Source organism: Streptomyces sp. NPDC001536, from assembly GCF_042894505.1.
Classification (GTDB): Bacteria; Actinomycetota; Actinomycetes; order Streptomycetales; family Streptomycetaceae; genus Streptomyces.
In genome coordinates this window covers 1-109,790 of sequence record NZ_JBIAVQ010000023.1, presented here as the reverse complement: position 1 = coordinate 109,790, position 109,790 = coordinate 1, and the positions used below count along the sequence as shown (strand labels likewise).

The 109,790-nt window shown below is 69.6% G+C and carries 112 protein-coding genes and 2 pseudogenes (1 of these 114 running past the window's edge); 66 read left to right on the top strand and 48 right to left on the bottom strand.

From position 1 onward, the window contains the following. The 4 genes in view from ACFY0U_RS41965 to ACFY0U_RS41950 are tightly spaced (each overlapping or abutting the next) and all read left to right on the top strand, a layout consistent with a single transcriptional unit that may run on beyond the window. Window positions 1-186, top strand: the end of a protein-coding gene (locus ACFY0U_RS41965) for a redox-sensing transcriptional repressor Rex (RefSeq protein WP_388645288.1). It extends 582 nt beyond the left edge of the window; 186 of the gene's 768 nt are visible here — the last part of the coding sequence; the start codon falls outside the window, past its left edge; its stop codon occupies window positions 184-186. Then, window positions 183-1,895 carry a glutamyl-tRNA reductase gene (locus ACFY0U_RS41960; RefSeq protein ID WP_388645286.1) on the top strand — a complete coding sequence of 571 codons (1,713 nt, stop codon included), beginning with the start codon at window positions 183-185 and terminating at the stop codon, window positions 1,893-1,895. The genes ACFY0U_RS41965 and ACFY0U_RS41960 overlap by 4 nt, the downstream gene beginning before the upstream one ends. Continuing rightward, a complete protein-coding gene (hemC, locus tag ACFY0U_RS41955; protein ID WP_388645285.1) occupies window positions 1,892-2,851 on the top strand; it encodes a hydroxymethylbilane synthase in 960 nt (319 codons plus the stop codon). The genes ACFY0U_RS41960 and hemC overlap by 4 nt, the downstream gene beginning before the upstream one ends. After that, a complete protein-coding gene (locus ACFY0U_RS41950; protein WP_388645283.1) occupies window positions 2,848-4,560 on the top strand; it encodes a uroporphyrinogen-III synthase in 1,713 nt (570 codons plus the stop codon). The genes hemC and ACFY0U_RS41950 overlap by 4 nt, the downstream gene beginning before the upstream one ends. Before the next feature lie 52 nt (window positions 4,561-4,612). On the opposite strand, the gene ACFY0U_RS41945 is transcribed toward ACFY0U_RS41950, so the two are convergent. Continuing rightward, window positions 4,613-5,977, bottom strand: a complete 1,365-nt coding sequence (locus tag ACFY0U_RS41945) for an FAD-binding oxidoreductase (RefSeq protein ID WP_388645281.1) — start codon at window positions 5,975-5,977, stop codon at window positions 4,613-4,615. A gap of 361 nt (window positions 5,978-6,338) precedes the next feature. Between ACFY0U_RS41945 and hemB the strand changes: the two genes are divergently transcribed. From hemB to ACFY0U_RS41925, 4 genes are all read left to right on the top strand, one after another. Continuing rightward, window positions 6,339-7,337 carry a porphobilinogen synthase gene (gene hemB / locus ACFY0U_RS41940; protein WP_388645279.1) on the top strand — a complete coding sequence of 333 codons (999 nt, stop codon included), beginning with the start codon at window positions 6,339-6,341 and terminating at the stop codon, window positions 7,335-7,337. Between the two features lie 352 nt (window positions 7,338-7,689). After that, window positions 7,690-8,493, top strand: coding sequence for an SAM-dependent methyltransferase (locus ACFY0U_RS41935; RefSeq protein WP_388645278.1), 804 nt, complete (start codon window positions 7,690-7,692; stop codon window positions 8,491-8,493). A gap of 88 nt (window positions 8,494-8,581) precedes the next feature. Continuing rightward, the gene (locus ACFY0U_RS41930; RefSeq protein WP_388645276.1) at window positions 8,582-9,796 is read left to right on the top strand and encodes a PLP-dependent aminotransferase family protein; all 1,215 of its coding nucleotides are present in this window, start codon (window positions 8,582-8,584) and stop codon (window positions 9,794-9,796) included. Window positions 9,797-10,087: 291 nt separating this feature from the next. After that, a complete protein-coding gene (locus tag ACFY0U_RS41925) occupies window positions 10,088-10,945 on the top strand; it encodes an arylamine N-acetyltransferase (protein ID WP_388645274.1) in 858 nt (285 codons plus the stop codon). Here ACFY0U_RS41925 and ACFY0U_RS41920 read toward each other — a convergent pair. Beyond that, complete coding sequence (locus ACFY0U_RS41920; RefSeq protein ID WP_388645273.1) at window positions 10,915-11,688, bottom strand: DUF4253 domain-containing protein; 774 nt, start codon at window positions 11,686-11,688, stop codon at window positions 10,915-10,917. The genes ACFY0U_RS41925 and ACFY0U_RS41920 overlap by 31 nt on opposite strands. Window positions 11,689-12,009: 321 nt before the next feature. Here ACFY0U_RS41920 and ACFY0U_RS41915 point away from each other — a divergent pair, with 321 nt between their 5' ends. Further along, the gene (locus ACFY0U_RS41915) at window positions 12,010-12,603 is read left to right on the top strand and encodes an RNA polymerase sigma factor (protein ID WP_388645271.1); all 594 of its coding nucleotides are present in this window, start codon (window positions 12,010-12,012) and stop codon (window positions 12,601-12,603) included. Continuing rightward, on the top strand, window positions 12,603-13,592 hold the full coding sequence (locus ACFY0U_RS41910; protein WP_388645269.1) for a hypothetical protein: 990 nt from the start codon (window positions 12,603-12,605) through the stop codon (window positions 13,590-13,592). The genes ACFY0U_RS41915 and ACFY0U_RS41910 overlap by 1 nt, the downstream gene beginning before the upstream one ends. Here ACFY0U_RS41910 and ACFY0U_RS41905 read toward each other — a convergent pair. Together ACFY0U_RS41905 and ACFY0U_RS41900 are read right to left on the bottom strand one after the other, a co-directional pair. Then, window positions 13,589-13,828: a DUF397 domain-containing protein gene (locus tag ACFY0U_RS41905; RefSeq protein ID WP_388645267.1), complete on the bottom strand. Its 240-nt coding sequence runs from the start codon at window positions 13,826-13,828 to the stop codon at window positions 13,589-13,591. The two genes, ACFY0U_RS41910 and ACFY0U_RS41905, sit on opposite strands and share 4 nt — an antisense overlap. Continuing rightward, window positions 13,825-14,652: a Scr1 family TA system antitoxin-like transcriptional regulator gene (locus ACFY0U_RS41900; RefSeq protein WP_388645265.1), complete on the bottom strand. Its 828-nt coding sequence runs from the start codon at window positions 14,650-14,652 to the stop codon at window positions 13,825-13,827. The genes ACFY0U_RS41905 and ACFY0U_RS41900 overlap by 4 nt, the downstream gene beginning before the upstream one ends. A gap of 113 nt (window positions 14,653-14,765) precedes the next feature. Here ACFY0U_RS41900 and ACFY0U_RS41895 point away from each other — a divergent pair, with 113 nt between their 5' ends. Next, complete coding sequence (locus tag ACFY0U_RS41895; RefSeq protein ID WP_388645263.1) at window positions 14,766-15,188, top strand: ATP-binding protein; 423 nt, start codon at window positions 14,766-14,768, stop codon at window positions 15,186-15,188. Between the two features lie 7 nt (window positions 15,189-15,195). On the opposite strand, the gene ACFY0U_RS41890 is transcribed toward ACFY0U_RS41895, so the two are convergent. The 3 genes from ACFY0U_RS41890 to ACFY0U_RS41880 all read right to left on the bottom strand — a co-directional run bounded on the left by ACFY0U_RS41890 (window position 15,196) and on the right by ACFY0U_RS41880 (window position 19,652). After that, complete coding sequence (locus ACFY0U_RS41890; RefSeq protein ID WP_388645261.1) at window positions 15,196-16,614, bottom strand: choice-of-anchor P family protein; 1,419 nt, start codon at window positions 16,612-16,614, stop codon at window positions 15,196-15,198. A 17-nt stretch (window positions 16,615-16,631) separates the two neighbouring features. Further along, complete coding sequence (locus tag ACFY0U_RS41885; protein WP_388645260.1) at window positions 16,632-18,602, bottom strand: choice-of-anchor P family protein; 1,971 nt, start codon at window positions 18,600-18,602, stop codon at window positions 16,632-16,634. Between the two features lie 459 nt (window positions 18,603-19,061). Beyond that, window positions 19,062-19,652, bottom strand: a complete 591-nt coding sequence (locus tag ACFY0U_RS41880; RefSeq protein ID WP_388645259.1) for a TetR family transcriptional regulator — start codon at window positions 19,650-19,652, stop codon at window positions 19,062-19,064. A 113-nt stretch (window positions 19,653-19,765) separates the two neighbouring features. Here ACFY0U_RS41880 and ACFY0U_RS41875 point away from each other — a divergent pair, with 113 nt between their 5' ends. Next, window positions 19,766-20,749, top strand: a complete 984-nt coding sequence (locus tag ACFY0U_RS41875) for an aldo/keto reductase (RefSeq protein ID WP_388645258.1) — start codon at window positions 19,766-19,768, stop codon at window positions 20,747-20,749. A gap of 67 nt (window positions 20,750-20,816) precedes the next feature. Here the strand turns inward: ACFY0U_RS41875 and argS are convergent, their stop codons facing one another. Next, entirely contained in the window at window positions 20,817-22,580 is a 1,764-nt protein-coding gene (gene argS, locus ACFY0U_RS41870) for an arginine--tRNA ligase (RefSeq protein WP_388645256.1), read from the bottom strand. Between the two features lie 266 nt (window positions 22,581-22,846). Here argS and lysS point away from each other — a divergent pair, with 266 nt between their 5' ends. After that, entirely contained in the window at window positions 22,847-24,583 is a 1,737-nt protein-coding gene (lysS, locus tag ACFY0U_RS41865; RefSeq protein WP_388645254.1) for a lysine--tRNA ligase, read from the top strand. Window positions 24,584-24,652: 69 nt separating this feature from the next. Here lysS and ACFY0U_RS41860 read toward each other — a convergent pair whose 3' ends face one another. The 3 genes from ACFY0U_RS41860 to ACFY0U_RS41850 form a co-directional block, all read right to left on the bottom strand. After that, window positions 24,653-25,912, bottom strand: a complete 1,260-nt coding sequence (locus ACFY0U_RS41860) for a DUF2637 domain-containing protein (protein ID WP_388645253.1) — start codon at window positions 25,910-25,912, stop codon at window positions 24,653-24,655. Window positions 25,913-26,004: 92 nt separating this feature from the next. Beyond that, the gene (locus ACFY0U_RS41855; RefSeq protein WP_388645251.1) at window positions 26,005-26,874 is read right to left on the bottom strand and encodes a DUF3558 family protein; all 870 of its coding nucleotides are present in this window, start codon (window positions 26,872-26,874) and stop codon (window positions 26,005-26,007) included. Window positions 26,875-26,998: 124 nt separating this feature from the next. Further along, the gene (locus ACFY0U_RS41850) at window positions 26,999-27,799 is read right to left on the bottom strand and encodes a DUF3558 domain-containing protein (RefSeq protein WP_388645250.1); all 801 of its coding nucleotides are present in this window, start codon (window positions 27,797-27,799) and stop codon (window positions 26,999-27,001) included. A 184-nt stretch (window positions 27,800-27,983) separates the two neighbouring features. On the opposite strand from ACFY0U_RS41850, the gene ACFY0U_RS41845 reads away from it, so the two are divergent. Continuing rightward, window positions 27,984-29,177: an RtcB family protein gene (locus ACFY0U_RS41845; protein WP_388645248.1), complete on the top strand. Its 1,194-nt coding sequence runs from the start codon at window positions 27,984-27,986 to the stop codon at window positions 29,175-29,177. Between the two features lie 41 nt (window positions 29,178-29,218). Here ACFY0U_RS41845 and ACFY0U_RS41840 read toward each other — a convergent pair whose 3' ends face one another. From ACFY0U_RS41840 to ACFY0U_RS41830, 3 genes are read right to left on the bottom strand one after another with little or no spacing between them, the layout of a single operon-like run. Beyond that, window positions 29,219-30,484 (bottom strand): tyrosine-protein phosphatase, encoded by a 1,266-nt coding sequence (locus tag ACFY0U_RS41840; protein ID WP_388645246.1) that lies wholly within the window; start codon window positions 30,482-30,484, stop codon window positions 29,219-29,221. Between the two features lie 43 nt (window positions 30,485-30,527). Beyond that, complete coding sequence (locus ACFY0U_RS41835; protein ID WP_388645244.1) at window positions 30,528-30,683, bottom strand: hypothetical protein; 156 nt, start codon at window positions 30,681-30,683, stop codon at window positions 30,528-30,530. Window positions 30,684-30,685: 2 nt separating this feature from the next. Continuing rightward, window positions 30,686-31,462, bottom strand: coding sequence for an SDR family NAD(P)-dependent oxidoreductase (locus ACFY0U_RS41830; protein ID WP_388645242.1), 777 nt, complete (start codon window positions 31,460-31,462; stop codon window positions 30,686-30,688). A 390-nt stretch (window positions 31,463-31,852) separates the two neighbouring features. Between ACFY0U_RS41830 and ACFY0U_RS41825 the strand changes: the two genes are divergently transcribed. After that, entirely contained in the window at window positions 31,853-32,287 is a 435-nt protein-coding gene (locus ACFY0U_RS41825) for an ester cyclase (protein ID WP_388645240.1), read from the top strand. A gap of 30 nt (window positions 32,288-32,317) precedes the next feature. Here the strand turns inward: ACFY0U_RS41825 and ACFY0U_RS41820 are convergent, their stop codons facing one another. Further along, window positions 32,318-32,653, bottom strand: coding sequence for a YnfA family protein (locus tag ACFY0U_RS41820; RefSeq protein ID WP_388645238.1), 336 nt, complete (start codon window positions 32,651-32,653; stop codon window positions 32,318-32,320). Window positions 32,654-32,785: 132 nt separating this feature from the next. Between ACFY0U_RS41820 and ACFY0U_RS41815 the strand changes: the two genes are divergently transcribed. Then, window positions 32,786-33,289 carry a hypothetical protein gene (locus ACFY0U_RS41815; RefSeq protein ID WP_388645236.1) on the top strand — a complete coding sequence of 168 codons (504 nt, stop codon included), beginning with the start codon at window positions 32,786-32,788 and terminating at the stop codon, window positions 33,287-33,289. A gap of 131 nt (window positions 33,290-33,420) precedes the next feature. On the opposite strand, the gene ACFY0U_RS41810 is transcribed toward ACFY0U_RS41815, so the two are convergent. After that, a complete protein-coding gene (locus ACFY0U_RS41810) occupies window positions 33,421-33,819 on the bottom strand; it encodes a winged helix-turn-helix transcriptional regulator (RefSeq protein ID WP_388645234.1) in 399 nt (132 codons plus the stop codon). Between the two features lie 142 nt (window positions 33,820-33,961). Between ACFY0U_RS41810 and ACFY0U_RS41805 the strand changes: the two genes are divergently transcribed. The 9 genes from ACFY0U_RS41805 (at window position 33,962) to ACFY0U_RS41765 (ending at window position 41,660) form a co-directional block, all read left to right on the top strand. After that, entirely contained in the window at window positions 33,962-34,852 is an 891-nt protein-coding gene (locus tag ACFY0U_RS41805) for an NADP-dependent oxidoreductase (RefSeq protein WP_388645233.1), read from the top strand. A 209-nt stretch (window positions 34,853-35,061) separates the two neighbouring features. Next, a complete protein-coding gene (locus tag ACFY0U_RS41800) occupies window positions 35,062-36,162 on the top strand; it encodes an LLM class flavin-dependent oxidoreductase (protein WP_388645231.1) in 1,101 nt (366 codons plus the stop codon). Further along, window positions 36,159-36,779 carry a CE1759 family FMN reductase gene (locus ACFY0U_RS41795; RefSeq protein ID WP_388645229.1) on the top strand — a complete coding sequence of 207 codons (621 nt, stop codon included), beginning with the start codon at window positions 36,159-36,161 and terminating at the stop codon, window positions 36,777-36,779. The genes ACFY0U_RS41800 and ACFY0U_RS41795 overlap by 4 nt, the downstream gene beginning before the upstream one ends. Before the next feature lie 215 nt (window positions 36,780-36,994). Beyond that, the gene (locus tag ACFY0U_RS41790; protein ID WP_388645227.1) at window positions 36,995-37,720 is read left to right on the top strand and encodes a response regulator transcription factor; all 726 of its coding nucleotides are present in this window, start codon (window positions 36,995-36,997) and stop codon (window positions 37,718-37,720) included. Further along, window positions 37,721-39,133 (top strand): ATP-binding protein, encoded by a 1,413-nt coding sequence (locus ACFY0U_RS41785; RefSeq protein ID WP_388645225.1) that lies wholly within the window; start codon window positions 37,721-37,723, stop codon window positions 39,131-39,133. It begins immediately after the preceding gene. A gap of 153 nt (window positions 39,134-39,286) precedes the next feature. After that, on the top strand, window positions 39,287-40,549 hold the full coding sequence (locus tag ACFY0U_RS41780; protein ID WP_388645223.1) for an ArgE/DapE family deacylase: 1,263 nt from the start codon (window positions 39,287-39,289) through the stop codon (window positions 40,547-40,549). Between the two features lie 76 nt (window positions 40,550-40,625). Continuing rightward, on the top strand, window positions 40,626-40,778 hold the full coding sequence (locus tag ACFY0U_RS41775) for a hypothetical protein (RefSeq protein WP_388645221.1): 153 nt from the start codon (window positions 40,626-40,628) through the stop codon (window positions 40,776-40,778). Between the two features lie 109 nt (window positions 40,779-40,887). Next, entirely contained in the window at window positions 40,888-41,250 is a 363-nt protein-coding gene (locus ACFY0U_RS41770; protein WP_388645219.1) for an SCO4225 family membrane protein, read from the top strand. A gap of 44 nt (window positions 41,251-41,294) precedes the next feature. After that, window positions 41,295-41,660, top strand: coding sequence for an SCO4225 family membrane protein (locus ACFY0U_RS41765; RefSeq protein ID WP_388645217.1), 366 nt, complete (start codon window positions 41,295-41,297; stop codon window positions 41,658-41,660). A 28-nt stretch (window positions 41,661-41,688) separates the two neighbouring features. Here the strand turns inward: ACFY0U_RS41765 and ACFY0U_RS41760 are convergent, their stop codons facing one another. Continuing rightward, window positions 41,689-42,630 carry a DMT family transporter gene (locus ACFY0U_RS41760; protein ID WP_388645215.1) on the bottom strand — a complete coding sequence of 314 codons (942 nt, stop codon included), beginning with the start codon at window positions 42,628-42,630 and terminating at the stop codon, window positions 41,689-41,691. Window positions 42,631-42,891: 261 nt separating this feature from the next. Here ACFY0U_RS41760 and ACFY0U_RS41755 point away from each other — a divergent pair, with 261 nt between their 5' ends. After that, window positions 42,892-43,149, top strand: a complete 258-nt coding sequence (locus ACFY0U_RS41755) for a GAF domain-containing protein (protein WP_388645213.1) — start codon at window positions 42,892-42,894, stop codon at window positions 43,147-43,149. A gap of 13 nt (window positions 43,150-43,162) precedes the next feature. Here ACFY0U_RS41755 and ACFY0U_RS41750 read toward each other — a convergent pair whose 3' ends face one another. Beyond that, window positions 43,163-43,600, bottom strand: a complete 438-nt coding sequence (locus tag ACFY0U_RS41750; protein WP_003974483.1) for a hypothetical protein — start codon at window positions 43,598-43,600, stop codon at window positions 43,163-43,165. Between the two features lie 471 nt (window positions 43,601-44,071). Here ACFY0U_RS41750 and hemL point away from each other — a divergent pair, with 471 nt between their 5' ends. The 10 genes from hemL (at window position 44,072) to ACFY0U_RS41700 (ending at window position 53,789) form a co-directional block, all read left to right on the top strand. Next, window positions 44,072-45,388, top strand: coding sequence for a glutamate-1-semialdehyde 2,1-aminomutase (gene hemL, locus ACFY0U_RS41745; protein WP_388645212.1), 1,317 nt, complete (start codon window positions 44,072-44,074; stop codon window positions 45,386-45,388). A gap of 38 nt (window positions 45,389-45,426) precedes the next feature. Further along, complete coding sequence (locus ACFY0U_RS41740) at window positions 45,427-46,074, top strand: histidine phosphatase family protein (protein ID WP_388645306.1); 648 nt, start codon at window positions 45,427-45,429, stop codon at window positions 46,072-46,074. A 131-nt stretch (window positions 46,075-46,205) separates the two neighbouring features. Further along, a complete protein-coding gene (locus tag ACFY0U_RS41735) occupies window positions 46,206-47,489 on the top strand; it encodes a hypothetical protein (protein ID WP_388645210.1) in 1,284 nt (427 codons plus the stop codon). Window positions 47,490-47,555: 66 nt separating this feature from the next. Then, on the top strand, window positions 47,556-48,158 hold the full coding sequence (locus ACFY0U_RS41730; protein WP_388645208.1) for a TlpA disulfide reductase family protein: 603 nt from the start codon (window positions 47,556-47,558) through the stop codon (window positions 48,156-48,158). A gap of 1 nt (window position 48,159) precedes the next feature. Continuing rightward, complete coding sequence (locus tag ACFY0U_RS41725) at window positions 48,160-48,936, top strand: cytochrome c biogenesis CcdA family protein (protein WP_388645206.1); 777 nt, start codon at window positions 48,160-48,162, stop codon at window positions 48,934-48,936. Window positions 48,937-48,939: 3 nt separating this feature from the next. Further along, window positions 48,940-50,649 carry a cytochrome c biogenesis protein ResB gene (locus ACFY0U_RS41720; protein ID WP_388645204.1) on the top strand — a complete coding sequence of 570 codons (1,710 nt, stop codon included), beginning with the start codon at window positions 48,940-48,942 and terminating at the stop codon, window positions 50,647-50,649. Beyond that, window positions 50,646-51,746 (top strand): c-type cytochrome biogenesis protein CcsB, encoded by a 1,101-nt coding sequence (gene ccsB / locus ACFY0U_RS41715; RefSeq protein ID WP_388645202.1) that lies wholly within the window; start codon window positions 50,646-50,648, stop codon window positions 51,744-51,746. The genes ACFY0U_RS41720 and ccsB overlap by 4 nt, the downstream gene beginning before the upstream one ends. 91 nt (window positions 51,747-51,837) lie before the next feature. Beyond that, a complete protein-coding gene (locus ACFY0U_RS41710) occupies window positions 51,838-52,443 on the top strand; it encodes an RNA polymerase sigma factor (protein WP_388645201.1) in 606 nt (201 codons plus the stop codon). Next, window positions 52,440-53,354 carry a CU044_5270 family protein gene (locus ACFY0U_RS41705; RefSeq protein WP_388645199.1) on the top strand — a complete coding sequence of 305 codons (915 nt, stop codon included), beginning with the start codon at window positions 52,440-52,442 and terminating at the stop codon, window positions 53,352-53,354. Before ACFY0U_RS41710 ends, ACFY0U_RS41705 begins: the two co-directional genes overlap by 4 nt. Window positions 53,355-53,393: 39 nt before the next feature. Next, a complete protein-coding gene (locus ACFY0U_RS41700) occupies window positions 53,394-53,789 on the top strand; it encodes an SRPBCC domain-containing protein (protein ID WP_388645197.1) in 396 nt (131 codons plus the stop codon). On the opposite strand, the gene ACFY0U_RS41695 is transcribed toward ACFY0U_RS41700, so the two are convergent. The 4 genes from ACFY0U_RS41695 to ACFY0U_RS41680 form a co-directional block, all read right to left on the bottom strand. Next, the gene (locus ACFY0U_RS41695) at window positions 53,786-54,901 is read right to left on the bottom strand and encodes a helix-turn-helix domain-containing protein (protein ID WP_388645195.1); all 1,116 of its coding nucleotides are present in this window, start codon (window positions 54,899-54,901) and stop codon (window positions 53,786-53,788) included. The two genes, ACFY0U_RS41700 and ACFY0U_RS41695, sit on opposite strands and share 4 nt — an antisense overlap. Window positions 54,902-55,276: 375 nt before the next feature. Further along, window positions 55,277-55,459 (bottom strand): hypothetical protein, encoded by a 183-nt coding sequence (locus ACFY0U_RS41690; RefSeq protein WP_388645194.1) that lies wholly within the window; start codon window positions 55,457-55,459, stop codon window positions 55,277-55,279. A 383-nt stretch (window positions 55,460-55,842) separates the two neighbouring features. After that, a complete protein-coding gene (locus ACFY0U_RS41685) occupies window positions 55,843-56,820 on the bottom strand; it encodes an isopenicillin N synthase family dioxygenase (protein WP_388645193.1) in 978 nt (325 codons plus the stop codon). Beyond that, window positions 56,801-57,250: a nucleoside deaminase gene (locus ACFY0U_RS41680; protein ID WP_388645192.1), complete on the bottom strand. Its 450-nt coding sequence runs from the start codon at window positions 57,248-57,250 to the stop codon at window positions 56,801-56,803. Before ACFY0U_RS41680 ends, ACFY0U_RS41685 begins: the two co-directional genes overlap by 20 nt. Before the next feature lie 100 nt (window positions 57,251-57,350). On the opposite strand from ACFY0U_RS41680, the gene ACFY0U_RS41675 reads away from it, so the two are divergent. Continuing rightward, window positions 57,351-58,646 carry a PucR family transcriptional regulator gene (locus ACFY0U_RS41675; protein ID WP_388645191.1) on the top strand — a complete coding sequence of 432 codons (1,296 nt, stop codon included), beginning with the start codon at window positions 57,351-57,353 and terminating at the stop codon, window positions 58,644-58,646. Here ACFY0U_RS41675 and ACFY0U_RS41670 read toward each other — a convergent pair. The 3 genes from ACFY0U_RS41670 to ACFY0U_RS41660 form a co-directional block, all read right to left on the bottom strand. Then, window positions 58,643-59,557, bottom strand: a complete 915-nt coding sequence (locus ACFY0U_RS41670; RefSeq protein WP_388645190.1) for a transglutaminase-like domain-containing protein — start codon at window positions 59,555-59,557, stop codon at window positions 58,643-58,645. The two genes, ACFY0U_RS41675 and ACFY0U_RS41670, sit on opposite strands and share 4 nt — an antisense overlap. Window positions 59,558-59,648: 91 nt before the next feature. Beyond that, window positions 59,649-61,103 (bottom strand): argininosuccinate synthase, encoded by a 1,455-nt coding sequence (argG, locus tag ACFY0U_RS41665; protein WP_388645189.1) that lies wholly within the window; start codon window positions 61,101-61,103, stop codon window positions 59,649-59,651. 108 nt (window positions 61,104-61,211) lie between these two features. Further along, complete coding sequence (locus tag ACFY0U_RS41660; RefSeq protein WP_388645188.1) at window positions 61,212-62,189, bottom strand: zinc-binding alcohol dehydrogenase family protein; 978 nt, start codon at window positions 62,187-62,189, stop codon at window positions 61,212-61,214. A gap of 102 nt (window positions 62,190-62,291) precedes the next feature. Here ACFY0U_RS41660 and ACFY0U_RS41655 point away from each other — a divergent pair, with 102 nt between their 5' ends. Together ACFY0U_RS41655 and ACFY0U_RS41650 are read left to right on the top strand one after the other, a co-directional pair. Further along, window positions 62,292-62,633, top strand: a complete 342-nt coding sequence (locus tag ACFY0U_RS41655) for an ArsR/SmtB family transcription factor (protein ID WP_388645187.1) — start codon at window positions 62,292-62,294, stop codon at window positions 62,631-62,633. Between the two features lie 63 nt (window positions 62,634-62,696). Further along, window positions 62,697-63,323, top strand: a complete 627-nt coding sequence (locus ACFY0U_RS41650; protein WP_388645185.1) for a hypothetical protein — start codon at window positions 62,697-62,699, stop codon at window positions 63,321-63,323. Here the strand turns inward: ACFY0U_RS41650 and ACFY0U_RS41645 are convergent. Then, window positions 63,305-64,702, bottom strand: a complete 1,398-nt coding sequence (locus ACFY0U_RS41645) for a purine-cytosine permease family protein (RefSeq protein ID WP_388645183.1) — start codon at window positions 64,700-64,702, stop codon at window positions 63,305-63,307. The genes ACFY0U_RS41650 and ACFY0U_RS41645 overlap by 19 nt on opposite strands. A gap of 169 nt (window positions 64,703-64,871) precedes the next feature. On the opposite strand from ACFY0U_RS41645, the gene ACFY0U_RS41640 reads away from it, so the two are divergent. After that, window positions 64,872-65,813, top strand: coding sequence for a DMT family transporter (locus ACFY0U_RS41640; protein WP_388645182.1), 942 nt, complete (start codon window positions 64,872-64,874; stop codon window positions 65,811-65,813). Here the strand turns inward: ACFY0U_RS41640 and ACFY0U_RS41635 are convergent. Continuing rightward, window positions 65,758-66,666, bottom strand: coding sequence for a LysR family transcriptional regulator (locus tag ACFY0U_RS41635; RefSeq protein WP_388645181.1), 909 nt, complete (start codon window positions 66,664-66,666; stop codon window positions 65,758-65,760). The genes ACFY0U_RS41640 and ACFY0U_RS41635 overlap by 56 nt on opposite strands. Continuing rightward, window positions 66,666-66,986 (bottom strand): PLD nuclease N-terminal domain-containing protein, encoded by a 321-nt coding sequence (locus tag ACFY0U_RS41630; protein ID WP_388645179.1) that lies wholly within the window; start codon window positions 66,984-66,986, stop codon window positions 66,666-66,668. The genes ACFY0U_RS41635 and ACFY0U_RS41630 overlap by 1 nt, the downstream gene beginning before the upstream one ends. A gap of 87 nt (window positions 66,987-67,073) precedes the next feature. On the opposite strand from ACFY0U_RS41630, the gene ACFY0U_RS41625 reads away from it, so the two are divergent. Next, entirely contained in the window at window positions 67,074-68,531 is a 1,458-nt protein-coding gene (locus tag ACFY0U_RS41625) for a menaquinone biosynthesis decarboxylase (protein WP_388645177.1), read from the top strand. Continuing rightward, window positions 68,528-69,430 carry a menaquinone biosynthesis prenyltransferase MqnP gene (gene mqnP, locus ACFY0U_RS41620; protein ID WP_388645176.1) on the top strand — a complete coding sequence of 301 codons (903 nt, stop codon included), beginning with the start codon at window positions 68,528-68,530 and terminating at the stop codon, window positions 69,428-69,430. Before ACFY0U_RS41625 ends, mqnP begins: the two co-directional genes overlap by 4 nt. Here the strand turns inward: mqnP and ACFY0U_RS41615 are convergent. Beyond that, window positions 69,420-70,022 carry a rhomboid family intramembrane serine protease gene (locus tag ACFY0U_RS41615; RefSeq protein ID WP_388645175.1) on the bottom strand — a complete coding sequence of 201 codons (603 nt, stop codon included), beginning with the start codon at window positions 70,020-70,022 and terminating at the stop codon, window positions 69,420-69,422. The genes mqnP and ACFY0U_RS41615 overlap by 11 nt on opposite strands. Window positions 70,023-70,103: 81 nt before the next feature. Between ACFY0U_RS41615 and ACFY0U_RS41610 the strand changes: the two genes are divergently transcribed. The 6 genes from ACFY0U_RS41610 to ACFY0U_RS41585 all read left to right on the top strand — a co-directional run bounded on the left by ACFY0U_RS41610 (window position 70,104) and on the right by ACFY0U_RS41585 (window position 74,214). Then, a complete protein-coding gene (locus tag ACFY0U_RS41610) occupies window positions 70,104-70,793 on the top strand; it encodes a UbiX family flavin prenyltransferase (protein ID WP_388645173.1) in 690 nt (229 codons plus the stop codon). A gap of 79 nt (window positions 70,794-70,872) precedes the next feature. Further along, window positions 70,873-71,328, top strand: a complete 456-nt coding sequence (locus ACFY0U_RS41605) for an Lrp/AsnC family transcriptional regulator (RefSeq protein ID WP_388645172.1) — start codon at window positions 70,873-70,875, stop codon at window positions 71,326-71,328. A 38-nt stretch (window positions 71,329-71,366) separates the two neighbouring features. Then, a complete protein-coding gene (gene mqnE, locus ACFY0U_RS41600) occupies window positions 71,367-72,530 on the top strand; it encodes an aminofutalosine synthase MqnE (RefSeq protein ID WP_388645170.1) in 1,164 nt (387 codons plus the stop codon). Between the two features lie 115 nt (window positions 72,531-72,645). After that, window positions 72,646-73,167, top strand: coding sequence for a GNAT family N-acetyltransferase (locus ACFY0U_RS41595; protein ID WP_388645168.1), 522 nt, complete (start codon window positions 72,646-72,648; stop codon window positions 73,165-73,167). 86 nt (window positions 73,168-73,253) lie between these two features. Beyond that, on the top strand, window positions 73,254-73,553 hold the full coding sequence (locus ACFY0U_RS41590; RefSeq protein ID WP_388645166.1) for a DUF4229 domain-containing protein: 300 nt from the start codon (window positions 73,254-73,256) through the stop codon (window positions 73,551-73,553). A 10-nt stretch (window positions 73,554-73,563) separates the two neighbouring features. Continuing rightward, on the top strand, window positions 73,564-74,214 hold the full coding sequence (locus tag ACFY0U_RS41585; protein WP_388645165.1) for a TetR/AcrR family transcriptional regulator: 651 nt from the start codon (window positions 73,564-73,566) through the stop codon (window positions 74,212-74,214). Here the strand turns inward: ACFY0U_RS41585 and ACFY0U_RS41580 are convergent. Both ACFY0U_RS41580 and ACFY0U_RS41575 read right to left on the bottom strand, forming a co-directional pair. Continuing rightward, window positions 74,196-75,035, bottom strand: a complete 840-nt coding sequence (locus ACFY0U_RS41580) for a MaoC/PaaZ C-terminal domain-containing protein (RefSeq protein WP_388645163.1) — start codon at window positions 75,033-75,035, stop codon at window positions 74,196-74,198. The two genes, ACFY0U_RS41585 and ACFY0U_RS41580, sit on opposite strands and share 19 nt — an antisense overlap. Then, a complete protein-coding gene (locus tag ACFY0U_RS41575) occupies window positions 75,035-76,303 on the bottom strand; it encodes a 3-oxoacyl-ACP reductase (RefSeq protein ID WP_388645162.1) in 1,269 nt (422 codons plus the stop codon). Before ACFY0U_RS41575 ends, ACFY0U_RS41580 begins: the two co-directional genes overlap by 1 nt. A 98-nt stretch (window positions 76,304-76,401) precedes the next feature. Between ACFY0U_RS41575 and ACFY0U_RS41570 the strand changes: the two genes are divergently transcribed. From ACFY0U_RS41570 to ACFY0U_RS41550, 5 genes and pseudogenes are all read left to right on the top strand, one after another. Beyond that, window positions 76,402-77,673 (top strand): acetyl-CoA C-acetyltransferase, encoded by a 1,272-nt coding sequence (locus tag ACFY0U_RS41570; protein WP_388645160.1) that lies wholly within the window; start codon window positions 76,402-76,404, stop codon window positions 77,671-77,673. 249 nt (window positions 77,674-77,922) lie between these two features. Then, entirely contained in the window at window positions 77,923-79,842 is a 1,920-nt protein-coding gene (locus ACFY0U_RS41565; protein ID WP_388645159.1) for an AMP-dependent synthetase/ligase, read from the top strand. A gap of 157 nt (window positions 79,843-79,999) precedes the next feature. Beyond that, a complete protein-coding gene (locus tag ACFY0U_RS41560; RefSeq protein ID WP_388645158.1) occupies window positions 80,000-80,914 on the top strand; it encodes an NACHT domain-containing protein in 915 nt (304 codons plus the stop codon). Then, window positions 80,839-81,165: pseudogene (locus ACFY0U_RS41555) on the top strand (ATP-binding protein); the annotation flags it as partial. The gene ACFY0U_RS41560 and the pseudogene ACFY0U_RS41555, both read left to right, overlap by 76 nt. A 17-nt stretch (window positions 81,166-81,182) precedes the next feature. Continuing rightward, window positions 81,183-82,556 (top strand): FG-GAP and VCBS repeat-containing protein, encoded by a 1,374-nt coding sequence (locus ACFY0U_RS41550; RefSeq protein ID WP_388645157.1) that lies wholly within the window; start codon window positions 81,183-81,185, stop codon window positions 82,554-82,556. 10 nt (window positions 82,557-82,566) lie between these two features. On the opposite strand, the gene ACFY0U_RS41545 is transcribed toward ACFY0U_RS41550, so the two are convergent. Beyond that, entirely contained in the window at window positions 82,567-83,457 is an 891-nt protein-coding gene (locus ACFY0U_RS41545) for a LysR family transcriptional regulator (protein ID WP_388645155.1), read from the bottom strand. A gap of 159 nt (window positions 83,458-83,616) precedes the next feature. On the opposite strand from ACFY0U_RS41545, the gene ACFY0U_RS41540 reads away from it, so the two are divergent. Together ACFY0U_RS41540 and kstD are read left to right on the top strand one after the other, a co-directional pair. Continuing rightward, a complete protein-coding gene (locus tag ACFY0U_RS41540) occupies window positions 83,617-84,180 on the top strand; it encodes a DUF6817 domain-containing protein (RefSeq protein ID WP_388645153.1) in 564 nt (187 codons plus the stop codon). A 74-nt stretch (window positions 84,181-84,254) separates the two neighbouring features. Beyond that, window positions 84,255-86,009: a 3-oxosteroid 1-dehydrogenase gene (gene kstD, locus ACFY0U_RS41535; RefSeq protein ID WP_388645151.1), complete on the top strand. Its 1,755-nt coding sequence runs from the start codon at window positions 84,255-84,257 to the stop codon at window positions 86,007-86,009. Here kstD and ACFY0U_RS41530 read toward each other — a convergent pair. The 4 genes from ACFY0U_RS41530 to mprA are packed head-to-tail and all read right to left on the bottom strand — an operon-like array spanning window position 86,006 to window position 87,928. Next, window positions 86,006-86,650 carry a class I SAM-dependent methyltransferase gene (locus ACFY0U_RS41530; protein WP_388645150.1) on the bottom strand — a complete coding sequence of 215 codons (645 nt, stop codon included), beginning with the start codon at window positions 86,648-86,650 and terminating at the stop codon, window positions 86,006-86,008. The two genes, kstD and ACFY0U_RS41530, sit on opposite strands and share 4 nt — an antisense overlap. A 49-nt stretch (window positions 86,651-86,699) precedes the next feature. Further along, the gene (locus ACFY0U_RS41525) at window positions 86,700-86,918 is read right to left on the bottom strand and encodes a hypothetical protein (protein ID WP_388645148.1); all 219 of its coding nucleotides are present in this window, start codon (window positions 86,916-86,918) and stop codon (window positions 86,700-86,702) included. A 21-nt stretch (window positions 86,919-86,939) separates the two neighbouring features. Beyond that, complete coding sequence (locus ACFY0U_RS41520) at window positions 86,940-87,254, bottom strand: AzlD domain-containing protein (protein ID WP_388645147.1); 315 nt, start codon at window positions 87,252-87,254, stop codon at window positions 86,940-86,942. Continuing rightward, window positions 87,251-87,928, bottom strand: coding sequence for an MprA protease, GlyGly-CTERM protein-sorting domain-containing form (mprA, locus tag ACFY0U_RS41515; protein ID WP_388645146.1), 678 nt, complete (start codon window positions 87,926-87,928; stop codon window positions 87,251-87,253). Before mprA ends, ACFY0U_RS41520 begins: the two co-directional genes overlap by 4 nt. Before the next feature lie 68 nt (window positions 87,929-87,996). Between mprA and ACFY0U_RS41510 the strand changes: the two genes are divergently transcribed. Continuing rightward, window positions 87,997-88,560: a helix-turn-helix domain-containing protein gene (locus ACFY0U_RS41510; RefSeq protein ID WP_388645145.1), complete on the top strand. Its 564-nt coding sequence runs from the start codon at window positions 87,997-87,999 to the stop codon at window positions 88,558-88,560. 95 nt (window positions 88,561-88,655) lie between these two features. On the opposite strand, the gene ACFY0U_RS41505 is transcribed toward ACFY0U_RS41510, so the two are convergent. Continuing rightward, window positions 88,656-88,859: a cold-shock protein gene (locus ACFY0U_RS41505; protein ID WP_003992177.1), complete on the bottom strand. Its 204-nt coding sequence runs from the start codon at window positions 88,857-88,859 to the stop codon at window positions 88,656-88,658. A gap of 286 nt (window positions 88,860-89,145) precedes the next feature. On the opposite strand from ACFY0U_RS41505, the gene ACFY0U_RS41500 reads away from it, so the two are divergent. After that, a complete protein-coding gene (locus ACFY0U_RS41500) occupies window positions 89,146-89,994 on the top strand; it encodes a menaquinone biosynthetic enzyme MqnA/MqnD family protein (RefSeq protein WP_388645144.1) in 849 nt (282 codons plus the stop codon). A gap of 30 nt (window positions 89,995-90,024) precedes the next feature. Further along, window positions 90,025-91,758 carry a serine/threonine-protein kinase gene (locus ACFY0U_RS41495; RefSeq protein WP_388645143.1) on the top strand — a complete coding sequence of 578 codons (1,734 nt, stop codon included), beginning with the start codon at window positions 90,025-90,027 and terminating at the stop codon, window positions 91,756-91,758. Here the strand turns inward: ACFY0U_RS41495 and ACFY0U_RS41490 are convergent. Together ACFY0U_RS41490 and ACFY0U_RS41485 are read right to left on the bottom strand one after the other, a co-directional pair. Then, window positions 91,751-92,266, bottom strand: a complete 516-nt coding sequence (locus ACFY0U_RS41490) for a hypothetical protein (RefSeq protein WP_388645141.1) — start codon at window positions 92,264-92,266, stop codon at window positions 91,751-91,753. The two genes, ACFY0U_RS41495 and ACFY0U_RS41490, sit on opposite strands and share 8 nt — an antisense overlap. A 375-nt stretch (window positions 92,267-92,641) precedes the next feature. Beyond that, on the bottom strand, window positions 92,642-97,231 hold the full coding sequence (locus tag ACFY0U_RS41485) for an FtsK/SpoIIIE domain-containing protein (protein ID WP_388645139.1): 4,590 nt from the start codon (window positions 97,229-97,231) through the stop codon (window positions 92,642-92,644). 291 nt (window positions 97,232-97,522) lie between these two features. On the opposite strand from ACFY0U_RS41485, the gene ACFY0U_RS41480 reads away from it, so the two are divergent. Then, on the top strand, window positions 97,523-97,822 hold the full coding sequence (locus ACFY0U_RS41480; RefSeq protein WP_095046767.1) for a WXG100 family type VII secretion target: 300 nt from the start codon (window positions 97,523-97,525) through the stop codon (window positions 97,820-97,822). Between the two features lie 68 nt (window positions 97,823-97,890). Here ACFY0U_RS41480 and ACFY0U_RS41475 read toward each other — a convergent pair whose 3' ends face one another. Further along, window positions 97,891-98,583, bottom strand: coding sequence for a hypothetical protein (locus tag ACFY0U_RS41475; RefSeq protein WP_388645137.1), 693 nt, complete (start codon window positions 98,581-98,583; stop codon window positions 97,891-97,893). A gap of 74 nt (window positions 98,584-98,657) precedes the next feature. Between ACFY0U_RS41475 and ACFY0U_RS41470 the strand changes: the two genes are divergently transcribed. From ACFY0U_RS41470 to ACFY0U_RS41440, 7 genes are all read left to right on the top strand, one after another. Then, window positions 98,658-98,963, top strand: a complete 306-nt coding sequence (locus tag ACFY0U_RS41470; RefSeq protein WP_388645135.1) for a WXG100 family type VII secretion target — start codon at window positions 98,658-98,660, stop codon at window positions 98,961-98,963. After that, window positions 98,960-100,273, top strand: coding sequence for a putative T7SS-secreted protein (locus ACFY0U_RS41465; RefSeq protein ID WP_388645133.1), 1,314 nt, complete (start codon window positions 98,960-98,962; stop codon window positions 100,271-100,273). The genes ACFY0U_RS41470 and ACFY0U_RS41465 overlap by 4 nt, the downstream gene beginning before the upstream one ends. 51 nt (window positions 100,274-100,324) lie before the next feature. After that, window positions 100,325-100,903 carry a hypothetical protein gene (locus ACFY0U_RS41460; protein ID WP_388645131.1) on the top strand — a complete coding sequence of 193 codons (579 nt, stop codon included), beginning with the start codon at window positions 100,325-100,327 and terminating at the stop codon, window positions 100,901-100,903. Continuing rightward, window positions 100,900-101,568: a hypothetical protein gene (locus tag ACFY0U_RS41455; protein ID WP_388645129.1), complete on the top strand. Its 669-nt coding sequence runs from the start codon at window positions 100,900-100,902 to the stop codon at window positions 101,566-101,568. The genes ACFY0U_RS41460 and ACFY0U_RS41455 overlap by 4 nt, the downstream gene beginning before the upstream one ends. Then, window positions 101,565-102,128, top strand: coding sequence for a hypothetical protein (locus ACFY0U_RS41450; protein ID WP_388645127.1), 564 nt, complete (start codon window positions 101,565-101,567; stop codon window positions 102,126-102,128). The genes ACFY0U_RS41455 and ACFY0U_RS41450 overlap by 4 nt, the downstream gene beginning before the upstream one ends. A gap of 112 nt (window positions 102,129-102,240) precedes the next feature. Continuing rightward, on the top strand, window positions 102,241-102,816 hold the full coding sequence (locus tag ACFY0U_RS41445) for a hypothetical protein (RefSeq protein ID WP_388645126.1): 576 nt from the start codon (window positions 102,241-102,243) through the stop codon (window positions 102,814-102,816). A 6-nt stretch (window positions 102,817-102,822) separates the two neighbouring features. Further along, window positions 102,823-103,485 (top strand): hypothetical protein, encoded by a 663-nt coding sequence (locus ACFY0U_RS41440; protein ID WP_388645124.1) that lies wholly within the window; start codon window positions 102,823-102,825, stop codon window positions 103,483-103,485. A 2-nt stretch (window positions 103,486-103,487) separates the two neighbouring features. Here ACFY0U_RS41440 and ACFY0U_RS41435 read toward each other — a convergent pair whose 3' ends face one another. The 8 genes and pseudogenes from ACFY0U_RS41435 to ACFY0U_RS41400 all read right to left on the bottom strand — a co-directional run. After that, window positions 103,488-104,195, bottom strand: a complete 708-nt coding sequence (locus tag ACFY0U_RS41435; protein WP_388645122.1) for a hypothetical protein — start codon at window positions 104,193-104,195, stop codon at window positions 103,488-103,490. Beyond that, on the bottom strand, window positions 104,192-105,106 hold the full coding sequence (locus tag ACFY0U_RS41430; protein ID WP_388645120.1) for a hypothetical protein: 915 nt from the start codon (window positions 105,104-105,106) through the stop codon (window positions 104,192-104,194). Before ACFY0U_RS41430 ends, ACFY0U_RS41435 begins: the two co-directional genes overlap by 4 nt. A gap of 102 nt (window positions 105,107-105,208) precedes the next feature. Further along, complete coding sequence (locus ACFY0U_RS41425; protein WP_388645118.1) at window positions 105,209-106,414, bottom strand: putative T7SS-secreted protein; 1,206 nt, start codon at window positions 106,412-106,414, stop codon at window positions 105,209-105,211. A gap of 1 nt (window position 106,415) precedes the next feature. Next, complete coding sequence (locus tag ACFY0U_RS41420) at window positions 106,416-106,715, bottom strand: hypothetical protein (protein ID WP_388645117.1); 300 nt, start codon at window positions 106,713-106,715, stop codon at window positions 106,416-106,418. 60 nt (window positions 106,716-106,775) lie between these two features. Next, window positions 106,776-107,861, bottom strand: a complete 1,086-nt coding sequence (locus ACFY0U_RS41415; protein WP_388645115.1) for a hypothetical protein — start codon at window positions 107,859-107,861, stop codon at window positions 106,776-106,778. Next, window positions 107,852-108,517, bottom strand: coding sequence for a hypothetical protein (locus tag ACFY0U_RS41410; RefSeq protein ID WP_388645113.1), 666 nt, complete (start codon window positions 108,515-108,517; stop codon window positions 107,852-107,854). The genes ACFY0U_RS41415 and ACFY0U_RS41410 overlap by 10 nt, the downstream gene beginning before the upstream one ends. A gap of 282 nt (window positions 108,518-108,799) precedes the next feature. Continuing rightward, window positions 108,800-109,120, bottom strand: coding sequence for a hypothetical protein (locus ACFY0U_RS41405; protein ID WP_388645112.1), 321 nt, complete (start codon window positions 109,118-109,120; stop codon window positions 108,800-108,802). A 2-nt stretch (window positions 109,121-109,122) separates the two neighbouring features. Then, window positions 109,123-109,790, bottom strand: a pseudogene (locus ACFY0U_RS41400) (hypothetical protein); the annotation flags it as partial.

Below are 109,790 nucleotides of genomic sequence, written 5' to 3'. Positions count from 1 at the left end.
GACGGCGTCGACGTGCGCAAGGTGGATCTCTCCATCGAACTCCAGATCCTCGCCTTCCACGAGCAGCGCAAGGCCGGTGAGGAGGCCGCCGCCGGTGCCGACGGCGCCGGTGCCGGCGCCGCCGGTCGTGGGGACACCGCCGACAAAGGGCCCGACGGGGACGTACCCGCCGTGATGCCGGCATGAGTCTCCTCGTCGTGGGGTTGAGCCACCGCAGCGCTCCGGTCAGCGTCCTGGAGCGGGCGGCGCTGAGTGCTGACGCCCAGGTCAAGCTGTTGCAGGACACGGTCGCCGCGGAGCCGGCCGCCGAGGCCGCGGTGCTGGCCACGTGCAACCGGATCGAGCTGTACGCCGACGTCGACAAGTTCCACGCCGGTGTCGCCGAGCTGTCCACGCTGCTCGCCCAGCACAGCGGGGTGGGGCTCGACGAGCTCACGCCCTATCTGTACGTGCACTACGAGGACCGGGCCGTCCATCACCTGTTCTCCGTGGCCTGTGGGCTCGACTCCATGGTCGTCGGGGAGGGGCAGATCCTCGGGCAGATAAAGGACTCGCTCGCCAAGGCGCAGGATCTGCACACCGCCGGGCGGCTGCTGAACGATCTGTTCCAGCAGGCGCTGAGGGTCGGCAAGCGCGCGCACTCCGAGACCGGGATCGACCGGGCCGGGCAGTCGCTGGTGACCTTCGGGCTGGAGCAGCTGGCTTCCGGTACGGCGGTCGACGCGTGGGCCTCCGGCAAGAAGGCCCTCGTTATCGGTGCCGGGTCCATGTCCTCGCTCGCCGCGGCGACGCTCGCGCGGGTCGGGGTCGGCGAGATCGTGATCGCCAACCGGACGTCGGACCGGGCCGAGCGGCTCGCGGAGATCCTGAACGACGCCGATGACCTGGACGTGGTGGCCCGCGCGGTACCGATGGACGCGGTGCCGGGCGAGCTGACACGTGCCGATGTTGTCGTGTCGTGTACCGGGGCGACCGGGCTGGTGCTGACGGCATCCGAGGTCGCCGAGGCCGTTGCCGCGGGCCCGGTGGTGGGTCCGCCCGCCGGTGTCGGCGAGGTGCCGTCCCGCTTCGGGTCGGGAGCCGCCCCGGGCGGCACGACCGCCCGCAGCCTGAGCGGAGCGGTCGATGACGAGAACTGTCCGCTCGATCTGAACGCCGTCCAGGCCACCGCCGGGTTCTCCGTGCTCGGGGAAGCCGCCGTCGCCGGGATGGCCGCCACCGAGCTCGAGCAGCATGCCGCCTGGGTCGACAACGGCATGGTCCGTATCCCCGGCGCGGCCGACGAAGCCGACGCCATCGCCGCGCTCGCCGCCGCTGCCGCCGCTGCCGGGCGGATTCCTGAGCGGCGTAGGCCCGAGCCGGTCGCTCCGCAGCCGGCGCCCGGGCTGTTTCTGCTCGATCTCGCCATGCCGCGTGACATCGACGCCGCCGTGCACCGGATTCCCGGAGTGCGCCTCGTCGACATCGAGTCGCTCGCCGACGCTTCCGCCGACGCTCCGATGGCGGCCGACGTGGACCAGGTGCGGCGGATCGTCGCCGACGAGGTCGCGGCGTTCGGGGCCGCGCTTCGGGCCGCGCACATCACGCCGACCGTGGTCGCGCTGCGGACCATGGCCGCCGATGTCGTCGCCGGGGAGATCGCCCGCCTTGAGGGGCGGCTGCCGGGGCTCGACGACAAGCACCGCAGCGAGATCACCCAGACCGTGAAGCGTGTGGTCGACAAGCTGCTGCACGCGCCGACCGTACGGGTCAAGCAACTCGCGGCCGAGCCCGGCGGTGCCGGGTACGCGGACGCGCTGCGGACCCTGTTCGACCTCGACCAGGAGACGGTCGACGCCGTGTCCCGCGCCGAGGACAGCACCGAGAAGAACAGCAAGAACCGAGGGCCGGCATGACTGAGAAGGCACTGAGGCTCGGGACCAGGCGGAGCAGACTCGCCATGGCCCAGTCCGGGCAGGTGGCGGACGCCGTGAGCCAGGTGACCGGACGGCCCGTGGAGCTCGTCGAGATCACCACGTACGGCGATGTGTCGCGGGAGCAGCTCGCGCAGATCGGCGGCACGGGCGTGTTCGTGACCGCGCTGCGGGAGGCCCTGCTCAAGGGGGAGGTCGACTTCGCGGTGCACTCGCTGAAGGACCTGCCCACCGGGCAGCCCGACGAGCTCGCGCTCGTCGCGATCCCGCTGCGCGAGGACCCGCGTGACGTCATCGTCGCCCGGGACGCGCTGAAGTTCACCGACCTGCCCCGCGGGGCGCGCATCGGTACCGGCTCGCCGCGGCGGATGGCCCAGCTCAACGCGTACGCACGCGCCCATGGGCTGGACATCGAGACCGTCGCGATCCGCGGGAACGTCGACACCCGGATCCGGTATGTGCACGACGGTGAGCTGGATGCGGTGGTGCTGGCCGCGGCCGGGCTGAACCGCATCGGGCGCATCGACGAAGTGACTGACTTTCTTTCAGTCGACACGGTTTTGCCCGCTCCCGGCCAGGGAGCACTCGCGATCGAATGCGCCGCGGACAACGCGGACCTGATCGCCGCGCTCGGCGAGCTCGACGACCCGTTCACGCGGGCCGCCGTGACTGCCGAGCGGTCACTGCTCGCCGCCCTGGAGGCCGGTTGCAGCGCCCCTGTGGGCGCGCTGGCCGACCTGCTGGCCGACGGGCAGATTGTCAAGGAAATGCGCCTGCGCGGCGTCGTCGGTACCACCGACGGCTCGCGGATCGTGCAGATGTCCACCACCGGTCCCGTGCCCGAGACGTACGACCAAGCAATGGCGCTCGGCCGTGAACTCGCTGCCGAGATGCTTGCCCAGGGCGCGGCCGGTCTGATGGGGGAGCGAGCACAGTGAGCCCCACCACCCTTCCTGCCGCCGGACCTGAACACGGGCACGTCACCTTCCTGGGTGCCGGACCCGGGGATCCGGGACTACTTACTCTGCGCGCCGTGGAGGCGCTGGGGAACGCGGACGTTCTCGTCGCCGAGCATGAAGTGCTCGACGTCGTGCGCGTCCACGCTCGCTCAGGCGTCGCCGTCGTGGACACGGACTCGGATCCCTCGTCGGATCCGCATCCGGGCACAGGCGCGCCCCAACTAACGGTTGTTGACGGTTCGTCAACAACCGCTGCCACCCCCGCCGTGCGGGATGCCGCACATCTTGTCATGGAGGCCGCGCGGGGCGGCAGGCGGGTCGTACGTGCGGTGTCCGGGGACCCCGGGCTCGACGCGTACGCCGCCGAGGAGATGCTGGCGTGCGCCGCCGCCGGGGTGCCTTTCGAGGTCGTTCCCGGTGTCGCCGCCGCGGTCGGTGTGCCCGCGTACGCGGGTGTTCCGCTGCGGGACGCGCAGGGCGCCGATGTGCGGTTCGTGGATGCGCGGACCGCTTCCGACCGGTGCTGGACCGAGGTCGGGGCGTCCGACGGGACCGTGGTCGTCTCGACGACCCTGGACTCCGTGGCGGCCGCCGCCGGTGAGCTCGTCGCCGCCGGGCGCAAGCCGGACACCCCTCTGACGGTCACGGTCGCTGGTACGACCACTCGTCAGCGGACGTGGACGGCGACGCTGGGGACCATCGCCCAGCTGTTCAAGCAGACCAAGGTGCTGCCCTCGCCGGACGGCGGGCGGCCGGTGATAGCCGTGGTCGGTGAGCGCTCCGCCGCTGCTCAGCGTGAGCAGTTGTCGTGGTTCGAGTCGAAGCCGCTCTTCGGGTGGCGGGTGCTCGTGCCGCGTACGAAGGAGCAGGCGGCCTCGCTCTCCGACCAGCTGCGGTCCTACGGGGCCGTGCCGCACGAGGTGCCGACGATCGCCGTCGAGCCGCCGCGGACGCCTCAGCAGATGGAGCGGGCGGTCAAGGGGCTCGTGACGGGGCGGTACGAGTGGATCGCCTTCACCTCGGTCAACGCCGTCAAGGCGGTGCGGGAGAAGTTCGAGGAGTACGGGCTCGACGCGCGCGCCTTCGCGGGCATCAAGGTCGCCGCGGTGGGCGAGCAGACCGCCAAGGCGCTCGTCGCCTTCGGTGTGAAGCCGGATCTGGTGCCCAGTGGTGAGCAGTCCGCTGCCGGGCTGCTTGAGGACTGGCCGCCTTACGACCCCGTATTCGATCCGATCGACCGGGTCTTCCTGCCGCGCGCCGACATCGCCACCGAGACGCTGGTCGCGGGGCTCATCGAGCTCGGGTGGGAGGTCGACGACGTCACCGCCTATCGGACCGTGCGCGCTTCGCCGCCGCCGGCCGACACCCGTGAGGCGATCAAGGGGGGTGGCTTCGACGCCGTTCTCTTCACCTCGTCCTCCACCGTGCGGAACCTGGTGGGTATCGCCGGGAAGCCGCACAACGTGACCGTCATCGCGTGTATCGGTCCCGCCACCGCGAAGACCGCCGAGGAGCATGGGCTGCGGGTGGATGTGATGGCTCCCGAGCCGTCCGTGCACAAGCTCGCGGAGGCGCTGGCCGACTTCGGGCTGAAGCGGCGGGCGGCCGCGGTGGAGGCCGGGGATCCGGTGACTCGGCCGAGCGAGCGTCGGCCTGGGGCGCGGCGGAGGCGTAGCACCACGACCTGATCCTGCGGGTGCGGGTGCGGATGTTTGTGGGTGCGGCGGTCTGGCGTTCTTGTCAGGCCGCCGTCACCGTGTGGCCGTAGCGGAGCAGGTTCTGGGGGTCGTACGTCTCCTTCGTGCGGCGCAGACGGTCGTAGATCTCCGGGGTCCAGGCGCGGGCGCGGTCCTGCGCGTCGCCGGGGCGGCCGTGGAGATTGGGCATCGTGCAGCCGGTGGCGTACGGGGTCATCGCTTCGTACAGCGCGGTCGTGGCCGTTTGCACGGCCTCGGCTGCCTCCGGGCCGGCCAGGACGCCCACCGCCTCCAGGAGGTAGGCGGCGTTTCGCGCGCAGACCGCGTCCTCCGTTGCAGCGGGGCGGGAGAGGGCGCCGCCCATGTGGCGGAGTTCCACCAGGAGCAGGGCGTAGTCCTGTGCGCTCGGGCCCGCCTCGTCGAGGAGCGCTGTCACGGCGTCGGGGGTCAGTTCGCCCAGGCAGCCGCAGGACTCTCTTGCCGGGAGGGGGTCCACGGGGTCCTGGTAGATCATGTCGACCGCCGTGTAGTCCATCTCCGTCACCGTGTCGAAGACGACGGGGGCCGCGTCGCGGAGCGGGGTCAGGAGGTTCTGGCCCTCGTCCTCCGCGCCGGTCCAGGCCACCGCCACCCGGGACCAGAAGCGGCCGCGCAGGGGTTCTGGGATCTCCGGGAGCGGGGGCAGGCGCAGCAGTGTGAAGCCGGTGCACATCTCGTCGGGGACCGTGGGGGTCCACTGCGCCCAGGCGCGCAGGAGGGGTTCGGCGTCCTCGCCCGTGCAGTAGATGCCGCCGCCGAGGATGCGGGACAGGGCGGGGAGTTCGGTGACCATCTCCGTGACGATGCCGATGTTTCCCTTGCCGCCGCGCAGGGCCCAGAAGAGGTCGGGTTCCTTGGTCGCGGTCGTTTCGTGGAGGGTGCCGTCCGGGGTGACGACCTTGAAGGAGCGGACCAGGTCGGAGGCGTAGCCGAAGGCTCGGCCGAGGATGGGGAGGCCGCCGCCGAGGGTGTAGCCGACGGCGCCGACGTCTGTGGAGGAGCCGTTGAGGGCGGCGAGGCCGTGGGGGGCGGCGGCGTTGATGACGTCGCGCCATTTCGCGCCGGCGGAGATCGTGGCGGTGCGGGTTGCGGGATCTATGTGTACGTCCGTCATGCGGGACGTGTTGATCAGCAGGCCTGTGTCCATGGGGTAGTTCGCGCCGTGGCCGGTGGCCTGGACGGCGATGGGGGTGCTCGTGGCTGAGGCCCAGCGGAGTGCGGTGATGATGTCTTCGGTGCTGGTTGCGCCTACGACCACGTCGGGGGTGTGGGGAGCGGCCAGGTTGAAGCCGGTCACTTCGGGGGTGTAGGCCTCGTCCGTGGCGTGGAGGACCGGGCCTTGGATGGTGGAGAGGTCGGGGGTGGGCATGGGGGCCTCCTCCTGTTGGTGGAGGGGTTGTCTCTTCAGCTTGGACCCGTCGGTAGTGGTGCGCATGTGCGGGGTGCGGTGCTATGCCTGCGGCGGCCCGTGCGGGCTCGTGGGGGTTCGCGTTGCGCACTTCTCGTCGTTGGGGGTCGGGGCCGCACCGGGGGGTGTCCGTCCTCGGTCGGGCGGGGCTGTTCTTCCAGGTGGTGAACTTGGTCGGGCGCCCGACGCTGCGGGCGGACACCCCCCGGTACGTCCCCTGCTCGCCGTTGCGCGAGTGCGGGTGCGTTCCCACTGGGGTGCGGGGCTTCGGGCCGACGGCTCGTCGGCAAAGGGGGGTCTGAGGCGGGCGTAGCGTAGGGGTATGACGACGTACGGATCCTTTCCCGGCAGCCGGCCGCGGCGGCTGCGGACCTCTCCCGTCATGCGGCGGATGGTCGCCGAGACGCGGTTGCATCCCGCTGACTTCATCCTTCCCGCCTTTGTGCGGGAGGGTGTGAGTGAGCCCGTGCCGATCGCGGCCATGCCGGGGGTTGTGCAGCACACCCGGGACAGTCTGAAGAAGGCGGCCGTCGAGGCTGTGGAGGCCGGGGTCTCCGGGATCATGCTGTTCGGGGTGCCCGAGGAGTCCAAGAAGGACGCTCTGGGGACGCCGGGGACCGATCCGGACGGGATCCTCCAGGTCGCGCTGCGGGATGTGCGGGCCGAGGTCGGTGACGAGCTGCTCGTGATGTCTGATCTGTGCCTGGATGAGACCACGGATCACGGGCACTGCGGGGTGCTGGACGACCAGGGGCGGGTCGACAATGACGCCACCCTGGAGCGGTATGCCGAGATGGCTCAGGTGCAGGCCGATGCCGGGGCGCATGTCGTCGGGCCCAGCGGGATGATGGACGGGCAGATCGGGGTCGTACGCGATGCCCTTGATCAGATCGGGCGGGAGGATGTCGCGATTCTCGCGTACACCGCCAAGTACGCTTCTGCTTTTTATGGCCCCTTCCGGGAGGCCGTCGGGTCCTCGTTGAAGGGGGATCGGAAGACCTACCAGCAGGACCCCGCCAATGTGCGGGAGTCGTTGCGGGAGTTGGCCCTCGATCTGGAGGAGGGGGCCGACATGGTGATGGTGAAGCCTGCCGGGCCCTACCTCGATGTGCTGGCCCGGGTCGCCGATGCCGTGGACGTGCCCGTCGCCGCCTACCAGATCTCCGGTGAGTACTCGATGATCGAGGCCGCCGCCGAGAAGGGCTGGATCGATCGGGAGCGGGCGATTCTGGAGGCGCTGACCGGGATCAAGCGGGCCGGGGCGCAGAACATCCTCACCTACTGGGCTGTTGAGGCTGCGCGGATGCCGGCGGTTCGGTAGTCGTCGATGTCGACGGGCCTTCGTCTCGGAGGCCCTCGCCGTCCTCGCATGCCGTCAGGGTGAGGGTGGCCAGGACGACCGTCAGCGCTGCCAGGAGGCGGCGGGGTGCGCGGGTGTGCGTGTTCGCTGACGCGGGCATCGGCAGGGGCCTCTCTGTCGGTCGTCTGTGAGGAGTGGCCTCAGCCTGGTGCCTGGGTGGGTGTGGTCGCCATAAGGTGCCTGGCGGTTTGGGACGCGTGCGGGGCGGGGTCGGATCTGACCTGCGGGGATGTGGCGTCCCGGAGGTGTGTCGTGGGATGCGGGGAGGGGGAGTCCGCTGTCTCTACGGCCTTTGCGGGCTAGCTTGTTGGCCATGAGCATGGAGATCGACACCACCAAGGCGCATCCCGCGCGCGTCTACGACGTCTTCCTCGGCGGCACCGACAACTACCCCGCCGACCGTGAGGCCGCCGCCGCGGCGCTCGCCGCCAATCCGCGCGGGTATCTGGACGTACGGCACAACCGCGACTTCATGCGGCGGGCCGTCACCGAGCTCGCGGAACGGGACGGGATACGGCAGTTCCTCGATGTGGGGACCGGGTTACCGACCGCGGAGAACGTGCATCAGATCGCCCAGCGGATCCATCCCGAGTCGCGGGTGGTGTACGTCGACAACGATCCCGTCGTGCTCGCGCATGCGCGGGAGCTGCTGAGCGGTGGCCCTGAGGGGCGTACCGACTATCTCGACGCCGACTTCGAGGAGCCGGCGCGGATTCTCGAACGGGCCGCCGAGACGCTGGACTTCGGGCGGCCCGTCGCGTTGTTCCTGGTGGCCGTGTTGCATTTCGTCGAGGACGAGGTCGCCTATCGGGTGGTGCGCGAGCTCGTCGATGCCTTGCCCTCGGGGAGCCGGGTCGTGGTCAGTCATCTCACGCTGGATCTCAACGCGGCGAACATGCGGGCCGTGCAGGAGACGTACACCGCGCGGGGGTTCTCGTTCGTGCTGCGGTCCAAGGGGGAGGTCGAGCGGTTCTTCGCCGAGAGCGGGCTGGAGGTCGTCGAGCCCGGTGTCGTGCCGGTGCATCGGTGGCGGCCGGACGGGGCCTCGCCCGCCGAGATCGGTGATGTGACCGACGCGGACATCAATGTGTACGCGGGGGTCGGGCTCAAGGGTTGATCGGCTGATCGGCTGATCGGCTGATCGGCTGATCCCGGATCCTGGAAAGCTATTTGTAGGCGGCATCTATATCTCTAGGGTGCTCGGCATGAGCCTTACGAGCACCCTTGCCGCCTTGCCTTCGCTCGCCTCGCGCGTCCGGTCGACCGGTGGGTCGGCGGTACGGGAGATCCTTGCTGTCACCGCGCGGCCCGAGGTCGTCAACTTCGCCGGTGGGCTGCCGGCGCCCGAGCTGTTCGACCGGGAGGGGGTCGCGGCGGCGTTCCGGTATGTGCTGGAGGAGGTGCCGGGGCAGGCCCTTCAGTACTCGACGACCGAAGGGGAGCCGGGGCTGCGGGAGTCGCTGGCGCGGCGGATGGCGGTGCGGGGGCTGGCCACCGGGGGCGAGGAGCTTGTCGTCACCACCGGGTCCCAGCAGGGCCTGTCCTTGGTCGCCGCCGCGCTCGTGGAGCCCGGGGACACCGTGCTTGTCGAGGATCCCTGTTATCTGGCGGCACTTCAGGTCTTCGGGCTTGCGGGGGCGCGGGTCGTCGCGGTGCCGGGGGATGCGGAGGGGCCGGATGTGGGGGCGCTTGCCGAGCTTGTGGTGCGGGAGCGGCCGAAGTTGTTCTACACCGTGCCCACTTTTCAGAATCCCAGCGGGCGGACCATGTCGGCCGAGCGGCGGGCCGGGGTGGCGGAGGTGGCGGGGCGGTACGGGGTGTGGATCGTCGAGGACGATCCGTACGGGGAGCTGCGGTTCGAGGGGGAACGGCTGCCCTGGATCGCCTCGTATCCGGGGGCCGAGGAGCGGACCGTGCTGCTCGGGTCCTTCTCCAAGGTGATGGCTCCCGGGCTGCGGGTGGGGTGGTTGCGGGCGCCGGGTGAGTTGCGGCGGGCGTGTGTGGTCGTCAAGCAGGCCGCGGATCTGCATACGCCGACTGTCAACCAGCTTGCCGCGGCGCGGTATCTGGAGGAGCGGGATCTTGACGCGCATGTGGCGCGGGTCGCGGGGGTCTACGGGGAGCGGCGGGACGCGATGTTGGCGGGGCTTGGCGAGGTGCTGCCGGAGGGGGCGGTCTGGAATCGGCCTGAGGGTGGGATGTTTTTGTGGGTGCGGTTGCCTTCTGGGTACGACACGGCGGCTTTGCTTCCTGAGGTTGTGCGGCATGACGTGGCCTATGTGCCGGGGGCGCCCTTCTGTGCGGGGGAGGTTGATCGGGGGGCGTTGCGGTTGTGCTTCGTGACGGAGACGGTGGAGCGGATTGGGGAGGGGCTGGGGAGGTTGGGTGTGGGGTTGAGGGCTGCGGTGCGAGGGCGGTGAGGGAGGTGCGGGCCGGTGGGGGCTGGTCGCGCAGTTCCCCGCGCCCCTTGGGGGGCGTCCGGTTGTTGGTTGGGTGCGGGGCGGTGGGGGGTGGTTGCGCAGTTCCCCGCGCCCCTTGGGGGGCGTCCGGTTGTTGGTTGGGTGCGGCGTCGTTGTGGGTGGTCGCGCAGTTTCCCGCGCCCCTTGGGGGGCGTGGGGTGGGGTCGGGCTCAGGTCCTAGGTCTCATGGAGTGGGGGTGTTGGGGCTGGGGGCTGCGGACGGGGTGGGGTGGGGTGCCTAGGGTTGGTGGCATGTCCGACACTGTGGAGTTCGACCTCGATGCTTATCTCGGCCGGATCGGGTGGGGAGGGGAGCGGGTTGCCGATGTGGCGACGCTGCGGGGTGTGCATCTTGCGCATGCGCGGGGGATTCCGTTTGAGAACCTCGATGCCGTGAGCGGTACGGCTCCCTCGCTCGAAGTTGGTGATCTGCTGGACAAGCTGGTCCGGGGGCGGCGCGGGGGCTATTGCTATGAGCACAACACCCTGCTGCTGCATGCCCTGGAGGCGCTGGGCTTCGGGGTGACTCGGCTGGCGGCGCGGGTGCAGGTGGGTGCGGACGGGTTGGAGAGCCGGCCGCGTACCCATATGACGCTGTTGGTGGAGGTGCCGGGGGAGACGCGGCCGTACCTTGCCGATGTGGGGTTCGGGGCGGTGGGTGCGCTGCTGGAGCCGGTGCCGCTGGTGGCGGGTGAGGAGTTCGAGGGGGCGGGGCGACGGCACCGGCTGGTGAAGGTGGCGCACCGGGGGCCGCTGGACCTGTGGGTGCTGGAGGCCTTCGAGCAGGGGCCGGCGTGGGAGGGCGGGTGGCGGCGGCAGTACTCCTTCACCCTGGACCCCAGTGAGAGGCCCGACTTCGAGGTGTTCAACTGGTTCGTCGCGACGAACCCGCGCTCACCGTTCACCCAGCGGCTCTATGTGCAGCGTATGCGCGGTGACCAGCATGTGTTCCTCTCCGGCCGGGAGTTGACCGTGACGTCCCCCGACGGCACGGTCAGCAAACGAGAGGTTTCCGAGGAGGAGGTCGCGCGGCTGCTGGGCGAGGAGTTCGGGATCGACGTCCCTCAGTCCCCCGTCCCTCAGTCCCACCAGAAGGACCAGGCCCGCTGATTGAGCAACTCGCGTTCGGCGTAGGCCTCCAGGACGGTGTCGCCGCCCTGCCAGAGGTTGTCCGGGCAGAACGCGAAGTGTTCGGCGGCCAGGGCCCGCGCCTCGGCGAGTGTCGTGGGCGGGGCCGCCACGGAGACCCGCAGGTGGTCGAAGCCGAGCGCCACGACCCGTATGCCGAACCGGTCCTCCCAGGAGCGGAGCACCGCGCTGAGGCGGGCTGTGTCGTCGCCGTAGTTCGTCGCGCCCGTCCAGCCGATCGCCGTCGGGATGTCGGCGCTGCGGCGGGCCGGGACCAGGGCCAGGCGGGGTTCCTTTCGGGAGCCGCCGGCGGAGAGGAAGCCGTCGGCGATGTCGGTGGCCACCGCGTCCGGGTCTGCCTCGGTGGCGGTTGCCTCCGCCAGGCCCGGCCAGTCGCCGGCCTCCTCCGCGCAGCACTCCTCCCAGAAGTCCGCCAGGACCTCCTCCGCGTCATGATCACCGGGGTACGACATCTCGTCCGGTGCCAACTCCCAGTCCTGCGGGCTGCCATGGCCCCCGCCGATGTCCAGGACCACCGGGAGCAGCCCGAGCGTGCGGGGCGCATCCTGGAGGGCGGCCCAGGCGGCCGGGGTCGCCCGGTCGTCGGCCAGCCAGAGCAGCGGCTCGTGCCACGGGCCCTCGTCCGTCGTGTCGATCAGCTTGCCCGGCGGGAGGCCGAGCCCGAGGGAGGCCAGCCTCGGCAGCGGGTTGGGGAGCGTTGCCATGCCGACGACTGTAGGGGCAGCCACTGACAACGCCGGGGCCGCAGGCTGAGGCGGGCGCCGACTGAAGAACTTGCGGGGTGTGGTTCACGCGGGGTGGGTGGGGTGGCTCTTACATGCGAAGGGGCTCGCGGTCGGCGCGGGCCCCGGTGGACGGGAGCAGCGCATGGACCCTGGTACGGCGTCGGTCGTCACCGCACTGGCGGGGCTGGGAATGCACGTAGTCACCCTGATCCGGGAAGAGTTGAGGCTACGGTGGGCCGAGCGTCGGGAGCGGGGGCGGGTGGCGCGCTGCCAGTGCGCCCAGGACGGGAGGGAGACGGCGTGACGGAGCCGGGCCCGCGGGAGGGCGACTCCAGGGAGCCGCTGCCGGTCGGCGGCGCCGGGGAGGGCGCCCCCGCGGAAGGCGTCGCGCAACCGTCGTACGGCCTGTCTCCCGAGGACGAGGAGGCGTTCAGCCACTTCTACCGCGCCTATGTGCCCAGGCTGACCGCGTATCTCGTCTACCAGGGCGCCCCGGTGGACCGGGCCGGGGAGTTCGTGCAGGACACGATGGTCAAGGCCTATCGCTCATGGCGCGAGATCCGGTCGCACAAGAGCTGGGCCTACACGGTCGCCTACCGGGAGTTCGTCCGGCACGCCACGCGCGTGGAGGAGCCCGTCGAGGAAGTGCCCGAGTCCACGACCCTGCTGTGCCGCCCCGAGGCGACCGAGTCCTGGTTACAGGAGCAGGAGATCGTCCGGGTGTTACGGGGCCTGCCCGCACGGCAGCGGCAGGTGCTGGCGCTCATGCTGGACGGGTGGAAACCGGCCGAGATCGCCAAGCTGATCGGCATCGAGGGCGCGGCGGTACGGTCCAACCTGTTCAAGGCGCGCAAGGCGGTCGCCCAGCATCTCGCACGGCGGGAGGAGGACTGATGGCCGACGAGTGGCTCGCCCGTGAGCACGGGGAGTTCCACCTGGGACTCGCCCGGTTCCTCGATCCCGACGCCGGGCTGAGCGAGGTGCGGGAGCAGGCCGGCGGGCATGAGGACGTGGTCCGTGGACTGGGCCTCGTGCTGGACGTCGAGGGCGGGCTGGCGAGCATCCTCCACGCCGAGGACGCGGTGGACGCGGTGGACGCGGTGGATTCCGGTACGACGGATCCCGGGGACCGCGCGTGGATGCCGGACGCCGATGTCGCCGAGGTCCTGCGCGCCCTCCCGGCGCAGCAGCGGCTGGCCGCGCGCAAGGATCCCGTGATCGCCGCCTGCGTCAGCGGTGAACTCCTGGTCCGGGCGCTGGAGTTGCTCGACGACCTCGTCCGGGAGGAGAAGCGGACGGGGACCGGCGAGGCTTTCCCCGGCCCGTACGTCCAGCGTTTCGCCGACCTCGCCCGCGACTACGCCCGCGCCCGCAGGTTCGCGCTGGCGGAGCCGCCCGCCCTGACCCTCCCCGCCGCCCTCAACCTCGCCGCGGTCTTCGCTCGCACCTTCGAACACGACCTCGGAGCGGCCCGCCGCCCCCGCGACGACGCCCACGCCCTCACCGACACCCTCGACGCCGCCGCCCGCGCCCGGGACCCCGAGCGCGTCCGTGCCTACGACCTCATCGCCCGCCCACTCGCCGACGGACTCGCCCGCGAAGCCAGGCGCCGTCTCCACCTCCCGACGACGGACGGTCTCGTCGCCGCGCTGCTCGACGGCACCCTGGACGACTTCACCGACGCCGACCTCACCGGGGTGAACCCCAACGACCCCGCACTCAACGGCATCCAGTGGTCCGAGACCGGCACACGATGGCCGCCCGGCACGGACATCGACGCGCTGCGGAACCGGTCCGAGGAGACCTCGCCGTACTCGCGTGTCTATGTGCTCGGACGGCGTCCGAAGGGAAACAGCCGGGCGGGAGCGGGAGTTCGGGTCTAGGCGGTGGTCGCGATGAACGCGGACCAGGCGGTGGCGGTGACCTGGAGGGTGGGGCCGGTGGGGGTCTTGGAGTCGCGGATGTGGATGGTGTGGGGGCAGGTGGCGATCTCGACGCACGCGCCGCCCTCGTCGCTCCTGTGGCTGGACTTGCGCCAGGCAAAGGCGACTTCGAGGCATTCGCCGCCCTCATCGCCGCTGTACGTCGACTTGAACCACTGAAGTGCCTCGGTGCTCATTGCTCTCCTAGCAGACGGTCCAGCAGGTCCTTTGAGTCCAAGGGGGACAGGGCCTGTGCTCGCAGCATCGCATACTTGCGAGCGAGGATGGACACCTCATCTGCGTCGGATACCCATTGGCTGCCGCGTTGGCCTTCGATGTAGGCCAGGTGTTGATGGTCCGGGGTCTCCACGAGGACGAAAGGGCCGTTCAGCCCCGCGTGTGAAGGGCTGTTCATAGGCAGGAACTGCAGTGATACGCAGGGCAGTTCAGCGCACGCGCGCAAATGAAGGAGTTGTCCGGCGCGAACTTCGGGACCGCCGATTGCCAGGTGCAGCACCGGCTCCCAGACCACGAAGCTGAGGGTCGGTGGGGTCGCGCGCTGGAGGATCTCCTGCCGCTCGACGCGCGCCGCCGTCTTCGTCTCGATCTCGTCTTCGCCGTACGCCGGAACGCGCTCCCGGAGCACGGTCTCCGCGTACGCCCGCGTCTGAAGCAGCCCCGGCAGTACCTGGTTGGCATAGAGGGACAGCGCGATCGCCTCCCGCTCATGCTCCATATACAGCTCCGCCCACATCGGGAACTGGTCGATCTCCGGCAGGTTCGCCACCCCCACCGACAACATCCCCTTGGTCTGGAGGATCTCGTCCAACAACACGGCCAGGTCCGGTTTCAGAGACCTCCGGCCCTGTTCGATCGACGCGATCGTCTCCTCGTCGACCTTGACCAGCGCGGCCAGGGCACTCTGGGTGTAGCCCGCGGCGCGGCGGGCCGCGGCCAGTTGCTTGCCCAGCATCTTCATGGAGGTCAGGTTCTTCGGCCGCGGTGGCTTCTTCGCGCTCATGTTGGTCTCAATCCCCCAGGTCCCACGTACGTCACCGGGTGAGAGCCCGTACAAAAAATCCGTACGGGTTCACTCGCTGATCCACGCTAGTGACTCTGCGCGACATTCGTACCGTGAATGAGCCAAGCCAACTCGCCGTTCAGCGCGATCAGTTCTATCGCCGCGACCGCCGTTCCGTGTCCGCCGCCAGGCGGTTCGCGCGGTGGTCGCTCGTCCACTGGGGGCTTGCGGCGTGGGAGCGGGCCGATGATGTGTCGCTGTGTGTGAGCGAGTTGGCGACCAACGCGCTTCTGCACGGGGCGCCGCCCGGGCGGGGGTTCCTGCTGCGGGTGCGGTACGACGGTGATGTGCTGCGGGTGGAGGTGCATGACAGCGGGGGCGGTGAGCCGCATGTCGCGGACGAGGTCGACGAGGGTGGGCGTGGGCTGTTTCTCGTCGCCGCGCTCGCCGACAAGTGGGGGGTGGGACAGCGGGACCCCGGCAAGGTGGTGTGGTGCGAGTTCGTCCACCCTGCCGGGGCCTGTCCGGGCAACTAGCTTCTGACTATGCGCAGTTGTGGGCCCCGCTCGTGCTCGACGCGACCACCACGTCCGCGCCGCCGAGGCCGCTGATGTGGAGGGCGTTGACCGTGAGGCCGGTCGCCGTGCGCGTCTGTTCGTTCACGACGATCTTGGCTCCCGCGCCGAGGTCGATCGTGTGGTTGGGGGCGTCCGGGACGGTGACCGGGGTGCCCGCGATGGTGAGCTTGAGGTCGGTGGTGCCGGTGCTGGCCGTGCAGGTGCTCGTCGAGGTGGCGGTGATGCCGGTCGCCTCGATGACCGGGAGGCCGGGGAGGCCCAGGCTGAGTCTGGCCAGCGTGGACTTGGCTGTTGAGGTGCTCGGGCCGGTCGTCGTGGCGACGTCGGCGCACGGGGCGTCCGCCGTCAGGACCACCGCGCTGATGTTCTGGGTGCAGGCGGGGGCCACCGTCTTGGCGTCGGCCGTGCGGACCTCGCCCGTGTCCGGGGTCGGGGCGATCACGATCGGCAGTACCAGGACGGGGACGGAGGCGCTCAGGCCGTACGAGCGAGCCGTGACGTACTGGAGCTTCAGCTCGGCCGTGGCCTCCGAGGGCTTGTACGCCTCGTCGCCCGCGAAGGTCGCCTTGAGCGGCACGGTGGCCGAGTCGCTCAGCGGCTGGGCCACCGCCGGGATGGTGCAGCTCGCCTTGCCCGCCGCGTCCGTCTTCGCCTTGCAGGTCTGGTCCGTGCCCAGGGTGAGGGTGACCTCCCGGTCGGCCACCGGGGCTCCGCCCTCCTTTTCCGTGAGCTTCGCCGACAGGGGTGCCGGGGAGCCGTTGGAGACCGTGGCCGGGCCGTCGTAGGCGAGGGCGGTGTCCTTGAGGACGGGGGGATCGGGGTCGCCCGGGTCGCCGTCGCAGCCGTTGGTGCTGGTGATGAACTCCTCGCCGTACTCGGGCGGGTAGGGCGACAGGACCTTGCCCTCCAGCTCGATGTCCTGGTGTACGCCGTTGAGTTCCTGCTCGTAGTGCAGGTGCGGGCCCGTGGTGTTGCCGGTGCTGCCGACCGTGCCGATCACGGTGCCCTGGGCGACCTGGGCGCCGTCCGCGACCTCGTAGGTGGCGAGGTGCATGTACTCGGTGGTCCAGCCGTCGGGGTGGGTGATCCGGATGTACTGGCCGCCGCCGGGCTGGTTGTGGCGGGTGGCGGTGCCCGCGGCCGAGGCGAGGACGGGTTCGCCGGCACTCGCGCCCTGCGCCTTGACGAAGTCCAGGACGTTTCCGTGGCCCGGGTAGGTGGAGTACGTCCACACCGAGTCGCACTCGAACGGGGCCAGGAAGGCGGGCTTGGCGAGGATGCCGGGCTGGTCGGCCGCCCGGGCCGCCGTCGCCGGGGCCGTCAGGGCGAGGGCCAGTGTGGTGAGCAGGCCCGTGAGCAGTGTTCCGCGTCTCTTGATGCGCATGGCTGACGTCCCCCGTTTCACGCGCAGTTGTAGGCGTCCGTGGCGCTCGACGCGACGACCACGTCCACGCCTCCCGCCGCGGTCAGATGGGCCGCGTTGACCGTGAGGCCGTGCGCCGTCCTGATCTGCTCGTTGAGCACGAGCTTGGCGGCCGGGCCCAGGTCGATCGAATAGTTCGGTACGTCACCGATCTCCACCGGTGTGCCCGCGATCGTCAGCGACAGGTCCGTGCTGCCGGTGGTGGCCGTGCAGCTGCTGGTCGAGGTCGCCGTCACGCCGGAGAGGGCGACCACGGGCAGGCCGGGCAGGCCGATCCTGGCGTCCTCGACGGTCGCGGTCGCGGTGGAGCCGCTCGGGCCGGTCTTCGTCGCCACCTTCGCGCAGAGGGTGTCGGCGGACAGGACCAGCAGGTTGACGGGTGCCGCGCAGGGCGGGACCACCGTCTTGGCGTCGGCGGCGCGGACCACTCCGGTGTCCGGGGTGGGGGCGATGCCGATGGGCAGGGCGAGGACCGGGATCTGGGCGGAGAGGCCGTAGGCGCGGCCGGTGACGTACTGGAGTTTCAGCTCGGCCGTGGCCTCGGAGGCCTTGTACGCCTCGTCGCCGGCGAAGGCCGCCTTGAGGGGCACGGTGGCCGAGCCGGTGAGTGGCTGAGCCACCTTGTCGATGGTGCAGGTCGCCTTGCCGGCCGCGTCGGATTTCGCCGTGCAGGTCTGGAGGGCGTCCGTCGGGCCGAGGGTGAGGGTGACCTCGCGGTCGGCGACCGGGGCGCCGCCGTCCTTCTCCGCCAGGGTCGCGGAGAGGGCCGCCGGGGAGCCGTTGGAGACGGTGGCCGGACCGTCGTAGGTCAGGGTCGTGTCCTTCTGGACCGGGGGCTGGGTCGAGCCCTCGCCGACGTCGAGGAGGTCGTTGTCGAGGTCGAGGGTGATCCCGCCGTAGGTCTCCCTGTTGGGGTCGTCCTCGGTCGGGCCGTCGTACTGCTTGACCCGCTGGTGGTTCGCCCACATGTCGGCCGGGATCGCGCGGTCCTCGGTCGTCGCCACCTCGTCCCAGCGGGCGAAGTTGATGACGTCCGGCTGGGTGTAGCCGCCGGCGTTCGCCGCGACCAGGTCCGTGGCGAGCGAGGACGCGCTGCCGTAGGCGCCCGAGCGGTAGCCCAGTTCGTGGATCGTGGTGGTCCAGGACTGGAGGAAGGCCAGGACCTTCTCGCGGCCGGAGTTGTAGTGCTCCATGTTGTAGTAGAGGACCGAGCCCGCCGGGAGGCCGTAGGCCTGCGCCTGCGCGACCGCGTCCCGGGCCGATGCCGCGCCCTCCGGGACCGGGTCGGTGATCGCCACACAGTCGCCCGTGCAACTGCCCGAGCCCGCCTCGGCCTGCGGGCCGACGTAGATCGGGATGAACCGCCAGCCGTTGGCGTACTGGGTCTGCACCCACTCGGCGCTCGCCTGGTCCTTGCAGCCCGCGTTGACGCCGCCGATGTAGAAGCCGATGGCGCCGTACGGCGAGGCCGCCTTCCAGGCGTTCATCGTGGCGGTCGGCGGCGCGGCGCAGCGGTCGAAGCCCCTGCCCTGGTAGGACGTGGCGTCCGCGGGGACGGCCTGGACGGACGGCCGGGCCGCTGTGGCGGCCGAGGTCGCCGCCGGGGTGGCCTTGTCGGCCGGGAGGCCGGCACTGGCGAGGATCTTCTTGATCTCGTCCCGGTTCCCGCCGTAGGACGCGGTGACGGCGATGCCGTCGGCCGTCGCCCAGTACGTGTGCGAGGTGCTGTTCTCCGAGACGTGCGCGGCCGAGGAGCTCTCGCCCGGCTCCAGGACGAGCGCCTCCGTACGGCCCAACACGTCGGCCGGGCAGCTCTGTTGGGCATCCGCGGCCGGCTTGCCGAGGTACACGGCGTGACGGTCGTAGCGGACGCAGGTGTCCGGGTTCTCGGCGAGGTCGACGACGTCCCAGGTGGCCGGGACAGTGAACGTGTGGCCCTGGTAGGTCACTTGGGCCGTGTCCGACGCCTCCGCGGCCTGAGCGGGGCTGCCCAGTGCGGTGACGGTGAGTGTGGTCGCGGCGGTGAACGCCAGGAGCGCCCCGCGTAACGAACGTACTGATCTGCGGTGAATATTGATGATTTCCCCCGTGGTTGTGGCACCGGCTCATCCGGGCCGATGCGACTCGGAGTGACCAGGGGGAGCGTGACGGGGTTGTTGTACATCGGTCAACGACAGGGGTGGCCGAACAGGACGCTGTTACGGCCGAGTAAAGCGAGAGGCGCTTGGGAGCGCCGACTTGATGTGTGCGAAGCGTGGTGTGGGGGGTTGGTGAAGCGCCGGGTCGTGTCCGGGGCCCGCGGGGGCGGGTGTGCCACGGGTGCACGAGGTCTTCACGGGCGGCTCACGGCGGGACTTGTCCGGATGAGGACCGCGGTAGGGGGCATTCCGGGCGGACCGGGGCGGCGGTCACGTGCCCGTGGTCGCGGGGAAGAGCCGCTGCACCGCCGCGACGACGGCGGCACGGCGGGCCTCCGGGGACGGGTCGCGGACCTGGCCGGCGGCGGCGTCCGCGAGGTCGTGCTGGGCGGCCCAGGCCATGGCGATCTGGTTGAGGAGGACGAGGATGTCGACGGGGTCCCAGGCGGGGTCCAGGTGACCCGCCTCCTGGGCCTTGCGCAACAGCTCGACCTTGCGGTGGACGATCTCCCGGGTGGCGGCCTGGGCGGTGTCGCCCGCGAGCTCCAGCCTGCCCCAGCTCATGAGCCGGAAGCGGTCGGGGTGGCGCAGGAAGTAGTCGTGCACGCGCCCGGCGTACTCGGGCAGATCGGTGGTGTCCAGGCGGGTCGCCTCGGTCACCGCGGCCATCTCCTGGCCGGCGACGAACCCGTAGAGCTCTTCCTTGCTGCGGAAGTACGCGTAGAGGCGTTCCGTGCTGGTCCTGGCGGCCTTGGCGATACGGGTGATCCGCGCGCCGGCGATGCCGTACCGGGCGAACTCGGCCCTGGCCGCGGTGAGGATGCGGTCGCGGGTCGAGTCCGCGGCGGCCGAAGAGGTCATGCTCCGAGACTACCTGGCCAAAAAACTCTGTTTGGCGAAGGAGGGTGGGGCGGCGTAGGGTCGATAAAAGCAAACATTTTGGTTTGACTCGTCATGGAACCGAGGAGCACGTCATGCAGCAGCGGACACTGGGCAGCCAGGGCCTCACCGTCTCGGCGCTCGGCTACGGCGCGATGGGCCTGACCATGGCCTACGGCCCCGGCGACGAGCAGGAGGGAGTCGCCGCCATCCAGCGTGCCCACGAGCTCGGCGTCACCTTCATCGACACCGCCGAGCTCTACGGCCTGGGCACCGGCTCCAACGAGATCCTGGTCGGCAAGGCGGTCAAGGACTTCCGCGACGACGTGGTCCTGGCCACCAAGTTCGGCTTCGACCTGTCCGACCTGTCCCAGGGATTCGGCCTCAACAGCCGGCCCGACAACATCCGCAAGGTCGCCGACAACAGCCTGCGCTTCCTCGGCGTCGACCACATCGACGTCTTCTACCAGCACCGCGTCGACCCGAACGTGCCGATCGAGGAGGTCGCCGGGACCGTCAAGGAGCTCATCGACGCGGGCAAGGTCAAGTACTTCGGCCTGAGTGAGGCCGGACCGCAGACCATCCGCCGCGCCCACGCCGTGCAGCCGGTGTCCGTGCTCCAGACCGAGTACTCCCTGTTCGAGCGGGAGACCGAGCAGCTCTTCCCGGTCCTCGACGAACTCGGCATCGGCTTCGTCGCCTACTCCCCGCTCGGCCGCGGCTTCATCACCGGCACCGCCAGGCCGGCCGGCGAGTACGACGCCTCCGACATGCGCAACACCGACCCGCGCTGGCAGCCCGGCAACTACGAGAAGAACGTCGAGGCCGTCAGCAGGCTCGGCGAACTCGCCGCGGCCAAGGGCGCCACCGTCTCCCAGCTGGCCCTGGCCTGGCTGCTCACCCGTGGCGAGCACATCGTGCCCATCCCGGGCACCCGCAGCGTCCGGCGCATCGAGGAGAACGCCGGTGCCGCGGACGTCGCCCTGACCGAGGCCGACCTCGCCGCGATCGACGAGATCCTGCCGCACGGCGGCTTCGGGGCCCGCTACACGCAGGAGCACCTGCCGAGCTGGGTGTAGGGGCAGCGCGTCGAAACGGCAGCGGCCCGTCCTCCCGGTGGGGAGGACGGGCCGCCGCCGTGTCGGTTCAGAGCTTCTCGGGCGTCCTGATGCCGAGCAGGGCCATGCCCTGGTGGAGGGTGCGGGCGGTCAGGTCGCAGAGGAACAGGCGGTTCTCCTTCTGCTCCTCGGTGTCGGCCTTCAGGACCGGGCACTGGTCGTAGAACGTCGTGTACAGCGACGCCAGTTGGTACAGGTACGCGGCCAGCTTGTGCGGTGCGTACTCCGCGGTCGCCTCCGCGAGGAGCTCGCCGAACGCGTCCAAGTGCAGGCCCAACGCCCGCTCCGCCGGGGCGAGTTCGAGCCCCGGGTGGGCGGTCGGCCGCTTGTCCTCGGCCTTGCGCAGGATCGACTTGATACGGGCGTACGCGTACTGGAGGTAGACCGAGGTGTCGCCGTTCAGCGAGACCATCTGGTCCAGGTCGAACTTGTAGTCCCGGCTCGGCGAGGTCGACAGGTCCGCGTACTTCACGGCGCCGATCCCGACGTACCGGCCGTTCTCGACGATCTCCTCCTCGGTCAGGCCCACCTTCTCGGCCTTCTCGCGCACGACCGCAGTGGCCCGCTCGACGGCCTCGTCCAGGAGGTCCTCCAGCTTGACCGTCTCGCCCTCACGCGTCTTGAACGGCTTGCCGTCCGCGCCCAGCACCGTGCCGTAGCCCATGTTGTGGGCCGTCACGTCGTCGCCGAGCCAACCCGCGCGGCGGGCCGTCTCGAAGACCATCTTGAAGTGCAGCGACTGGCGTACGTCCACGACGTACAGCAGCGTCGTCGCGTTGAGGTCGACCACACGGTTGCGGATCGCCGTCAGGTCGGAGGCCGCGTAGCCGAAGCCGCCGTCCGCCTTCTGCACGATCAGGGGGACCGGCTGGTCGTCCTTGCCGCGGATCTCGTCGAAGAAGACGACCAGTGCGCCCTCGGAGCGGACTGCTACGCCCATCTCCTCCAGGAGACGGGCCGTCTCGGGCATGCCCTCGTTGTACGCGGACTCGCCGACGATCTCCTCGTCGCGGATCTCCATGTCCAGCTTCTCGAAGACCGAGTAGAAGTAGACCTTCGACTCGTCCACGAACTGCTGCCAGAGTTCGAGAGTTTCCTTGTCGCCGGACTGGAGGGCTACGACCCGCTTCCTCGCGCGCTCCTTGAACTCCTCGTCCGCGTCGAAGACCGCGCGCGAGGCCTTGTAGACCCGGTTCAGGTTCGACATCGCCTGCTCGCCGTCGACGTCCTCGGCCGGGGCCAACTCGCCGGGGTTCTCGACCAGGTACTGGATGAGCATGCCGAACTGGGTGCCCCAGTCGCCGATGTGGTGGCGGCCGATGGTCTGTTCGCCGGTGAAGTCGAGCATGTTGCGGAGGGCGTCGCCGATGACCGCGGAGCGGAGGTGGCCGACGTGCATCTCCTTCGCCACGTTCGGCTGGGCGTAGTCGACGACCGTGATGCCGGGGTTGTCCTTGAGGGGTACGCCGAGACGGTCGCCGTCGGCGGCGCGGGCGGCGAGGGTGTCGATGATCGCCTTGTCGGTGACCGTGATGTTCAGGAAGCCGGGGCCCGAGACCTCGACGTCCGCCAGCAGGTCGCCCTTGGTGATCTTCTCGACGACCTGGACGGCCAGTTCCCGGGGATTGGCCTTCGCCTTCTTGGCGAGGGCCAGGATCCCGTTGGCCTGGTAGTCGGCCCGGTCGCTACGTCGCAGCAGGGGGTCGACTCCGTCGGTTTCCGGGAGAGCGGAAGTGAGGGCGTCGGCGAGGCGTGCGTTGACGTTCGCGGTGATGGACGTGACCGGGGCCATGGGTATGGGTGCCGTTCTGGTCGGGGGCCGGGTTGATAGTCGCTGTCAGTATCCCACGGGGTCGCAAAGGGGTTTTTCCGTATCGATGCCGGGTGCGGGGCCGTGGGGGCTGGTCGCGCAGTTCCCCGCGCCCCTAACAGGCGGCTGCGCCGCCTATCGGGCACGGTCGCGTAAAGGCGTTTTCGCGCTCGCCCGGCTAACTGGGACAATGGCAGCGCCAGCCGTAGACCGTACCGGCTGCCTCAGGAGAAAGAAGGACGTGCCCCGTGGCTCAGAGCACCGAGACCACCGACTGGGTCTCCCGTTTCGCGGATGAGGTCATCGAGGAGTCGGAGCGTCGGGCCCCGGGCAAACCGGTCGTCGTCGCTTCCGGGCTGTCACCCTCGGGGCCGATCCACCTCGGGAACCTGCGTGAGGTGATGACCCCGCACCTGGTCGCCGACGAGATCCGGCGCCGGGGGCTCCAGGTCCGGCACCTCATCTCCTGGGACGACTACGACCGCTACCGCAAGGTGCCGGCCGGCATCGCGGGCGTCGACGACTCCTGGGCCGAGCACATCGGCAAGCCGCTGACCTCCGTGCCCGCGCCGAAGGGATCGTCGTACCCGAACTGGGCCGAGCACTTCAAGGCCGCCATGGTCGAGGCGCTCGGCGAGCTGGGCGTGGAGTTCGACGGGATCAGCCAGACCGCGCAGTACACCTCCGGGGTGTACCGCGAGCAGATCCTGCACGCCATGAAGCACCGCGGTGACATCGACGCGATCCTCGCCCAGTACCGGACCAAGAAGGCCCCCGCCAAGAAGCAGCAGTCGCAGAAGCCTCTCGACGAGGCCGAGCTCGAAGCCGCCGAAGGGTCCGGGGCCGCCGCCGAGGACGACGGCTCGTCCGGTGCCGCCGGGTACTTCCCGTACAAGCCGTACTGCGGCAACTGCGAGAAGGACCTGACGACCGTCACGGCCTACGACGACGACAGCACCGAGCTGACGTACACCTGCGACGTCTGCGGCTTCTCCGAGACCGTGCGGCTCAACGAGTTCAACCGCGGCAAGCTGGTCTGGAAGGTCGACTGGCCGATGCGGTGGGCGTACGAGGGCGTCGTCTTCGAGCCGAGCGGTGTGGACCACTCGTCCCCGGGATCCTCCTTCCAGGTCGGCGGGCAGATCGTCGGGATCTTCGGCGGGAAGCAGCCCATCGGGCCCATGTACGCCTTCGTGGGGATCTCCGGGATGGCGAAGATGTCGTCGTCCAAGGGTGGCGTGCCCACGCCCGGTGACGCGCTCCAGATCATGGAGCCGCAGCTGCTGCGGTGGCTCTACGCCCGGCGCCGGCCCAACCAGTCCTTCAAGATCGCCTTCGACCAGGAGATCCAGCGGCTCTACGACGAGTGGGACAAGCTGGACGCCAAGGTCGCGGACGGCTCCGCCCTGCCCGCCGACGTCGCCGCGCACTCGCGTGCGGTGCGCACGGCAGGCGGCGAGCTGCCCCGCACCGCGCGGCCGCTGCCGTACCGGACCCTCGCGTCCGTCGCGGACATCACCGCCGGGCACGCCGACCAGGCGCTGCGGATCCTGTCCGAGCTCGACCCCGCGAACCCGCTGGGCTCGCTCGACGAGGCCCGGCCGCGCTACGACAAGGCCGAGGCCTGGATCAACACGCACGTCCCCGCCGACCAGCGGACCATCGTGCGCGACGAGCCCGACGTCGAACTGCTCAAGTCCCTCGACGAGGCCTCCACGGAGTCCCTGCGGCTGCTGGTCGACGGACTCGCCGAGCACTGGTCGCTCGACGGACTGACCCACCTCGTCTACGGCGTGCCCAAGGTCCAGGCCGGGTTCTCCGCCGACGCCACGCCCAAGGAGCTGCCGCCGGAGATCAAGACCGCACAGCGGACGTTCTTCGCGCTGCTCTACCACCTGCTGGTCGGGCGGGACACCGGTCCGCGACTGCCCACGCTGCTGCTGGCCGTGGGACAGGAGCGGGTGCGGACCCTGCTCGGGGCGTAAAGGCCGGTTCTACGACGATGGGGGCGCCCGGTTCAGCACCGGGCGCCCCCATCGTCGTACCGGATCCCGCTACGCGATGTGGTCCTCTTCCAGCTCCGCGTTGTAGCGGTTCGTGAAGCGGTTGACCATGCGCTTGGACTCGTCCGGCGGGAGCATGAGGCTGAACTCCGCCTCCACGTTCTCGCTGAACTCGCGCGGGGTCGGGTAGCCGCTGCCCGTTATCGACTTCTTGAAGACCTGGTAGTACGACTCCTCGTCCGGCTCGGGGCTGCCGCCGCCCTCGCCGAGCTCCCGGGTACGGCTGGGACCGACCGGGATCGGGAAGCTGCCGGTCTCCTCCGAAGAGGGCTCCTCGTACACCGGCTGCTGCTGTTGCTGGTAGTACTGCTCGGCCTGCTGCTCCTGCGCGTACCACTGGGCGTACTGCTCCGGGTCGTACGAGGGGTCGTAGTCGCCCTGGTACTCGATCTGCTGGGGCGGAGCGAACCAGGGGCTCTCCTCCGGCACCTGCTGGTACTGCTCCTCGACGGGAGCCACCGCCTGCTGCGGGACCGGCGCGGCCTCGACGGCGCGCTGGGGCACCGGCGCCTCGACCTGCTGCGTCGCCATCGGCACCGGCGCCGGAGGGAGCAGGGCCGGCTCGATGCCCGCCGCCGCCAGGCCCGCCGGAGCCGTCTCCGCCAGCGGGACCCCGTAGCGCGCGAGCCGCAGCGGCATCAGGGACTCCACCGGAGCCTTCCGCCGCCAGGCGCGGCCGAAGCGGGACCGCAGCCTCGCCTGGTACACCAGACGCTCCTGCTCCAGCTTGATGACCTGCTCGTAGGAGCGGAGCTCCCAGAGCTTCATGCGGCGCCACAGCAGGAACGTGGGCAGCGGGGAGAGGAGCCAGCGGGTGAGGCGGACCCCCTCCATGTGCTTGTCGGCCGTGATGTCCGCGATACGGCCGATCGCGTGCCGGGCGGCCTCGACCGCGACCACGAACAGGATCGGGATCACCGCGTGCATGCCCACACCGAGCGGATCCGGCCACGCGGCCGCGCCGTTGAAGGCGATCGTCGCCGCCGTCAGCAGCCACGCCGTCTGGCGCAGCAGCGGGAACGGGATACGGATCCACGTCAGGAGAAGGTCCAGGGCCAGCAGGACACAGATACCCGCGTCGATGCCGATCGGGAAGACGTAACTGAAGTTCCCGAAGCCCTTTTGGATGGCGAGTTCACGGACGGCCGCGTACGACCCCGCGAAGCCGATACCGGCGATGATCACGGCACCGAACACGACGACGCCGATGAGAACGCGGTGCGTCCGGGTCAACTGCACTGGCGCGGCCACCCGTAATCCCCTCCCCTTGCGTGTTGTTGCGCGCAACAGAGTGGCACATGTGTGCGGCGCACGGGTGGCCGGTAGGCGCTGTCAGCCTCTGTTCAGCTCTTCTTCGCAGCCGACTTGGACGGAGATGCGGACTTCGACGTAGACGTCGAGGGCGACTTGGACGCCGACTTCGACGGCGAGGGGCTCGCCGAGCTTCCCGTACCCGCACCCACGCCGCCGCCGGAGTTCGCCTTCGTCACCGAGGTCACCGCCTCCTTGGCCGCCTTCTTCACCAGCTTGGCCAGGCTGTCCGCGCTCGGCGTCTTCTCGCCGGCCAGACCCGCGCCGTTGTAGTCGACGGTCACGACGACGTTCTCGACGCGCGTGACCAGCGTCTGCTGCTTGAAGGAGCCTTCCTTCTTCTTCAGGTCGTACGTGACCAGCGTCGCCGCCTCGCCCGTACCGGTGACCGGCGCGGTCTTGGTGTTCTTCGCGCCCTCCACCGCCTGGGCGTCCTGGACCTGCTTGTCGAAGTACTCCTGCGCCAGCTTGTCGCCCTCGCCGCGCGTGACGTCCGAGTCGAAACGGAGCAACGAGACGTTCAGCCAGCGGAACTGGGAGCCCTTGACACCGTTGTTGTCCAGGCTCGACCAGGAGCAACTGCCCCGCGTCGCCACATCGTCCGAGGTGCCCTGCTTGCCGGACTTCGACGCCTTCGGCACGAGATCACCCAACGTGCCCTTGGACAAGGTGTCGCACGGATCGGGCAGCGAGGCGTACGTCGCCGCCTGCACGGTCGGCGACGCGCTCGCCGACGCCGAGGCACTGGCCGCGGACTCCTTGCCACCGGCGTCGTCCGAGCCGGAGTCCGAGGAACAGCCGGCCGCCACCAGCATCACCGGGACTGCCGCCGCACCGAGAACTACCCGGCTCAGACGCTTGCCTCGCCGGTCACCCTGGTATCGCTGTGCTGCTCGCTGCATGGTTCCTTCACTCATGACGCTGCTCGTGCTCCTGCGGTCGGATCGGGTCCGAGGGGCCACGGTACGCGGTGAGGCAGCTGTGCGGCTCTGGTTCAGCCGCTTTGCCGAGGCGCCCGGGCGGCCCTCAACCCGCCAGCGCGTCCGCCAGCCGAGAGGCCAGCTCCCGTGCCCTGTCCTGCATTTCCTCGCTGTCCGGCACCACACCGACCGTCGCCGGCTGCTCCTCGTACACGACCGTCACGATCACATTGGACGTGCGGAACGCCACAGTCACCGTGCGCTGCTGAGCCGTCGAACCCGAGCTGCTGAGCGAGTCGTCCAGGAACGCCTCGTCGCCGAGGTCGTCGAGCAGCCGGGGCTGCAGATCGGAGGGCGTGGCGCTCGGGGAGGAGCTGGCGGACGTGGACGAAGGGGACGAACTCGGGGAGGCGCTCTCGGTGTCCACGTCGGACGTGCTCGACTCGGAGTTCGCCGGCTCCGGGAGATCGGCGGCCTCAGCCTTCTCCGCGAACAGCGTCTCCGCCTGGGTGTCGTCGCTCACCGCGTTCTCGTACGACACCACCCGCTCCAGATCGACGAGCAGCCGGTCGGTCGCATCCGTCGACTCGACCTTCCAACGGCAGCCGACCTTGCGGTCCGTGTCGAAGGTGACCGTCGGCTCTCCCTCGTACGCCTTCTCGCGCTGCGCCTCGTCCGCGATCTGCGCGATGCCGGGCAGCAGCGCGTCGAGCGTGCTCTGGCCGACCGCGGCGCAGGGCTCCGGGAGCGTGCGGTAGCGGCCGGGTTCGGCGGCCGCCGACGCGGTGCCGGCGTCACCGGGGTTCGCGTCGTCCGTGGTGCCGCCGTCGTCCGAGCCGCTGGTGCAGCCGGCCAGCAACGCCACGAGGAGCGCCGCGACGCCGGGTACATAGGCCTTCCGCTGCACGGTCGGCTCCTCTCACTGTGTGCGTGTTCCCGCTGCTTATTCGCTTGCCGGGCGGGGGTGACCCCTGGGCACCATGTGTATCGCACGCACAGCCGTGGATGCCGGTCCGTTGTCCTATTCGTTGATCTTGGCGCCGGTTTTGCGATTTAAGACTTTTGGATAATTCCGGGGGAATGAGGACGATATGTCGTACGTGGAAATGCCGGGCGCGAAGGTACCCATCCGCATGTGGACCGACCCGGCGTCGGTCGAGGACGTCGCACTCCAGCAGCTGCGCAACGTCGCGACCCTGCCGTGGATCAAGGGGCTCGCCGTGATGCCGGACGTGCATTACGGGAAGGGGGCAACGGTCGGGTCGGTCATCGCGATGCAGGGGGCTGTGTGTCCTGCGGCGGTGGGGGTGGACATCGGGTGCGGGATGTCGGCGGTCAAGACGTCCCTCACCGCGAATGATCTGCCGGGGGATCTGTCTCGGCTGCGGTCGAAGATCGAGCAGGCTATTCCGGTGGGGCGGGGGATGCATGACAGTCCCGTCGATCCGGGGCGGTTGCACGGGTTCGGTACGGCGGGGTGGGACGACTTCTGGGGGCGGTTCGACGGGATCGCCGAAGCGGTCAAGTTCCGTCATGAGCGGGCCGGAAAGCAGATGGGAACGCTCGGATCCGGAAACCACTTCGTCGAGGTGTGCACGGACACGACCGGTGCCGTCTGGCTGATGCTCCACTCCGGCTCCCGGAACATCGGCAAGGAACTCGCCGAGCACCACATCGGCGTGGCCCAGAAGCTCCCGCACAACCAGGGCCTGGTCGACCGTGACCTCGCCGTCTTCATCGCGCAGACCCCGCAGATGGCGGCGTACCGCAACGACCTCTTCTGGGCGCAGGAGTACGCGAAGTACAACCGCACGATCATGATGGCGCTCCTCAAGGACGTGATCCGCAAGGAGTTCAAGAAGGCGAAGCCGACCTTCGAGCCGGAGATCAGCGCTCATCACAACTACGTGGCCGAGGAGCGTTACGACGGGATGGACCTGCTCGTGACCCGCAAGGGCGCGATCCGGGCCGGTTCCGGCGAGTACGGCATCATCCCGGGCTCCATGGGCACGGGGTCGTACATCGTGAAGGGCCTCGGCAACGAGAAGGCCTTCAACTCGGCCTCGCACGGCGCGGGTCGGCGTATGAGCCGTAACGCGGCCAAGCGGTGCTTCTCGACGAAGGACCTGGAGGAGCAGACGCGGGGTGTGGAGTGCCGTAAGGACTCCGGCGTCGTGGACGAGATCCCGGGTGCGTACAAGTCGATCGACCAGGTCATCGACCAGCAGCGGGACCTGGTGGAGGTCGTGGCGAAGTTGAAGCAGGTCGTCTGCGTGAAGGGCTGACACAAGGGCCCGAGCCGGTGTGGCTCGGGCCCTTCGTCGTGTCACTGGAGCGGCTTCTCCAGCAGGGTCACCGCGTAGGGGCTGCCCAATCCGCCGTCCTTTGCGGGCTGTTCGCCCACGACCGTGTAGCCCGCGGACTCGTAGTACGTGCGGAGGCGGGGGTTGGTGGAGAGGCAGTCCAGGCGGGCGTAGGGGAGGCCTGCCTCGCGGATGCGGGATTCTGCGTGGGTCAGGAGGTCTCGGCCGGTGTTGGGCGGGGCCGTGTGGGGGGTTGTCATCAGGCGGTGGATGTAGCCGGCGTCGGCGGGGCGGGGGCCCCAGGCCGCCTCGTCGGTCCACCAGAGTTCGTAGGCGCCGGACAGGGTGTTGCCTGTGTGGGCCAGCCAGACTTCGCCCTCTTGCATGCGGGTGAGGAAGTGGGACTCGGTCTTCTCCTGGGGCTTCCACTGGTCGATTCCTCTGGCCAGCATCCAGAGGGAGAGGGAGTCGCGGAGGTGGACCAGGGTTGTCGCGTCCGCCGGCTGGGCCCTTCGGTAGGTGAGGGGGTGCCAGGTGGTCGGGGCCGGTTCCAGGAGGTTTTCGCGAAGCTTCGAGGAGAGGACTTCCGCGTCCATGCCCAGGGCCTTCGTGACGTAGCCCTCTACCGAGCCGTATCTCTCCTTCAGGAGTTGCAGGAACAGGCGCATCACCGACTCGGGGGCGCGGGCGAAACCCGGCCAGTTCGGGGATCTGCCGTCGTTTCTCTTTCGCCAGTCCGCCAGTAGGGACGAGGTCGCCAGTTCCGTCAGGCTGAAGTCCTCGATGATCGTGTGCTCGTCGACACCGAGCAAGGAGAGAATCAGGGCGGCCAGTTCGCCCGTGCGGTCCTTGCCGGAGGCGCAGTGGAAGGCCAAGGGGGTGCCCGACTGCGCTGATTCCGCTACCAGTTCCAGGGCCTGGCGGATTTCCTTCGTGCCGTCCTCGGCTACTTCCATGAAGCGTTCGGCCAGGTAGGGGCCGGGGGCGATGTCGGGGCCCAACGCCGCCTGGTTGTACGGGCGGTGCTCGATGCTGAGGTTGTGGTACGAGAAGGAGTCGTCCTGCGGGATGCGGCCTCTGGCCTCGATCTCCCAGTCGTAGCGGAGATCGATCACCGTGCCGATGTTCAGGGAGAGGAAGCGGGACCAGTCCGGGGTGTCGCGAGTCAACTTGCCCAGGGAGTCGGCGCGGTAGAGCCTTCCCGGGCGGACCCTGCGGCCGTCGGCGGCCCGGTAGCCGCCCAGGTCGCGGAAGTTGTGCAGGGCGTCGAAGCGTATGTGTCTGTCCACGGGCAGCGACCATATGCGGTCGCCGCCCGTGCTGACCTGGCATTTACTTCGCGTGTGTCACCGCGTAGATCATCACGAAGGCCACGATGTGGATGCCGAAGAGGAAGTACGCGAGGTAGTACCAGACGAACCGTTCGCGCTTCTTCTCCAGCGCGAGGTGGCGGCGGTCCGACTCCGCCGCGTCCTCCCTGTCGGGCATCTCTACAGCTCCCTGTGGACCTTCGTGTTCGACGCCTGGGCGCGCGGGCGCAGGACCAGGAGGTCGACGTTGACGTGGTGGGGGCGGGTGACGGCCCAGGTGATCGTCTCGGCGACGTCGTCGGCCGTCAGGGGCTCGGCGACACCCTCGTAGACCTTCTCCGCCTTCTCCTTGTCGCCGCCGAAGCGGGTCACGGCGAACTCGTCCGTCTTCACCATGCCGGGTGCGATCTCGATGACGCGGACCGGCTGGCCCACGATCTCCAGGCGGAGGGTCTCGGCGAGGACGTGGGCGCCGTGCTTGGCGGCGACGTAACCGGCGCCGCCCTCGTAGGTGCCGTGGCCGGCCGTGGAGGAGACGACGACCACCGTGCCGTCGCCGCTCGCGACGAGCTTGGGGAGGAGGGCCTGGGTGACGTTCAGGGTGCCGAGGACGTTCGTCTCGTACATCGTGCGCCAGTCGGCCGGGTCGCCGGTCGCGACCGGGTCGGCGCCGAGCGCGCCGCCGGCGTTGTTGACCAGGACGCCGATCGTGCGGAAGGCCGAGGCGAACTCGTCGACGGCGGCGCGGTCGGTGACGTCCAGCTGGTACGCCGTGGCCTGGCCGCCGGACGCGTTGATCTCCGCCTCCAGGGCCTCGATGCGGTCCTTGCGGCGGGCGGTCAGGACGACGCGGTAGCCCGCGGCGGCGAGCTGTCGGGCCGTGGCGGCGCCGATTCCGCTGCTCGCACCGGTGACGACGGCGATGCGGGACGCGGCGGAGGGTGCGGCGGGGGCCATGGGGTGCTCCTCGGGCGTGCGTACGAATGGCTGTCGCCAGGATAGGCGGGTGGGGAGGGGAGGGGGTTCGGGTCTCAGCCAGCGGTCCGGGCGGGGATCTGGGCTGGGGCCTGGGCTGCATGGGGGTGCAGGTAGGTGGGGGCGGGCGGGTGGTCGGGCTGGGGCTGGGTGGGGACTCAGGCCGTGGGGCCGGACGGTGGCCGGGCAGGGATCCTGGCAGGGGGTCGGGCACCTTCCGGGCAGGGGGCCCAGGCAGGGGGCCGGACGCCCGTCCAGGTAGAGGGACAGGCACCCGCCCGGCAGGGGTCGGGCCCTCGTCCCGCAGCGGGCCGGGGCGTCTGGTGCGTGGGAAAATCGAGGTGGGTGATCCTCTGGTAGTGGAGGTGGATCATGGGTGAAGCGCGTGAGGTCATGGATCGGCTCACCGAGGCGCTGACCACGCATCCGGACATCAAGGCCGTGGGGGAGCTGTTCGCGGAGGACGCGGTGGCGTACACCGTGGACGAGGGTGAGATCCACGGTCGGGACAACATCGTCGAGTACTGGCGGCAGATGACGGACGCGGTGACGGAGGCGACGTACGAGACGCTGCACGCCTACGAGGTCGACGACACGGCCATCGACGAGGGGATCTTCAGCGGGCGGAACACCGGCCCGATCCTGCTGCCCTCCGGGGAGTCGCTGCCCGCGACGCAGAAGGAGGTCAGGATCCGCGGGGTGGACCTCGCGACCGTGCGGGACGGCCGGATCGTCAGTTACCGGCTCTACTTCGACCAGATGGAGTTCCTGGGACAGCTGGGGCTGCTGCCCGAAGACGCCGGGTGACCGGACCGCGCCGGGTGAGTCGCCCGTCGTTCAGTTCCCCCGCGGCGCCCACATGATCACCGCCATGCCCGCGAGGCAGATCAGCGCGCCCGTGACGTCCCAACGGTCGGGGCGGTAGCCGTCCGCGACGGCGCCCCACAGGATCGAGCCGGCGACGAAGATCCCGCCGTACGCGGCGAGGACGCGGCCGAAGTGGGCGTCGGGCTGGAAGGTGGCGACGAAACCGTAGGCGCCGAGGGCCAGCACGCCGCCGGCCATCCACAGCCAGCCGCGGTGCTCCCGTACGCCCTGCCAGACCAGCCAGGCACCGCCGATCTCGAAGAGCGCGGCGACGACGAAGAGGGCGGCCGAGCGGAGGACGAACATGCCGCGCAGCCTGCCATATGGGTCCACGTCACCTGGCCATACGGGTCCAGTCACCTGATGGAGGGCGCCTGTCGTCCGCTCCGCGTGGGATACATCCGACGGTATGGCCACGCTGGAGTGAGGAGTGCCGGTATGCGGGTTGTTGCTGTGTGCGTCGCGGCCGTGCTGATGGTCGGCGGAGTGGCGCCGGGGGCGTTCGCGGACGGGGAGGTAGGGGCGGGGGCCGTCGCGGATCCGGTCGCCTTCGAGGGGCCCGAGGCCGATCTGGCCTATCACGGTGCCGTCTCCATGGCCGCGGGCCACGTCGACGTGCGGTTCACGCCGCGGAATCACGGGCCGTCGGCGGTGCCCGACGCGACCGTGCGGCTGCGCTGGTCGGAACCGCTGGCGAACCGGCAGCTGCTGCCGGACGGGTGCGCGCGGTCGGGCCCGAGGGCGGTGCTGTGCCGGGTGGGCGCGCTGGCGGCGGACGGACTGGGGGACCAGATCGGCCTGCGGCTACGTCTGAGGGGCGAGCCGTCCGAGGCCCTGCTGGAGATCGACACGGTGTGGAGCGCGGGTGTGGTGGACCGGAACCACATGAACGACCGCCAGCGGGTGCTGGTCCTGGACACGGGGGACACGTACTACTTCTGAGCGCCGGGGGATGGGCGGATCTGTCCGCGGTCGCGTCCTTTCCGCCGCCGACCTGCCGGCCCTCGAAGGGGGGCCGGTGACCACCGGGCGGGTCGCCGAGCTGACGGGGCCCGGCCCGGCCCGGCGGTCGGTCAGCCGGTGGTGTCGTAGCGCTCGCGGGCCTCGTGGACCTCGTCGATGTGGGTCTCCGCCCAGTTCTTCACCGCGGTCAGGAGTACGGCCAGGCTGTGGCCGAGCGGGGTGAGCTCGTAGTCGACGCGGACCGGGACGGACGGGGTGACCGTGCGGTCGAGGATGCCGTCGCGTTCCAGTGCGCGCAGGGTCTGCGTGAGCATCTTGGGGCTGACGCCGGCGATCTTGCGGGTGAGGTCGCTGTAGCGCATCGGGCCGGTGGAGAGGGCGGCGACGACGAGGCTGACCCACTTGTCGCTGAGGCGGTCCAGGAGCTGGTTGGTGGGGCAGCCCCGGATGAACGCGTCGTACTCGACACGGGCCTGCTCGCGCCGCTGGGCCGCGGTCATGGTCGGCATGGCTCACCTCCGGGGTGCTTACGCACTTCCAGGTAACTACTTACGAATAGATAGTAGCTCTTCCTAGGGTTGTCGGCAGTGAGGGGGGATCCCCCCGAGCGGGGAATCCCCGCCAAACGCCAACAAAACCAGGAGACTTGGCATGCGTGCTGTTGTGGTGAACGCGTTCGGTGGGCCCGAGGCCGTGGAGGTCGTGGAGACCGAGGTGCCCGAGCCCGCCGCGCGACAGATACGGATCAAGGTGGCGGCGGCCGCGCTGAACCCGGTGGACGCGGGGGTGCGGCAGGGCGTCTTCGGGGGCGCGGGCAAGCAGCTCGGACTCGGTTGGGATGTCGCCGGGACGGTGGACGCCGTCGGGGTCGCGAGTGCCTGGAACGTGGGGGACGAGGTGGTCGGGCTCGACTACGGCATGGTCGCGCCGCTGGGCACGCACGCCGAGTACGTCGTCCTGGACACGGACGCGGTGGCGCGGGCGCCGAGGACGGTCGACGTCGTGCACGCGGCGACCCTTCCGCTGAACGCGCTGGCCGCCGTACAGGCCCTGGATCTCGCGGAGTTGGAGGAAGGGCAGTCCCTGCTGGTGACCGGTGCGGCGGGTGCGGTCGGCGGGTTCGTCATCCAACTCGCCTCCCGGCGGGGGATTTCGGTGACCGGGCTGGCCCGGGAGGGGGACGAGGAGCTCGTACGGTCGCTGGGGGCCGCGCACTTCACGTCCGGTGCGGTCGAGGCGGGGGCCTTCGATGTCGTACTGGACGCGGCGGTGCTCGGGGAGGCGGCGCTGGAGTGGGTGCGGGACGGGGGTGTGTACGTCGGTGTCATTCCGCAGGCTCAGCCGGCGTCGGTGCGGGGGGTGCGGACGACTGCCGTCGAGGTGAGTGCGGATGGGGCGCGGCTCGGTGAGCTGGTGGGGCTGGTCGAGGAGGGGGTGCTGACGTTGCGGGTGGCGGAGACGTTTCCGTTGGGGGACGCGGTGAAGGCGCATGCGCGGCTTGCGGAGGGCGGGGTGCGGGGGCGGCTGGTCCTGGTGCCGTAGTCGTTTTGCCGGGCGCCTAGGGGGGTGGTGGGGGCTGTGGTGGGGCGGGTGCGGGTTGTCTGTGGCTTGTCGCGCAGTTCCCCGCGCCCCTGGGGCCAGGCGGCTTCGCCGGCCTTCCCCCAGGGGTGGTCGGTCGAGCGGAATAAGGGGGCAGGGGTGGTGGTTCAGCGGTATAGTTGAACGGTCAACAACCTGGAGGGTGAGCGACCATGCAGTTCGGGATCTTCAGCGTCGGTGATGTCACGCCGGACCCCACCACGGGCCGGACGCCGACCGAACGCGAGCGCATCAAGGCCATGGTCGCGATCGCGCTGAAGGCCGAGGAGGTCGGGCTCGACGTCTTCGCGACCGGCGAGCACCACAACCCGCCGTTCGTGCCCTCGTCGCCGACCACGATGCTCGGCTACATCGCCGCGCAGACCGAGAGGCTCATCCTCTCGACCTCCACCACCCTCATCACCACGAACGACCCGGTGAAGATCGCCGAGGACTTCGCGATGCTCCAGCACCTGGCCGACGGCCGGGTGGACCTGATGATGGGCCGCGGCAACACCGGCCCGGTCTACCCCTGGTTCGGGCAGGACATCCGCGAGGGCATCAACCTCGCCATCGAGAACTACGCCCTGCTGCGCCGCCTGTGGCGCGAGGACGTCGTCAACTGGGAGGGGAAGTTCCGTACGGCGCTTCAGGGCTTCACCGCCACGCCCCGCCCCCTGGACGGCGTACCGCCCTTCGTCTGGCACGGCTCCATCCGCTCGCCCGAGATCGCCGAGCAGGCCGCGTACTACGGCGACGGCTTCTTCCACAACAACATCTTCTGGCTGGCCGACCACACCAAGCGGATGGTCGAGCTGTACCGGAGCCGGTACGCGCACTACGGCCACGGCACGCCCGAGCAGGCGATCGTGGGGCTCGGCGGGCAGATCTTCATGCGGAAGAACTCCCAGGACGCGGTGCGGGAGTTCCGGCCGTACTTCGACGTCGCACCGGTCTACGGGCACGGGCCGTCCCTGGAGGACTTCACCGACCAGACCCCGCTGACCGTCGGCTCCCCGGAGCAGGTCATCGAGAAGACGCTGGCCTTCCGCGAGTACGCCGGTGACTACCAGCGCCAGCTGTTCCTGGTGGACCACGCGGGACTGCCGCTGAAGACCGTCCTGGAGCAGATCGACATGCTGGGCGAGCAGGTCGTTCCAGTGCTGCGCGAGGAATTCGCGAAGGGCCGCGCGAAGGATGTCCCCGAGGCGCCGACCCACGCGTCGCTGGTCGCCGAAGTGAAGTCCGAAGCGAAGAAGGAGACCGTCGCATGAAGCTCGTCGTCGTCTCTGCGGGACTGAGCGTGCCGTCCTCCACGCGACTGCTGGCCGACCGGCTGGCGGCCGCGGTGGATCGGATCGCTCCGGCCGAGGTGCAGGTCGTCGAGGTCCGCGACCTCGCCGTGGAGATCGCCCACCACCTCACCAGCGGGTTTCCGGGGCGTGCCCTCGCCGCCGCGCAGGACGCCGTGGCCCGGGCGGACGCGCTGATCGTGGTCACGCCGGTGTTCTCGGCGTCGTACAGCGGACTGTTCAAGTCGTTCTTCGACGTCCTCGACAAGGACGCGCTGGTCGGGAAGCCGGTGCTCATCGCGGCGACCGGCGGCAGCGCGCGGCACTCGCTGGTGCTGGACCACGCGCTGCGGCCGCTCTTCTCCTACCTGCGGGCCGTCGTCGTGCCGACCGGGGTGTACGCCGCCTCGGAGGACTGGGGCGCGGAGGGGCTGGACCGGCGGATCGAGCGGGCGGCGGGCGAACTGGCGGCGCTGCTGCCCGGGGACCGTCCGGAGCCCGACTCGGCCAGGTCGGCCAAGGCGAGGGACGCCTTCGAGGTGGTCCCGTTCGCCCAACAGCTGGCGGCACTGTCACCGACGGGCGCACCGGCGGCCTGAGGCGCCAGCGTGTCCATCGACGCCGGCCGGGCGGTCCGGGCCCGGCCGGCGTTGGGCGCTGGGGTGCTCGGGCGTCTGGAGTCGGCGCCCGGGTGTCCGGTGGTGAGAAGACCGTAGGTGTATGCCCTCCGGTTGCCTCTGTGACGGTGAGAGGGGGGTAAAAAGGCTGATCGTCGGGTCGCTCGCCCGGCTGAAGCGGCGATCGCCTTGGCAGTATGGGGAGCGTGCCTCAGACCGTGCTGCTCGCCGAAGACGACCGCGCCATCCGTCACGCGCTGGAGCGCGCCCTGACCCTGGAGGGGTACCGGGTCACCGCGGTCGCCGACGGTGTCGAGGCGCTGGCGCAGGCCCACCGCACCCCGCCCGATGTGCTGGTGCTGGATGTGATGATGCCGGGGATCGACGGGCTCCAGGTCTGCCGGGTGCTGCGCGCCGAGGGGGACCGGACGCCGATCCTGATGCTGACGGCGCTCGTGGAGACCCAGGACCGGATCGCGGGCCTGGACGCGGGTGCCGACGACTACGTCCTCAAGCCCTTCGACGTCGAAGAGGTCTTCGCCCGGCTGCGCGCCCTGCTTCGCCGTACCGGCGGGGCGGGCGGGGGCGCCCCTGTCGAGGCGCCCAGGCCGCCGGTGCCCGAGCGGTATCTGGAGGCGGCCGGGCTGAAGATGGACCCGCAGGCGCGGCGGGTCTGGCGGGACGGCCGGGAGCTGGAGCTGACCCGCACCGAGTTCGAGCTGCTGGAGCTGCTCGTGCGCAACAGCGGGATCGTGCTCGACCACTCCACGATCTACGACCGGATCTGGGGGTACGACTTCGGGCCGGGGTCGAAGAACCTCGCCGTCTACGTCGGCTATCTGCGGCGGAAGCTGGACGAGCCGGGTGCCCCGCAGCTGATCCATACCGTGCGGGGCGTGGGTTACGTGCTGCGGGAGGACTGAGTGGGCCGCCTCGCGCGGCTGCTGCGCAGACGCCGGCCCGGTCTGGTCTCGCTCGCGACCACCTTCGCGGTGTCCTTCGCGGCGGTCACGGCCGCCGTCACCGTCCTCGTCGGGATCCTGTCGTACGGGGCCGCCGCCCGGCTGGTCCGGGTGGACCAGCAGTCCGTGTTCGACGAGGTCGTGCAGGATCTGCGGGACGAGGTGCGGGAGCACCGGATGACGCCGGAGGACTTCTCCTCGTCGGCGCCCGGACACGATCTGGTCCGCCCGGCCCGTACCGATGTGCAGGTGCTGGGGGCGGACGGCTCGGTCGTCGACCCCGGCAGCCCGGGTCTGCCCGTCGTGGACGCCGACCGTCGCGTGGCGGCCGCGGTGGACGCCGGGCGGCTGGCCGAGCACAAGGACGTCGACGTCGGCAGCGACGTCTACCGGGTCGCGACCGTCTCGCTCGGCGGCGGCCGGGGCGCGGTGCAGGTCGCGCAGGAGTTCAGCGACACCGAGGACCTGCTGCGGGCGCTCCAGCAGCGCACCCTGATCCTGATGGCGGCCGTGGTGGTCGCGGCCGGGCTGTTCGGCTGGTGGCTGGCCCGGCGCATCACCCGCCGGCTGGTGATCCTCACCTCGGCCGCGGAGGACGTCGCCCGCACCCGCCGCCTCGGGATCCAGGTGCCGGTGACGGGGTACGACGAGGTGGGTCGCCTCGGCCGGGCCTTCGACCGCATGCTGGGCCGGCTGGCGCAGTCGGAGGACGACCAGCGGCGCCTGGTCCAGGACGCGGGGCACGAGCTGCGGACGCCGCTGACGTCCCTGCGCACCAACATCTCGCTGCTGCGCCGGATCGACGAGCTGCCGCCCGAGACCCGCGCCGAACTGGTCGCGGACCTGGGCCAGGAGGCCCGCGAACTGACCGACCTGGTCAACGAGCTGGTCGATCTCGCGGCCGGCCAGTCCGACACCGAGCCGCCGCAGCGGGTGGACCTCGCCGACATCGCGGAGGACGTGGCGGGGCTGGCGCGGCGCCGCACCGGGCGCGAGATCGTGGTCCGGGCGAGCGGGGACACCACGACGGACGGGCGGCCGGGCATGCTGACGCGCGCGGTGTCGAACCTCGTGGAGAACGCGGCGAAGTTCGACCGCGCGGGCCGCGCCCCGATCGAGATCACGGTGACCGGCCCCGCCCGCCCGGGCACGGTCCGGGTGGAGGTCCTGGACCGGGGCCCCGGCATCGACGAAGCGGACCTGATCCGCATCTTCGACCGCTTCTACCGGGCCGCCGACGCCCGCTCCCTCCCGGGTTCGGGTCTGGGCCTGTCGATCGTCCGGGAGGTGGCCCTGGCCCACGGCGGAACCCCGTTCGCGCTGCGCAGAGACGGCGGAGGCGCGAAGATCGGCTTCACGGTGGGCGGCGGCTGAGTCCGGGCGCGGGGGATCGGCCGATCTGTCTCACGCCGTAACGGCAAAACCCCAGGTCGCCGCTGCCCGGCGTAGAACACATCCGCCCGTCACCGGCTTGGCCGCCGTCTACGGTGAGCAGGTATCGCTGCGATCGGGATGGGGAGGGCGTTCATGCTCAGTGCCGGGGAAGCCGCCGCGCTGGACCGTATCGACGAAGCCGCTGTCGGGCGGATGCTCGTCGAGCTCGTCGCCATACCCAGCGTCACCGGGAGCGCCGCCGAGTCGGAGTTGCAGCATCATCTCGCCGGGCGGCTGGAGCGGCTCGGGCTCGATGTCGATCTGTGGGCCATGGATCTGGACGCGCTGCGCGCCCACCCGGAGTTTCCCGGTGCGGAGGCGGAGCGGGACGAGGCGTGGGGGCTCGTCGGGCGGACCGGGGAGGGCGGGGACGGGCCGACGCTGATCCTCCAGGGGCATGTGGACGTCGTACCGCCCGGGGATCCCGGTGCCTGGGAGGGGGATCCCTTCGTGCCCAGGGTCGTCGGGGACGTCGTCCACGGGCGCGGGGCCTGTGACATGAAGGCCGGGCTGGTGGCGGAACTGGTCGCGCTGGAGGCGGTGCGGGCCAGTGGGGCGCGGCTGCGGGGGCGGGTCGCCGTGCACTTCGTCGTGGGGGAGGAGGACGGGGGGCTCGGGGCGTTCGGCACGTTGCAGCGGGGGTACCGCGGGGACGCCTGTGTCATCGCCGAGCCGACCGCCGGCACCCTGGTCACCGCCAACGCCGGTGCGCTGACCTTCCGGCTCGCCGTCAACGGGAAGTCGGCGCACGGCAGTTCACGCGACGAGGGGGTCAGCGCGATCGACGCCTATCTGCCGCTGCACCGGGCGCTGGGGCGCCTGGAGACCGAGCGGAACCGGGAGCCGCATCCGTTGATGGCCGAGTACCCGATCCCGTACGCCCTGTCGGTGGGGACCGTGCGCGCGGGGGACTGGGCGAGCAGTGTGCCCGATCTGCTGGTCGCCGAGGGGCGGTTGGGGGTGCGACTGGGGGAGGATCCGGCGGCGGCGCGGGCCGCGTTCGAGCGGTGCGTGGCCGAAGTGTGCGCCGGGGACGCCTGGTTGGCCGACCATCCGGTCACCGTGACCTGGCCCGGCGGGCAGTTCGCGAGCGGCCGGCTGCCGGAGGGGCATCCGCTGCCCGGCGTGATCCGCGGCGCGCACGCGGACGCCGGGGGCGGGCCGCTCAGGGAGCGCGGGGCGTCGTACGGGAGCGATCTGCGCCTGTACTCCGGGGCGGGCATTCCGACGCTGCAGTTCGGGCCGGGGGACATCCAGGTCGCCCACAGCGCGCGGGAGCGGGTGAGCGTGCGGGAGGTGGTGGCGGCGGCGCGGACGCTGGCGCTGACGGTGCTGCGGACGGTGGGGACGAAGTGACGGGGACGATGGGGCGAAGTGACGGGGACGGTGTCCAGGCCGCCCCGGCCGATCACGGCGACGTGCGCACCGCTCCATGGCCCAGTTGGTCGTCGCCGAGAGGGACAAGCCGGTCGTCGAGGCCGAGGGCGACATCGAGAAGTCGGCGGTGACGGCCGAGTACTACGCCCGTCAGGGGCCCGGGAGTTCACCGACACGCGCACGTACCGGGTCACTGCCTGAGCGGTGACGTGCGCGGACACCCAGGCGGAGATGAGCACCCGTACTCATGCCTCGGCGCGGGACCTCGGGCCACTGTGGGACACACAGCGACAACGGACGAACCGAAGGGATCCGCGATGTCGAACGTCTCGCGTCCGGGCCGAGCCGGGCGGTTGCGAAAGCTGCTCGCCCTGGCCACGGACAACTGGGCCGGCCGGGGGTATCTGACGGTCTTCGCCGCCTCCGTGCCGGTGGCGTTCCTGTTCCCGGACAGCGCGTACGCGATGGCCCCGATGCTGCTCACGGAGCCGCTGTCCCTGCTGAGCGCGGCCGTGCCCTTCGGGCCCGGTAGCGCCGAGGGCAGCGGTGGGCCGGCTGTCGTGGCCGCCTCGGTCGGCATGGGTGCCTGGCTGCTCGCCTGCGCTCTGGTGAACGCGGCGGTGGTCGGCGCGCTCGCCCACCACGTCCGGGACGTCCGCTCCGACGCCCGGCACGCGTGAATCCCCTCCCTCCTCTCCCACCTCTGCCAGAGAAAGGCACCGACATGGCCCGTTCCGCACGCCCCCGATTCCCGAGGATCCGGGCCCTGTTGGCGCCCGCCGTGGACAACTGGCTCGCCCGGGGCTACCTCGCGGCGGTCGCGGCCTCGCTGGGCGTCTTCCTGTGGGCCGAGTACCTGTCGCCGGACCCCGGGTTCGCCGCGATCTGGCCGCTCATGACCACGGCTCCGCTCAGCATGATCGCCAACATGCCCCTGATGGCGCTGGCACCCGACTGGGACTCCCCGCTGGCCTGGCTGACCCCGCTGCTCTTCACCGCGGGCACCGTCCTGTGCGGGCTGTTCAACGCCGTACTGCTCGGCCTGCTCGCCCGCAGGCTGTCGCCGCGCGAGCCGCACCCCGCCGCCTGACCTACGGCGGGGGCGGCACGCGGTGCGGTCACCGGGCCCGGTCAGCCGCCCCCACCGGCACGGTCAGCAGCACCAGCCCCGCCCCCAGAACCGCCAGCCCGCACCAGGACGCGGCCGGCAGACGCTCGCCGAGGACGGTGACGCCCAGGACCGCCGCGACGGCGGGTTCCGCGAGGGTCAGCGCGGTGGCCACCGACGCCGGGGTGTGGCGCAGTCCGTGGCCGAAGAGCCGGTAGGCCAGATACACAGTGAAGAGGGCGAGGTACGCCGTCACCGTCACCCCGCGCGCGGTTGTGAGCCAGTGCGTGTCGACGTACAGGAAGAGCGGCAGCACCAGCAGTCCGGCGGCGCCGAACAGTACGCCCATCACCGCGTCGGAAGGGTGCCCGCGCACGATGAGCCGGCCGCCGATCAGCGAATAGACGGCGTACGACAGTCCCGCGCCCGTCGCGAGGGCGACGCCCGTCAGGTCCATCGGCGTGGCCGTTCCCGTGAGTTCGGGACCCAGCACCAGAAGGGCGCAGCCCAGCACGGCGGCCCCGGTGGCGGCGGCCCAGCGTGCCGTGGGCCGGGCCTGTCCGGTGAGCCAGGACAGCAGCCCGGCGAAGACCGGCGCGCTGCCCAGCGCGATCACGGTGGCCACCGCCACCCCGGTCCGGGCGACCGCCGGATAGAAGGTGAGCGGATACCCGGCCACCGCCAGTGCCCCGAGGACGAGCAGCCACCGTTCGCCCCGCGTGCACGCGGCCGGCAGCGAGCGGGCGCCGCGCGAGGTCAGGAACAGCAGGAGGCCGCCGAGGGTGAGCCCGGCGCCGCCGATGGCCGCCGCCGGTGCGCCGGCCGGTGCGAGAGAGGCGGCGGTTCCGGTCGTGCCCCACAGGAGGGCCGAGGCGAGGATGGGCGCGGGGCCGCCGAGGATGTCGGTGCGAGAAGGGTGTGCGGGAGGCAGAGTGGTCGTGCGGTTCGGCACAGTCGTGGTCTTCCGTCGTCGTACGCGTCTGGGATCGGATCCGAAACGGGCGCACGACGAGCACCCCTGACCGCTCCTGCGCGGAGGTCGGGGCCGGAATCCATCCGTTCTCGGCGGCTGCGCCCGTCAGGCGCTGAGCGGCGGCAGAACGACGTGCCAGTACGAGTTCACCCGGTGATGGTAACCGGCGCTCCGAAGGGCCTGTCAGGACGCACGCGTCGTACCGGACGGGGCGAGGGGCCATGATCTGGTCGTAGTCGCGTGGCCCGGTGCACGTCGCCGTCCGGCCGGCCGGGCTTCGTGGAAGAGGTGGCCGCCTCCGAGATCTTCCAGGGGACACCGGCCCTGGACGTCCTGCTCGACGCGCAGGTGCGGTCGGTGGTGTCCGTGCCGCCGGCCACCGGTGACGGCACACTCATCGGTGCGGTGTCGGTCCGCCACACCGCGCCCCGCCCGTGGACACCCGGCCGGCGCGCGACCCTGGCCCGCCTGGCCGCGGCCGCGCGACGGGCCTACTGACCGGCGCCCCGGATCAGGGCCACACCAGGCAGTACGGCTGATGCCCCGCCTCGTGGAGGCGGTGGCTGAAGTCCTGCCACTCGTGCAGCAGTTGGTACACGTTGAACGCGTCCCGCGGACCGCCGCGGTCCGGGACCGTCGACCAGATGAACGCCGCCGCGCCCACCGCTTCCTCGCCGATGCCGCGCAACGGGTCGACGACCGTCATGGGGAGCTTCACGACCGCGTAGTCGGGGTGCAGGACGACCAGTTCGAGCGGGGGGACCTTGTGCAGCGGGACGCCCTCTATGCCGGTGAGGACCATCGCCGCCATCGTCTCCGGCTTGATCTTGGTGAACATGCCGTTCATCCCGAGCTCGTCGCCGCCGAGTTCTTCGGGGCGCATCGAGATCGGGACGCGGGCCGCGGTCGCGCCGTCCGGCGCGCCGAAGTACTTGTACGTCACCCCCACCCGACCACCATTCCTGCTCCCCGCCCTCAGCCGGTCGATCCGACGTTCGATACGTCGCTCGTCCTGCTCCGTCTCACTCGGTACCCGTGATTCTGCGGCTTCCTCCGCGTCGCGCCGGTGCCTTCCCCGCCGGGCACGTCGAGGACCGAGGTCATCAGTCCCCTCGCCCAGTCCGCCACCGCGATGCATATCTCCACCCGACTGCTTTTCTAGGACGCGTGGTCCCCGCCGCGCAACCCGATCATCGTGTCAGTGACCTCCCCCACGGCCGCCCGCCGAAACGTGCGTTGAAACACCTGTCCGCAGGATCTTCGCAGCACCCGAACACCAAGGGCCGCACGAGCTGTGTCTATCAGCTCTCAGTTTCGCAGATGCCGTCGGACCACAGACCGCGGTCGGTCAGGGCAGCTGGCCTACCCTGAGGAGGAAAGTCGGCAACCGGAGTCCGAGAAGTCGGAGAAGTCGCAGGTCATGAGCGAAACGCCCTATTCATACGATGCGCCTGCCTCACAGGCCCTGTTCGACCGTGCGGCCACCGTCACACCGGGCGGCGTGAACTCCCCGGTGCGCGCCTTCCGCGCCGTGGGCGGTACGCCCCGGTTCATGGTGTCCGGCACCGGCCCGTATCTGACCGACGCCGACGGGCGTGAGTACGTCGACCTCGTCTGTTCCTGGGGGCCCATGATCCTCGGGCACGCGCACCCCGAGGTCATCGCCGCCGTCCAGGACGCCGTCTCGCGCGGCACGTCGTTCGGCACGCCCGGTGAGGGGGAGGTCGCGCTCGCCGAGGAGATGGTCGCGCGGATCGAACCCCTGGAGCAGGTGCGGCTGGTGTCCAGCGGCACCGAGGCCACCATGTCGGCCATCCGGCTCGCCCGCGGCTTCACCCAGCGCACCAAGGTCATCAAGTTCGCCGGGTGTTACCACGGTCACGTCGACTCGCTCCTCGCCGCGGCCGGGTCCGGGGTGGCCACCTTCGCCCTCCCCGACACGCCCGGCGTCACCGGCGCCCAGGCCGGCGACACCATCGTCCTGCCGTACAACGACCTCGAAGCCGTGCAGGAGGCCTTCCACCGGCACCCCGGCGAGATCGCCTGTGTGATCACCGAGGCCTCGCCCGGCAACATGGGCGTCGTACCGCCGCGGCCCGGCTTCAACCAGGGCCTCAAGGACGCGTGCGCGAAGAACGGCGCCCTCTACATCTCCGACGAGGTCATGACCGGCTTCCGGACGAGCCGCGCCGGCTGGTACGGGATCGACGGGGTCAAGCCGGACCTCATGACCTTCGGCAAGGTCATGGGCGGTGGTTTCCCCGCCGCCGCGTTCGGTGGCAGGGAGGACGTCATGGCGCACCTCGCGCCCGCCGGGCCCGTCTACCAGGCCGGCACCCTCTCCGGGAACCCGGTCGCCACCGCCGCGGGCCTCGCCCAGCTGCGGCTGCTCGACCAGGCCGCGTACGACAAGGTCGACGCGGTGTCCGCGCAGATCCAGTCGCTGGTCACCGAGGCGCTCACCAAGGAAGGCGTCGCGCACCGGCTCCAGAACGCCTCCAACATGTTCTCCGTCTTCTTCACGGACCGTGAGGTGCGGGACTACGAGGACGCCAAGAAGCAGGAGTCCTTCCGCTTCACCGCCTTCTTCCACTCGCTGCTGGCCGACGGCGTCTATCTGCCGCCGTCCTCCTTCGAGTCCTGGTTCGTCTCCACGGCCCACGACGACCGGGCGGTCCAGCGCATCGCCGACGCCCTCCCGGCGGCGGCCCGAGCGGCAGCGGAGGCGACCGCGTGAGCACCTCGACCAACCCCGACATCACCGTCGTCCACCTCATGCGCCACGGTGAGGTGGCCAACCCCGACGGGGTCCTCTACGGCCGTCTCGCCGGCTACCACCTGTCCGAGCTGGGGCGGCAGATGGCCGACCGGGTCGCCGAGCACCTCGCTCCCCGGGACGTCACCTACGTCTGCTCCTCCCCGCTGGAGCGCGCGCAGGAGACGGCCACGCCGATCGCCAAGGCGCACGGCCTGGACCTCGCGACCGACGGGCGGCTCATCGAGGCGGACAACGTCTTCCAGGGCAAGACCTTCGGCGTCGGCGACGGGGCCCTGAAGCGGCCCGAGAACTGGAAGCACCTCGTCAACCCGTTCAAGCCGTCGTGGGGTGAGCCCTACGTCGACCAGGTCGTCCGCATGATGGGCGCGCTGGATGCCGCGAAGGACGCGGCGCGCGGGCATGAGGCGGTGCTGGTCAGCCATCAGCTGCCGATCTGGATCGTGCGGTCCTACGCCGAGAAGCGGCGGCTGTGGCACGACCCGCGCAAGCGGCAGTGCACGCTCGCTTCGCTGACGACGTTCACGTACCAGGGCGACAAGATCGTGTCCGTGGGGTACAGCGAGCCGGCGATCGATCTGGTGCCCGCGCATCTTCGTGCCGGGGCCAAGCCGGTGAAGGGCAAGGACAAGGCGTTCGGTGCATAGCCGAAAGACCTGATGCTCAAGACGTTTTCGTGACATTTGTTGCGAAATCCGTGTGATCGAGAGGAACCTCCTCGTTCGTCACGTCCTCTGAATGGGTGACCACTTCGCAGGACGTGACGAACGGGGGCGCAATGCGCACTCTCACCCGTAGGGGAGCACTCGGACTCGGTGTGGGTGGTGCGGCCGCCCTCGGGCTCGCGGGCTGCGGCACCCTCACCCCGTCAGAGGGGACGAGCCATGCCGGAGGTTCCCCGGCCGGCAACAAGCCCGGCGGCCAGACCCACCGCGCCCGCCCCCTCGGCGACGGCTCCACGTCCTTCACCGGCAGGCAGCCCCACCAGCCGGCCAGGCCAGAACCGCTGGAGCCGGGCCAGAAGCCGCCGCAGTTCGTGGTCTTCTCCTGGGACGGCGCCGGCGAGGTCGGCAACGGACTCTTCCCGCGCTTCCTGGACCTCGCCAAGGAGCACGGCGCCCACATGACCTTCTTCCTCTCCGGGCTCTATCTGCTGCCCGAGTCGAAGAAGCGGCTCTACGACCCGCCCAACAACCCGGTCGGCGCCTCCGACATCGGCTATCTCACCGACGACCACGTCAAGGCGACCCTGACCAACGTCCGGCGCGCCTGGCTCGAAGGACACGAGATAGGCACCCACTTCAACGGCCACTTCTGCGCCGGCTCCGGCAGCGTCGGCAACTGGACGCCCCAGCAGTGGCGCAGCGAGATAGACCAGGCCAAGGCCTTCGTGAAGGAGTGGCGGACCAACACGGGGTGGAGCGATCTGCCCGCCCTGCCGTTCGACTACGACAAGGAGCTCGTCGGCGGCCGTACGCCCTGTCTCCTCGGACAGGACAACCTGCTGCCGACCGCGCGCGAGCTCGGCTGGCGCTACGACGCCTCCTCGCCCGGCGGCCGCCAGGTCTGGCCGCAGAAGAAGGACGGGCTGTGGGATCTGCCGCTCCAGGCGATCCCGTTCCCCGGGCGCGGCTTCGAGGTCCTCTCGATGGACTACAACATGCTCGCCAACCAGTCGATCAACTCCACCAACGCGCCCGCCCACAACTACCCGGCCTGGCGCGAGCAGTCCGCCGGCGCCTACATCGCCGGCTTCCAGCGGGCCTACGAGACCAATCGCGCCCCCTTCTTCGTCGGCAACCACTTCGAGCAGTGGAACGGCGGCATCTACATGGACGCCGTCGAGGAAGCCCTGAAGCACATCGCGGCGGAGAAGGAGAAGGGCGAGGACGTACGCATGGTCTCCTTCCGGCAGTTCGTCGACTGGATGGACGTCCAGAAGCCGGAGGTGCTGGCCAGGCTGCGGACGCTGGACGTCGGGCAGGAGCCGACCGGTGGCTGGAACGCGTTCATGAAGGACAGTCCGGACAGCACTGCCGGGAGCTCCGCGAACGCCGCCTGATATGCGGATTTCCGCCCGCAAGGGGGGTGCGCAAGATCCCCAGAACGGGCATGCGAAACTTTTCACATGAGTGCCCTGACCCGCACCAACCGTCGTGCCGCCCTGTTCACCGCCACGGCCGCCGCAGCCGCGCTGACCCTCACCGCGTGCGGTTCCGGTGGCAAGGTGGGCGGCAGCGGTGACACCAACTTCATCACCGGCAACGACGGCGTCGACACGGTCGCCCAGGGCAAGCGGGACGCCGCCCCGGTGCTGTCCGGCAAGACCATCGACGGCAAGCAGCTCTCCACCGCCGACTACAAAGGCAAGATCCTCGTCGTCAATGTGTGGGGCTCCTGGTGCACCCCGTGCCGGGCCGAGGCGAAGAACCTCCAGGCCGTCTCCGAGAAGTTCAAGGGCCAGGGCGTCCAGTTCGTCGGCATCAACACCCGGGACACCAACACCACCTCGGCGATCAACTTCGAGAAGGAGTTCGGGGTCACCTTCCCGAGCCTGTACGACCCGACGGGCAAGCAGATGCTCCGCTTCAAGAAGGGCACGCTCAACCCGCAGCTGATCCCCTCCACGCTCGTCATCGACCGCAGCGGCAAGATCGCGGCGCGGGCACTCATGGCGCTCGGCGAGGACACGCTGACCGGGATGATCAAGCCCGTTCTCGCGGAGAAGTGACGTGAGCGCGACGTACACGCTCGCCGAGGCGGTGGTGGGCCGCAACGAGACGGTCTTCAGCGGTGCGCTGCTGCTCGCCCTGCCGATCGCCGTGCTCGGTGGCCTTGTCTCCTTCTTCTCTCCGTGCGTCCTGCCGCTCGTGCCCGGTTATCTGTCGTACGTCACGGGCGTCAGCGGCACCGACCTCGCGGAGGCCCGGCGCGGGCGGATGGTCGCCGGGGCCTCCCTGTTCGTGCTCGGCTTCACCGTCGTGTTCGTCTCCGGCGGGGCGCTGTTCGGCTTCTGGGGCTCGACCCTCCAGGAGAACAAGGAGGTCCTGACCAGGATCCTCGGCGTCCTCATGATCCTCATGGGCGTCTTCTTCATGGGTCTGATGCCCTGGCTCACTCAGCGGGAGTTCCGCTTCCACAAGCGCCCCGTCACCGGTCTCGTCGGCGCCCCCATACTCGGCGCCCTCTTCGGCATCGGCTGGACCCCGTGCATCGGCCCGACGCTCGCCTCCGTGCAGACGCTCGCCATGCAGCAGGCCAGCGCGGGGCGCGGCGCCCTGCTGACCGTCGCCTACTGCCTGGGCCTCGGCATCCCCTTCGTGCTCGCCGCAGTAGCCTTCCGCAAGGCCCTCGGTGCCTTCGCCTGGGTCAAGCGCCACTATGTCTGGGTGATGCGCATCGGCGGCACGATGATGATCCTGACCGGTGTGCTGCTGCTGACGGGCGCGTGGGACCGTCTCGTGCAGGAGATGCAAGTCTGGTCCAACGGCTTCACTGTGGGGATCTGATCGATGAGCAAGACCACAACCGACTCGACCCCGGCCACCGGTGACGAGGATCTGGGCGCGGCGGGTTCCCAGCTCTCCACCGCCCCCGTGGAGGACGCCCCCAACCTGCCCTCGCTGGGCGTCATCGGCTGGGTCCGCTGGTTCTGGCGGCAGCTGACCTCCATGCGGGTCGCGCTGCTGCTGCTCCTGCTGCTGTCGCTCGGCGCGATCCCCGGCTCGCTGATCCCGCAGAGCGGCACCGACGAGACCAAGGTCGCCGACTTCCGTAACGCCAACCCCACCCTCGGGGACGTCTACGACAAGCTCGGTCTCTTCCACGTCTACAGCTCGGTGTGGTTCTCCGCGATCTACATCCTGCTGTTCGTCTCCCTCATCGGCTGCATCGTGCCCCGCACCTGGCAGTTCGTCGGCCAGCTGCGCGGCCGCCCGCCGGGCGCCCCGAAGCGGCTGACCCGGCTGCCGGCCTACACCACCTGGCGCACCGAGGCCGAGCCCGAGCAGGTCCGCGAGGCCGCGCTCGCCCTGCTGAAGAAGCGCCGCTTCCGCGCCCACCTCGCCGGGGACAACGTCGCCGCCGAGAAGGGCTATCTGCGGGAGGTCGGCAACCTCGCCTTCCACATCGCGCTCATCGTGATGCTGATCGCCTTCGCCTGGGGTCAGTTGTTCAAGATGGAGGGCAACAAGCTGGTCGTCGAGGGCGACGGGTTCTCCAACACCCTCACGCAGTACGACGACTTCAAGTCCGGCACCCTCTTCAACCAGGACGAGCTGGACCCGTTCAGTTTCAGGCTCAACGACTTCCAGGGCACTTACGAGACGACCGGCCCCAACCGCGGTACCGCACGTACCTTCCAGGCCGACCTCACCTACAGCGTCGGCGCCTACGGCAAGGGCAAGCGGACGGTCATCAAGGTCAACAAGCCGATGGAGGTCGGCGACTCCAAGGTCTACCTCACCGCCCACGGCTACGCGCCCGTCATCACGGTCCGCGACGGCAAGGGCAACGTCGTCTACCGTGACGCGGTCCCGCTCCTTCCGCTGGACAACAACATCACCTCCTCCGGTGTCATCAAGGTCATGGACGGCTACCGCAACGCCAAGGGTGTGCGGGAGCAGCTCGGCTTCGAGGCCTTCTTCCTGCCGACGTACAAGCCGGGCAGCGAGACGGCCTCCACCTTCCCGGCGCTGAACAACCCGGTGCTCAACCTCGCGGGCTACTACGGCGACCTCGGGGTCGACGCGGGCATCCCGCAGAGCGTCTACCAGCTCGACAAGTCCCATCTGAAGGAGTTCAAGGACTCCAAGGGCGAGCAGCAGCGGGAGAACCTCAAGCCGGGCGAGACCATGAAGCTCCCCAACGGCGCCGGTTCGATCACCTACGACTCCACCGCGGAGTGGGCCAACTTCCAGGTCACCCGCCAGCCCGCCAGCGGCTGGGCACTGACCGGCTCGGTCGTCGCGATCTTCGGTCTCGCCGGCTCGCTGTTCATCTCCCGCCGCCGGGTGTGGGTGCGGGCGGTCAAGGGCGCCGACGGTGTGACGGTCGTCGAGATGGCGGGCCTGGGCCGCAGCGAGTCCGCGAAGGTGCCGGAGGAACTGGGCGACCTCGCCGGGATCCTGTACGACCAGGCGCCAGGGGCGCCCGAAGCAGACGAAGACTCCACCGATACCCCCGAACCCCACGTCGTACCTGCCGAAGGGCATGAGAAGTGACTCTCGCCGCCGCGACGGATCTGGCCGCCGCCACCAACGAACATCTCGCGAATCTCAGCAACACGCTGATCTACTCCGCGATGGCCGTCTACACCCTGGCCTTCTTCGCCTACATCACCGAATGGATCTTCGGTAGCCGCAGCAAGATCGGCCGTACCGCCGCCGCGCTCACCGAAGGGGCGGACGGCAAGGCGAAGGCGCCGGCCGTGACGGTGAAGAAGGGCGGCTCCACCGCTGTACTGGAACGGCCGAAGGTCGTGGTGCGGGCCGCGGCCGGGCAGCGGGATGTGCCGGACGGGCCCGGGGCGCACGGTGGGGACGAGCAGGGGGACCTCTACGGGCGTATCGCGGTGTCCCTCACGGTGCTCGCCTTTCTCATCGAGCTCGCCGGGGTCATCGCCCGCGCGGCCTCGGTGGAGCGGGCCCCCTGGGGCAACATGTACGAGTTCAACATCACCTTCTCCACGGTGGCCGTCGGTGTGTACCTCACGCTGCTCGCGCTGAGGAAGAACGTGCGCTGGCTCGGGCTGTTCCTGATCACGACGGTCCTCCTCGATCTCGGCATCGCCGTCACTGTCTTGTACACCGCCAGCGACCAGTTGGTTCCCGCCCTTCACTCGTACTGGCTGTACATCCACGTCTCCACGGCGATCCTGTGCGGCGCGGTCTTCTACGTCGGCGCGGTCAGCACGATCCTGTACCTGTTCAAGGACTCCTACGAGAACAAGCTCGCGAGCGGCGGCAAGCCCGGCAGCTTCGCCACCTCCTTCCTGGAGCGGCTGCCCGCCTCGGCCTCCCTCGACAAGTTCTCCTACCGCGTCAACGCGGCCGTCTTCCCGCTGTGGACGTTCACGATCATCGCGGGCGCGATCTGGGCGGGCGACGCCTGGGGCCGCTACTGGGGCTGGGACCCGAAGGAGACGTGGGCGTTCATCACCTGGGTCGCCTACGCCTGCTACCTGCACGCCCGTGCCACGGCCGGCTGGAAGGGCCGCAAGGCCGCCTACCTGGCCCTGCTCGCCTTCGGCTGCTGGCTGTTCAACTACTACGGCGTGAACATCTTCGTCTCCGGCAAGCACTCCTACGCGGGCGTGTGAGTCAGGGGCCTGAGTCCCTTACGGCGATGGCCGGTTCCCTGTGACCTGAGTCACGGGAACCGGCCTTCGTCGTCCGGACAGATGGAGGGGCGTGGATACGAATCTGCGGAAACGGATTCGCGCGGGGGACCACGGCGCCTTCGGTGACCTCTTCGACGCGTACGCACGCTCCGTCTACAACCATGCCTACCGGCTCACCGGGGAGTGGTCGACCGCCGAGGACGTCGTCTCGCTGACCTTCCTCGACGCGTGGCGGCTGCGCGAGCGGATCGACGAGGAGGGCGGCTCCCTGCGCCCCTGGCTGCTGGGCATCGCCACCAACGTCACGCGCAACACCCGGCGTGCGGCGCGAAGACATGCCGCCGCCGTGGCGCGGCTGCCGCGCGACGAGACGGTGCGGGACTTCGCCGACGAGGTCGCCGGGCGGCTCGACGACGCCGCGCAACTGGACGTCGTACGGACCACGTTGGCGAAGCTGCGGCGGGCCGAGCGTGAGGTGCTGGCGTTGTGCGTGTGGTCGGGGCTGGGGTACGAGGCGGCGGCCGAGGCGCTCGGGGTGCCCGTCGGGACCGTGCGGTCACGGCTTTCGCGCGCGAGGACAAAACTGGCGAAACATAGGGAACTCTCCCAAACGTTCGGACAGATGAGAGGTGACCGCACCACCGCGGTCGGGCCCCTGAGGGAGGGGAACCGATGAACCAGCTTCCCGAGAAGGACCTTCCGCCGGGCCGTCACCGACTGCTCAAGGAGCATCTGATGACCGAGATCCGGCAGGAAGAGAAGCAGCCCGTACGCCGCCCCTGGCTGCGCCCCGCCCTGGTCGCCGGAGCCGTCGCGGCGGTCACCGCCGTGACCCTCACGTTCACCGTGCCGTCGGGCTCCGGCGAGCCCGCCACACCACAGGCCGCGCCCTCCTCGCCCGCGTCCCGCAGCGCCGCGGCCCTCCTGGAGGACATCGCGCTCGCCGCCGAGCATGCGGACGTGCCGGGCGACATCCGCGACGACCAGTTCGTGTACGTCAGGAGCAAGGTCAGCTGGTCCGGGTACGACATGTCCACGGGCATCGGGAGGATCGAGCCGGTGCGCGAGCGGGAGGCGTGGGAGTCGGTGGACGGCAGTCGGCGGGGTGCTGTGACCGACCTCTACCGCAAGCTGGACCGGACGCCCACGGAGGCCGATCGGGGGGACTGCTACCGGACTCTGCAGACCCTGCCGACCGACCCCGACGAGATGTACGACTGGCTGAACCGGACGAGCCAGGGCCACAACAGCAAGAACGAGGCCAACTTCAGCCTGGTCGCCGACCTCGTCAATGAGTCGCTGATGCCTCCGGCGCAGGCCGCCGCCCTCTACCGGGCGGCCGCCGAGATCCCCGATGTCTTCGTCATCGACGATGAGGTCGACGCGGCCGGACGCCACGGTGTGGCGATCGCCCGCGACGATCGAGGACGGCGCTTCGAGCTGATCTTCGACAAGGAGACCAAGGAATACCTCGGCGAGCGGCAGGTGGCACTGAAGGACGGCGAGGGCATCAAGAAGGGTGACGTGATCGCCCGCACCGCGGTACTGGAGCGGGCCGTCGTGGACAGGGCGGGCTTGCGCCCCTGACCACGTGCGGAACCTGTGCCGCCGGGGCACGCTGGAGGCATGAGCGGTTCCATCGAGCAGGGCACCGGCCAGAGCCAGGGGAACACGCGCGTCCTGCACTTCCTGGTGAGGCTTCCGCGGCCCATGGAGACGGTCTGGCCGGTGCTGGCGACGGCGGAGGGGCTCGCGGGCTGGTTCACGGAGGCCGAGGTGCTCGAACCCCGGCTCGGCGGCGCGGTCGCGCTGCGCGGGCTGGGGTCCGGGCATGTCACCGCCTGGGACGTGGAGCGGGTCGCCGAGTACACACTGGAGGACGGCGGACGGATCCGGTTCCATCTGGAGCGGGACGGGGACGATGGCTCGGCTCTTCGGTTCACCCATGAGTTCCGGGGTGAGGGGGAGACCGAGGCGCGGTGGCGGGCGCGGTTCGAGCGGCTCCTTGAGACGCTCTCCTAGTACCTGCGGCGCGGCGTCCGCATCGGCGCGCCCCGCGCCAGCAACCGCTGCCGTACCTGGGCCCGGGTCGAGCGGGACGGCGTCGGCACCCTCGGGTACAGGCAGGCGTACAGCCGCGCCTCGTTGAGGGCGCGGGCCATGCCGCCGGGGGAGAGGGTGAAGGAGTCGGTGGCGCTGTCGGGGCTTCGTTCGCGGACCGCGAGGCCTCGGGTGAGGAGGCCTCGCCAGACCTCGGGCTCGGCCAGGTGGAGGGCGCGCTGCTCCGGCACGGACTCGCCGCTCAGGAGGCCGACGGTCAGTCGCCACTGGCGGCTGGGCATGGCCTCGGAGAGGAAGCGGACCAGGCGGGCGGCGGTGTCGGCGGGGGCGCGGTCGATGCGTTCGGTGAGGAACTTGACGCGGGCCAGGGCGTGTTCCATGTCCTCGTCGGTCTGGGCGTAGGCCGCGTTGGCCTCGGCGAGGGCGCGTTCCTTCAAGTCGTTGCGCAGGCGGGCCAGTTCGTGGGTCACGAGCCGGGCGGTCATGCCGACGGGGCGGCGCAACAGCTCGGCGATGCGCAGGAGTTCGGGTTCGTCGGTGTGCACGGCGGGTGGGGTGAACCGCTCGTGGGCCCGGCCGAAGAGCGCGTTGAGCAGCTGGGCGATCTCCCCTCGCCGCAGCACGGCCTGGGGGTGCGAGGTCAGGGCGCGGTGCACGGTGCGTACGTGGACGGAGAAGGCGCGGGCGAGCAGCAACGGCAGCATGCCGTCGTGCCGGGACGGCAGCTTCGCGGAGAGTTCCAGTTCGCGGTAGGTGGTACGGCTGATGCCCAGGAAGTCGGCGACCTCGGCGGTGGTGAGGCCGGCGGTGGCGCGCAGATGACGTATGCCGTGCTCCAAGTCGGCGGGTGCGGCGCACAGATGGCGGGGGGCGACCCCGAACACCTTGGCCAGCTGCTCTATCCGGCCGGCCTCCGGTATCGACGTGCCTTTCTCGTACGCCAATACGCGCGACTTGGACGTGCCGAGCCGTCGGGCGACCTCGGCGGCGCTGAGCAACTGCCCGTCGACCGGGCGGTGTCGGCGTATGTCACGCAGTGCCGTGGAGCTGAACGGTGCCGTGCCCCGGGCCATGAAACCCCTCCCGTCACATCACGCAGCGCACGATCGCAGGGCAACGGTACCGTTTAGGGTCAACTCGCGGTGGACGGAAAGCCGGTCGCGGCGCATCGTTCGACGTATGTGAGCTGGCTGGGCGGCGGACTGGCACCGTCTAAGGTTCGATAGGGTTCTCGAAACGGCGTGCCGCACGGCAATATCAGGGGCACGCAATGCGGGGAAATACGCGGGGGAACGGAATTCTCTGAACTCCGGCGGCGTTTCACGCGTGAGTACTTGCGATGGGCCAGAGAAAACAAGTGGGCCCGCATCCTGGCCATGCTTCCGGCACCGATCCAGGACGCGGACCCTGGCCGGCCCGGCAGTGACGCGGCGGGTGAGGGGGCTACCTCATCCGCCGCAGCCACGCAGCAGCTCGGCGAGTCCGATCGCGACGCCGATGACGTTGACGATCAGCTGAACCCGCTCACTGCCTAAACGTGAACTGCCTGGCTGATCCGGCTCCTGCGGGTCCGAGCGGTCCGGTGGATGAGGCTCTCCGGGGTCCGGCTCGGTCTCGTCGGAAGTGGCCATAGTGGATCTGTCTCCTTTCCGGGATTCACGCTCGTAGGCGGGACGTTCACCCACAGGCGTGGACCCGGGAAAGAAGATGCGCCCACCATACCGACTCCCTCGTGGCTTCCTGTGACGCTCTTCGAACACACAGTGCACGGACGACCACTCGAACCGTCGAACACATATGGAAACTCAGCTCCGTTTGACCGCATGAGTTTGCAACGGTTCGTCAAATGCCCAGATCGGGAGGGGGTGTGGAGGACGCGGGGGACGCGTGGCGACCGCAACGAAGACGCCGGGGCGAGGGCCCCGGCGTAAACGAAAAGGGATCTGTGATCTATCACACATTGTCGACTTAGCGAGTCAACTACCCCTGTGTACTTGGGAGTAGGCACTCGGTGTCAGTCGACGGTGATCGAATCCAGCTTCTCCCGCAGGTACACATGCGAGTCGACCGGCTCGTACGCCACCCGCCCGACCGGCTCCGGCACCGACTCCACCAGCGTTCCCGGGGTGCACTCGCCGAAGTAGACGAGGGACATCAACTCCTCGGCGGGCGCGTCCGCGGGCGGCGGCAGGACCCGGTGCCGTCCCGAGCGCCAACGGTCGCCGGTCCAACGGGCCATCAGATCACCGATGTTGATGGTGAAGGCGTCCGGGTCGAAGGGCGCGTCCTCCCAGCCGCCCTCGTCCGTGTACACCTGCAATCCGCCCTTGCCCGCCTGCCGGTCGAGGATCGTCACCGTGCCGAAGTCGGTGTGCGGGCCGATGCGGAACTGGCCGGGCTGGGGTTCGCCGACGACCTCGGTGCCGGGGTACCAGTTGATGTTGAAGCCGTACGTGGGGTGGTCCATGTGCCGGGAGAAGAAGTCGTGTTCGAGCCCGAGCGCCACGCCCAGCAGGTCGAGGAGCTGGTTCTCCAGCTCGCCCATCCGCGCCAGATACTCCTCGCACAGGGTCTGGAGCTCCGGCACCTCCGCCGGCCAGATGTTGGGCGCGTACCACTCGGCGTTGATCACCGGGTCGTCGTAGGGGTCGTGGGTGGCGAAGGTGAGGGACTCCTTGAGGTCCGGCGGGGTCTCGGTCCCCTCCGAGTACCCGTTGGCCTCCGCCCCGGGACCCAGCCACCCGCGTCCGCCGACCTTCGCGGTGTAGGGCTGCTTGACGTCGACGGGCATCCGGAAGAAGGAACGGGCCGCCTCCCGGATCGCCGCGCGCAGCTCCGGGTCCACGCCATGCCCGGTGACCAGGAAGAACCCGGCGGTCTGGAGGGCCTCGTCGAGGGTGCGGGCGATCGCGGCGCGGGCCTCGGGGTCGCCGTCGATCCAGGGCGACAGGTCGATGGTCGGGATACGGGGCTCAGTCACCGATGTCCTCATTCCAGAGAGCCGGGTTGTTCTTGATGAAGTCGCGCATCATCTCGACGCACTCGGGGTCGTCCAGCAGGACGATCTCCACCCCGTGCTCGGCGAGCCAGTCGTGGCCGCCGTGGAAGGTGGTCGCCTCGCCGATCACCACCCGGGAGATGCCGAACTGCCGGACCAGTCCGGAGCAGTACCAGCAGGGCGAGAGGGTCGTCACCATCGTCGTACCGCGATACGACCGCTGCCGCCCCGCCGCGCGGAACGCCGCCGTCTCCGCGTGCATGGAGGGGTCGTCGTCCTGGACACGCCGGTTGTGGCCGCGGCCCAGCAGGGTGCCGTCGGCTCCGTAGAGCGCGGCGCCGATCGGGATGCCGCCCTCGGCGAGACCGGCGCAGGCCTCCGCGAGGGCGGTGGCGAGCTGGGTGTGCGGGTCCGTGGGGTCCATGCGTCCACTCTCCTGTGGCCGAAACACGAGGGCAACGTGCGGAAAGTACTCTCCCCGCAGCCCGCAGCCGGACGAACTGTCAGCGCCCTGGAGGTTCCCCGTGCCCGCCCTCACCCTCCGCGAAGTCCTCACCCTCGACCCCGTCCGCGCGACCGAGCCGCAGCTGCTGGCCGGGGAGGGCGCCCTCGACCGCCCCGTCCGCTGGGTCCACTCCAGCGAGGTCTACGAGGGCGCGAACTTCCTCGACGGCGGCGAGCTGCTCCTGACCAACGGTTTCGGGCTGACCGAGCCGGACGAGGAGGTCCGGCGCCGGTATGTGCGGGAGCTGGCGGCCCGGGGTGCGGCGGGGCTGGCGGTGGAGGTGGGGCGTTCCCTGCCCGCCATGCCGGCCGAGGTGATCGACGAGGCGCGGCGCCTTGAGCTGCCGCTGCTGGCCATGCACCGGGTCGTGCCCTTCGTACGGATCACCGAGGCCGCCAATCGGGCGATCGTGGCGCGGGGGCTGTCCGGGCGGGCGGTGGTACGGCCGTGGGGGGACGACCATACGGCGGCGCTGCTGGCGGATCTCGCCGACCGGGGGGCGCTGAACCAGCCCGAGGTGGAGGCGCGCGCGGCGCTCGCCGGGTTCCATCCGGGGCCGGGGGCGCGGCTGATCGGCGTGTCCGTGCACGGTGCGCGGCAGACGGGGGTGGTGGACCGGGCGGTGCGGGTGCTGGGCGGGGCGAGCGTCCTGCGGGCGGCGTTCCCGGGGGACGTGCTCGCGCTGCTGGCGTTGCCCGGGACCCGGTCCGGTGATCCCATACGGGCGGTCCAGGAGGCGTTCCGTTCCGCCGCCGAACCCGGCCTGACCGTGGCCGTCGGGCATGCCGTGGCCGTCGGGAGCGGGTGGCTGCGGTGGAGCGATACGTTGCGGGCGGCCCGGACGACCCTGGAGCTGGCGCTGACCGTCCCGGCCGCGGAGCCCGGGGCGCCCGAGGGGCCGTTGGTGACGTCCTCTCGGGCGCTTGCGCTGGAGCGGGAGCTGACGCGGGGCGGTATCGATGCGAACCGGGATCGGCTGGCTCGGTTGGTGCAGCATGCGCTGGGGCCGTTGTTGGAGTGGGAGGCCGCCCACGCGAGTGATCTTGTGCGGACGCTGGAGGTGCATCTGCGGAACGGGTGCTCGCCCACGCGGACGGCGGCTCTGCTGCACATAGGGCGGCAGTCGCTCTATCAGCGGCTGGAGCGGATCGAGTCCCTTTTGGGGCTGGAGATCGGGGATCCGGATCTGTTGGGGGAGTTGCTGGCGGCGGCTTGTGCGCATCGGGTGGTGCGGGGGCGGTCCGACAGTCGTTCGGGTGCGGCTTCGTCGTGGCCGGTCGCGCAGTTCCCCGCGCCCCTGGGGTCGTTGGCCTAGCGCAGGATTATCTCGCTCGGGCCGTTGAAGGGGGCGTAACACGTGACCGTTCGTGGGGTGCGCAGGGTGTCGTTCTCAGCGAAGAGGTCTCTTGCTGCTTCGAAGCTCACCTCGCCCGAGATCACCGGGGCGACCCCGTCGTAGAACTCACGTGACTGCGCCGGCAGCGGTGTTCCCGGCTCGCCCTCGTCCTCTCCCCATACGTCCCACAGGAGCGTCTCCACTTTGTTGAGCGCGGCCAGGTCCAGGCGGATGTTGCCGGCGACGAAGCGTTCGCCCCAGAAGGGGCCTTCCTGTGGACCGTGGAGGCCGAAGGTCCGTTCGTCGGCGCCGTTCTCGCGGATCGCCCGCCATGCCTCGCCCGCGACGAGGAAGCGGTCGCGCGGGACGTTCATGGGGTCGAAGTCCACGTCCCAGGCGTGGTGCAGGGCGGGGTCGGCCAGCTGGGCGTCGGCGAGCAGCCAGCCTCGCTTGTCGTCCCAGTACTCGGTGACCACGTGGTCACAGTGGAAGCCGGTGGTGCCGAAGTAGTCGGCGAAGCCGGACCGCAGGCGGGCCGGGATGCCCGCGTGGCGCAGGAACGAGCAGTGCAGCAGCGTGAAGTCCCGGCAGGTGCCGACGAAGCGGTCCTCGGCCTTGCGTCGTTCGGTGAGCGGGGCGGGGTCGCGGTCTACGAGGATGTGCAGGACGTCGTCGATGTAGCGGGACTCGGCGTCGTTGTGGAGACGGTCCTTCGGGTGGGTGTGGCCGAAGAGGTCGCCCTCGACGCGGTGGATCAGCAAATCTCTTGAGATGCGGGCCAGTTCGGCCGGATCCCGCGGTAAGCCGGTGTAGAGGCGGGCTAGATCGCCAGGGGTGGAGAACGTGCTCTGGGAGGCGTAGAAGGCGAGGGCTTCCTTGGTCTCGGGCATGGGGACGACCGTGCCAAAATTCGGCACAAAATGTCTATAGGGAAAGGCCGGTCGGAAGCTCCGACCGGCCTTTCCCCATAGGTCCGTTGACTCAGTCCGTGCCGGACTCCATCGCCGCCCGGTCCAGCAGCGCGTCCTCCTCCGAGACCTCGCCGCGGGAGGCGATGACCTCGGCGCCGCCCTCCGACAGCTCCGGCATCGTGCCGATCAGTCCCGTCGCCGCCGCCTGGGAGGCGCCGATGGTGGGGCTGCCGGTGCCGATGAGGCCGAGGCCCGCGTACTGCTCCAGCTTGGCGCGGGAGTCGGCGATGTCGAGGTTGCGCATGGTCAGCTGGCCGATGCGGTCGACGGGGCCGAAGGCGGAGTCCTCGGTGCGCTCCATGGAGAGCTTGTCGGGGTGGTAGCTGAACGCCGGGCCCGTGGTGTCGAGGATCGAGTAGTCCTCGCCGCGGCGCAGGCGCAGGGTGACCTCGCCGGTGATCGCCGCGCCGACCCAGCGCTGGAGCGACTCGCGGATCATCAGCGCCTGCGGGTCCAGCCAGCGGCCCTCGTACATGAGCCGGCCGAGGCGGCGGCCCTCGTTGTGGTACTGGGCGAGGGTGTCCTCGTTGTGGATCGCGTTGACGAGGCGCTCGTACGCGGCGTGGAGCAGAGCCATGCCGGGAGCCTCGTAGATACCGCGGCTCTTCGCCTCGATGATCCGGTTCTCGATCTGGTCGGACATGCCCAGGCCGTGGCGGCCGCCGATGGCGTTGGCCTCCAGGACCAGGTCCACGGCGGAGGCGAACTCCTTGCCGTTGATGGTGACCGGGCGGCCCTGCTCGAAGCCGATCGTCACGTCCTCGGTGGCGATCTCGACCGACGGGTCCCAGAACTTGACGCCCATGATCGGCTCGACGGTCTCGAGGCCGGTGTCCAGGTGCTCCAGGGTCTTCGCCTCGTGCGTGGCGCCCCAGATGTTGGCGTCGGTGGAGTACGCCTTCTCCGTGGAGTCCCGGTAGGGCAGCTGGTGGGCGACCAGCCACTCCGACATCTCCTTGCGGCCGCCGAGCTCGGTCACGAACGCCGCGTCCAGCCAGGGCTTGTAGATCCGCAGGTGCGGGTTGGCGAGCAGACCGTAGCGGTAGAACCGCTCGATGTCGTTGCCCTTGTACGTCGAGCCGTCGCCCCAGATCTGGACGTCGTCCTCGAGCATCGCCCGGACCAGCAGCGTGCCGGTGACGGCACGGCCGAGGGGGGTCGTGTTGAAGTACGCCCTCCCGCCCGAGCGGATGTGGAACGCGCCGCAGGTGAGCGCGGCCAGGCCCTCCTCGACCAGCGCCGCGCGGCAGTCGACCAGGCGCGCGATCTCGGCGCCGTAGGTCTTGGCGCGGCCGGGCACCGAGGCGATGTCGGGCTCGTCGTACTGGCCGATGTCGGCGGTGTAGGTGCACGGGACGGCGCCCTTGTCACGCATCCACGCGACCGCGACGGAGGTGTCGAGGCCGCCCGAGAAGGCGATGCCGACGCGCTCGCCGGCGGGCAGGGAGGTGAGGACCTTGGACATAGGAAGATTATGCACCCGAATGCATGGTCATGCAAACCCGGGTGGTGCCGGGTATCGAGTGAAGCCCGTCACTCTCTCGCCACGGATCTCCAGATCCGACGCGGTGGCCTACTCGCCGGCCACCGTCAGCAGCAGCTTGCCCGTGCTCGTCCGCGTCCCCATCAGCCGGTGCGCCTGTGCCGCCTCCGCCAGGCCGAACTCGGCGGTGACGGGAAGCGTGACGGTTCCGTCCGCGACCTTCGCGAAGGCCCGCCCGGTCAGCGTCCGCAGCGCGTCCGGCGCGGTCTGTGCGAGGGTCAGGATGGAGAAGCCGCCGACGGTCACGCCGTGGGGGAACAGCTCGGGCTGCCCGACGCTCCAGGGCTGCGCGCCGCTCGCGTTGCCGAAGGAGACCAGGCGCCCGAAGACCGCCAGCGAGGCCAGTGAGGCGCGGAAGGTGTCGCCGCCGACGGGGTCCAGGGCGAGGTCGACGCCGCGGCCATGGGTGGTCTCCATGACGGCCTTCTCGAAGTCGCCGACGAAGACCTCGTCGTACGAGCCGTGCTCCTTCGCGAACGCGGCCTTCCCCGCGCTCGACACGACCCCCAGGACGGTCGCCCCGGCTGCCTTCGCCAGCCGGCCCGCGACCGTCCCGATGCCCCCGGCGGCACCCTGCACGAGGACCGTCTCGCCGGGCTGGAGCCGGCCCACCGAATGGATGAGCGCGTACGACGTCGGCAGCACGGTCGGCAGGGTCGCGGCGGTGCGCAGATCGATGCCGGAAGGGACCGGGAAGACGGTGGCCGCGTCCGCGACGGCGACCTCGGCGTAGCCGCCACCGGCGGTCAGTGCGGCGACCTCCTGTCCGACGGTGAGCCCGGTGACGCCCGCGCCGAGGGCCCGCACGCGCCCGGAGACCTCAAGGCCCGGCCGGAAGGGCAGCGACGGCACCCGGTACCCGGTCTCCCTCGCCTTCAGATCGGCGAAGTTGATCCCGGCGTACGCCACGTCGACGCTCACCTGGCCGGGGCCGGGCTCGGGGACGTCCACCTCTACTGCATGGAGGACCTCGGGACCGCCGTACTCCGGGATCTCCACTGCGCGCATACCGCACCCCTCGCCGGTGACTGTTCAATGAAAAGCGAACACTCGCGACTGTATGGTTTTCATCGAACACTCCGCAACCCGTCCGTCGTGAGGGAGGCCCGCGTGGCCCAGCACACCGGCACCAGTCATCGCGCCGCCCCCGAACACACCCACCCTGACGACGTCCCCGTCCTGACGGCCCTCGCCGCGCTCGCCGACCCCGTACGGGTGCAACTGGTGCGGGAGTTGGCGGCTTCGGAGGACTGGTCGCGCAGCTGCGGCACCTTCGACGTGCCCGTCGGCAAGGCGGCCAAGAGCCATCACTTCGCGGTGCTGCGGGCGGCCGGGCTCGTGGAGCAGCGCGACGAGGGGCCCAAGCGGGTCAACCGGCTGCGGCGGGAGGAGTTCGACGCCCGGTTCCCGGGGCTGTTGGCGCTGGTGCTGCGCGAGGACGCCGTTTCCTGAAGTCGTCTGGACCCCTTCTGGACCCCTTCTGAACCCTTTGGCCCATTCCGGCGTCACAGTGGCATGACGAATCGCAGGTGGATCGCCGCGGCGGTCGCCACTGCCGGTGTGGTGGTGGGGGCTGCCCTGTACATCGACGAGCTGGAGACCGGGCACACCGACGGCGGTCTGCTGGACGGCGCTCGGAAAGGCGCCGTGGCCGCGGCGCCGAGCGCGCCGGCCGAGGACTGGTGTGTCGGCACCCGCCCGGCGCCCCCGGACGCCGACCCCGATGTGACCCCGCTGGACCGGACGGTGATCCGCATCGACAAGCTGGTCGCGGGCGCGCACTCCGCCGTCTTCACCGGCCTGGGCGTCGACGAGGACAAGAACGCGGCCGACGTCTGGCGCATCCCCTCCGAACCCTTCGACACGGCCGCCTGCGACGCCGCCGAGAAGGGCGTGAAGCTACGGCTCCACCCCGCCGACGTCGACCGCAAGACCCTCGACGCCCTCGCCGACCGCATCAGCGAGGACATGTACCGCTGGGACGGCACCTTCCAGATGCGTGAAGTCGGCGTCGACGAGCGGGGGTTCGTGCGTGTGGGCGTCGACGACCCGAAGAAGGCCGAACCCCTCGTCAAGAAGGAGTTCGGCCCCCGGTACATCAAGGTGGAGCACGTCGAGCAGGCTCACGCCGATGTCGGCTGATGCGCCCGCCGCAGCACCGCGTACAGCCCCGCGCTCACCACGAACCCGACCAGACAGGTGATGTCACCGAACGACGGCCACTGCTCCGGCACCCACCCGACGTACTTCTCCTGGTTGGAGAAGAGCGGGACCGACACCGCGATGCCGATCAACAGGGAGGCGATACCGGGCCAGTTGGAGAAGGCGCGGTCGGTGATCCGGGCCGCCAGCACCTCGTCCGGCGTCCGCGCCTGCCGCCACCGCTCGACCAGCACCACCCCGAGCCACGGCCCCACCCAGTACGCGATCACCAGCAGGAACGCCTCGTAGGCGTGCCCCGCGTCCGCCAGCGACGCCCACGCCGCCGCCGTGCCGGCGAGACCGCACAGCACGACGATGGCGCTGCGGCCGAGCCAGACCGGGAGCTTCAGACCGAGCGAAGTGATCGACATGGCCGAGGAGTAGACGTTCAGGGCGTTCGCGGAGACCGCGCCCAGGATGATGGCCAGCAGTACCAAGTTGCTGAGCCAGCCGGGGAGATGGCCGGTGAAGGCGGCCGTGGGGGTGGCGCCCTCGGGGGCGACGATCGTCGCCGAGGCCGCGCCGATCACCGACACGATCGCGATCGAGACGAAGAGGCCGACGGCCGGGTACAGGACCGTCTTGAAGCGGTTCGCCGTACGCGGCAGGTAACGGGAGTAGTCCGAGGCGCCCGGGTTCCAGCCCGCCGCGTAGCCCCAGGCCGCGCTGAACGCCAGCAGGAAGCCGCCGATGCCGCCGCCCGCGCCGGAGCCGCCCAGGTCGGCCTCCTTGAAGGTCCAGACACCGGCCAGCAGGAAGATCACCGCGAGGGCCGGGAAGGCGTACTTCTCGAAGGCGTGGACGAAGTTGTGGCCGATGAAGCCGATCACGATCTCGGCGGCGACCACGATCAGCAGGGAGGGAAGCGGCCGCAGGTCCGTCAGGGTGTTGAGGGCGAAGGCCGCGCTCACGCTGTTCACGGCGAACCAACCGACGCCCGCGACAAGGGCGTTGACACCCGACGGCAGCAGATTCCCCCGGTAGCCGAAGGAGAAGCGGCCGATGGCCATCTGCGGGACGCCGAAGCGCGGGCCGTCCAGGGAGAGGATCCCGTGGGTCAGCGCGCCCAGCGCCGTGCCCAGGAGCAGGGCCGCGGTCGCCTGCCAGAAGCTCAGGCCGAAGAAGAGGACCGAGATCACACCGATGTAGACGGTCGCGAACTCGATGTTCGGAGAGGCCCATGTCCACAGCAGCTGGAGCGGGCCGCCGTGGCGCTCGGAGTCCGGGATCGGTTCCGAACCGGCCGTCTCGACGGCGATGACCTTGTCACCGTATGCGGGGGCGATGGCCGTGGCGGAGCCGGCCGGAGCTGTCGTCATGCGAGCCAAGTGTCCGGTTCCGGGCGGTTGCGGCCCAGAGGCGCATTGTCCGCTTCGGAAGCCTCACCGGCGTACAACCTGCACGCATCGGCGCCACCGATGGGGGCATCGGCAGGACGCCCCACTGGCCCGTGGACCAGGGACGACGCCCGCTCGTAGCGTCGAGGACATGACTTCAGAGAGCAAGGGCACCGAGACCAGGGGCATCGCCCAGCTGACGACCGCGATGGTGCTCTCCGGCACCCTCGGCGTCTTCGTCGTCGAGTCGGGCGCCTCGCCCTTCAACGTCGTCTTCTTCCGCGTCCTGTTCGGCGCCCTCGCCCTCGGCGGCTACGTCCTGGCCCGCGGCTGGCTCCGCGACCACGGCTTCACCCCGCGCACCCTCGGACTCGCCGTCCTGGGCGGGGTGTTCATCGTCTTCAACTGGGTGTTCCTCTTCCAGTCGTTCGAGAACACCTCGATCTCCGTCGCGACGGTCGTCTACCACACCCAGCCGTTCTACGTCGTGCTGCTGGGCGCCCTGCTCTTCCGCGAGCGGCTGACCGCCGCCAAGGTCGGCTGGATCGCGCTGGCCTTCGCGGGCCTGATCCTCGTATCGGGCGTGACACCAGGGGACTTCACCACCGGTGGTTCCTATGTGGTGGGCGTCGGGCAGGCGTTGCTGGCCGCGCTCCTCTACGGGCTGTCCACCCTGGTCACCAAGCGCATCACCGGCGTACGTCCCCACCTCATCGCGCTCGTCCAAGTCCTCGTCGGCATCCCGCTGTTGCTCCCCTTCGCCGACTTCGGCGCGATGGCCGGCACGGGCGCGGACTGGGGCTGGCTGGTCGGGCTCGGGTTCATCCACACGGGGGTCATGTACGTCCTGATGTACGCCGCCTACGCCCAGCTGCCGCTCTCGAAGATCGCCGTCCTCGCCTTCCTCTACCCGGCCGTCGCGATGGTCATGGACTGGGCGGTGTACGGCCACCACATCGGCCTCGTGCAGGCGCTGGGCGTCCCGCTGATCGTGCTGGCGAGCCTCAAGGTGACGCTGGCCCGGGCACCCCGGGTCGTCACGTCCCGTCGTACGACGTCTGCTCCCGCACCAGCCGCACCGCGGTCTCGATGAACAGTGTCAGATGGCGTGGCAGGCGCTTCCCCGCCCGCCACGCCACCTGTGTGTACAGCTGGAACGGCGGCTCCCACGGCAGCTCGGTCAGCGTCCCGGACGCCAGCTCCGCGCCCACCGTCACCCGCGGCAGCAGCGCGATCCCGAGGCCGCCCGCCACACCCCGCTTGGTCGCCTCGATCGTGCCGAACTCCATGAAGGGCGGCGGGGATCCGGTGCGGTGGACCAGCTCGGACTCGAAGAGGTCGCGGTAGGGGCAGCCGGGTTCGGTGCCGACGAGTTGGACCTCGGTGAGGTCCTCCGTCTTGAGCGCGGGGGACTTGGTGGCGAGGGGATGGCCGGGCGCGGCGACCAGGACCAGCGGCTCCGGTGCGAGCACCCGGCTCTCCAGGCCCGCGTGCTCGGTCTCCGGCTCCATCAGGAAGCCGACGTCATAGGTGCCCTGCCGCAGTGCCTTGCGGGTCTCGTCGCCCAGCGTCGTGCGCAGGGAGAGACGGACCTTCGGATAGCGGTGGTGGAAGAGCTCCAGGAGCGGCGGCAGCCGGTAGGAGGTCAGCGACTCCATGGTGCCGACGGCGAGCGCGCCGGAGGGTTCCTCGGCGTCGACGACCGCCGCGCGGGCCTCCTCGCTCAGCTCGATGATCTGCCGGGCGTACGGCAAGAGGCGCTCACCGGCCTCCGTCAGCCGGATGCGGCTGCCGAGCCGGTCGAAGAGCGGGGCGCCGAGGGAGTCCTCCAGGGCGCGGACCTGGCTGGTCACGCTGGACTGCGCGTAGTTCAGCTCGGCGGCGGCCCGGGTGAAGCTCAGGACGGTCGCGACCTTCTCGAAGGTGACGAGCAGCCGCAGCTCCATCAGCTGTCCTTGGAGCCGTCCTCGTCGCGCTCCTTCTTGTCCTCATTGAGGGACTTCAGGAACTCGGGGTTGTCGTCGGGGGCGACCCACTGGCCGCGTCCGCCGCGCTCCCGCACCCCGGACCAGCCCTCGGCGGCGGGGCTGCGCTTCTTGCCCGCGATCAGCCACGAGATCGAGCCGACGAGCGGGAACAGCAGCACGAGGATGGCCCACAGCGGTTTGGGCATGTGGCGGACGTCCTCCTCCTTCGTGCTGATGCAGTCGATGAACGTGTACACGCTCAGCGCCAGTGGGACGAGGAACATCAGCACCCGGAGCATGGGCCCTCTCCAGCGAAACGGTCGACGGGCCGGGGGCACGGCCCCCGGGTTCAGGCCCAGGGTAGCCGCTCGGGGATACTTGACCCCATGGCTTACGACGATCTTCGCTCGCTGCTCAGGGCTCTGGAGCGCGAGGGCGACCTCAAGCGCATCAAGGCCGAGGTGGATCCGTACTTGGAGGTCGGGGAGATCGTCGACCGGGTGCAGAAGTCAGGGGGCCCGGCGCTGCTCTTCGAGAACGTGAAGGGCTCCGCGATGCCCCTCGCGATGAACGTCTTCGGAACCGACCGGCGGCTGCTGAAGGCACTGGGCCTGAAGTCGTACTCCGAGATCTCGGAGAAGATCGGCGGTCTGCTGCGGCCCGAACTGCCGCACGGCTTCGTGGGGGTGCGGGAGGCCTTCGGGAAGCTCGGCGCGATGACGCACGTACCGCCGAAGAAGGTGAAGTCCGGCGACGCGCCGGTGCAGGAGGTCGTCCTCACCGGTGACGACGTCGACCTGGACCAGCTCCCCGCCCTGTTCACCTGGCCGCAGGACGGCGGCTCCTTCTTCAACCTGGGCCTGACCCACACCAAGGACCCGGAGTCCGGGATCCGCAACCTCGGCCTGTACCGGCTCCAGCGCCACGACAAGCGCACGATCGGCATGCACTGGCAGATCCACAAGGACAGCCGCAACCACTACCAGGTCGCGGCCAGGCGCGGAGAGCGCCTGCCGGTCGCGATCGCCTTCGGGTGCCCGCCGGCCGTGTCGTACGCCTCCACCGCCCCGCTCCCCGGCGACATCGACGAGTACCTCTTCGCCGGCTTCCTCGCGGGCAAGCGGATCGAGATGGTCGACTGCAAGACGGTGCCGCTCCAGGTGCCGGCGCAGGCGGAGGTGGTGATCGAGGGCTGGCTGGAGCCCGGGGAGATGCTGCCGGAGGGCCCCTTCGGCGACCACACGGGGTTCTACACCCCGCAGGAGCCGTTCCCGGCGCTGAAGATCGACTGTGTGACGATGCGGAAGCGGCCGCTGCTCCAGTCGATCGTGGTCGGGCGCCCCCCGACGGAGGACGGCCCGCTGGGCAAGGCCACCGAGCGCTTCTTCCTGCCCCTGCTGAAGATCATCGTCCCGGACATCGTGGACTACCACCTGCCCGAGGCGGGCGGTTTCCACAACTGCGCGATCGTCTCGATCGACAAGAAGTACCCCAAGCACGCCCAGAAGGTGATGCACGCGATCTGGGGCGCCCACATGATGTCCCTGACCAAGCTGATCGTGGTGGTCGACTCCGACTGCGACGTCCACGACCTCCACGAGGTCGCGTGGCGCGCGCTCGGCAACACGGACTACGCACGCGACCTCTCGGTCGTCGAGGGTCCCGTCGACCATCTCGACCACGCCTCCTACCAGCAGTTCTGGGGCGGCAAGGCGGGGATCGACGCGACGAAGAAGTGGCCCGAGGAGGGCTACACGCGTGACGGGGGCTGGCCCGACATGGTGTTGTCCGACCCGGAGACGGCGGCGAAGGTCGACCGACGCTGGAAGGAATACGGACTGTGAGTTCAGCTTCAGCCGCGATCCCGCAGCCGGGACGCACCAAGGCGTTCCTCCGTCTGGTGATGATCGAGCACTCGGTCTTCGCGCTCCCCTTCGCGTACATCGCGGCACTCACCGCGATGTTCCAGATGGACAAGAACATCCACTGGGGCCGGCTGCTCCTGGTGACGATCTGCATGGTCGGTCTGCGCACCTTCGCGATGGCCGTGAACCGGATCATCGACCGTGAGATCGACGCGCGGAACCCCCGCACCGCACACCGCGAGCTGGTGACCGGCGCGATGTCGGTGAAGCACGCCTGGACGGGCGCCCTGGTCGCCGTCGTGGTCTTCCTGGGCTCGGCGGCCCTGCTGAACCCGCTCTGCCTGGCGCTGGCCCCCGTCGCGGTGATCCCGATGGTGGTCTACCCCTACGGCAAGAGGTTCACGAACTTCCCGCAGGCCATCCTGGGCCTCGCCCAGGCCATGGGCCCGGTCGGCGGCTGGCTGGCCATCACCGGCGAGTGGTCCTGGGACGCGGTGATCCTCGGCCTCGCCGTCGGCATCTGGATCGGCGGCTTCGACCTGATCTACGCCTGCCAGGACGTGGAGACCGACCGCGAGATCGGTGTCATGTCGGTCCCGGCCCGCTTCGGCATCCCGGCCGCGATCTGGGGCGCCCGGGTGTGCCACGCGCTGACGACGGCGCTGCTGCTCTGGTACGCGGTGGCCACGGACGCGGGCGGGTTCTTCTGGGTCGGCCTGATGATCGTCGCGGCCGCGTTCGTGTACGAGCACAACATCGTCCGCCCGAACGATCTGTCCCGCGTGAACCGGGCGTTCTTCAGCGTCAACGGGTTCATCGGGATCGCCCTGTTCGTGTGCGCGCTGCTCGATCTGCTGGTGCGCGGCCTCACGGTGTGAGCGCCGGGGCGGTGGCGCGGCGGCGGAACACGAACGCCGCCGCCACCCCCGCCACCAGGCCCAGCAGGTGTCCCTGCCAGCTGACGCCCGTCTGGGTGGGCGCGAGGCCCATCAGGATCGAGCTGCCCCACACGGCACCGACCAGCAGACCGGCCATGACGCCGAGCAGCCGCCGCTCCACGAACCCGCTGACCAGCAGGAAGCCGAAGAGGCCGAAGATCAGGCCCGAGGCGCCCGCCGTGTTGGTGCGGTCCGGGGCTATGAGCCACACGCCCAGACCGTCGGCCACGATGATCAGCGCGCAGACCGCGAGGAAGCGGCGGATGCCGCCGAGGGCCGCCAGGAAGCCCATGACCAGCAGCGGGACGGTGTTCGCGGCCACGTGGCCCCAGCCGAAGTGGATGAAGGAGGCCGGGACCACGTCGATCAGTTCGGACGGCTCGCGCGGGGTGATGCCCAGGCCGTCCAGGGCGTGGCCGCTCGCCACATCCACCACTTCCAGCAGCCACAGCAGCGCGACCCAGCCCAGCATCAGCTTGGCCGCGGCCCGCGCACGGTCGCCCCGCGACCACTCCAGACCCCTACCGGACATGGCAACCCCCAATCCCCTCCGGAGAACGGCCGGACCCCCTTGACCGGTTCCCACCCTGCGACGCCGGATAGGCTCGGGGGTGTGAACCCAGTCAAGCCAGGAGAGACACGGCGTACGCCTTGGATCGTAGGGGTGTCCGGCGCTTCCGGCACCCCGTATGCCGCGTCCGTGCTGCGCGCGCTCCTCGACGCCGGCGAGAGTGTCGACCTGGTCGTCAGCCGTGCCTCGCGGCTCACGCTGCTGGACGAGACGGGGATCTCCTTCAGGGACGCGCACTGGCAGGACGACCTGCGGGAATGGCTGGCCAGGGGGGCCGACGGCAAGCCGGGCAGCTTCGACATCGGTGACGGCGTGGAGCGGGTGCGGTACTGGGCCGCCGGGGACCTGGCCGCGGGGCCGTCCTCGGGGTCGTATCCCGTCAAGGGGATGCTGATCGTGCCCGCCTCGACCGCCTGTGTCGCCGGGGTCGCCCTCGGGCTGTCCAAGGACCTGTTGCAGCGTGCGGCGAGCGTGACCCTCAAGGAGGGGCGCAAGCTGGTGGTAGCCGTTCGGGAGACCCCGTTGAACGGCCAGACGTTGCGGCACCTGGTGACGCTGGACGACGCGGGCGCCACCGTGGTGCCGGCCTCGCCCGCCTTCTACGCGGGGGCGACGCACATCCAGGACCTGGTGGACTTCGTCGCCGGACGGGTCCTCGACGCGGCGGGCGTCGAGCACCGGCTCTACCGCCGCTGGAAGGGCGAACTCGGCGGCGGAACCCGCACGACGTGAACGCCATCTGAGCAAGTCGCAGTACGTCAGCAGTACCTCTCATCACTTCGGGAACTTCTCAGCGGAAGGCTTCGATCGCATGGACGCGGTGGACAGGCAGCTCATCCAGGCCCTGAGGGAGAACGGCCGGGCCTCGTACGCGGAGCTGGGGCGCCTCGTCGGTCTGTCGGGACCCAGCGTCACCGACCGCATCAACCGGCTGGAGGCGGCCGGTGTCATCACGGGGTACCGCGCCACCGTCGACTCCGCCTCGCTCGGTCTCGGCGTCACCGCGCTGATCGGCATCTCCCTCTCCGACGCCGTCGACCACGAGGACGTGGCCCGCCGGCTCAAGGACCTGAGCGAGATCGAGGACTGCTGGTTCATCGCCGGCGACGACTCGTACATGCTCAAGGTGCGGGCCGCGGACGTCGACGGCCTGGAGAAGACCATCCGGCGGCTCAGCGGGACCAAGGGCGTGTCCCGGACCCGTACCACCATCGTGCTCTCCACGAAGTGGGAGAACCGGGTCGGAGAGCTGCCCGAAGAGGCGTAGACGTACGGTGGGACAGGTCGTCGTAGAAAGGGTGTCGCATGGACGTCGGGCTCAAGCGCGAGCTGGAGGACAAGGTACGGGAGGGCGTTCGCCTGACCCGCGAGGACGGCATCGCGCTCTACGAGTCGGACGACCTGGCCTGGCTCGGCGGCCTCGCGCACGAGGTGCGGACGCGGAAGAACGGTGACGTCGTCCACTTCAACGTCAACCGTCATCTCAACATGACCAACGTGTGCACGGCGTCCTGCGCCTACTGCTCCTTCCAGCGCAAGCCGGGCGAGAAGGACGCGTACACGATGCGTATCGAGGAGGCGGTGAAGCTCGCGACGGAGATGGAGAGCGAGAACCTCACCGAGCTCCACATCGTCAACGGGCTTCACCCCAACCTGCCATGGCGGTACTACCCCCGTTCCCTGCGCGAGCTGAAGGCCGCCCTGCCGAACGTCTCGCTGAAGGCGTTCACGGCGACGGAGATCCACCACTTCGAGACGATCAGCGGGCTGTCGGCGTCGGAGATCCTGGACGAGCTCATCGACGCGGGCCTGGAGTCGTTGACCGGTGGTGGCGCGGAGATCTTCGACTGGGAGGTCCGTCAGCACATCGTCGACCACAAGACCCACTGGGAGGACTGGTCGCGCATCCACCGGCTGGCGCACGAGAAGGGGCTCAAGACCCCGTCCACCATGCTGTACGGGCACATCGAGGAGCCCAAGCACCGGGTGGACCACGTGCTGCGGCTGCGTGAGCTCCAGGACGAGACCGGTGGCTTCCAGGTCTTCATCCCGCTGCGCTACCAGCACGACTTCGTCGACGTGAAGGACGGCAAGGTCCGCAACCGCCTTCAGGCACGCACCCAGATGGCGACCGGCGCGGAGGCCCTGAAGACCTTCGCGGTGTCGAGGCTGTTGTTCGACAACGTCCCGCACATCAAGGTCTTCTGGGTCATGCACGGCGTCCAGACCGCCCAGCTGGCCCTCCAGCACGGCGCCGACGACATGGACGGCTCGGTCGTCGAGTACAAGATCACCCACGACGCGGACAACTACGGCACCCCGAACAAGCTGACCCGCGAGGACCTCCTGGACCTCATCAGGGACGCCGGCTTCCGGCCGGTGGAGCGGAACACGCGGTACGAGATCATCCGGGAGTACGACGGTCCCGATCCGGCCCGTCGGGAGTCGCCGCAGCCGATGCGGGTGTGAGGTTGTCGGTCGGCTGCGGGTCGTGGGGGCTGGTCGCGCAGTTCCCCGCGCCCCGTGGGTGGGGACACTTGCCGCCATCACGAGTGCTTCCGTCTCCGATTTACACTCGTGGCCCATGGAGCTCACGTACCGCCTGGACCCCGACCTCACCCCCGCCCTGCTCGACGAGCTGACCCGGCTGTGGGTGGCTGTGAACAACGCCGGTGGGGCGGTCGGGTTCGTCGGTACGACGACGTATGACGACGTACGGCCGGACGTGGAGCGTTACGCGGAGTCGACAGCGGCCGGGCGGCACCGGCTGCTCGCCGGGTTCGACGGGGAGGGGCGGTTGCGGGCGACCGCCTTCTTCGGTTTCAACGCGCACCGCCTCCAGAGCCACTACGCGTGGCTCTACACGGTCATGGTCGACCCGGCCGTCCAGGGCGGCGGACATGGCCGGTCCCTGCTGGCGGAGGTCGAGACGCGGGCCCGGGGCTTCGGGCTGGAGGCGCTGAAGCTGACCTGCCGGGGCGGGCTGGGGCTTGAGCGGTTCTACGCCGCCGCCGGGTACAAGGAGGTCGGCCGCGTGCCGGGCGGGCTGCGGGTGTCGGCGGACGACTACCGCGACGACATCATGATGTGGCTCCCGCTGACCTGACACCCGCTGCAAGATCGGGTACCGGGCGTGCTTCACTGGAAGGCACCCTTTGGGAACTTTCAGCCGGAACGGAAGAGTGGATTGAGATGCTCCGCTACACACTGATGCGCCTCGGGATCTTCGTGGGCTGCCTCGTGGTCGTCTGGGGCCTCGTCTACGCCGGTGTCGCCCCGCGCGGCCTCGGCGACTCCAACGGCATGTGGATCGTCCTGCTCTCCCTGGTGATCTCCGCGCCCATCAGCTTCGTGGCGCTCCGCAAGGAGCGTGACCGGGCCTCCGTCCAGATCGTCGAGAAGGTCGACCGCGCCAAGGCGAGCCTGGAAGCCAACCGCAACCAGGAGGACGTCGCCGACGACACGGCGCGTGCGCAGGGCCAGACGTCTTAGGGTTGCCCCTATGGGCGCAGTGAAGACCAAGCGGATGCCGCGCGCGGTCCGTGAACAGCAGATGCTGGACGCTGCCGTGGAGACCTTCGGGCGGCGTGGGTACATGGCCGCGTCGATGGACGAGATCGCCGAACTCGCCGGTGTCTCCAAGCCGTTGGTCTATCTGTACCTGAACTCCAAGGAAGACCTCTTCACCGCCTGCATCCGCCGCGAGGCGCGCGCGCTCACCGAGGCGGTGCGGTCCGGGGTCCGTACCGACCAGCCCGCCGACCGCCAACTCTGGGACGGGCTGCTGGCGTTCTTCACGCACACCGCGCGGAAGCCGGCCGCCTGGTCCGTGCTGCACCTCCAGGCCCGTACGCACGGCGAACCCTTCGCCGCCGAGGTCGCCGCGATGCGCGCGGAGATCGTCGCGTTCGTGACGCAGCTGATCGTCGTCGCCGCGCGGGAGGCCCACCGCGATCCCGACCTGCCCGAACGCGAGGTCGCCGGGCTCGCCGAGGCCCTGGTCGGCGCCGCCGAGTCCCTCGCCGCGTGGGCCAACGCCACCCCGGGCGTCACCGCCAAGCAGGCGGCGGCGACGCTGATGAACTTCGCGTGGGCCGGACTGGGGAACCTGATGGAGGGCCGGCCCTGGGTCTTTCAGGGCGTCAGCGGATAGACGCTGCCCGTGAGGTGGAGCCGGTCTCCACCGCCCCGCAGCTCGAACCGCTCGCCCCGCGCCGCGTACGTCACCGCCCCCGGCAGCAGCACCGGCGCCCTGAACTCCGCCCGCACCAGGGCCGCTTGGGGCACACCGTGCGCGGCGAGACACCGGGCCACCGTCCACATGCCGTGCGCGATGGCCCGGGGGAAGCCGAAGAGGCGGGCGGTGAGCGGGTGGAGGTGGATGGGGTTGCGGTCACCGGACGCGGCGGCGTACCGGCGGCCGACGTCCCCGGCGAGACGCCACTCGGCGACGGAGGGGAGCGAAGTGCCCTTCTCGGCAGGGGCGCTGCCACCGGACGTGGAGCCGTGCCGCGCCAGATACGTACTGCGCGACTCCCACACCACCTCGTCGCCGGCCCGCACCTCGGTGACGACCCCCGCCTCCGTGCCCCGCCGATGCGGCGCCAACCCGTCGACGTACACGGTGAGTTCGTGTTCCCCGGTGGCGGACAGCGCCCGATGCCGGGTGATGGCGATCGACGTGTGGACGAGACCGAGCAGCGGCAGCGGGAAGTCCCGCGCGCTCATCAGCCGCATGGCCAGCGGAAAGCCGAGCACATGCGGATACGTCACCGGCAGCGCGTCGTCGCCGGTGGCGAACCCGCACACCCGCTCGTAGGCCGCCAGCCGTGCCAGGTCCACCCGCAGCCCGGGCAGGACCAGCCGGGTGCGCGGGAACTCGGCGTCCGGGCGGGGCCGTTTGACGGCGGAGAGCAGGGCGCCGCGGGCGAACAGGGGCACGAGCGCCGGGGACTGGGTGAGGACGACGGTCACTACGCCCCCAGCAGACTCTGGCCGCAGACCCGTACGACCTGACCGTTCACCGCGCCCGACGCCGGATGCGCGAGCCACGCGGTCGTCTCGGCGACGTCGACGGGCAGCCCGCCCTGGGCGAGGGAGTTCATCCGCCGCCCCGCCTCACGGATGAGGAGCGGTACGGCGGCGGTCATCTTCGTCTCGATGAACCCGGGAGCGACGGCGTTGACGGTCACCCCGTGCTCGGCGAGCGCGCGGGGCGCGAGGGACCGCACCAGACCGACGATGCCCGCCTTGCTCGCACCGTAGTTGGTCTGCCCGGCGTTCCCGGCGAGCCCGGCGATGGAGGCGGTGGCGACGATCCGGCCGTCGGGCCGCAGGGTCCCCGCGGCCAGCAGCGCGTCCGTCGTGCGCAGCACGCTCGCCAGATTGACGTCGAGAACCGAACTCCACTGGTCCGCGGGCATGTTGACCAGCCTCCGGTCCCGGGTGATCCCGGCGTTGTGGATCAACACGTCCAGCCCGTCCGGCAGTTCGGCGGCGATCCGCTCGCCCGCGTCGGCGGCGGTGATGTCGAGTGCCAGGGCGGTGCCGCCGAGCCGCTCCGCGAGCGCGCGGGCGTCCTCCTCGGCCTGCGGTACGTCGAGGACGACGACCCGGGCCCCGTCCCTGGCCAGGGTCTCGGCGACGGCCGCGCCGATGCCGCGGGCGGCGCCGGTGACGAGGGCGGTGCGGCCGGTGAGGGGCCGGTCCGGATCGACGGTCAGCTCCTGAGCCGTCCCCGTCACCTCGATGACCTGACCGCTGACGTAGGCGGACTTGGGGGAGAGGAGGAAGCGCAGGGTGGACTCGGCGGCGGCCCGGTCGGTGAGCCGTACGAGGTTCACGGTCCTGCCCCGCCCGATCTCCTTGCCGAGCGAGCGCGTGAAGCCCTCCAGGGCCTGCTGGACGGCGGCCTGGTGGTGGTCGGCGGGGTCGAGGGGCGCGCCGAGCACGACGATCCGGCCGCTCGCGGCGACCGACCGCACGACCGGGTGGAGGGCCGCGTGGACGTCGGCGAGGCCGTCGACGTCCCGGACGCCGGTGGCGTCGAGGACGACGGCACAGGGGCTGCCGGCGGGGGAGGGGACGGGCTTGCCCGCGGTGAGGTGGAGGACCTCGTCCCCTGCGAGCGCGGGCCGCTCCGGCGACCAGCGGCGCAGCGCCGAGGGCTGCGGCAGCCCGAGCCGACGGGTCAGGAAGCGGCCGGGCGCGGTGCCGGTGAAGCTCAGATAGCGGTCGGGCATGGCCGTCTCCCCACTCGGTCCCACCTCTTATCAGTCTTCTTACTCTGGAGTAAGGTTACCGCAGGTAAGCCTACGTCACGCATGAGGAGCAGGTCGAGATGAGCCCCCTTCAGGTGCCCGTGGCCCGGCGGGTCGCGATCATCGGCGGCACCCGTGTGCCCTTCGCCCGCTCGGACGGCCCGTACGCCACCGCCTCGAACCAGGAGATGCTCACGACGGTCGTGGACGGTCTGGTGGAGCGCCACGGCCTCCAGGAGCCGGGCGCGGTGGGCGAGTTCGTCGCCGGCGCGGTGCTCAAGCACAGCCGCGACTTCAACCTGGCCCGCGAGACGGTCCTCGGCTCGAAGCTGGCCCCGACGACCCCGGCGTACGACATCCAGCAGGCCTGCGGCACGGGCCTCCAGGCCGTCATCGCCGCCGCCAACAAGATCGCGCTCGGTCAGACCGAGTCGGCGATCGCGGGTGGCGCGGACACCGCGAGCGACGCACCGCTGGGCGTGAACGACGGTCTGCGGCGGATCCTGCTGGAGGCGCGCCGGGCGAGGTCGGCGGGCGGACGGATCAAGGCGCTGGCCCGTATCCGTCCGGGCCATCTGGTCCCCGACATCCCCCGCAACGCCGAGCCCCGCACCGGGCTGTCGATGGGCGAGCACGCGGCGGTGACGGCCCGCGCCCGGGGTGTCTCGCGCGAGGCCCAGGACGAACTTGCGGCGACGAGTCACCGGCGACTGGCGGCGGCGTACGAACGCGGCTTCTTCCAGGACCTGGTGGTACCCTTCCGGGGCCTGGACCGCGACCAGAACCTGCGCCCGGACTCGACGGCGGCGAAACTGGCCGCCCTGAAGCCGGTGTTCGGCCTCGACGCCCCCAACCCGACGATGACCGCCGGGAATTCGACCCCGCTCACCGACGGTGCGGCGGTCGTGCTGCTGGCGTCGGAGGAGTGGGCGGCGGCGCGGGGGCTGGAGCCGCTGGCGTACTTGTCGACGTACGAGACGGCCGCCGTCGACTTCGTGAACGGCGAGGACGGCCTGCTGATGGCACCGGCCTACGCGGTGCCGCGCATGCTGGAACGGGCCGGTCTCACCATGGCCGACTTCGACCTCGTAGAGGTGCACGAGGCCTTCGCGTCACAGGTGCTGGCCACCCTGGAGGCGTGGGAGAAGGCGGGGCTCGACCCGGTGGACCGGGAGCGCCTGAACGTGACGGGATCGTCGCTGGCGACGGGGCACCCCTTCGCGGCGACCGGGGCGCGGATCGTCGCGACGCTGGCGAAGTCGCTTGCGGAGCGCGGGGGTTCGGGCCGCGGGCTGATCTCGGTGTGCGCGGCGGGCGGGCAGGGGGTGACGGCGGTGCTGGAACGGCCGTGAGCGGAGGTCGGCGGCTTCCTTGCTCCATCATTCATAGCTGACAAAGGTTCATATTGCGGGAGAGGTTGCACAGACCCGGCCCCGAAGCATCCCCGAACCCACACGAACTCGCCACCTGCACCTCCTAGGATCGCCGATCTAACCGCCGGTAACCCCCCATAACCGCCCACCACCGGTGAACGCCCAGGTACGCACGGCGCGTACCTATGCAGCAGAGCGGTATCCAGCTGCGCGCCTCAGGAGCTGCCCATGTCGTCGTCCCACCCTTATGTCTCCGCGACCGACTACGACGGCGCACCCGTCCTCGTGGAGCCGGAGATCAAGCGACTGGACGGCGAGGTCCGCGAGGTGTCGGTACCGCCGGTCGTGCCGCCCGTGACCCACGGCTCGCTGGCCGATCTGCCCTTCGACAACGCGGCGGCGGCCCCGCAGGACAGGGTGCTCAGCCGCCGTGCGCAGGACGGCGGCTGGGCCGATGTCACCGCGGCCGAGTTCGCCGAGCAGGTGCTGGCTCTGGCGAAGGGCCTCATCTCGGAGGGACTCCAGCCGGGCGACCGTATCGCCGTCATGTCCCGCACGAACTACGAGTGGACGCTGCTGGACTTCGCGGCGTGGGCGGCGGGACTGGTGACGGTCCCGATCTACCCCACCTCCTCGGTCTTCCAGACCCGCTGGATCCTGCACGACTCGGGCGCGGTGGCCCTGGTGACCGAGAGCGTCTCCCAGGCCTCCGCCCTCGGCCCCGAACTCAACCGCCTGCCCGACCTGCGGCACCTGTGGGTCATCGAGAAGGGGCATGTGGAGCGGCTGGCCGAGCTCGGACAGCCCGTCCCCGACGCGGAGATCGAGGTACGCCGGGGCATGCTGGGCCCGGACACCCTGGCCACGGTCATCTACACCTCGGGCACGACCGGCCGCCCCAAGGGCTGCGCGATCTCGCACGGCAACTTCCTGGCGGAGGTCGACAACGCGATCGAGATCCTCGACCCGGTCTTCAGATCGAGGTCGGACGAGGAACTGGCGACGCTGCTGTTCCTCCCCATGTCCCACGTCTTCGGCCGCATGGTGGCGATCGCCTGCGTCCGGGCCCGGGTCCGCCTCGGGCACGCCCCCAGCCTCAAGTCCGAGGACCTGCTGGCGGACCTGGCCAGCTTCAAGCCCACCTTCCTCCTGGTCATCCCGTACATGCTGGAGAAGGTCTTCAACAGCGCCCGTGCCAAGGCGGAGATCAGCGGCCGGGTCGCCGCGTTCGACCGCGCGGTCAGCGTGGCCGTGCGCTACGGCGAGGCGACGGAGGCCCGTCAGGCGGGCACCGGCAGCGGACCGGGCACCGCGCTCAAGACGGCCCGCACCTTCTACGACCCCCTCGTCTACCGCCGGATCCGCAACGCCATGGGCGGCCGGGTCCGCCACATCATCAGCGGCGGCTCACCGCTGGGCCGCAGCCTCCACGCGTTCTTCGCGGGCGCGGGCATGGAGATCTACGAGGGCTACGGCCTGACGGAGTCCACCGGCGCGGCCACGGTCACCCCGCCCCTGAAGTCCCGTCTGGGCACGGTGGGTTGGCCCCTGCCGGGCACCCGCGTCCGCATCGCGGCGGACGGCGAGATCCTCCTCCAGGGCGGCCAGATCTTCCGGGGCTACTGGGACCCCAACGCGGGCGGAGTGACCCCGGCGTCCACCGACGGCTGGTTCCCGACCGGCGACATCGGCAGCCTGGACGACGAGGGCTACCTCACCATCACCGGCCGCAAGAAGGAACTGCTGATCACCGCGGGTGGCAAGACGGTCGCCCCGGCCCCCCTGGAGAACTGGCTCCGCCAACACCCCCTGGTCTCCCAGTGCATGGTCGTCGGCGACCGCCGCCCCTACGTGGCCGCCCTGATCACCCTCGACATGCAGGGCATCACCCACTGGCGCCAGATGAACGGCAAACACCCGGTCCCGGCGGAACTCCTCACGGGCGACGAGGAGTTGCGAGCGATCCTCCAACGCGCGGTGGACGAGGCGAACAAACTGGTGTCCCGCCCCGAGTCGATCCGCCGCTTCACGGTCCTCCCGAGGGACTTCACGGAGATGGACGGCCACTTGACTCCGTCGATGAAGCTGAGGCGGGAGACGGTGATGGGGGACTTCGCGGCGGAGATCGAGGGGTTGTACAGCCGCTGAGCGGGCCGGAGGGTGCTGGCGGGAGGGAGCCGGCGGGAGGGACGGGCAGATCCGTCCCGCGCCGAGCTCCCACCACCTGCGCTCTTGCCGCCCGGAGTGCGGACAGATCTGCCAATCGCGGGACGTGTCGCCGTCCGTGGGCCGCTAACGTCCTGGCATGGGGCGGGAATCGGATCGAGTCGCGGCCGGTGGGGAGCGGGCGGTCGGGGTCGGGGGTGACGGCAGGGCCGTCGTGACCGGGGACGGCAGCAGCGCTACGTACATCGAGAACCAGTACGTACAGCAGGCGCCCGAGCCCGTGGCGCTGACCGGCGAGGACATCGACGAGGCGCTGCGGCGCTATGCCACCCGCGTCCGTGAGACCTACGGCCGCCTGGACCTGGACGTCTTGATCCCCACGGAGGCGGGCGAGCATCCGCCCGTCGGCCTGGACGAGGTGTTCGTGCCGCCGACCGTACGCGCGGACCCGCCGCCGCTGGAGTTGCCGAGGGACATCCGGCAGCGGCTCGTCGACGCCGGGGAGTGGCCGTCCAGCCTGCCGCCGGGTCTGGAACGGGAGGCGCTGGACCGGGCCCGGCAGGCGTACGCGGAGCGTCCGGCACGGGATGTCCTGGACGTGCTGGCCGACCCCGGCGAGGACCGCCTGGTGCTGCTCGGTGACCCGGGCGCCGGCAAGTCGACGCTCGCCCGGCACCTCGCCCTCACGCTCACTCGGGAGGTCCCGCCCGGTGATCCGCTGGAACCGCTCGACGGCCGGGTGCCCCTCGTCGTGGAGCTTCGGGAGTACGCGGTGGGGGAGTGGCGGGAGCGGACCTTCGAGGACTTCCTCAGGTATCTCCACGGCACGAAGGGCATGGCTCCGCCCGTGCCGGTCGTGGAGCGGCTGTTGGCAGAGGGGAGGGCGGTCGTCGTCTTCGACGGCCTGGACGAACTCTTCGACCCCGCCGCCCGGGAACAGGTAAGCCATCGCATCGCGGACTTCGCGGGCCGGTACGGCAGGTCGTCGCCGAACTCGCCGCCAACGCCGTCACCCACGGCAGAGCCCCCGGCCGGGACTTCGCACTGCGCCTGACGCTCACCGGCGAGGACACCCTCCGTATCGAGGTGAGCGACGCCCGGGCCGACCGCCGACTCCGTTACGTCACCGACCCGGACGCCGAGGGAGGCCGTGGGCTCATCCTCGTCACGCTCCTCGCCCAGGCCTGGGGTGTCACAGAGCGGACGATGGGCAAGACCGTCTGGGCCGAGATCCCTCTCAAAGAACCCGAGTCACACGCCGCAACCATCACGCCCCACCGCGCGTCTCCTGATCACCAGACTTAGATCACCGCAGGAGACGCATGTTCACGCGCACCAACCTCCGGCTGGCGCTCGCCACGGCCACGGCCGTGTCCCTGACCGGCGGACTGCTCACCCTCTCCGCGGGCACCGCGACCGCCGCCACCCCGGCGAAGTACGCCGACGACTTCAACGGCGACGGTTACCGCGACTTCGTGACCGACAACCTCAGCGGCGGAGTCGTCGTGACGTACGGCACGGCAACGGGTCCCGGCACCACCAGCAAGACCTTCACGCAGGCGAGCGCCGGAATACCCGGCACGCCGGGTGACGCGGGCGGCTACGTCGACGCCTTCGGCGAGGACATGGCCACCGCCGACCTCAACCGTGACGGATACGCCGATCTCGCCGTCGCCGACTTCACCGAGAAGGTCGGTACCAAGGTGGGCGCGGGCGCGGTCACCATCCTGTGGGGTGCCAAGACCGGCCTCTCCGGCACCGGCGCCGTCCGCCTCAAGGTCACCGCCCACGCCCGCTACGGCTTCGGCAAGGAGATCGAGACCGGCGACTTCAACGGCGACGGCAAGGCCGACCTGGCGGTCGCCAACGGCGTCGACACCGTCTACGTCTACCGGGGAGGGTTCGCCAAGTCGGGCTCCACGGGCGCGGTCACCAAGCATGTCGCGGGCGACATCCTCGAACCCACCGGCATGGTCGCCGGCAAGGTCACCAAGGACAAGGCGACCGATCTGTACCTCCTGGGTCAGGGCTACCACAACGACAAGATGACCCAGGACGCCTGGTTCCTGCGAGGCGGCTCCACGATCAAGCCGGGCAAGCGGACGGTCGTCAACAGCTCCGATCCCGACTACAGCCCGACCGGTGTCGTCGCCGACTTCGACAAGGACGGCTACGGGGACCTCGCGGTCAGCGACATCCTGTACAACAACAAGGCCGGCTCGGTGGTCGTCTGGCGCGGTGGCAGCACCGGGCCGACGACGAAGTACCGGATCACCCAGGCCAGTTCGGGGGTGGCCACGGGCGCCACGACGCGCGACTACTTCGGCTCCGCCCTCTCCGCCGGTGACACCAACGGCGACGGTTACCCGGACCTGGCGGTCGGCGTGCCCTACGAGAAGGTCGGATCCAAGGAGGACGCGGGCGGCGTGCACGTGCTGCGCGGCGCCAAGTCCGGCCTCACCGGCACCAACTCCCTGTGGTTCACCCGCGCGACGGCGGGCGTGCCCGGCGACGCGAGTGAGTACGAGAACTTCGGCTCCCTCGTCCGCCTGCGCGACATCGACCGCGACGGCGACAAGGACCTGCTGGTCTCCAGCAATCACTACGACCCGAGCGTCCTGCTGCCCGGCACCGCCGCCGGTATCAACAGCACCGGCGCCAAGGAGCTGAACGTGGTGGCCGCGTTCCCGCAGTAGCCCATCCCACTTACCGCCCGGGCGTCCGACGGAACCTCTCCACGGTGTCCGCGAACGCCCGGGCCGGCGGACTCAGCGCCTCCCACCGCCGTACGGCCCACCCCACCGGCAGCGGACGCAGCTCCGGCAACGGGATCAGCCGGAGCTCCCCCGTGGCCGCCAGCCCCGACAGCTCCGGAACGACCGCCCGCCCGACCCCCAACTCAGCCAGCAGCAACGCCGTGTCCCAGTCGGCCACGTTCGTGTCGTAGGCGAACCGCACGCCCAACTCCATGCATGAAGCGTTCAGTTGGGCGGCCGAGGCCGAGTTCGGCGGCAGCCGTATCAGCCGTACGTCCGCGAGCTCGGCCGCCGCCAACCGTTCCCGCCCCGCCAGCGGATCGTCGGAACGCACCGCCAGCACCCACGGCAGCTCCGCCACCACGCGCTGTTCGATACCCCGCACCGGCGGTCCGAGCGTGGTCCACGCCAGATCCAGGGTGCCGTCCGCCAGCGCGTCGAAGCTGCCGCGTCCCGAACTGACCGTACGGAACTCCAGGTTCACGCGCGGATACCGGCGGCGGTACTCCACGACCGCGTCCCCCATGAAGTGCCGTACGGTCGTCGCGCCCGTGGCCACCCGCACGAACCCGCTCTCCCCGTCGACCAGGTCGCGCAACTGCCGTACGGCGAGGTCGAGTCCGGAGATGCCCTCCGCGGCCGCCGCCTCCAGCAGCCGGCCCGCCCGCGTCGGCGAGACCCCTCGCGGCTGCCGTTCCAGCAGCGCGACCCCCGTCTCCCGCTCCAGCCGCTTCACATGCTGACTCACCGCGGACTGCGTACACCCCAGCTCCCTGGCCACCGCACTCAGGCTCCCGGCCCGGCACACCGCCACGAACACACGCAGGTCGTCGAGGGTCATGAGATCCAAGCTAACACTTGGGTCTGATCACAAATCCCAAGGATTGACTGGCCCCGACGCGTGTACGACGATCCATCCAGGGCCCAACGGGCGGCAACCCGCTCCACCCCGGGACGGAGCGGGTGCCGACCCACCCTGCTGAAGGGACACCCGACACCCATGGCCTACGACCCGACGGCCCAAGCCGACTTGTTTCTGAGGGAGTTGGGCGCCGAGGGCGTGCCCCACCCCGGCGGCACACTTCTCACCCATCTCCACCGCGTCCGCACCCGCCTCGCCACCTGGAACGCCCGCCCCGCCCTCCAGCTCGCGGGTCTGTGCCACGCCTTCTACGGCACGGACGGCTTCGCGCAGGCCCTGCTCCCGCTCGGCCGGCGTCGCGAACTCACGGCCGTGATCGGCGAGGAGGCGGAGGCGATCGTGTACTTCTACGCGAGCTGTGACCGCGGGGCCACGTATCCGTCGTTCGCGGAACCCGGCTCCCCGTTCCACGACCGCTTCACCGGCCGCACCCACTCTCCCGGCCCCGCCCTCCGCCAGGACTTCGCCGAGCTCACCGCCGCCAACGAAATCGACCTCGCCGCCGAGGACCCGGCCTTCCGGGACCGCCACGGCCCCGAGCTCCTGGCCCTCTTCACCCGCTTCCGCTTGCTCCTGAGCCGGCCCGCGTACGAGGACTGCCTCTCCGTACTGCCCGGCCCAACCCCCTTGCACGGCCCTTGACTTCACATGGTCCCCGCGTCACATTCCCCTTTCTGACACACCCTCAGAAAACCCGATTTCGGGCGGGAGCGACCATGACGACCACCAGTGCGGACGCCGCGAGACCGAGACCCACCCGCAGACAGCTCCTCGGTACCACCGCGGCCGCCGGGCTGGCCGTGGCGGCCGGTGCGCAGCAGAGCGCCCGCGCCGCCGACCTGCCGCTCCTCGGGACGTACGACGTCGTCGTCATCGGCTCCGGAGCCGCCGGGATGACCGCCGCGCTCACCGCCGCCAAGCGGGGTCTGAGCTGTGTCGTGCTGGAGAAGGCGCCCACCTTCGGCGGGTCCGCGGCCCGTTCCGGGGCCGGGATCTGGATACCGAACAACTCCGTGATCCTCGCCGCCGGCGTACCGGACACCCCCGCGAAGGCCGCCGCCTATCTCGCCGCGGTCGTCGGGCCGGAGATCCCCGCCGACCGGCAGCGGGCCTTCCTCGCCAACGGCCCCGCCATGATCTCCTTCGTCATGGCCAACAGCCCGCTGCGGTTCCGCTGGATGGAGGGGTACAGCGACTACTACCCGGAGCTGCCGGGCGGCCTGCCCAACGGGCGTTCCATCGAGCCCGACTACCTCGACGGCAACATCCTCGGCGCCGAACTCGCCCACCTGAACCCGCCGTACATGGAAGTCCCGGACGGCATGGTCGTCTTCAGCGCCGACTACAAGTGGCTCGCCCTGTCCGCCGTGAGTGTGAAGGGCCTCGCCGTCGCCACGGAATGCCTGGCCCGCGGCACCAGGGCGCTCGCGCTCGGGCAGACGCCGCTGACCATGGGGCAGTCGCTCGCCGCCGGACTGCGCAAAGGGCTGCTGGACGCGGGCGTGCCGGTGCGGCTGAACACCCCGCTCACCGATCTCCTCGTCGAGAACGGCACGGTGGCCGGGGCGGTCGTCCCCGGCGGTCTGTACCGGGCGCGCCGGGGCGTCATCGTCGGTTCCGGCGGGTTCGAGCACAACCTCGCCATGCGCACCCAGTACCAGCAGCAGCCCATCGGCGTCGACTGGACCGTGGGCGCGAAGGAGAACACGGGCGACGGGATACGGGCGGGGCAGCGCGTCGGCGCGGGCGTCGCGCTCATGGACGACGCCTGGTGGGGGCCCGCCATCCCGCTCCCGGGCCAGCCGTACTTCTGTCTCGCCGAACGCACCCTCCCGGGCAGTCTCCTCGTCAACGCCGCAGGCCGTCGCTTCGTCAACGAGGCCGGTCCCTACAGCGACGTCGTCCACACGATGTACGAGCGCAACCCCACCGACCCCGACATCCCGGCCTGGCTGATCACCGACCAGAACTACCGCAACCGGTACCTCTTCAAGGACATCGCGCCGACCTTCGTGTTCCCCGACGACTGGTACAGCTCGGGCGCCGTCAAGAAGGCCTGGAGCCTGGATGCCCTCGCCACCGCCATCGGTGTCCCGGGGGCGGCTCTGCGCACCACCGTCGACCGCTTCAACTCCCTTGCCAGGCACGGCACGGACACCGACTTCCACCGCGGTGACAGCGCCTACGACCACTACTACACGGACCCCTCCGTCCTCCCGAACTCCTGTCTCGCCCCTCTCTGGCTGCCCCCCTACTACGCCTTCCGTATCGTCCCCGGCGACCTCGGCACGAAGGGCGGGCTGCGCACGGACGCCCGGGCGCGGGTGCTGAGGGCGGACGGCTCGGTCATCCCCGGCCTGTACGCCGCCGGGAACGCCAGCGCGGCGGTCATGGGCCGCAGTTACGCCGGCGCGGGCTCGACGATCGGCCCGGCGATGACCTTCGGCTACATCGCGGCACGGGACCTCTAGGCGGGGCGCCGGGCGATCAGGAACGCCTGCTTGGTGGACTCCCACTCGTGGTCGGGTTCGCGCACGGTCCGCGAGACCATCGCGAACCCGGCCGCCTCCAGCAGCTCCACGATCGCCTCCGGCCGCCGCCGCTGGAAGTCGAGGATCACGTCATGGCCGAAGGGCCGGTCGTGCCGCTTCGGCTCGTCGCCGACCTGGAAGGCGAGGAGCAGATGGCCGCCCGGGGCCAGGACCCGCCTGAACTCGGCGAACAGGGTGGGGAGTCGCTCCACCGGGGTGTGGATGGACGAGTACCAGGACACGACCCCCGCGAGCGACCCGTCGGCCAGGTCCAGGTCCAGCATCGACCCCTGCTCGAACCGCAGCCCCGGGTTCTCCCGCCGGGCGATCGCCAGCATCGACGTCGACAGGTCGAGCCCGAACACCGACAGCCCGAGGGAGTCGAGATACGCGGTCACCCGCCCCGGCCCGCACCCGAGGTCGGCCACCGCGGCACCCTTTCCCACGAGTGCGGCGAAGGCGTCGATCAACCCCCGCTCGATCGGCGTGGCCGTCAGCTCGTCACGGAACCGCTCGGCGTAGTCCTCGGCGATGGTGTCGTAGAACGCCCGGGTGCTGGTCAGGAAATCGGAGTCGGTCATGGTCGGGGACCCTAGCGACCCCCACTGACAACGGCGGTCCGGCAGAGGCCTATTCGCCCTGGCGCAGCATCAGCCCCACGCCCACTCCCGACCCCACGGCCGTACCCAGCCCGATCCCCAGGGCCAGTCCGAACCCGAAGTCGTCGAAGACGTCCATTCCCAGCAGCAGGCCGAGAGCCGTGCCGAGCGACAGCCCGACGGATATACAGAGCGCCACGCGGCTCTGGACCGTGGATCCGCCGCCCTCTTCGCCTTCATGCTTCTGCACTGATCGTCCCCCTGAGATCCCCTACGCCATTCCGAACGCCCGCAGTACCGCCGCTGTTCCCGCCGCCCCCAGCACCACCACCACGAACGGCGCCCTGCGCCACGCCAGCACACCCCCGACCAGCACCCCGATCGGCCGCGCCCACCCGGCGAAGCCGCCGCCCTCGGTCAGCGCCCCCGTCGCGAGCAGGGCGGTCAGCAGCACGATGGCACCGGCGGAGAGCAGCTCCTGGACGCGCGCGGGCAGGTCGACCCGTCCGTGCAGGGCCGGGCCGACCAGCCGGAAGGCGTACGTCCCGACCGCCAGCGCCAGGATCATCGCGACCGTCGCGCTCATGCCGACCGCCTCCGGCCGAAGGCGAGGAGTCCCGCAAGGGCCAGCAGCACGGGGACGCCCGCCGGGGCGACCGGCACGAGGGCCAGCGCCACGCAGGCGCCGAGCACCGCGGATCGTCGTACGGCCGAATCCCCCCGCAGCGCGGGCAGCACCAGGGCGACGAGAACGGCGGGGAAGGCCGCGTCCAGGCCGTAGCGGGCGGTGTCGCCGATCGCGTCGCCGGCGAGGGCGCCGGCCAGGACGCCGATGTTCCATACGGCGAACAGGCCGAGCCCCGAGACCCAGAACGCCGTACGACGTCGTACCGGATCGCTCTGGGCGAGGGCGAAGGCGACCGTCTCGTCGGTGACGAGGTGCGCGCCGACGAGCCGTGCCACGCGGCCCGTGCCGAGGGTGTCCGCCACGGCGAGGCTGTAGGCCGCCGTGCGGGTGTTCAGGAGCAGACCGGTGACCGCCGCGGCGAGCGGACCGCCGCCGGCGAGCAGTACGCCGACCGCGCTGAACTGGGCGGAGCCCGCGTACACGACGAGGGACATCACCACCGGCACCCACACCGGCAGCCCGCCGGCGACGGCGATCGCGCCGAAGGAGACGCCGACGACGCCGCTGGCGATCCAGACGAGGGAGGCGTCCCGGATGAGGTCGACAAGAGGCGTTCGCTGTGCCGTACGCATGTTCTCTACAATGAACAGGAACGGAGTTGTTCGTCAAGGCGAACGTGCATACCGATGGAGCGAACGACATGTCTGACAGCTCGTCCAGACTGCCCCTGGAGTGGATCGCCGGCGCCCTGCGGCGAGAACGCGCTCGTGTCGGACTGTCGCTGTCCGAGCTGGCCAAACGGGCCGGGATCGCGAAGTCGACGCTGTCGCAGCTGGAGGGGGCGAGCGGGAACCCGAGCGTGGAGACGCTGTGGGCGCTGGCGGTGGCCCTGGGGGTGCCCTTCAGTGCGCTGGTCGAGCCGCCGGCGCCGTCCGTGCAGGTCATCCGGGCGGGGCAGGGTCCGTCGGTGGCGTCCGAGCAGGCGAACTATGTCGGGACGCTGTTGTCGTCCAGCCCGCCCGGAGCGCGACGGGACATCTACCACATCAGCGCGGAACCGGGTGCGGCCCGTGACTCGGAACCGCACATTCCGGGCTCGGTCGAACATCTGATCGTGAGCACCGGGAGGGTCAAGGCGGGGCCGGCGGGCCAGGAGGTCGAGCTGGAGCCCGGGGACTACATGGCGTATCGCGGGGATGTGGCGCATTCGTACGAGGCGCTGGCGCCCGGGACGACGTTCGTGCTGGTCATGCAGCACATGTAGGTCTTTGGGCAAGGGGAAAGGCAGGAGCCCCGCTGCCTTGCGGCGCGGGGCTCCTTGGGTACTGCACTCAGGTCCGGATCAGAGACTCAGGAGTCTCAGACGGGGGTGACGTTCTCCGCCTGCGGGCCCTTCGGGCCCTGGGTCACGTCGAAGGAGACCTGCTGGTTCTCCTCCAGCGAACGGAAGCCGCTCGCGTTGATGGCGGAGTAGTGGACGAACACGTCCGGGCCGCCGCCCTCCTGGGCAATGAAGCCAAAGCCCTTTTCGGCGTTGAACCACTTCACGGTTCCGGTAGCCATAAGCCCTCCTTGGGCCCAAAGGGTTGCCCTGCTCCAGAACCTGCAAGTGTGAAACGGTGCTGCACAACTGCATACGTCTGAAAACGACTAGAGCCCGCGGTCACATGCTCCGCAGGCTCTGTACTGCAAGGGAAACCAAACTGCAACTTGCGGGCGAGCCTAGCATGCGGGCAGCCGAAAGCAATAGAGGCCAAGATCACGTCACCCGGATGTTTGATCTCGGTCGTGTCGTGTTGACGGCGGGGGTGCCCATCGTACGTCAGGCAACAGGGTCTAGCCTCACGATGTGGACAATTCACGCACCCGGCCGCGCGTCGGCCACATCCAGTTCCTGAACTGCCTGCCCCTGTACTGGGGGCTCGCGAGAACGGGCACACTCCTCGACTTCGAGCTCACGAAGGACACCCCGGAGAAGCTCAGCGAGAAGCTGGTGCGGGGAGATCTCGACATCGGTCCCATCACCCTCGTCGAGTTCCTGCGCAACGCCGACGACCTCGTCGCGTTCCCCGACATCGCCGTCGGCTGCGACGGCCCGGTGATGTCCTGTGTGATCGTCTCGCAGGTCCCGCTGGACGAGCTGGACGGCGCGAGGGTGGCCCTCGGGTCGACCTCCCGTACGTCGGTCCGCCTCGCCCAGCTCCTCCTGGCCGACCGCTACGGCGTGAGCCCCGACTACTACACCTGCCCGCCCGACCTCAGTCTGATGATGCAGGAGGCCGAGGCGGCGGTCCTGATCGGCGACGCGGCGCTGCGGGCGAACCTGCTGGACGGGCCGAAGTACGGCCTTGAGGTGCATGACCTCGGTGCGCTCTGGAAGGAGTGGACGGGCCTGCCGTTCGTCTTCGCGGTCTGGGCGGCGCGCCGGGACTACCTGGAACGCGAACCGCTGATCACCCGCAAGGTCCACGAGGCCTTCCTGGCCTCCCGGAACCTGTCCCTGGACGAGGTCGGCAAGGTCGCCGAGCAGGCGGCACGCTGGGAGGAGTTCGACGAACAGGTCCTGGAGAAGTACTTCACCACCCTCGACTTCCGCTTCGGGGGGCCGCAGCTGGAGGCGGTCGCGGAGTTCGCGCGGCGGGTGGGGGCGACGACGGGTTTTCCCGCGGACGTGAAGGTGGAACTGCTCCAGCCCTAACCTGCATCTGAACCTTATGGGGGAGGCAGCATGCAGCCGCTCGCAGTCGACGAGCCGACCAGCGTCGGGCCCTACCGCCTGCTGGGTCGGCTCGGCTCCGGCGGTATGGGCCGGGTCTATCTGGGGCGCAGTGCCGGCGGTCGTACGGTCGCTGTCAAGATCGTGCATCCGCACTTCGCCCTCGACGAGGAGTTCCGCGCCCGCTTCCGGCGCGAGGTCGAGGCGGCCCGGCGGGTCGGCGGCGCCTGGACGGCACCGGTGCTGGACGCGGACCCGGACGCGCCTGTGCCGTGGGTGGCCACGGCGTACGCGGCGGGACCGTCGCTGTCGGCGGCCGTCGCGGACGGGGGCCCGTTGCCCGAGCACTCGGTACGGGTGCTGGGGGCGGGGCTGGCCGAGGCGCTGGCGGCGGTGCACGAACTCGGGCTCGTGCACCGGGATGTGAAACCGTCGAACGTGCTGCTGACCCTGGACGGCCCGTTGCTGATCGACTTCGGGATCGCACGGGCCGTGGACGGCACGGCGTCCCTGACGTCGACGGGCGTCTCCATCGGCTCGCCCGGCTATATGTCACCCGAGCAGATCCTCGGCAAGGGGATCACGGGGGCGGCAGACGTCTTCTCGCTGGGCGCGGTGCTGGCGTACGCGGCGACGGGCGAACCGCCGTTCCCCGGGGACTCCTCGGCGTCCCTCCTCTACAAGGTCGTCCACGAGGAGCCGGAACTCGGCGCGCTGAGCGGAGAGTTGCGGGACCTGGCGGCGCAGTGCCTGGCCAAGTCGCCGGGGACCCGGCCGACCCCGGGCGAGGTGGCCCGACGGCTCGCTCCGGAGGGCGCGGCACGGCTGGTGGCGGGCGGGTGGCTGCCGGGGGCGCTGGTGGAGCAGGTGAGCCGGGGTGCGGTGCGGTTGCTGAACCTGGAGGCGTCCGGGGAGGTCGCTTCGGGGCCGGTGGGGTTCAGCAGCGCGTCGGTGGGGGACGCGGCGGTCGCCGGTGCGCAGACGGTGGGGGAGTTCGGGCCGCCGCCCGTCATGCCCTCTGTCATGCCGGGGGCCGGGTCCGTGCCGGCGCCGCCCGCCTTCGCTCCGGGGAGCCATCCGTCCGGTGGCGTGCCCGAGCCGCGCGGGCCCGAACCTCATGACGCCGTCCCGCTCTCCGACACCCGCCCGGGCCGGCTCAGCGTCTCCGTGGCGGCCACCTCGGTGCCCGGGGTGGAAGGCCGGGGGCGGCGGATGAGCTGCACGGTCGCGCTCGCGGTGGCGGGGGCGCTGGCCGCGGTGACCGTGGGGTCGGTGTTCCTGTTCGACCTGGTGCCGGGCAAACGCAACGACGACGCGGGCGGCGCGGGTTCGGACTCCTACGCCACGCCGAGCGCCTCGACCTCCGCGGACCAGCCCAGCGGGGTCGAGCCGCTGGAGCAGGTGGTCCCGGACCGCTACCTCGGCACCTGGGAGGGACAGGGCAGCGGTTCCGGCATCCCCATGGGCACCTTCCGGCTCACCGTCCAAGAGGCCGCCGTCGGCGAGGAGTTGGGCAAGCTCAAGCAGACGGACATCTTCGGCGGCGTCTGCAACGACGTACTCACCCTGAAGGAAGTGACCAAGACCGGGCTCGTGGCGACCTCCGTGGGCGCGAAGAGCAACCATGGCGGTTGCAACCCGGCGCCGCACACGGTGCGGTTGGAGCCGGTGGGGGACGATCTGCGGTACGTCTCGCAGAGCGCGGCGGAGGGGAATCCCGAGGCGCGGATGTCGAAGGTCAACTGAGGGCGGGTTCGGGGGAGTCGGCGTTCTCGGTCCTCTTCACGCCGTACTTCACGAACAAGGTGATCAGGAGCGCGATCACGGCGACGGTGGCGAGGGTGCCGGCCGCCCACAGGTACGGGTACCGCTCGTGCGCCCAGCAGGCGCCGCCCGTGCTGTAGCAGTCGCCGTCCCAGTTGCTGCGCCGCTTGGGGCGGGCGTACGCGGTGATCACACCGGCGACCAGGTAGCAGGCCGCGAGCCCGGGGAGCGAGGTCGCCACCCAGGCCAGTGAGCGCGGCTTGCTCTCCTTCCACGTCATCCGGGTCAGCGGCGCCACCCAGGCACCGAAGGCCAGGGGTGCCAGAGCGCCGACGGTGGCCGCGAAGGCGTATGCCCCGCCGGGCCAGGCGGGGGCGAGGGTGCCCCAGATGTCGTGGCCCCAGTTCATGCCGATGGCGGCCAGCGGCAGGATGAGGAGGACGAAGACGGGCAGCACCAGGCAGCCGAACACCTTCTCCCCGACGCTCATCTTCGCGATCGGCGACGACGACGGACGCCCCGGCCGATGCTCGTACCGCAGCGCGGACCCCGCCGCCTTCCTCCGCCTCGGCTTCGCCGATCCCCCGCCCATGCCCCGTCATCCCCGTCTGTACCGGCCGTTACGACTGTGTCTGCGATAGCGAACACCATCACATCATCGGCACGCGTCACAACCGCTCGCGCCTGCGTCACGACGGGGAAGGCCCATCAGGAGACACTGAAACCGGACGATCCGCGGGAGCTGGGCAGCTACCGGATGCTGGTGACGAACGGGCCGGAGTTCTACGCGTTGGCGGCTGTCTGAGGAGCCGACAGGGCCGCGGGACGCCGAGGCGTCCCGCGGCCCTGTCGCGCTCGCGGTGCGCTACATCGGTGTCGTGACCGTCATGTGCTCGCCGGTGCCCAGGTGCAGCATGCCCTTGCCCGGGGTGATCTGGCCGCCGACCATGCTGCGGTTCGTGCGGATGCCGATCAGCTCGCCCGCGGAACTGTCCTGCGGGGACAGCAGGATGCCGCGGCGGGCCTTCTTCATGTCGACCTGCCAGCCGGAGAAGCCGTCGCAGATCTCCTCCTCGTCACCGGCGATGACGACGGCGAGACCCTCCTCGACACCGCGCTCGACGATGCGCTTGAAGATGTCCTCGGCGTCGCAGTCGTCGTGCACCTCCGCGTCGTCGACCAGGGTGACGATCGGCTGCTCGGGACTGGCCGACCCGATCAGCTCCTCCATCTCGTCCTCGTCGATGTCCCGGCCCGTGAAGACCTTCAACACGCCGTCCTGTCCCTCCAGTTCGCGCAGCGGGGAGGGGCGGGGCGCGGCGAGGATCACGCGTACGCCCTGGGCGAGGTAGGACCGCGCGATGTTCAGCAGTACCGTGCTGCGTCCGGACTTCGCGGGGCCGCCGATCACGAACGCCGGGACGCCCTGGGAGAGATCGGGGCCGAAGGCGGTGAGCTCGTCGCCGCCGACACCGACCAGGGACCACAGCGGCGAGGCGCTGGCCGCCGGGTCGCGCATCGCCCAGGCGTCGGCGAAGGAGATCCGGCTGGGCAGCACGTCCACGCGGAACGGGCGGCGCGAGCGCGGCAGTTCGGCGTCCCGCGCCGCCGCGGCCTCGCCGATCGCGACGAGGGCCGCGGCCTGACCCTGACCCGTGGTGTCCTCGGCGAGCAGCGCGAACTGGGTCTCCGTGGCCGTCTCGCTGGCGTACCCGCGGCCCGGCGGGATCTCCTCGGGGATCTTGCGGGCGTTGATGTCCAGCATCGAGAAGTCGCCCCGGTCCGCGAGGCGCAGACCGTACTTGTCCTCGGTGAGGGAGGAGATCCGCCCCGTCAGCAGCTGGCGGTCACCGGTGATCACCAGGTGCAGGCCGACGCTCGCGCCCTCCCGCATCAGCGCCATCACCTGGTCGGTGAGGTCACCGTGGTTGTACTCGCCGAGGGTGGGCAGCCAGCCCTCCCAGCGGTCGAGCAGCACCACGATGTGCGGCAGCCGCTCGTCCTCGGCGGCGAAGGAGCGCTGCTCGCCGATGTCGGCGTAGCCCTTCTCCGCCAACAGCTCCTGGCGGCGGTTGAGTTCACCGGTCAGCCGGCTGAAGAGCCGGATGACGCGCTCCTGCTGGTTACGGCTGACGACGGCGCCGCAGTGGGGCAGGCTGGTCAGCGCGTTCAGGGCGCCGTTGCCGCAGTCGATGCCGTACAGATGGACGTCGGCGCTGGACAGCGTACGGGCCAGGGAACCGGCGATGGTGCGCAGCACCTGCGAGCGGCCGCTGCGCGGGGCGCCGGCGATGAGCAGGTGCCCGAAGGTGGCGAAGTCGACGACGACCGGGCGGCGGGCCTGGTCGGAGGGCAGGTCCTCGATGCCGTACGGGGCCGCCGGCAGCGCTCCCTGGCTGTGCGCCGCCGGGATCTCGTCGAGCAGCAGCATCTCGTCCAGGGCGGGCAGCCACGGGGAGTGCTGGGCGGGGATGCCGAGGGCCTCGTTGGCCTCCCGTACGGCGTCCACCAGCACCTTGAGGTCGGTGATCTCGTCGTCCTCGCGGGCCTCGGACTTGGGCTTGGTGAGCCCGGCCCGGCCCAGGTCCTGCCAGGCGAGCTGACCGGCCCACGGCGCGAGCGCCGCCGGATCGGCGGCACCCGGGCGGCGGCCACCGACGCGGCCGGACTGGAAGGGGACGAGGGAGGCGTGGCCGAGCCGGACGTACGCGCGACCCGGGGTGCTCTTGGCGATGTGACCGGCGTCGGGGGCGTCGATGACGTCGCTCGACTCACCCGCGTCGGTCACGCGCAGCGCGATCCGCAGGTTGGTGTTGGCGCGGATCTCGGGCGACACGACACCGCTGGGCCGCTGGGTGGCGAGCAGGAGGTGGATGCCGAGGGAGCGGCCTCGCTGGGCGATGTTGACGAGGCCGGTGACGAAGTCGGGCAGGTCGCGGACCATGGACGCGAACTCGTCGATGACGATGAGCAGTCGGGGCACATGCGCGTGGGACGGGTCCCGGCGCACCAGGTCCTGGTAGTCCTCGATGTCCTTGGCGTCGGCCGCCGCGAGGATGTGCTCGCGCCGCTTCAGCTCCGCGCCCAGCGATTCCAGGGCGCGCTCGACGAGGTGGGCGTCGAGGTCGGTGACCATGCCGACGGTGTGCGGGAGTTTGACGCAGTCCTTGAACGCGGAGCCGCCCTTGTAGTCGACGAGGACGAACGTCATGTTCTCGGGGGTGTTGGCGACGGCGAGCGCGGCGACGATGGTCTGCAGCAGCTCCGACTTGCCCGAACCGGTCGTACCGGCGATGAGCCCGTGCGGGCCGTCCCGCCGGAGGTCGATGCCGAAGGGACCGTCGTAGGACTCGCCGATGACCGCCATCGTGGACTGCCCGCCCATGCGCCAGCGCGCGGCGATGTCGTCGCGTGTCGGCGGCTCCAGCTGGAGCACGTCGAGGAGGCGGCTGGAGGAGGGGAGCGCGGAGTCCTCGGTCTCGCCGCTGATGTCCCGCAGGGGCGACAGCGACCGGGACAGCCGTGCGCACCAGGCGGCGGAGACGAAGTCGGGGCGGACGTCGGTCCTGCGGCGGGAGCCGGTCTGCTCGACCCGCAGCCGCAGTTCCAGAGCCCGCTCGGTGTTCTGCGGGTCCTGCTGGGCGCCGTGGTGCCAGGCCTGGAAGGAGGGGAAGCCACCGGCGGAGGCCTGCGCCACGGGTGTCGCGGCGGCGCTGTCGTCGGTGTGCCGGGGCTCGGCCACGACGTAGGCCTGGCACTCGCCGGGCAGGAACCGCTCCTCCTCGTCCAGGCAGAGGGCGTAGATGGCGACGGCCGGACCTTCGCGCAGCAGCCTGACGACGCCGGGCATCGAGCGCAGCCGCCGCGACCCGTCCCATACGACGACGATGTCGGGGTCGGAGAAGGCGGGACCGCCGCCGCTGTTGTTGTTCTCCTTCAGCGCCTTCTGCCGGGCGTCGAGCAGCTGGGTCAGCTCACCGACGCGCGCGCCGACGGTCTCGGCGTCCGTCCCGATCAGGACGTTGACGTCCTGGCCGCTCGCCGGGCGGGAGTGCGGCAGCCAGCGCACCCAGTCCCAGCGCGGGTGCGCCTCGTTCTCGGTGAGCACGTAGAACTGGACGTCCATCGGGCTGTGCAGCACGGCGGTCTGGGCGACGACCCACCGTCCGAGCGCCTGGGCGGAGTCACCGGGCCCTGCGATGCCGACGACCCCGAGGTCGCGCAGCGGCAGGGCGACGGGCGAGTCCTGGATCTTCCAGGTGACCTGGCGCTTGTGCTCGTCCTGCTCGGGGTCGTCGAGGACGACCTCGGAGCGGACCTTGCCGGTGCCGACGCGCAGGAGCAGGTGGTCGGCGTCGGTGCGCCGCCGCTCCCACAGCCGGGTGCGGGGTCCGGTGCCGAAGGCGAGGACGGCGGCCGGGTCCGGGATGGCCCTGCGCCGGTCGAGCCGCTCCAGACGCAGCGCGTCCTCGGCGTCCTTCTCGATCCGTTCCTTGGTCTCCTTGTACTCCTTGACCTGCTTCGCATGGGACTTGCGTCCGTGCTTCTTGTCCATGAAGTAGTTGCCGAAGAGCATCAGCGGGCTCATCAGCGCCATGATCATGTAGTACCAGCGGCCGAAGATCATGACCGAGACGACGGCGCCGACCAGCGGGAACAGGGCCATCAGCCAGGGCAGCGGCCGTGCCTCGTAGTCCCTGGGGGGCGAGGGCAGCCGGAACTGTGTCTTGCGCTCCGCCGGGCGCAGTCGCGGCGGCCGGTTGTAGTCGAGTCCGGCGCCGTCCTCCGACCACTTCAGGGCCGCGTTCGGCGGGCTGTAGCCGTCGATCTCCAGGAGGGTGTTGCCGAGGGCGAGTTGGGAGCCGAGGGGCCAGGGGCCGCCGTCGAAGTCCTCGCCGTCGAGACGGGGGTGGTCGTCGTCCTTCTTCTCGGAGGCGTCCTTCTTGTCGACTTTGTCGATCTTGTCGACGCCGTGGAGGGTGACGTCGCACGTGCCGTCGATGGCGATCGACAAGGTGGCCGCGCGCGCGGGGAGTTCGGGATCGTCGATACGGATGGGGGCGGCCGGACCGCTGCCGATGTCGTACCGTCCGACGCCGAGCCGGTGCACGGCGCCCGCGGCGGGGCCGCCGGCCACCCGGAACTCGACGATGCCGGTCGGCTCACCGAGCACACAGCCGGCCGGGTCGTGCAGGCTGACGACGGCGCCCTCGCGCAGGGGCGAGCCGACGATGTTCGAGGCCGGGTCGAGGGGGTAGCCGTCGACGTAGGCGTGCGGTGCCCCTCCAGGGTTGGCGTGTCCACCGATGGGGATGATCTGCGCGCCGCCGTCGAATCCGACGTGCCGCGCCAGCTCCCGAGTGATGTCGCCGACCGACGACTCCGGATCGGCGTCGAGCACCACATCGGCGCTGGCCCCGCCGATCGGGTCGACGACGGTCAGACTCAGGCGCACGTTCGTCCTCCTCGCTGGGCTGAGGCCGCCCCCGGAACGCTGAACTCAGTGCAGTGACCTTAACCAACGCACCTTTCCCCTGCGCAACGGGATGCACACGGGCTTCACAGGAGAGGGACGCTCCCGGGATGTGCACTGGTTCACGCTTCTGTTGCCGGACGTCCCTGTCATCCCAACAGCCCCACCCGTAAGATCTTTGCTCATGCGGACGGCCGGTGATGTCCGGCCCGATCGCATCAGTCAAGCCACGGGGATGGCCCTGCGGCGACCGCAACGGGAGGGAGAGCCGTCATGGCCAAGGACACAGACCTTACTTATTCCGAGATGGAGAAGAAGGCCAACGACCTCATCAAGGCGATGGGCGACATGGAAGACATGTTGAAGTCCATCGAAAAGGGTGTCGAGGAGCTCGTCGCCAACGGCTTCACCACCACGAAGGCCTCCGGCGCCTACGACGAGTCCATCAAGGACTTCACCAAGGGCGCGGCGAAGACCGTCAAGGGTCTGGAGGGTCTGTCCAAGTTCCTCACCAACGCGAAGAAGGCGTACGAGGATCTGGATGACCAGCTGGCGAAGAGCGCCAAGGGCTAGTCAGGCTGCGCCGTCTGTGCTGTTGAGGTGCGGTGGGGCGTGACTTCTTGTCCCACCGCACCTTCGCCTCACGCCTCGACGCTGTGGTCCTCGCCGGCCATCGGATGACGCGTCAGGTATTCGTGTAGATCACTGCGCATCTCCTTGGTCGTCAAGACCAGCCAGGAGTCGTCCGTGAAGCGGATGCGCAGCTTGTTGTACTCATAGTCGGGGAGTGGGTCCTCCAGGGTGGCTTCTCCGACGGGAATCTCGGCAACGATGCGCATGCGCTGCTCCTTTCCGATGGACACCCGCTTGGGGGGCGCAGCGAGCAGGATGCGGCCCTGAGCGAGGACGACGAACCGTTGGTGGTGCGAGGAATGGCTGTACCAACGCAGCAGGAATTGCCCGGCCTTCCTGCTCCAGTCGCCGTCAAAAGTCTTGTCGAGGCCGAGTTCGGTGGCGGTCTCGTCGCGGCGCTCGATGTCGAGGTCTGCGGCCAGGAGCTTCTCGCGTTCAGAACCGGTCGCCAGCCACTTTTTGAGGGCTTCCTCGGCCGAGGCGAGCAGCGCCAGCAGTGCGAGGACCAACATGAAAGGCGCGCCGAGTACGAGGCCGAGCAGCCCGAGTGGCCTGATGGATGCAGGCTTCAGCGCTGCCCCTCCGGCGGCTTGGTGTATTTCAGGGGGAGGTGTGGGGATTTTGCCGATTGTGCACCATGCGGCGGCGTCCAGGGCGACGCCGAGGCGGTTGCGTAGGGTTCGGTCGATACTCCTGGACACGCCGTCTCACCTTTCGCGCAGTCTGCGGGGCGACACCTTGCGACAGTGTCTCATGTCCGTAATGGGGGAATTCAATGGCTGACAGAATCTCGTTCGACCTCGCCACGATCAAGGAGTGCTCGCGAACACTCGGCAAGATTCACCGAGAGTTCGACGAACACGGAAACCCCGCCGACGGTTACAACGACGATCTCGGGCATGGTGACCTGAAGGATGCCTTCGATGATTTCGGTACTACGTGGAAGAAGACGCGTAAGAAGCTGACGAAGGAACTCAAGAGCCTCGCGGAGTACACCGCTGCCGCCGCCCAGAAATACGAAGAGATCGACCACGAGTTGGCGAAGGCTATCGCTGAGGCCACGGGGAAGGGGAAGAAGTGAGCAGGCGATCCACGGACTGGCCGCCTCTTTGGGACGGAGACCCCACTCCCGGTAATCCAGACGAAGTCGCGTCTCTCGGGCGCAAGTTGCGCAAAATGGCCGACATGATTGATGAACAGGCCCGGGTCGTCAAGGCGTTGGCCTCGGTGGAAGGCTGGGACAGCGAGGCCGGGCGGGCCTTCAATGAGATCGCCGACGGTGCCGGTGACCGCCTCAAGAAGTCGTTCGAGCGGTACGACGAGGCAGCCAAAGCGTTGGGCACCAAGGTGGGGGGCGGGTCCAAGGAATTCGCCAGCGAGTTGGACCGCGCGCAGAAGAAGGCAGACAAGGCGCTTGCGGACTATCGGGAGGCGGAGTCGGACCACGATCTCGCTGACCGGGAGGTGAAGAAGTTCACCGACAAGCATCTCGTGAGCGAGATCCCTGAAGCGGACAAGTCGGAGTACGAGCGGTGGGAGAAGAAGCGCGACGAGGCGCTGCACCGGATCGGTCAGGCACGAAAGGACGTCAAGGATGCCAAGGAGATCTTTGACGAAGCTGGGGAGAATGCTGCCAGACACATCAAGAACGTGGTGCACCACGATGCCGTCCGTGACCCCGGCGGGTTCATGAATTTCCTTGCCGACTGGGCGGATGGCTTTGCCAACATCTCTGCGATCCTGTCTGTAGCGGCGGTTTTTTGTGCATTTGTCCCACCGCTGCAGTTCCTAGTGCCACTTCTCGCTACTGCTGCCGTGCTGGCGAGTGCGGCAGCGTTGGCAGGTCACGCGTACGACATGCGGGTTCGCGGTGGAAAGGTGAGCTGGTGGAAGCTGACGGTCGATGTCCTCGGTGTCATGCCTGGACTTGGAGTATTTAAGGGGTTCACTGCGCTCAAAGGACTCAAGGGTTTGTCTAAGTTGAAGGGGCTCGGTATGGGCTTCAAAACAAGCGATGCCATCAAGGGCATCGGGTTCAACGCTCTAAATGGCGTCAGTGTAACGGTTACGAACAGGGTCCTCGCCATTGGCACCAAGCTTGGTAGCAAGTTCAAGCTTGGAAAGTTTGCCGATGAGTTCGTACCGATTGAAGGGAAGAAGATTACTGCGGTGATCAAGGGCACGGGACTCGCGGGTGCCCTGAACCGGATGTTCAACGGCGAAAACGGCGAACGGACCGGTGACGAAACGCCGTACTGGGATACGCCCAGCCCAGACACGAGCCCTACGCCGTCGCCGCCGGTCGGCGGCCAGGATTCACCGACCACCACGACCCCCAGCCCGTCCCCTGCTGCTTCACCGGCACCCTTCCACGCAGCCTTGGCCGCTTGAACAACGAGCCATGACATCTAGTCGAAGTTGTATGAAGGGAGTGTGGTTGGTGTGACTGATTCGGCCGAACTCGCGGAATGGGAATTCATCGGCCGCAGGGGAGGAGACCGTGCACGGCTGGTTCCTGGGGAAGTGGTCTTTGCGGTTCCCGCAGTCAAAGCACTTGCGGAGGAGGCGACAAGAGCGCTTCGTTTCGATTTCTTCGACGACAGGGCCGTGCTGAAAATGCTCCGGCAGCGGCACGACGATGAGCTAGCCATGTTCGACGCGGGGGTCAAAGTCGGTGTCCCGCTTGCCATTGTCGGATTTGGTGCCGTGGTCTATTGGGGTGGTGTGGCTCAGTACTGGGAGTCGGGCACGGCACGGTACGGCTACCTTGCGGCGACCGCGGTCGTTGTACTGGTGCTGATCTCCCTCTTTTTTCGAAGTGTCGTGCGGCATTGGGGTGATCCCGTCCGCCAGAACCTACGAGCCCGTGCCCGGAAGTACCGTGAGTTGGCGCACGTGGCCCGTCGTGGGGGAGCGGATATCCCTGCCCACTACCCTCACTACGGCCCTTATCCCTTCGCCGCGAACTTCCATCCTGATGTGGCGGATTCAGAGTTTGATGAGGATGAAGGTCGGACATGACGTCGACTACGCCTAAAGAGAACCTTCCAGGTTCCATGGGAGCCCAAGGTATCGATGTCCGCTGGGTTATGCCGGAGGGATTCTTCGAATTCCCGATGGATGCGGAAGACCTGGATCAGCTTGCCGAGCAACTGGTGGAGTTGGCTCGTAGGGCGATGCCGGAGGCTACCTTCGAGGTACAGTTGCAGTGGGCGGTCATGATCGCAGCACAATACGACTCCTTCATCGAAGCAGGAGTTCAGTACGCGGGAATTTGCATGACCACGGTGGATGACAAGCGCTGCACGGCCACGGTGAGCGTGAGCATGATTGACCTGGATGATCGCGTAGGCTCCAACCCAGTGGGTTTCATCGGCTCGACGATGAGGCACCTCGGTCTGGGACAGATCAGCGAGATTGAACTCCCTTGCGGACCTGCGGTTTCCTGCATCGGAACCCGGAAGAGCAGCTTGGACGGAAGTCTTACTGTTTCCGGCGACGATGAGCCCATCTGGACATCCTTCATTCAGGTTCAGATACCGCTGACCAACGGAACGGCCGTGGTAATGGAGATGGGCACACCGACGCCTGATGGCTGGGAAATTTTCTCCTCCATGTTTGCCGGTGTGGCGAAGAGCGTTCGCCTGTACAACGGCGCCGGCAAGCCGATCGTGATGCCGGGATGACCACGGGACCTGATGCAACGGAACCTCCCAAGGACTACCGGCTGTTGGTTCCGCGGGATTGGTTCCGCATCGACCTTACGCAGGACCGATGGCGGGCCCAGCTCAAGACTTTTGTGGACCGGCAGGCCGAGGGTAAGAACGTCACGGCCGAGGCCAAGCACGAGGCCTGGGTGATGCTGCGCAACACGGCTGAGGCGGGGGTCAGAGGTGGGGCGCTGGAGTACTTCCTGCGGTCGGAGTTGGAAGACCGCAGCATCATGCCTGCGACGCTCATCGTTTCCCTGATCCCCAGGACTGGCCCTCTGACGCCTCAGGACCTTCAGCAGTCGTTCGAGAAGAGAGAGCAACAGAGTTCGCGCCCCGCCGAGGTGTCGACGGTTAGGCTCCCGGCAGGAGAGACGGTTCGGATCCTCACTCCGACCACGATGGATCTGTATGTCCAGATGCCGGGCGCAGTCGGCTACCTGGTCCTCATGTTCGCGGTACCGCTGAGCGGGATGACTGGGCCGATGCATCGGCTCTGCGTATCCATTTCCGAGTCTCTGCGCTGGATTGTGTGATGTCGCAGATGAGTCGGCTGCAGTCGTTCCACGCCGCCTTGACGCCCGATGGGTGAGGAGAACGAAGTCGACTATCAGCTCCTCGTTCCACGTAGCGACATGTATCTGTGAGATGAATCCTGTCCCGCACTGTGGAATCTCCTGCCCCACCACCTGGGTACCGCTTCCGATCGAGCCGTCGGACGATGTCGCAAGTTGGTCCAAGAGCACCGCCGCGGAACTGTGGGAGCGCAGCAAGGCCGCGGGCTACGACCTGGATCGTCGGACGCTCAGGAAGGATCTGCGGGACTGGGCCAAGGACAGCCGCGGCCGGGAACCGTTCTACGCCTTCGCCTTCTACCCGGACGGACTCGATACCGCGCTCGGGCTCCTGGAAGTCGACCTGATCAATCCCGACGAGCTTGCCCCTCCACAGATCTCACGCACCGACTTGCCGGCCGGTCCTGCCGTGCGCATTCGTCAGAACTTCGTAGCTGAGGGCTCCCCGCGCCGTGGACCTGGGATCCTGCTTCAGACGGTCACATACGGGATTCTCCCTACTGGCTCCGAGAGCGCTGTCGTGCTTCTCATGTCATGGACTGCCCCGGGCCTGGACGAAGAGATGGAAGCAGCAGCGAACAGGATTGTGCAGACGGTGACATGGACTCTTGAAGTGTCCTCTGATGACGTGAGCCTGCCGTCTGCCTGAGAGGACATGGTGGTCAACGCTTCTGAAGCGGGCGCGCCGGTGGATGACCACGTGTGCCAGGTCGACTTCCAGCCGGGTTGGGTTGATCTGATGCTGGAGAAATTCGACTGGGTCGAAGCCTGGGCGGCGGCCACCGTGGTTGCGGCGACGCAGTTCGACTCGGCTGGACTCACCGTCAAGCCCCGTATCCTGATGCGGGACTTGAGGAAACGGGCGCTGTCTCTGAACAGGGACGAGCCGCTTCACGCAGCCGCCTATTACACACCCGACGGGCGGTGCCTGGTGGATTTCAGGTTCGACACGTACGTCGATGAGGGGAAGCCGAGGCCCACGCCTCCCGAAGTAGTGCCGTTGCTCCTGGAACACTCGGATGCGGAAGTCGTAGGTCAGCCGCACATCCGGTATCTGGATCTGGCTGTCGGCCCTGCGGTTCGCATGCAGGCCGAACTGAAGAACAAGAGCAGGCGCTTGGGGTTCGGCCGGGATTGGATGGCCGGTCTCGTCAAGTACGCCGTCTTCCCTCCCGGGCTTGACAGTCTGGGGATTGTCGAGGCGACGTGGTGGAAGGCGCAGGATGCTGAGGAGGCCACGCGGCTGATTGACGCGTTGGTGGCCACTATGAGGCTGGTTCCCGTCGATGCCGACGGTAACGAGGTGGGGTCTCCGTAGCCTCAGGAATCCCCGGCCAGGGCTTCGACCGGGTCGACGAACGAGACGGTTTGAAGGACTGCCGTCATCATGCGATAGATCTCTGCCCATTGGTCCATCGAAGCCGTGTGGAGGGTGAAGACGGCAGTGAACGGGCCGGTGGGGAAGGGGACATGGGCTTGTATCTGGCCTGTGAGGAGTTTCGCCGGCTCGCCGTTCGCTGTCATCTCGGGGTTGAGGCTGTACTCGCGGACGGAGATGCAGGACACCGCCGGGCCGCAGGGCAGGTCGAGCCAGATGGCGTCGTTGTACGGGTCACTGGACAGGGCCGCGAGGATGCCCTGGGCCACTACGTCTGTGTCCGAGTCGTTCTGGTCCGTGGGGACGATGCCCACGGTGAGGGCGCATTGGGCGACGCCGTCGGAAGGCTCGTGCCTGGTGATTTCCCCGTCTGTCGTGTTGCCGTCCTCCGCTGTGGAGAACAGGGCCATCGCGCCGTAGGAGACACCCGTGCTCCCCATGAGTTCGGCTATTGCCGCGTAATAGGGCGCGGCAGGCTCCCAGATGTTGTCGTCGCCTCGGGAGTACAGCTCTCGTACGAAGGAGTGGGCGCGTTCGGCACGTTCCTCGGGAGTCAGGCCGAGCGGGAGGGTGAAGAAGCCCTCCGGCGTGAAGAACCAGAGGGGCGGTAGGTTCTCGTCGGCATGCGTGACGTGCAAGGGGATGGTCATGTCAGGAAGTCTTCCGAGTGGTACTGGGTGAGCTTGAGCTCGGTGCCGTCGGCATCCATGACCGTGTGCAGGCCCGAGTGACCGAAGGAAGCCTTGACGGTGCTCGGCGCCAGAACCTCGATGCGGAAGCAGCCGCAGGGGTTCCGCTTCACAAGAGGTGACTGGGCGTCTGGTGCTTGGGCCGTGGCGAAGGATTCAGCGGTGCTCCGCTGTGCCGGGGTGAGCGAGCTCAGTGGAATGAAGTCCAACGGTTCGATCAGGTACCGGGTGAGCCTCTCCCTGGCGACACTGCTCACTCGGCACCATGAGCCGTCCGTGAAGACGATTTTGGCGTCGTTCCCGATTTTGAACTCCCGCAGTTCCACCTTCTCGATGGCGGACCGAGGTGTCTCCCAGAGGACCTCGTCGTCGACGAGGCTTTCGCTTCCCTTGGCGTAGGGGAAGCCCACGATCACGAGTCGGCGGTCAGTGATGACCGCGTGCGTACGGTACTGCTTCTCAGAGTTCCGGGCCGGGTCCAACTGCCAGGGGAGAGTGCGGGCGACGGTGCCGGGCGCTGCCCACATGACGGGGAAGTCCTCGACCTCGTCGGGCCGGTCATGGGATGTGTCCGAGCCCTTGTCCGACTTTCCTGGGCCGACACTGCCCGACTGAGAACTCAAGAGGCCCATGATGGCCACACCGGCGGCGATCGCCGCGCCTTTGACCGTGTTCCGGGCGGCCGTGTCTCCCGTGGAACGGGCGGTATAGGTCGGCCCTTCCGGCCAGCCCGCGAGTTCGCTCTGGATGTCGTTGCGCTCGGTGTCGCGGAACCATCGCATTCCCTTGACACGCGTGGCCGCGCCCGTGGCGAACGTGACGGGAGCGCGGGCGATCAGTGTCTCGCCCGTTTGGGGCAGCCAGACGCTCATATCGGTACGGATCCTCCTTCGCGACAATTTGGGGGCTGCTGGTTTCGCACTTCACGATGCCATGCCAAGGCGGATTCCAGGTCCCCGAGGCAGGCTCGCGAGCTAGTCCCCTGTCACGTGGCTGTAGATCTTGGGAGCGATCTTGAGGCCGGCGTCGAGAGCTATGCCTCCCGCCCCGAACGGGTTGATGTTCACCCCTGGTATGAGATTGGCCCCCTTTGAGCCGATCAGCTGCCCCTGGTGATAGCCCGCGACGGAGAGGCCCCCCATGCGTGACATCAAACCGCTGCTCGTATGCGCGACCTGGTAGGCCTCGTCGGACCAGCCTCCGATTTTCACCAAGCCGGCCTTGCCGAATCCTCCTACGATGTCCGCGGATTCCTTTCCGAAGGACATGATGATTCGGGAGCCACCAGCAATCTTGGTTGCCTCGAAGCCCTTGCCGAGTCTGCCGGCGGTCAGTGCGGCCTTGGACGCACCGACGATCTTGGCTCCCTTGCCGAACATCCCGATACCCGGCAGCAGCCCCACCGCGTCGAGTCCGAGTTGGGCCCAGCTCACATCCGCGCCGGCCGCCTTGGCCACACCGTGCGCAGCCAGGGTGAGTCCCGCGCCGATGAGTGCCGCCGTACCGAAGATGGCCGCGAGGGGCGGGAAGGGGAGTGTGGCGATCGCCAGCACACCCAGCACCGCTGTGATGTTGCTGAGTACGTCGCCGATCGCCTTGATCAGGTCGGCGTGGTCCTTGAGCCAGTCGCCGGTGGCATCCCAGGCGTCCGCGATGCCGTTGCCCAACTTGTCCCAGAATCCGGGCTCGTTCGGGGCGATGTCGGCGGCCTTGTCCAGTTCCTTGCTTATGTGGCCGGCGGCTCGGCTGTAGCGGTCCTCCAGATCGTGGACCTTGCTGATGAGCCCGGTCACCGCACCTGAGGCCTTGCCGTATTCCTCGGTGCCTTCCTTGGCGTTCTCCTTGGCTTCGAGCTTCTCCCCGGCGGACTTCTCCAGCCGGTCCGCCTCGTCCTGGAAGTCCTGAAGCTCGCGGGCCCAGCGGTGCAGCGCACGCGAAGCCTTGTCGAAGGATTCATGGCTCTTGCGGATGAGAGGTGTGACGTCCTGGCCGATGTACTCGCTGAAGGCGACGGCGGTCTTGCCCTTCCAGTCGCCGGTCTCGACCCGCTCCAACTCGCGTACCGCGGTGCCCAGTTCGCCCGCCAACTTGCCCAGGCGCTTGGCGATCTCCCGGGTGTCCTCCACGTTGCCCGGAGTGGGGTCCCAGCCTATGTGGGGGAAGGACCGCTGACCTGCCACCTCACTTGCCCTTCGGTTTGGTCTTGAGGGACTCGGCGAGGTCCAGGTCGAGCTTGCCGAAGGTGTCGCCGATCTTTTTGATCATCTTCACCGCACCATGGGTGTGCTTGCCCAGCTGCTTGATGCCATAGGCCCACTCGTCGGCGAAGTCCTGTACGTCCTCGACGAGTTTGCTCTCGCCGACGGCCGTGGCGTCCGTGCCCTTCAGGTCGCGGCGGGCGTCCTCCATGCGGTCGCTTATGGAGGAGAAGGTCTTCTTCAGGTCCTCGAAGACTGTGTCCTCGAGTCGCAGGTCGCTCATGTCCTGTTCCGGTCTCTTCGGGTGGCCGACGAGTGGATGCTTCGCCGGCCACCCGCGTGGTCAGCGGTTGACGGCCTGGATTTCCTGGACGGTGATGTCCTGTTCGTTGCCGAACGTGCCGTTGGGGAGGTCGCCGCCGGCGCCGCCCGTGCCGGTCCAGGCGATTTCCCAGGTGATGGTGGCGCGGAGTTTGTAGGTGCCGTCGCCGGAGGAGCGGAGGTATTTGAGGCCGCAGGGCGGGGTCTGGTCCGACTTGCCCTTGGCGTACGGTTCGCCGATCGAGCCGTCGGCGTTGATCGTGCACTCGCCGGAGGCCGGGTAGGTCTGGGCGTCCTTGGTGCCCGGCTCCAGCTTCAGGGACACCGGCTTCGCGGTGGTCGTGGCCGTGATGTTGAAGCTGGGGACGTTGATGGCCGCTGTCGCCTGGACCTCGTCGAAGACGGCCTTGTCGAGCCAGGCCCAGGTCGGGAGGTTCACCTTGGTCGTGGCCTCGGGGGCGAGGGTGACGTCGGTGTCGGGGAGTTCCATGTGCTGGTAGGCGAGGGCCGCGAGGATCTCCGGGGTGATCGCTTCTTCGTACTGGGGCGGCGGGGCTTCGCCGTTGTCGACCCAGAAGGGGAGGTCGGTGCAGGAGCCACGCTTGAGCACGTCGGGCTCGTTGGGGTTCTCGACCGCGGCCCAGAACATCCCCTCGCCGTCCTTGTCGACGTTGTAGTCCTTGTAGCCGGGGGTGTCGGTCCAGCCGTACTCGTCCTCGTAGTGGCGCTGCAACTCACCGAGTGCCGAGCCCGAGGTGCCGCCCATGCCTGGGGTGTTCGCCGCGTCTTCGATCGACTTGGACATCTTCTTCTTGAAGTCCTCGGCGCCGAGGTAGGGGGCGTACCAGCAGGGCGGGGGCGTCCAGTTGACGTCGGAGGACGTTACGTTGCCGGTGCCGCCGTTCTTGGCGACGGATCCGGAGTACTGGATCTTTGCGGCGGCGTAGATGCCGGTGTTGTCGCCGCCACCTGACTGCTCTGTTGTGCTGCCCTCGCCGAAGCCCGTTCCTTCCCCGGCGTAGGCCGGTTCCGTGAGGGCGGCGATGCCGAAGGCCAGCGTCAGCGCTGCTGTGCCGAGGAGCGCGCGTCGTGACTTGCTCACTGGCACTTCGCCGCCTTCTCCTGGACATACACCTTGGATGCTTGCCACAGGCTGTCGGCCGTAGGGGCCTTGACCATGATGATCTTGAAATAGCCGAAGTCCGTGATGCTGGGCGTGGTTTTCAGGACCTTCCCGGTCTTGACCTCTTTGCCGTAGAACTTGCTTGAGTCCACGCAGAACGCGACCTCCACCGCGCTGCCGTTCGCGGCGGACCGGGTGCTGACGTTGTATTGACGCCGGGTGCCGGTGGCCGTCCAGCCACCTTTGACCCTGTCGTTGATCTGCACCTGCGCGTAGTGCAGTCCGTCGCCGGTGGAGTAGGCGACGACGGCTGCGTCGTTGGCCGTGCGCTTGTCGACACCGTGGTAGATGGCCCGGATGTAGTTGGCGGCGTCCTCCATTGCTGCCGCTTCGTTCTTGTCCTTCGGCGCGTCCCAGTCGAAGACCAAGTTGATGTCCTTGGGCAAGGAGACATCCACCCCGTCCGGCTTGTCCTCCGCCGGTGCTCCCGAGGGCGACGCCGACTCCTTCGGAGACGCCGACGCATGGTCGGCGCCCGCGATCTTGTCGTTTGCGCTGTCATCCCCGCTACCGCAGGCCGTCAACAGCAGTGCCGCCGTCGCCGCCAGCGCGGCAGCAACGGGCAAAGAGCGGCGCTTCACAGTGAACTCCCCGTGAGAAATAAGTTCAGTCAAGAGGTCTGACGGTATCGGTGGGGTTCCGGGTTTCGCCAGAGCGAACTTGCCTGTGAAGTGAGGCAATTCAGGGCGTATGGGGCACGCGGGGGGTGTGAGCTGTGTCCTGATCATGCTCGAACGGGCGACGGCGACGGCCCCGGATGTGTTGGCGAGGCGGGGTGTGTCCGGGGCCGCCGTCGCCGCTGAGGTTTGCTCCGCTGTCGCAGGGTCTTGGGGTAGTTGTGTGGTCCTGAAACGCAATCCCGGTCAGGCGAAGAACTTTCGGATCTCGGTCGGGGCGTGCCCCAGGCGCTTCCATTGTGCGGTGAGGTGGGCTGCCATCAGTGAGAAGTCGTCGGCTTCGGATTGAAGTTCCGGTGTCGATTCCGCGGCTGTCACTTTGACGTTTCCGTCGGACAGGTTCATTCGCATGATGCCGGTGGATTTTCCCTGGGAATCCGTCAGCTGAATCGAAGCGGTGGCCTCGTCGAAGGTCAGGAAGGTCTCTCGTGTGCCGTCAACGAGAGCTCGGTAAATGTGCGGAGATGCTCCGGAACTTGTCAGTTTGAGCAGGAAGGAGTGAGCCATCTTTATTCCTCGGCGGTGACAGGGCGCCCGTGTCCGTCGCGGGCGGCGGCAGCTTGATCCCAAGTGTATCCAGCGTCGATCGTAGCCCGATGTGCTTCGCTGTAGCTCTGGCTGCCGGTGCTCCTCATGTGGTTCGACTCGTGCAGTTCGTGCCGGAGCAGGTCTATGTCAGCCGGATGTGGATCGCCGTTCGCAAGGCGCTGCCATGCCTCGGCTATTCGAGGGTTCGAGTCGAAACGTGCCATATACGCGTCGCCGTAACTGTCGAGCAGGTGCTCCTCCTCGAAGAGATGATTCTTGATCTGCTCCACATCTGATCTGGAGAATCCGTGCTCTGCCGCCGATGCGGCCACATTGTCGATGTCATCCGTGGAACGGATCGTGTCGTACGCCTCGTCCGCCCATTCGGTGACGAAGTCCAAGTCGCTGCGTGCGCGGCGTAGAGCACCACCGGTCTGGAGCATGCGGTCGATCTGCCGGAGCCCCTGAAGCCCGTTGCGTACTCCTCTGGCCATTTCGGCGAGGTTTTTGAGGCCGCCGCCGATGCCGCCCATGGCGCCGGCGCCGAGGGCGCGGAGTCCGCCGGCTTTCCACAGCATGCCGAGTTTGGCGATGCTGGTGAGGCCTTTGGTGGCGGGTATGCAGTCGAGGAGTGCCCAGGCGAGGTCGC

Coding starts and splice junctions, on each gene's coding strand:
- ACFY0U_RS41630 (WP_388645179.1), bottom strand. CDS start 66,986: ATGCTCCGGGTGCTGATGTTCCTCGTCCCACTGGCGCTGAGCGTGTAC.
- kstD (WP_388645151.1), top strand. CDS start 84,255: ATGACGACCACCAGTGCGGACGCCGCGAGACCGAGACCCACCCGCAGA.
- argG (WP_388645189.1), bottom strand. CDS start 61,103: ATGTCCAAGGTCCTCACCTCCCTGCCCGCCGGCGAGCGCGTCGGCATC.
- ACFY0U_RS41695 (WP_388645195.1), bottom strand. CDS start 54,901: ATGGCCCGGGGCACGGCACCGTTCAGCTCCACGGCACTGCGTGACATA.
- ACFY0U_RS41820 (WP_388645238.1), bottom strand. CDS start 32,653: ATGTTCGTCCTCCGCTCGGCCGCCCTCTTCGTCGTCGCCGCGCTCTTC.
- ACFY0U_RS41835 (WP_388645244.1), bottom strand. CDS start 30,683: ATGCCCGACAGGGAGGACGCGGCGGAGTCGGACCGCCGCCACCTCGCG.
- ACFY0U_RS41900 (WP_388645265.1), bottom strand. CDS start 14,652: ATGAGCGCGAAGAAGCCACCGCGGCCGAAGAACCTGACCTCCATGAAG.
- ACFY0U_RS41720 (WP_388645204.1), top strand. CDS start 48,940: ATGAGCAAGACCACAACCGACTCGACCCCGGCCACCGGTGACGAGGAT.
- ACFY0U_RS41780 (WP_388645223.1), top strand. CDS start 39,287: ATGCTCAGTGCCGGGGAAGCCGCCGCGCTGGACCGTATCGACGAAGCC.
- ACFY0U_RS41490 (WP_388645141.1), bottom strand. CDS start 92,266: ATGAGCGTCGGGGAGAAGGTGTTCGGCTGCCTGGTGCTGCCCGTCTTC.
- ACFY0U_RS41775 (WP_388645221.1), top strand. CDS start 40,626: ATGGCCCAGTTGGTCGTCGCCGAGAGGGACAAGCCGGTCGTCGAGGCC.
- ACFY0U_RS41575 (WP_388645162.1), bottom strand. CDS start 76,303: ATGCCCGACCGCTATCTGAGCTTCACCGGCACCGCGCCCGGCCGCTTC.
- ACFY0U_RS41830 (WP_388645242.1), bottom strand. CDS start 31,462: ATGGCCCCCGCCGCACCCTCCGCCGCGTCCCGCATCGCCGTCGTCACC.
- ACFY0U_RS41800 (WP_388645231.1), top strand. CDS start 35,062: ATGCAGTTCGGGATCTTCAGCGTCGGTGATGTCACGCCGGACCCCACC.
- ACFY0U_RS41635 (WP_388645181.1), bottom strand. CDS start 66,666: ATGGAGCTGCGGCTGCTCGTCACCTTCGAGAAGGTCGCGACCGTCCTG.
- ACFY0U_RS41805 (WP_388645233.1), top strand. CDS start 33,962: ATGCGTGCTGTTGTGGTGAACGCGTTCGGTGGGCCCGAGGCCGTGGAG.
- ACFY0U_RS41440 (WP_388645124.1), top strand. CDS start 102,823: ATGGTGGTCAACGCTTCTGAAGCGGGCGCGCCGGTGGATGACCACGTG.
- ACFY0U_RS41845 (WP_388645248.1), top strand. CDS start 27,984: ATGTCGTACGTGGAAATGCCGGGCGCGAAGGTACCCATCCGCATGTGG.
- ACFY0U_RS41705 (WP_388645199.1), top strand. CDS start 52,440: ATGAACCAGCTTCCCGAGAAGGACCTTCCGCCGGGCCGTCACCGACTG.
- ACFY0U_RS41735 (WP_388645210.1), top strand. CDS start 46,206: ATGCGCACTCTCACCCGTAGGGGAGCACTCGGACTCGGTGTGGGTGGT.
- ACFY0U_RS41545 (WP_388645155.1), bottom strand. CDS start 83,457: ATGACCCTCGACGACCTGCGTGTGTTCGTGGCGGTGTGCCGGGCCGGG.
- ACFY0U_RS41730 (WP_388645208.1), top strand. CDS start 47,556: ATGAGTGCCCTGACCCGCACCAACCGTCGTGCCGCCCTGTTCACCGCC.
- ACFY0U_RS41495 (WP_388645143.1), top strand. CDS start 90,025: ATGCAGCCGCTCGCAGTCGACGAGCCGACCAGCGTCGGGCCCTACCGC.
- ACFY0U_RS41690 (WP_388645194.1), bottom strand. CDS start 55,459: ATGGCCACTTCCGACGAGACCGAGCCGGACCCCGGAGAGCCTCATCCA.
- ACFY0U_RS41925 (WP_388645274.1), top strand. CDS start 10,088: ATGTCCGACACTGTGGAGTTCGACCTCGATGCTTATCTCGGCCGGATC.
- ACFY0U_RS41790 (WP_388645227.1), top strand. CDS start 36,995: ATGGGGAGCGTGCCTCAGACCGTGCTGCTCGCCGAAGACGACCGCGCC.
- ACFY0U_RS41455 (WP_388645129.1), top strand. CDS start 100,900: ATGACGTCGACTACGCCTAAAGAGAACCTTCCAGGTTCCATGGGAGCC.
- hemB (WP_388645279.1), top strand. CDS start 6,339: ATGACGACGTACGGATCCTTTCCCGGCAGCCGGCCGCGGCGGCTGCGG.
- ACFY0U_RS41905 (WP_388645267.1), bottom strand. CDS start 13,828: ATGAGCACCGAGGCACTTCAGTGGTTCAAGTCGACGTACAGCGGCGAT.
- ACFY0U_RS41685 (WP_388645193.1), bottom strand. CDS start 56,820: ATGAGGACATCGGTGACTGAGCCCCGTATCCCGACCATCGACCTGTCG.
- ACFY0U_RS41625 (WP_388645177.1), top strand. CDS start 67,074: ATGGCTTACGACGATCTTCGCTCGCTGCTCAGGGCTCTGGAGCGCGAG.
- ACFY0U_RS41570 (WP_388645160.1), top strand. CDS start 76,402: ATGAGCCCCCTTCAGGTGCCCGTGGCCCGGCGGGTCGCGATCATCGGC.
- ACFY0U_RS41815 (WP_388645236.1), top strand. CDS start 32,786: ATGCGGGTTGTTGCTGTGTGCGTCGCGGCCGTGCTGATGGTCGGCGGA.
- ACFY0U_RS41810 (WP_388645234.1), bottom strand. CDS start 33,819: ATGCCGACCATGACCGCGGCCCAGCGGCGCGAGCAGGCCCGTGTCGAG.
- ACFY0U_RS41550 (WP_388645157.1), top strand. CDS start 81,183: ATGTTCACGCGCACCAACCTCCGGCTGGCGCTCGCCACGGCCACGGCC.
- ACFY0U_RS41825 (WP_388645240.1), top strand. CDS start 31,853: ATGGGTGAAGCGCGTGAGGTCATGGATCGGCTCACCGAGGCGCTGACC.
- ACFY0U_RS41450 (WP_388645127.1), top strand. CDS start 101,565: ATGACCACGGGACCTGATGCAACGGAACCTCCCAAGGACTACCGGCTG.
- ACFY0U_RS41890 (WP_388645261.1), bottom strand. CDS start 16,614: ATGCGCATCAAGAGACGCGGAACACTGCTCACGGGCCTGCTCACCACA.
- ACFY0U_RS41480 (WP_095046767.1), top strand. CDS start 97,523: ATGGCCAAGGACACAGACCTTACTTATTCCGAGATGGAGAAGAAGGCC.
- ACFY0U_RS41920 (WP_388645273.1), bottom strand. CDS start 11,688: ATGGCAACGCTCCCCAACCCGCTGCCGAGGCTGGCCTCCCTCGGGCTC.
- ACFY0U_RS41640 (WP_388645182.1), top strand. CDS start 64,872: ATGACTTCAGAGAGCAAGGGCACCGAGACCAGGGGCATCGCCCAGCTG.
- ACFY0U_RS41910 (WP_388645269.1), top strand. CDS start 12,603: ATGGCCGACGAGTGGCTCGCCCGTGAGCACGGGGAGTTCCACCTGGGA.
- ACFY0U_RS41855 (WP_388645251.1), bottom strand. CDS start 26,874: ATGCAGCGAGCAGCACAGCGATACCAGGGTGACCGGCGAGGCAAGCGT.
- ACFY0U_RS41660 (WP_388645188.1), bottom strand. CDS start 62,189: ATGCGCGCAGTGGAGATCCCGGAGTACGGCGGTCCCGAGGTCCTCCAT.
- ACFY0U_RS41435 (WP_388645122.1), bottom strand. CDS start 104,195: ATGACCATCCCCTTGCACGTCACGCATGCCGACGAGAACCTACCGCCC.
- ACFY0U_RS41935 (WP_388645278.1), top strand. CDS start 7,690: ATGAGCATGGAGATCGACACCACCAAGGCGCATCCCGCGCGCGTCTAC.
- ACFY0U_RS41875 (WP_388645258.1), top strand. CDS start 19,766: ATGCAGCAGCGGACACTGGGCAGCCAGGGCCTCACCGTCTCGGCGCTC.
- ACFY0U_RS41945 (WP_388645281.1), bottom strand. CDS start 5,977: ATGCCCACCCCCGACCTCTCCACCATCCAAGGCCCGGTCCTCCACGCC.
- ACFY0U_RS41540 (WP_388645153.1), top strand. CDS start 83,617: ATGGCCTACGACCCGACGGCCCAAGCCGACTTGTTTCTGAGGGAGTTG.
- ACFY0U_RS41430 (WP_388645120.1), bottom strand. CDS start 105,106: ATGAGCGTCTGGCTGCCCCAAACGGGCGAGACACTGATCGCCCGCGCT.
- mqnE (WP_388645170.1), top strand. CDS start 71,367: ATGGACGTCGGGCTCAAGCGCGAGCTGGAGGACAAGGTACGGGAGGGC.
- ACFY0U_RS41645 (WP_388645183.1), bottom strand. CDS start 64,702: ATGACGACAGCTCCGGCCGGCTCCGCCACGGCCATCGCCCCCGCATAC.
- ACFY0U_RS41590 (WP_388645166.1), top strand. CDS start 73,254: ATGCTCCGCTACACACTGATGCGCCTCGGGATCTTCGTGGGCTGCCTC.
- ACFY0U_RS41595 (WP_388645168.1), top strand. CDS start 72,646: ATGGAGCTCACGTACCGCCTGGACCCCGACCTCACCCCCGCCCTGCTC.
- hemC (WP_388645285.1), top strand. CDS start 1,892: ATGACTGAGAAGGCACTGAGGCTCGGGACCAGGCGGAGCAGACTCGCC.
- ACFY0U_RS41405 (WP_388645112.1), bottom strand. CDS start 109,120: ATGGCTCACTCCTTCCTGCTCAAACTGACAAGTTCCGGAGCATCTCCG.
- ACFY0U_RS41560 (WP_388645158.1), top strand. CDS start 80,000: ATGGGGCGGGAATCGGATCGAGTCGCGGCCGGTGGGGAGCGGGCGGTC.
- ACFY0U_RS41795 (WP_388645229.1), top strand. CDS start 36,159: ATGAAGCTCGTCGTCGTCTCTGCGGGACTGAGCGTGCCGTCCTCCACG.
- ACFY0U_RS41740 (WP_388645306.1), top strand. CDS start 45,427: ATGCGCCACGGTGAGGTGGCCAACCCCGACGGGGTCCTCTACGGCCGT.
- ACFY0U_RS41470 (WP_388645135.1), top strand. CDS start 98,658: ATGGCTGACAGAATCTCGTTCGACCTCGCCACGATCAAGGAGTGCTCG.
- ACFY0U_RS41510 (WP_388645145.1), top strand. CDS start 87,997: ATGTCTGACAGCTCGTCCAGACTGCCCCTGGAGTGGATCGCCGGCGCC.
- ACFY0U_RS41650 (WP_388645185.1), top strand. CDS start 62,697: ATGACGAATCGCAGGTGGATCGCCGCGGCGGTCGCCACTGCCGGTGTG.
- ACFY0U_RS41565 (WP_388645159.1), top strand. CDS start 77,923: ATGTCGTCGTCCCACCCTTATGTCTCCGCGACCGACTACGACGGCGCA.
- ACFY0U_RS41930 (WP_388645276.1), top strand. CDS start 8,582: ATGAGCCTTACGAGCACCCTTGCCGCCTTGCCTTCGCTCGCCTCGCGC.
- ACFY0U_RS41960 (WP_388645286.1), top strand. CDS start 183: ATGAGTCTCCTCGTCGTGGGGTTGAGCCACCGCAGCGCTCCGGTCAGC.
- ACFY0U_RS41505 (WP_003992177.1), bottom strand. CDS start 88,859: ATGGCTACCGGAACCGTGAAGTGGTTCAACGCCGAAAAGGGCTTTGGC.
- ACFY0U_RS41615 (WP_388645175.1), bottom strand. CDS start 70,022: ATGTCCGGTAGGGGTCTGGAGTGGTCGCGGGGCGACCGTGCGCGGGCC.
- ACFY0U_RS41680 (WP_388645192.1), bottom strand. CDS start 57,250: ATGGACCCCACGGACCCGCACACCCAGCTCGCCACCGCCCTCGCGGAG.
- ACFY0U_RS41765 (WP_388645217.1), top strand. CDS start 41,295: ATGGCCCGTTCCGCACGCCCCCGATTCCCGAGGATCCGGGCCCTGTTG.
- ACFY0U_RS41700 (WP_388645197.1), top strand. CDS start 53,394: ATGAGCGGTTCCATCGAGCAGGGCACCGGCCAGAGCCAGGGGAACACG.
- ACFY0U_RS41585 (WP_388645165.1), top strand. CDS start 73,564: ATGGGCGCAGTGAAGACCAAGCGGATGCCGCGCGCGGTCCGTGAACAG.
- mprA (WP_388645146.1), bottom strand. CDS start 87,928: ATGCGTACGGCACAGCGAACGCCTCTTGTCGACCTCATCCGGGACGCC.
- argS (WP_388645256.1), bottom strand. CDS start 22,580: ATGGCCCCGGTCACGTCCATCACCGCGAACGTCAACGCACGCCTCGCC.
- ACFY0U_RS41445 (WP_388645126.1), top strand. CDS start 102,241: ATGAATCCTGTCCCGCACTGTGGAATCTCCTGCCCCACCACCTGGGTA.
- ACFY0U_RS41880 (WP_388645259.1), bottom strand. CDS start 19,652: ATGACCTCTTCGGCCGCCGCGGACTCGACCCGCGACCGCATCCTCACC.
- ACFY0U_RS41770 (WP_388645219.1), top strand. CDS start 40,888: ATGTCGAACGTCTCGCGTCCGGGCCGAGCCGGGCGGTTGCGAAAGCTG.
- hemL (WP_388645212.1), top strand. CDS start 44,072: ATGAGCGAAACGCCCTATTCATACGATGCGCCTGCCTCACAGGCCCTG.
- ACFY0U_RS41605 (WP_388645172.1), top strand. CDS start 70,873: ATGGACGCGGTGGACAGGCAGCTCATCCAGGCCCTGAGGGAGAACGGC.
- ACFY0U_RS41670 (WP_388645190.1), bottom strand. CDS start 59,557: ATGCCCGAGACCAAGGAAGCCCTCGCCTTCTACGCCTCCCAGAGCACG.
- ACFY0U_RS41420 (WP_388645117.1), bottom strand. CDS start 106,715: ATGAGCGACCTGCGACTCGAGGACACAGTCTTCGAGGACCTGAAGAAG.
- ACFY0U_RS41530 (WP_388645150.1), bottom strand. CDS start 86,650: ATGACCGACTCCGATTTCCTGACCAGCACCCGGGCGTTCTACGACACC.
- ACFY0U_RS41520 (WP_388645147.1), bottom strand. CDS start 87,254: ATGAGCGCGACGGTCGCGATGATCCTGGCGCTGGCGGTCGGGACGTAC.